General features: G+C 45.4%; 98 protein-coding genes, 1 other RNA gene, 1 pseudogene and 2 riboswitches (1 of these 102 running past the window's edge). Of the genes and pseudogenes, 71 read left to right on the top strand and 29 right to left on the bottom strand.

Annotated elements, in window-relative coordinates; translation table 11 throughout:
- Window positions 1–786: the beginning of a penicillin-binding protein activator gene (locus RH86_RS18700; RefSeq protein WP_009387964.1), read on the bottom strand. 1,095 nt of this gene lie to the left of the window's left edge; 786 of the gene's 1,881 nt are visible here — the first part of the coding sequence; it begins with the start codon at window positions 784–786; its stop codon lies beyond the left edge, outside the window.
- Between the two features lie 63 nt (window positions 787–849).
- On the opposite strand from RH86_RS18700, the gene rsmI reads away from it, so the two are divergent.
- The 16 genes from rsmI to lpxC all read left to right on the top strand — a co-directional run bounded on the left by rsmI (window position 850) and on the right by lpxC (window position 19,638).
- Window positions 850–1,713, top strand: a complete 864-nt coding sequence (rsmI, locus tag RH86_RS18695; RefSeq protein ID WP_009387963.1) for a 16S rRNA (cytidine(1402)-2'-O)-methyltransferase — start codon at window positions 850–852, stop codon at window positions 1,711–1,713.
- Window positions 1,714–2,325: 612 nt separating this feature from the next.
- An RNA gene (gene rnpB, locus RH86_RS20000) (RNase P RNA component class A) lies at window positions 2,326–2,757 on the top strand.
- 359 nt (window positions 2,758–3,116) lie between these two features.
- Complete coding sequence (rsmH, locus tag RH86_RS18685) at window positions 3,117–4,067, top strand: 16S rRNA (cytosine(1402)-N(4))-methyltransferase RsmH (protein ID WP_005594062.1); 951 nt, start codon at window positions 3,117–3,119, stop codon at window positions 4,065–4,067.
- A gap of 7 nt (window positions 4,068–4,074) precedes the next feature.
- On the top strand, window positions 4,075–4,392 hold the full coding sequence (gene ftsL / locus RH86_RS18680) for a cell division protein FtsL (RefSeq protein WP_005594063.1): 318 nt from the start codon (window positions 4,075–4,077) through the stop codon (window positions 4,390–4,392).
- Window positions 4,389–6,116 (top strand): peptidoglycan glycosyltransferase FtsI, encoded by a 1,728-nt coding sequence (locus RH86_RS18675; protein WP_005594064.1) that lies wholly within the window; start codon window positions 4,389–4,391, stop codon window positions 6,114–6,116. Before ftsL ends, RH86_RS18675 begins: the two co-directional genes overlap by 4 nt.
- 14 nt (window positions 6,117–6,130) lie before the next feature.
- Window positions 6,131–7,627, top strand: coding sequence for a UDP-N-acetylmuramoyl-L-alanyl-D-glutamate--2,6-diaminopimelate ligase (murE, locus tag RH86_RS18670; protein WP_009387961.1), 1,497 nt, complete (start codon window positions 6,131–6,133; stop codon window positions 7,625–7,627).
- Complete coding sequence (locus RH86_RS18665; RefSeq protein WP_009387960.1) at window positions 7,624–8,982, top strand: UDP-N-acetylmuramoyl-tripeptide--D-alanyl-D-alanine ligase; 1,359 nt, start codon at window positions 7,624–7,626, stop codon at window positions 8,980–8,982. Before murE ends, RH86_RS18665 begins: the two co-directional genes overlap by 4 nt.
- Window positions 8,979–10,061, top strand: coding sequence for a phospho-N-acetylmuramoyl-pentapeptide-transferase (gene mraY, locus RH86_RS18660; RefSeq protein ID WP_005594069.1), 1,083 nt, complete (start codon window positions 8,979–8,981; stop codon window positions 10,059–10,061). Before RH86_RS18665 ends, mraY begins: the two co-directional genes overlap by 4 nt.
- Window positions 10,062–10,079: 18 nt before the next feature.
- On the top strand, window positions 10,080–11,396 hold the full coding sequence (gene murD, locus RH86_RS18655; protein WP_009387959.1) for a UDP-N-acetylmuramoyl-L-alanine--D-glutamate ligase: 1,317 nt from the start codon (window positions 10,080–10,082) through the stop codon (window positions 11,394–11,396).
- Between the two features lie 48 nt (window positions 11,397–11,444).
- Window positions 11,445–12,635: a cell division protein FtsW gene (gene ftsW, locus RH86_RS18650; RefSeq protein WP_005594071.1), complete on the top strand. Its 1,191-nt coding sequence runs from the start codon at window positions 11,445–11,447 to the stop codon at window positions 12,633–12,635.
- The gene (murG, locus tag RH86_RS18645; protein WP_005594072.1) at window positions 12,628–13,689 is read left to right on the top strand and encodes an undecaprenyldiphospho-muramoylpentapeptide beta-N-acetylglucosaminyltransferase; all 1,062 of its coding nucleotides are present in this window, start codon (window positions 12,628–12,630) and stop codon (window positions 13,687–13,689) included. Before ftsW ends, murG begins: the two co-directional genes overlap by 8 nt.
- Window positions 13,690–13,700: 11 nt before the next feature.
- Complete coding sequence (gene murC, locus RH86_RS18640) at window positions 13,701–15,161, top strand: UDP-N-acetylmuramate--L-alanine ligase (protein WP_005594073.1); 1,461 nt, start codon at window positions 13,701–13,703, stop codon at window positions 15,159–15,161.
- Between the two features lie 170 nt (window positions 15,162–15,331).
- Window positions 15,332–16,114 (top strand): cell division protein FtsQ/DivIB, encoded by a 783-nt coding sequence (locus tag RH86_RS18635; RefSeq protein ID WP_005594074.1) that lies wholly within the window; start codon window positions 15,332–15,334, stop codon window positions 16,112–16,114.
- Window positions 16,107–17,369 carry a cell division protein FtsA gene (gene ftsA, locus RH86_RS18630; protein ID WP_005594075.1) on the top strand — a complete coding sequence of 421 codons (1,263 nt, stop codon included), beginning with the start codon at window positions 16,107–16,109 and terminating at the stop codon, window positions 17,367–17,369. The genes RH86_RS18635 and ftsA overlap by 8 nt, the downstream gene beginning before the upstream one ends.
- Window positions 17,370–17,399: 30 nt before the next feature.
- Complete coding sequence (ftsZ, locus tag RH86_RS18625; RefSeq protein WP_005594076.1) at window positions 17,400–18,623, top strand: cell division protein FtsZ; 1,224 nt, start codon at window positions 17,400–17,402, stop codon at window positions 18,621–18,623.
- Between the two features lie 97 nt (window positions 18,624–18,720).
- Window positions 18,721–19,638, top strand: coding sequence for a UDP-3-O-acyl-N-acetylglucosamine deacetylase (gene lpxC, locus RH86_RS18620; protein ID WP_005594078.1), 918 nt, complete (start codon window positions 18,721–18,723; stop codon window positions 19,636–19,638).
- 78 nt (window positions 19,639–19,716) lie between these two features.
- Here lpxC and RH86_RS18615 read toward each other — a convergent pair whose 3' ends face one another.
- The gene (locus RH86_RS18615; RefSeq protein ID WP_009387958.1) at window positions 19,717–20,181 is read right to left on the bottom strand and encodes a DUF721 domain-containing protein; all 465 of its coding nucleotides are present in this window, start codon (window positions 20,179–20,181) and stop codon (window positions 19,717–19,719) included.
- A gap of 320 nt (window positions 20,182–20,501) precedes the next feature.
- On the opposite strand from RH86_RS18615, the gene secA reads away from it, so the two are divergent.
- The 6 genes from secA to RH86_RS18585 all read left to right on the top strand — a co-directional run bounded on the left by secA (window position 20,502) and on the right by RH86_RS18585 (window position 30,771).
- Window positions 20,502–23,231, top strand: a complete 2,730-nt coding sequence (gene secA / locus RH86_RS18610; RefSeq protein ID WP_009387957.1) for a preprotein translocase subunit SecA — start codon at window positions 20,502–20,504, stop codon at window positions 23,229–23,231.
- 339 nt (window positions 23,232–23,570) lie between these two features.
- Window positions 23,571–23,969: an 8-oxo-dGTP diphosphatase MutT gene (mutT, locus tag RH86_RS18605; RefSeq protein ID WP_009387956.1), complete on the top strand. Its 399-nt coding sequence runs from the start codon at window positions 23,571–23,573 to the stop codon at window positions 23,967–23,969.
- Window positions 23,970–24,085: 116 nt separating this feature from the next.
- On the top strand, window positions 24,086–24,895 hold the full coding sequence (gene dapB / locus RH86_RS18600) for a 4-hydroxy-tetrahydrodipicolinate reductase (protein ID WP_009387955.1): 810 nt from the start codon (window positions 24,086–24,088) through the stop codon (window positions 24,893–24,895).
- Between the two features lie 515 nt (window positions 24,896–25,410).
- Window positions 25,411–26,550, top strand: coding sequence for a glutamine-hydrolyzing carbamoyl-phosphate synthase small subunit (gene carA / locus RH86_RS18595; RefSeq protein ID WP_009387954.1), 1,140 nt, complete (start codon window positions 25,411–25,413; stop codon window positions 26,548–26,550).
- A 16-nt stretch (window positions 26,551–26,566) separates the two neighbouring features.
- Window positions 26,567–29,797, top strand: a complete 3,231-nt coding sequence (carB, locus tag RH86_RS18590) for a carbamoyl-phosphate synthase large subunit (protein WP_009387953.1) — start codon at window positions 26,567–26,569, stop codon at window positions 29,795–29,797.
- Window positions 29,798–29,991: 194 nt separating this feature from the next.
- Window positions 29,992–30,771 carry a TSUP family transporter gene (locus RH86_RS18585; protein ID WP_005594088.1) on the top strand — a complete coding sequence of 260 codons (780 nt, stop codon included), beginning with the start codon at window positions 29,992–29,994 and terminating at the stop codon, window positions 30,769–30,771.
- Here RH86_RS18585 and RH86_RS18580 read toward each other — a convergent pair.
- From RH86_RS18580 to grcA, 3 genes are all read right to left on the bottom strand, one after another.
- Complete coding sequence (locus RH86_RS18580; RefSeq protein ID WP_009387952.1) at window positions 30,701–31,567, bottom strand: LysR family transcriptional regulator; 867 nt, start codon at window positions 31,565–31,567, stop codon at window positions 30,701–30,703. The genes RH86_RS18585 and RH86_RS18580 overlap by 71 nt on opposite strands.
- Before the next feature lie 128 nt (window positions 31,568–31,695).
- Window positions 31,696–33,156 (bottom strand): N-acetylglucosamine-binding protein GbpA, encoded by a 1,461-nt coding sequence (gbpA, locus tag RH86_RS18575; RefSeq protein ID WP_009387951.1) that lies wholly within the window; start codon window positions 33,154–33,156, stop codon window positions 31,696–31,698.
- Window positions 33,157–33,244: 88 nt separating this feature from the next.
- Window positions 33,245–33,332: riboswitch (cyclic di-GMP riboswitch) on the bottom strand.
- 297 nt (window positions 33,333–33,629) lie between these two features.
- On the bottom strand, window positions 33,630–34,007 hold the full coding sequence (gene grcA, locus RH86_RS18570) for an autonomous glycyl radical cofactor GrcA (protein WP_005594091.1): 378 nt from the start codon (window positions 34,005–34,007) through the stop codon (window positions 33,630–33,632).
- A gap of 336 nt (window positions 34,008–34,343) precedes the next feature.
- Between grcA and nfo the strand changes: the two genes are divergently transcribed.
- The 3 genes from nfo (at window position 34,344) to RH86_RS18555 (ending at window position 36,711) form a co-directional block, all read left to right on the top strand.
- Window positions 34,344–35,210 (top strand): deoxyribonuclease IV, encoded by an 867-nt coding sequence (gene nfo, locus RH86_RS18565; RefSeq protein ID WP_009387950.1) that lies wholly within the window; start codon window positions 34,344–34,346, stop codon window positions 35,208–35,210.
- 87 nt (window positions 35,211–35,297) lie between these two features.
- Window positions 35,298–35,981: a uracil-DNA glycosylase gene (gene ung, locus RH86_RS18560; protein ID WP_009387949.1), complete on the top strand. Its 684-nt coding sequence runs from the start codon at window positions 35,298–35,300 to the stop codon at window positions 35,979–35,981.
- Window positions 35,982–36,159: 178 nt separating this feature from the next.
- A complete protein-coding gene (locus tag RH86_RS18555) occupies window positions 36,160–36,711 on the top strand; it encodes a hemerythrin domain-containing protein (RefSeq protein ID WP_009387948.1) in 552 nt (183 codons plus the stop codon).
- Window positions 36,712–36,765: 54 nt separating this feature from the next.
- On the opposite strand, the gene RH86_RS18550 is transcribed toward RH86_RS18555, so the two are convergent.
- On the bottom strand, window positions 36,766–36,948 hold the full coding sequence (locus RH86_RS18550) for a DUF3545 family protein (RefSeq protein WP_005594097.1): 183 nt from the start codon (window positions 36,946–36,948) through the stop codon (window positions 36,766–36,768).
- A 691-nt stretch (window positions 36,949–37,639) separates the two neighbouring features.
- On the opposite strand from RH86_RS18550, the gene RH86_RS18545 reads away from it, so the two are divergent.
- The 9 genes from RH86_RS18545 to deoD all read left to right on the top strand — a co-directional run bounded on the left by RH86_RS18545 (window position 37,640) and on the right by deoD (window position 47,320).
- On the top strand, window positions 37,640–39,073 hold the full coding sequence (locus RH86_RS18545; protein WP_005594100.1) for an alanine/glycine:cation symporter family protein: 1,434 nt from the start codon (window positions 37,640–37,642) through the stop codon (window positions 39,071–39,073).
- Between the two features lie 107 nt (window positions 39,074–39,180).
- The gene (yaaA, locus tag RH86_RS18540; protein WP_005594102.1) at window positions 39,181–39,954 is read left to right on the top strand and encodes a peroxide stress protein YaaA; all 774 of its coding nucleotides are present in this window, start codon (window positions 39,181–39,183) and stop codon (window positions 39,952–39,954) included.
- A gap of 12 nt (window positions 39,955–39,966) precedes the next feature.
- On the top strand, window positions 39,967–40,119 hold the full coding sequence (locus RH86_RS20605) for a DUF5363 family protein (protein ID WP_009387947.1): 153 nt from the start codon (window positions 39,967–39,969) through the stop codon (window positions 40,117–40,119).
- Window positions 40,119–40,892, top strand: a complete 774-nt coding sequence (locus tag RH86_RS18535; protein ID WP_009387945.1) for a TatD family hydrolase — start codon at window positions 40,119–40,121, stop codon at window positions 40,890–40,892. The genes RH86_RS20605 and RH86_RS18535 overlap by 1 nt, the downstream gene beginning before the upstream one ends.
- A gap of 204 nt (window positions 40,893–41,096) precedes the next feature.
- Window positions 41,097–42,401, top strand: a complete 1,305-nt coding sequence (locus tag RH86_RS18530) for a NupC/NupG family nucleoside CNT transporter (protein WP_005594108.1) — start codon at window positions 41,097–41,099, stop codon at window positions 42,399–42,401.
- 525 nt (window positions 42,402–42,926) lie between these two features.
- A complete protein-coding gene (gene deoC, locus RH86_RS18525; RefSeq protein ID WP_005594109.1) occupies window positions 42,927–43,703 on the top strand; it encodes a deoxyribose-phosphate aldolase in 777 nt (258 codons plus the stop codon).
- A gap of 227 nt (window positions 43,704–43,930) precedes the next feature.
- Window positions 43,931–45,259, top strand: a complete 1,329-nt coding sequence (gene deoA / locus RH86_RS18520; RefSeq protein WP_009387944.1) for a thymidine phosphorylase — start codon at window positions 43,931–43,933, stop codon at window positions 45,257–45,259.
- A gap of 57 nt (window positions 45,260–45,316) precedes the next feature.
- Window positions 45,317–46,537, top strand: coding sequence for a phosphopentomutase (gene deoB, locus RH86_RS18515; protein ID WP_009387942.1), 1,221 nt, complete (start codon window positions 45,317–45,319; stop codon window positions 46,535–46,537).
- A gap of 63 nt (window positions 46,538–46,600) precedes the next feature.
- Window positions 46,601–47,320 (top strand): purine-nucleoside phosphorylase, encoded by a 720-nt coding sequence (deoD, locus tag RH86_RS18510; protein ID WP_005594112.1) that lies wholly within the window; start codon window positions 46,601–46,603, stop codon window positions 47,318–47,320.
- Between the two features lie 177 nt (window positions 47,321–47,497).
- On the opposite strand, the gene RH86_RS18505 is transcribed toward deoD, so the two are convergent.
- Window positions 47,498–48,100: a YtjB family periplasmic protein gene (locus RH86_RS18505; protein WP_005594113.1), complete on the bottom strand. Its 603-nt coding sequence runs from the start codon at window positions 48,098–48,100 to the stop codon at window positions 47,498–47,500.
- Window positions 48,101–48,251: 151 nt separating this feature from the next.
- Between RH86_RS18505 and serB the strand changes: the two genes are divergently transcribed.
- A complete protein-coding gene (gene serB, locus RH86_RS18500) occupies window positions 48,252–49,232 on the top strand; it encodes a phosphoserine phosphatase (protein WP_009387940.1) in 981 nt (326 codons plus the stop codon).
- A gap of 79 nt (window positions 49,233–49,311) precedes the next feature.
- Here serB and RH86_RS18495 read toward each other — a convergent pair whose 3' ends face one another.
- The gene (locus tag RH86_RS18495) at window positions 49,312–51,654 is read right to left on the bottom strand and encodes a PilZ domain-containing protein (RefSeq protein WP_009387938.1); all 2,343 of its coding nucleotides are present in this window, start codon (window positions 51,652–51,654) and stop codon (window positions 49,312–49,314) included.
- 133 nt (window positions 51,655–51,787) lie between these two features.
- Here RH86_RS18495 and radA point away from each other — a divergent pair, with 133 nt between their 5' ends.
- Window positions 51,788–53,167 carry a DNA repair protein RadA gene (radA, locus tag RH86_RS18490; RefSeq protein WP_009387937.1) on the top strand — a complete coding sequence of 460 codons (1,380 nt, stop codon included), beginning with the start codon at window positions 51,788–51,790 and terminating at the stop codon, window positions 53,165–53,167.
- Between the two features lie 200 nt (window positions 53,168–53,367).
- A complete protein-coding gene (gene fusA / locus RH86_RS18485; RefSeq protein ID WP_009387936.1) occupies window positions 53,368–55,455 on the top strand; it encodes an elongation factor G in 2,088 nt (695 codons plus the stop codon).
- A 108-nt stretch (window positions 55,456–55,563) separates the two neighbouring features.
- On the opposite strand, the gene RH86_RS18480 is transcribed toward fusA, so the two are convergent.
- The 3 genes from RH86_RS18480 to RH86_RS18470 all read right to left on the bottom strand — a co-directional run bounded on the left by RH86_RS18480 (window position 55,564) and on the right by RH86_RS18470 (window position 59,284).
- Window positions 55,564–56,454 (bottom strand): LysR substrate-binding domain-containing protein, encoded by an 891-nt coding sequence (locus RH86_RS18480; RefSeq protein ID WP_009387935.1) that lies wholly within the window; start codon window positions 56,452–56,454, stop codon window positions 55,564–55,566.
- Between the two features lie 270 nt (window positions 56,455–56,724).
- Window positions 56,725–58,410 (bottom strand): AMP-binding protein, encoded by a 1,686-nt coding sequence (locus RH86_RS18475; RefSeq protein WP_009387934.1) that lies wholly within the window; start codon window positions 58,408–58,410, stop codon window positions 56,725–56,727.
- A 181-nt stretch (window positions 58,411–58,591) separates the two neighbouring features.
- Window positions 58,592–59,284 (bottom strand): helix-turn-helix domain-containing protein, encoded by a 693-nt coding sequence (locus RH86_RS18470; RefSeq protein WP_009387933.1) that lies wholly within the window; start codon window positions 59,282–59,284, stop codon window positions 58,592–58,594.
- A gap of 314 nt (window positions 59,285–59,598) precedes the next feature.
- On the opposite strand from RH86_RS18470, the gene RH86_RS18465 reads away from it, so the two are divergent.
- Genes RH86_RS18465 through RH86_RS18400 form a run of 14 tightly spaced genes read left to right on the top strand, consistent with a single transcriptional unit; the run spans window position 59,599 to window position 71,043 of the window.
- Window positions 59,599–59,799, top strand: coding sequence for a Flp family type IVb pilin (locus tag RH86_RS18465; protein WP_009387932.1), 201 nt, complete (start codon window positions 59,599–59,601; stop codon window positions 59,797–59,799).
- An 18-nt stretch (window positions 59,800–59,817) separates the two neighbouring features.
- Complete coding sequence (locus tag RH86_RS20845) at window positions 59,818–60,240, top strand: prepilin peptidase (RefSeq protein WP_009387930.1); 423 nt, start codon at window positions 59,818–59,820, stop codon at window positions 60,238–60,240.
- Between the two features lie 8 nt (window positions 60,241–60,248).
- Window positions 60,249–61,043 carry a Flp pilus assembly protein CpaB gene (cpaB, locus tag RH86_RS18455; RefSeq protein WP_009387929.1) on the top strand — a complete coding sequence of 265 codons (795 nt, stop codon included), beginning with the start codon at window positions 60,249–60,251 and terminating at the stop codon, window positions 61,041–61,043.
- 24 nt (window positions 61,044–61,067) lie between these two features.
- On the top strand, window positions 61,068–62,387 hold the full coding sequence (locus tag RH86_RS18450) for a type II and III secretion system protein family protein (protein WP_009387928.1): 1,320 nt from the start codon (window positions 61,068–61,070) through the stop codon (window positions 62,385–62,387).
- A complete protein-coding gene (locus RH86_RS18445; protein ID WP_009387927.1) occupies window positions 62,384–62,902 on the top strand; it encodes a hypothetical protein in 519 nt (172 codons plus the stop codon). Before RH86_RS18450 ends, RH86_RS18445 begins: the two co-directional genes overlap by 4 nt.
- An 11-nt stretch (window positions 62,903–62,913) precedes the next feature.
- A complete protein-coding gene (locus tag RH86_RS18440; protein WP_009387926.1) occupies window positions 62,914–64,149 on the top strand; it encodes a CpaE family protein in 1,236 nt (411 codons plus the stop codon).
- Window positions 64,150–64,152: 3 nt separating this feature from the next.
- A complete protein-coding gene (locus RH86_RS18435) occupies window positions 64,153–65,436 on the top strand; it encodes a CpaF family protein (RefSeq protein WP_009387925.1) in 1,284 nt (427 codons plus the stop codon).
- Window positions 65,433–66,353, top strand: coding sequence for a type II secretion system F family protein (locus RH86_RS18430; protein WP_009387924.1), 921 nt, complete (start codon window positions 65,433–65,435; stop codon window positions 66,351–66,353). Before RH86_RS18435 ends, RH86_RS18430 begins: the two co-directional genes overlap by 4 nt.
- On the top strand, window positions 66,353–67,255 hold the full coding sequence (locus RH86_RS18425; protein ID WP_009387923.1) for a type II secretion system F family protein: 903 nt from the start codon (window positions 66,353–66,355) through the stop codon (window positions 67,253–67,255). Before RH86_RS18430 ends, RH86_RS18425 begins: the two co-directional genes overlap by 1 nt.
- A gap of 10 nt (window positions 67,256–67,265) precedes the next feature.
- Entirely contained in the window at window positions 67,266–68,063 is a 798-nt protein-coding gene (locus RH86_RS18420; RefSeq protein ID WP_009387922.1) for a tetratricopeptide repeat protein, read from the top strand.
- A 9-nt stretch (window positions 68,064–68,072) separates the two neighbouring features.
- Window positions 68,073–68,558 (top strand): TadE/TadG family type IV pilus assembly protein, encoded by a 486-nt coding sequence (locus RH86_RS18415; RefSeq protein WP_009387921.1) that lies wholly within the window; start codon window positions 68,073–68,075, stop codon window positions 68,556–68,558.
- Entirely contained in the window at window positions 68,548–69,084 is a 537-nt protein-coding gene (gene tadF / locus RH86_RS18410) for a tight adherence pilus pseudopilin TadF (RefSeq protein ID WP_263053216.1), read from the top strand. The genes RH86_RS18415 and tadF overlap by 11 nt, the downstream gene beginning before the upstream one ends.
- 3 nt (window positions 69,085–69,087) lie before the next feature.
- Window positions 69,088–70,359 carry a TadE/TadG family type IV pilus assembly protein gene (locus RH86_RS18405; RefSeq protein WP_009387919.1) on the top strand — a complete coding sequence of 424 codons (1,272 nt, stop codon included), beginning with the start codon at window positions 69,088–69,090 and terminating at the stop codon, window positions 70,357–70,359.
- Between the two features lie 45 nt (window positions 70,360–70,404).
- Window positions 70,405–71,043 carry an OmpA family protein gene (locus tag RH86_RS18400; protein ID WP_009387918.1) on the top strand — a complete coding sequence of 213 codons (639 nt, stop codon included), beginning with the start codon at window positions 70,405–70,407 and terminating at the stop codon, window positions 71,041–71,043.
- An 84-nt stretch (window positions 71,044–71,127) separates the two neighbouring features.
- Here the strand turns inward: RH86_RS18400 and chrA are convergent, their stop codons facing one another.
- A complete protein-coding gene (gene chrA / locus RH86_RS18395) occupies window positions 71,128–72,273 on the bottom strand; it encodes a chromate efflux transporter (protein ID WP_009387917.1) in 1,146 nt (381 codons plus the stop codon).
- 105 nt (window positions 72,274–72,378) lie between these two features.
- On the opposite strand from chrA, the gene RH86_RS18390 reads away from it, so the two are divergent.
- Window positions 72,379–73,314 carry a LysR family transcriptional regulator gene (locus RH86_RS18390; RefSeq protein ID WP_009387916.1) on the top strand — a complete coding sequence of 312 codons (936 nt, stop codon included), beginning with the start codon at window positions 72,379–72,381 and terminating at the stop codon, window positions 73,312–73,314.
- Between the two features lie 71 nt (window positions 73,315–73,385).
- Here the strand turns inward: RH86_RS18390 and RH86_RS18385 are convergent, their stop codons facing one another.
- The 3 genes from RH86_RS18385 to RH86_RS18375 all read right to left on the bottom strand — a co-directional run bounded on the left by RH86_RS18385 (window position 73,386) and on the right by RH86_RS18375 (window position 76,304).
- Window positions 73,386–74,054, bottom strand: a complete 669-nt coding sequence (locus RH86_RS18385; RefSeq protein ID WP_009387915.1) for a hypothetical protein — start codon at window positions 74,052–74,054, stop codon at window positions 73,386–73,388.
- 220 nt (window positions 74,055–74,274) lie between these two features.
- The gene (locus RH86_RS18380; protein ID WP_005594142.1) at window positions 74,275–75,618 is read right to left on the bottom strand and encodes an MATE family efflux transporter; all 1,344 of its coding nucleotides are present in this window, start codon (window positions 75,616–75,618) and stop codon (window positions 74,275–74,277) included.
- Window positions 75,619–75,749: 131 nt separating this feature from the next.
- Entirely contained in the window at window positions 75,750–76,304 is a 555-nt protein-coding gene (locus tag RH86_RS18375) for a gamma-glutamylcyclotransferase family protein (protein WP_009387914.1), read from the bottom strand.
- Between the two features lie 281 nt (window positions 76,305–76,585).
- Here RH86_RS18375 and RH86_RS18370 point away from each other — a divergent pair, with 281 nt between their 5' ends.
- Entirely contained in the window at window positions 76,586–77,770 is a 1,185-nt protein-coding gene (locus tag RH86_RS18370; RefSeq protein WP_009387913.1) for an NnrS family protein, read from the top strand.
- 64 nt (window positions 77,771–77,834) lie between these two features.
- Here RH86_RS18370 and mltC read toward each other — a convergent pair whose 3' ends face one another.
- The 5 genes from mltC to RH86_RS18345 form a co-directional block, all read right to left on the bottom strand.
- A complete protein-coding gene (mltC, locus tag RH86_RS18365) occupies window positions 77,835–78,956 on the bottom strand; it encodes a membrane-bound lytic murein transglycosylase MltC (protein WP_009387912.1) in 1,122 nt (373 codons plus the stop codon).
- A gap of 148 nt (window positions 78,957–79,104) precedes the next feature.
- The gene (gene dapD, locus RH86_RS18360) at window positions 79,105–80,136 is read right to left on the bottom strand and encodes a 2,3,4,5-tetrahydropyridine-2,6-dicarboxylate N-succinyltransferase (protein WP_005594148.1); all 1,032 of its coding nucleotides are present in this window, start codon (window positions 80,134–80,136) and stop codon (window positions 79,105–79,107) included.
- 487 nt (window positions 80,137–80,623) lie between these two features.
- Complete coding sequence (locus RH86_RS18355; RefSeq protein WP_009387910.1) at window positions 80,624–81,616, bottom strand: GGGtGRT protein; 993 nt, start codon at window positions 81,614–81,616, stop codon at window positions 80,624–80,626.
- A gap of 55 nt (window positions 81,617–81,671) precedes the next feature.
- Window positions 81,672–82,364, bottom strand: coding sequence for an iron-sulfur cluster assembly scaffold protein (locus tag RH86_RS18350; protein ID WP_009387909.1), 693 nt, complete (start codon window positions 82,362–82,364; stop codon window positions 81,672–81,674).
- A 197-nt stretch (window positions 82,365–82,561) separates the two neighbouring features.
- Window positions 82,562–82,635, bottom strand: a riboswitch (Fluoride riboswitch).
- Between the two features lie 265 nt (window positions 82,636–82,900).
- Window positions 82,901–83,509, bottom strand: coding sequence for a peroxiredoxin C (locus RH86_RS18345; RefSeq protein WP_005594153.1), 609 nt, complete (start codon window positions 83,507–83,509; stop codon window positions 82,901–82,903).
- Window positions 83,510–83,708: 199 nt separating this feature from the next.
- Here RH86_RS18345 and RH86_RS18340 point away from each other — a divergent pair, with 199 nt between their 5' ends.
- The 3 genes from RH86_RS18340 (at window position 83,709) to aceA (ending at window position 88,320) form a co-directional block, all read left to right on the top strand.
- On the top strand, window positions 83,709–84,614 hold the full coding sequence (locus RH86_RS18340; protein WP_009387908.1) for a hydrogen peroxide-inducible genes activator: 906 nt from the start codon (window positions 83,709–83,711) through the stop codon (window positions 84,612–84,614).
- Between the two features lie 597 nt (window positions 84,615–85,211).
- Window positions 85,212–86,849 carry a malate synthase A gene (gene aceB, locus RH86_RS18335; protein WP_009387907.1) on the top strand — a complete coding sequence of 546 codons (1,638 nt, stop codon included), beginning with the start codon at window positions 85,212–85,214 and terminating at the stop codon, window positions 86,847–86,849.
- A gap of 160 nt (window positions 86,850–87,009) precedes the next feature.
- Window positions 87,010–88,320, top strand: coding sequence for an isocitrate lyase (aceA, locus tag RH86_RS18330; protein ID WP_009387906.1), 1,311 nt, complete (start codon window positions 87,010–87,012; stop codon window positions 88,318–88,320).
- Window positions 88,321–88,563: 243 nt separating this feature from the next.
- Here aceA and RH86_RS18325 read toward each other — a convergent pair whose 3' ends face one another.
- Together RH86_RS18325 and RH86_RS18320 are read right to left on the bottom strand one after the other, a co-directional pair.
- On the bottom strand, window positions 88,564–89,007 hold the full coding sequence (locus tag RH86_RS18325; protein ID WP_009387905.1) for a CBS domain-containing protein: 444 nt from the start codon (window positions 89,005–89,007) through the stop codon (window positions 88,564–88,566).
- A gap of 268 nt (window positions 89,008–89,275) precedes the next feature.
- Complete coding sequence (locus RH86_RS18320) at window positions 89,276–91,216, bottom strand: methyl-accepting chemotaxis protein (RefSeq protein ID WP_009387904.1); 1,941 nt, start codon at window positions 91,214–91,216, stop codon at window positions 89,276–89,278.
- 275 nt (window positions 91,217–91,491) lie between these two features.
- Here RH86_RS18320 and queA point away from each other — a divergent pair, with 275 nt between their 5' ends.
- The 8 genes from queA to RH86_RS18280 all read left to right on the top strand — a co-directional run bounded on the left by queA (window position 91,492) and on the right by RH86_RS18280 (window position 99,214).
- On the top strand, window positions 91,492–92,544 hold the full coding sequence (gene queA, locus RH86_RS18315; protein WP_005594160.1) for a tRNA preQ1(34) S-adenosylmethionine ribosyltransferase-isomerase QueA: 1,053 nt from the start codon (window positions 91,492–91,494) through the stop codon (window positions 92,542–92,544).
- Between the two features lie 228 nt (window positions 92,545–92,772).
- On the top strand, window positions 92,773–93,906 hold the full coding sequence (gene tgt, locus RH86_RS18310) for a tRNA guanosine(34) transglycosylase Tgt (RefSeq protein ID WP_038219927.1): 1,134 nt from the start codon (window positions 92,773–92,775) through the stop codon (window positions 93,904–93,906).
- A 202-nt stretch (window positions 93,907–94,108) separates the two neighbouring features.
- Window positions 94,109–94,438 carry a preprotein translocase subunit YajC gene (yajC, locus tag RH86_RS18305; protein ID WP_005594162.1) on the top strand — a complete coding sequence of 110 codons (330 nt, stop codon included), beginning with the start codon at window positions 94,109–94,111 and terminating at the stop codon, window positions 94,436–94,438.
- 20 nt (window positions 94,439–94,458) lie between these two features.
- Window positions 94,459–96,315, top strand: a complete 1,857-nt coding sequence (gene secD, locus RH86_RS18300; protein ID WP_005594163.1) for a protein translocase subunit SecD — start codon at window positions 94,459–94,461, stop codon at window positions 96,313–96,315.
- 14 nt (window positions 96,316–96,329) lie between these two features.
- Entirely contained in the window at window positions 96,330–97,277 is a 948-nt protein-coding gene (secF, locus tag RH86_RS18295) for a protein translocase subunit SecF (RefSeq protein WP_009387903.1), read from the top strand.
- 146 nt (window positions 97,278–97,423) lie between these two features.
- Window positions 97,424–97,756 carry a DUF1904 domain-containing protein gene (locus RH86_RS18290; RefSeq protein WP_009387902.1) on the top strand — a complete coding sequence of 111 codons (333 nt, stop codon included), beginning with the start codon at window positions 97,424–97,426 and terminating at the stop codon, window positions 97,754–97,756.
- Window positions 97,757–97,795: 39 nt separating this feature from the next.
- Window positions 97,796–98,671 carry a penicillin-insensitive murein endopeptidase gene (gene mepA, locus RH86_RS18285; protein ID WP_009387901.1) on the top strand — a complete coding sequence of 292 codons (876 nt, stop codon included), beginning with the start codon at window positions 97,796–97,798 and terminating at the stop codon, window positions 98,669–98,671.
- Window positions 98,672–98,905: 234 nt separating this feature from the next.
- The gene (locus RH86_RS18280; RefSeq protein WP_005594168.1) at window positions 98,906–99,214 is read left to right on the top strand and encodes a hypothetical protein; all 309 of its coding nucleotides are present in this window, start codon (window positions 98,906–98,908) and stop codon (window positions 99,212–99,214) included.
- 90 nt (window positions 99,215–99,304) lie between these two features.
- Here the strand turns inward: RH86_RS18280 and RH86_RS18275 are convergent, their stop codons facing one another.
- From RH86_RS18275 to rdgC, 3 genes and pseudogenes are all read right to left on the bottom strand, one after another.
- Complete coding sequence (locus tag RH86_RS18275) at window positions 99,305–99,559, bottom strand: YfhL family 4Fe-4S dicluster ferredoxin (RefSeq protein ID WP_009387900.1); 255 nt, start codon at window positions 99,557–99,559, stop codon at window positions 99,305–99,307.
- Between the two features lie 20 nt (window positions 99,560–99,579).
- Entirely contained in the window at window positions 99,580–100,980 is a 1,401-nt protein-coding gene (gene yegQ / locus RH86_RS18270; RefSeq protein ID WP_005594172.1) for a tRNA 5-hydroxyuridine modification protein YegQ, read from the bottom strand.
- 154 nt (window positions 100,981–101,134) lie between these two features.
- Window positions 101,135–102,048: pseudogene (rdgC, locus tag RH86_RS18265) on the bottom strand (recombination-associated protein RdgC).
- Window positions 102,049–102,305: 257 nt separating this feature from the next.
- Here rdgC and phoB point away from each other — a divergent pair.
- The 3 genes from phoB to RH86_RS18250 are packed head-to-tail and all read left to right on the top strand — an operon-like array spanning window position 102,306 to window position 105,294.
- On the top strand, window positions 102,306–102,995 hold the full coding sequence (gene phoB, locus RH86_RS18260) for a phosphate regulon transcriptional regulator PhoB (protein ID WP_005594175.1): 690 nt from the start codon (window positions 102,306–102,308) through the stop codon (window positions 102,993–102,995).
- A 5-nt stretch (window positions 102,996–103,000) separates the two neighbouring features.
- A complete protein-coding gene (gene phoR / locus RH86_RS18255; RefSeq protein WP_005594176.1) occupies window positions 103,001–104,296 on the top strand; it encodes a phosphate regulon sensor histidine kinase PhoR in 1,296 nt (431 codons plus the stop codon).
- Between the two features lie 50 nt (window positions 104,297–104,346).
- A complete protein-coding gene (locus tag RH86_RS18250; RefSeq protein WP_223296366.1) occupies window positions 104,347–105,294 on the top strand; it encodes a phosphate ABC transporter substrate-binding protein PstS family protein in 948 nt (315 codons plus the stop codon).
- 80 nt (window positions 105,295–105,374) lie between these two features.
- Here the strand turns inward: RH86_RS18250 and ppx are convergent, their stop codons facing one another.
- Window positions 105,375–106,880 (bottom strand): exopolyphosphatase, encoded by a 1,506-nt coding sequence (gene ppx / locus RH86_RS18245; protein ID WP_009387897.1) that lies wholly within the window; start codon window positions 106,878–106,880, stop codon window positions 105,375–105,377.
- Between the two features lie 312 nt (window positions 106,881–107,192).
- Between ppx and RH86_RS18240 the strand changes: the two genes are divergently transcribed.
- The 4 genes from RH86_RS18240 to phoU all read left to right on the top strand — a co-directional run bounded on the left by RH86_RS18240 (window position 107,193) and on the right by phoU (window position 112,685).
- Window positions 107,193–109,379: an ABC transporter permease subunit gene (locus RH86_RS18240; RefSeq protein WP_009387896.1), complete on the top strand. Its 2,187-nt coding sequence runs from the start codon at window positions 107,193–107,195 to the stop codon at window positions 109,377–109,379.
- Between the two features lie 26 nt (window positions 109,380–109,405).
- Window positions 109,406–111,064: a phosphate ABC transporter permease PstA gene (gene pstA, locus RH86_RS18235; RefSeq protein ID WP_009387895.1), complete on the top strand. Its 1,659-nt coding sequence runs from the start codon at window positions 109,406–109,408 to the stop codon at window positions 111,062–111,064.
- 2 nt (window positions 111,065–111,066) lie between these two features.
- Window positions 111,067–111,885, top strand: a complete 819-nt coding sequence (gene pstB / locus RH86_RS18230; protein ID WP_005594181.1) for a phosphate ABC transporter ATP-binding protein PstB — start codon at window positions 111,067–111,069, stop codon at window positions 111,883–111,885.
- Between the two features lie 101 nt (window positions 111,886–111,986).
- Window positions 111,987–112,685 carry a phosphate signaling complex protein PhoU gene (phoU, locus tag RH86_RS18225; protein ID WP_005594183.1) on the top strand — a complete coding sequence of 233 codons (699 nt, stop codon included), beginning with the start codon at window positions 111,987–111,989 and terminating at the stop codon, window positions 112,683–112,685.
- Here phoU and RH86_RS18220 read toward each other — a convergent pair.
- The 3 genes from RH86_RS18220 to RH86_RS18210 form a co-directional block, all read right to left on the bottom strand.
- Entirely contained in the window at window positions 112,682–113,188 is a 507-nt protein-coding gene (locus RH86_RS18220) for a hypothetical protein (protein ID WP_009387894.1), read from the bottom strand. The genes phoU and RH86_RS18220 overlap by 4 nt on opposite strands.
- Window positions 113,189–113,403: 215 nt before the next feature.
- Window positions 113,404–114,333, bottom strand: coding sequence for a LysR family transcriptional regulator (locus RH86_RS18215; protein ID WP_009387893.1), 930 nt, complete (start codon window positions 114,331–114,333; stop codon window positions 113,404–113,406).
- A gap of 58 nt (window positions 114,334–114,391) precedes the next feature.
- Window positions 114,392–115,138 carry a copper homeostasis protein CutC gene (locus tag RH86_RS18210; protein WP_009387892.1) on the bottom strand — a complete coding sequence of 249 codons (747 nt, stop codon included), beginning with the start codon at window positions 115,136–115,138 and terminating at the stop codon, window positions 114,392–114,394.
- Window positions 115,139–115,343: the final 205 nt, after the last annotated feature.

Below are 115,343 nucleotides of genomic sequence, written 5' to 3'. Positions count from 1 at the left end.
GGCGGTATTAACCGGTTTTGTCACATCCAAAGCGAGAATGTCTTCAATGGCTTGTGGCGTATAAAGAGCAGCAGGGTGCGATGGGTTTTCTGCCAACCACTGTTCGAGCGTATTTTTCAATTGAGCAATGTTACTGGCCAAACTTGCATTGTAGATCGCCAATTGCACCCAACCATCGAAGTCAGCACTACTCGCCGCGGTATTAAATTGGGTGATCTGCGCTTCTGGGTATTGGGTCAAGTTTTGCCAAATGCTTTCTGCTAGGTAGCCTTGTTGCGATTTGTCTTCAAATTCTGCCAGTTGAGTAAGCTCTCGAGCAGCGTCGAAGTAGTTGTGTTGCTTAGCAAAAATATCCGCGCGTAGCTGGTGGTAATCTTTCCACTGCTCATTGGCAAGACGCCAAGATGGACGGAAGTTAAGCTGTTCAGCCGCCTGGTTTATTTGCTCATTGTTGTACAACAGTGTTGCGCGAGCCAACTGCCATTCAGCTTGCTGCATATCCGATAGCGGTTGACGAGCAAGGCGCTTGATCAATAAATCAGCTTGATTGATGTCATTGGCTTCGACTGCGGCTTTCAGCGCCATAATCAACCAGTCGCTCTGTAAGCTTCCTTCACTGCTGTCAGCACGCATAAGGTAGTTGGTCACCGACTGAGTCGGGTCGAGCGTAATATCGACATAATTGGGTGTTGATGAAGTAGACGAACACGCTGCTAATACCACCGCAAGGGCTACAGGAGTCAGTAAGCGTGTTACACTTAGTCGCTTTTGGTTATTTATGGCCATGAGTTATTCGTTAATTCCGTATAAAATTGTGTCTATATTAATCGTTGAAGTGATGCTAAACAAATGACAGATAATAAAACCTTACCAGCACAGATCCCAACTCTCTTTATTGTACCCACTCCAATTGGCAATTTGGGCGATATTACGCAACGTGCCATTGAAGTACTTTCTAGCGTCGATCTGATTGCGGCAGAAGATACTCGTCATACTGGTAAGCTTTTAGCGCACTTTAATATCCCGACAAAAACCTTTCCTCTGCATGATCATAACGAACAACAAAAAGCGCAAGTTTTAGTCGAAAAATTGTTGTCAGGTCAGTCAATCGCTTTGGTTTCCGATGCGGGTACACCACTTATTAGTGATCCAGGATACCATCTCGTCAATCAATGTCGTCAAGCCGGGGTTAAAGTTGTCCCACTACCAGGTGCTTGTGCTGTTATTACCGCATTGAGCGCGTCTGGTTTACCTTCGGATCGATTTAGCTTTGAAGGCTTTTTACCACCAAAGAGCAAAGCAAGAAAAGATAAGTTATTGGAAATCGCTAAAGTTGAGCGTACTTGTATCTTTTATGAGTCACCTCATCGCATTTTAGACTCTTTAGAAGATATGTTGGACATTCTTGGCCCACAACGTGAAGTGGTATTGGCTCGTGAGTTAACGAAAACCTTCGAAACTTTCCAAGGTATGCCGCTGGGTGAATTGATCGAATGGGTTAAAGCGGACAGTAACCAACAACGTGGTGAAATGGTCTTGCTAGTTCATGGTCACCGTGAAGTGGCAGAAGAGACTCTGCCAGATGAAGTGACTCGCACCCTCGCTATTTTGACCAAAGAGCTGCCTCTGAAAAAAGCTGCAGCCTTAGCTGCTGAGATCTACAACCTAAAGAAAAACGCTCTCTACAAATGGGGTCTAGAGAATTTAGGTTAAGCGGATTTTAGAGGCGAGAATTTGGAAGTGAGATTATAGAGGCGAGAAATTAGAAGCGAGATTATAGAAGCGAGAGGCGAGGTTACTTGGCTGCGCCTTTCTCGTTTCTCGAAGCACAGCGTTCTCGGCTCTTTGTCTTCTCGCTCTTCGCTCCCGCTTCTCGAAGCGCAGCGTACACGGCTCTTTATCTTCTCGCTCTTCGCTCTTGCCTCTCGAAGCGCAGCGTTCTCTACTCTTTGTCTTCTCGCTCTTCGCTCTTGCCTCTCGAAGCGCGGCGTTCTCGGCTCTTTGTCTTCTCGCTCTTCGCTCTCGCTTCTCGAAGCGCAGCGTTCTCAGCTCTTTGTCTTTTCGCTCTTCGCTCTCGCTTCTCGAAGCGCAGCGTTCCCAACTCTTATCTTCTCGCTCTTCGCTCTCGTTTCTCGAAGCACAGCGTTCTCGGCTCTTTGTTCTCTTGCTTTTCGCTCTTGCCTCTCGAAGCGAAGCGTTCTCTACTCTTTGTCTTTTCACTCTTCTCGCCGTGAAATGTTCGCTTTTTAGCCGTTTAACATCCATATCTCATCATATTTGTGATCTCGCTAGACACTGTACCTTGAACTCTATACAATCCGCCTCGGAGTTGACTGGATAGTCGCTGCTTTGTTGATGTCCTTCGGGAGACTGACGCTGAAGTCCCTTCGGGAGACTGGCGTTGACGTCCTTCGGGAGACTGACAAAGGGGAGGAAAGTCCGGGCTCCATAGAGCAGGGTGCCAGGTAACGCCTGGGAGGCGCAAGCCTACGACAAGTGCAACAGAAAGAAGACCGCCGATGGCTCGCAAGAGCACAGGTAAGGGCGAAAGGGTGCGGTAAGAGCGCACCGTGCGACTGGCAACAGTTCGTAGCAAGGTAAACTCCACCCGGAGCAAGACCAAATAGGCCTCCACATTGCGTTGCTCGCGTAAGGAGGCGGGTAGGTTGCTTGAGCCAGTGAGCGATTGCTGGCCTAGACGAATGGCTATCACCGCGCAAGCGGATACAGAACCCGGCTTATACGTCGACTCCACCTATTCGAGACCCATCGTAACGCTTGCGTTATGATGGGTTTTTTGCATTTTACTGACGAAAATATTCTCCTAAGCAATATACTCAGGCTCTTTTCAGCTAACTTTCTAGTGGGACTGAAATTTCTTTGCCTGCCAATGCTGGGGTTTTATGATCCGATGGGCTTGAAAAAACGTTCATAATTGACGTTATTTTTCTTCAACTGAAAGCCGCGTCTAGGCTCTCAAAGTCGATATTGAAGGCGCTTGAGTATTAAACTTAGCGCAATGTCACGTGATACAAGCGACCAAGGGTGGCACTGCGTGATGAAATCAGTACACTGAAGAGTTAGAGCGCATCAACACGCTAGCCGATGAGATAACTATGACAGAAGCATTTAAACACATATCTGTATTACTGAATGAATCGATCGATGGATTGGCAATCAAACCCGATGGCACATACATAGACGGTACATTTGGTCGTGGTGGCCACAGCCGCACAATCTTGTCGAAATTGGGTGAGAATGGTCGTCTGTTCAGTATCGACCGTGACCCGCAAGCGATTGAAGAAGCAAACAAGATCGATGATCCTCGCTTTACTATCGTTCATGGCCCATTCTCCGGTATTGCCGAATACGCTGAGCGCTACAATTTGGTTGGCCAAGTTGACGGTGTACTGTTTGACCTTGGTGTTTCATCACCGCAGCTCGACGATGCAGAGCGTGGCTTTAGCTTTATGAAAGATGGCCCGCTAGATATGCGTATGGATCCAACATCGGGTATTTCTGTTTCTCAGTGGTTATTGGAAGCAGATTTGGACGACATCACTTGGGTTATTCGTGAGTTTGGTGAAGACAAACACGCTCGCCGCATCGCTAAAGCGATCGTTGCTTATCGTGAAAACGAAGAGAACGAACCGCTGACTCGTACCGGCCAGTTAGCAAAACTCATCTCTGATGCTGCGCCAAAAAGCTTCAAAGAGAAAAAACACCCGGCAACTCGCTCATTCCAAGCGTTCCGCATCTACATCAACAGTGAGCTAGAAGAGATCGATACAGCGCTAAAAGGCGCGGCGAGCATTCTTGCACCGGAAGGACGCTTGTCAGTGATCAGCTTCCACTCATTGGAAGATCGCATGGTGAAACGTTTTATTCGTAAAGAGAGCCAAGGCCCACAAGTGCCACATGGACTGCCTTTAACGGAAGCGCAAATCCGTGAGCTTGGTAGTGCGAACTTAAAAGCAATCGGCAAAGCGATTAAACCAACGACGCAAGAAGTGGAAGTAAACACTCGCTCGCGTAGTTCAGTATTACGTATCGCAGAGAAACTGTAATTTCATCATGAGTAAAACCACGCCTAATCTTGCCAAGCTCATCGGTCGAGACTTAATTACCACCGGGCGTTTTCCCCTTGGTATGTTGTTATTGATTTTTGCTAGTGCGATGGGGGTGGTTTTTATGACTCACCATACTCGTGAAGCGGTAACCGAAAAAGACCAAGCTTTGGTTGAACGCGAACGACTGGACAATGAGTGGCGTAACTTACTGTTAGAAGAAACGGCACTGGCGGAACATAGCCGTGTACAAGCCGTTGCAAAGCAAGAGTTAGAGATGAAACGCCCCGACTCTGATAAAGAAGTGGTGATTGACTTACCATGAGTTCTCCGAAAATCAAACCAACGCCGAAGAAACCCGATGTTGAGCCTCCTCAACTGATTCGTTGGCGTTTCTACTTAGTCCTTTTCTTTGTTTTTGCCATTTTTACGGCGCTCGTCGCACGTATTGGTTACATCCAAATTATTGAACCAGACAACCTAATCAAACAAGGTGACTTGCGTTCTATTCGCGCCAAAACCTTACATTCCGCACGTGGCATTATCTCCGATCGCAATGGTGAACCTTTGGCGGTCAGTGTTCCCGTTGAAGCGGTTTGGGCCGATCCGGCAACCATTTTCAAAGAAGGTGGCTTAGTTGATGTTGACCGCTGGCATGCTCTCGCGGATGTCTTAGGTCTTGATCGCCAAGGCTTGCTCGACAAAATTAATAGCAACAAAACTCGTCGCTTTATTTACTTACAGCGCCAAGTCAGTCCTGCGATGTCGAATTACATTCGTCAGTTGAAGTTGGCCGGTATTGGCCTTAAACCGGAGTCACGTCGTTATTACCCAGCGGGTGAGGTTAGTGCTCACTTAGTGGGTGTGACTGGGATTGATGGCCACGGTTTAGAAGGGGTTGAACGTAGCTACGATAAATGGCTTACCGGTGAAGCGGGTAAACGAATTATTCGTAAAGACCGTTATGGCCGAGTGGTAGAAAACATTTCGCTTGAAGAGCGAGAAGAAGGTAAACCACTGACGCTGACTATTGATCAGCGCCTACAGGCGATTGCCTATCGCGCGATCAAACAAGCAGTGGCAGATTTCCGCGCCACATCGGGTTCTGCTGTACTACTTGATGTTAAAACGGGCGCTGTATTGGCGATGGTCAATGCTCCTTCATACAACCCGAATAACCGCGCAGATTTGCAATCAGCGAAAATGCGTAACCGCGTGATCACCGATGCCTTTGAGCCAGGCTCTACGATTAAACCGTTCGTGGTGTTAGCGGCATTAGAAAATGGTGTGGCTGATGAAAACACCGTGATTGATACCGGTAACGGCATCATGCAGGTTGGCGGCAGTCGTGTTCGTGATACTTCGAAAGTGGGCAAAGCCGATCTGACCACCATTTTGAAAAAGTCGAGTAACATCGGTGTGGCGAAACTGGCGTTAGAAATGCCATTGGAAGCATTACTGGGTATGTACAGCTCGGTCGGTTTTGGCGAATCTTCAGGCTTGAATCTGGTCGGTGAATCGACCGGTATTTTCCCTAATCGCCGTCGTTGGTCGAAATTTGAAATCGCCACGCTCTCTTTTGGTTATGGTTTGACCATTACACCTCTGCAACTTGCGCACGCTTATGCCACGTTGGGCAACTATGGTAAATACCAGCCAGTGCACATCTTAGAAAACAACCAGCAAGATTTTTCTCGTCAGGTGATCAGCGAGAAATACGCTCGTATGGTGCTGGGCATGCTGGAAACCGTAACCCAACCAGGAGGCACAGCTACCAAAGCGGCGGTTCCTGGCTATCGTGTTGCGGCGAAAACCGGTACTTCGCGTAAAGCGATTGCCGGTGGTTATGGTGATGAATATTTTGCGTATACCGCGGGGGTGGCACCAGCCAGTGATCCACGCGTGGCCTTGGTGGTGATTGTGAATGAGCCGCAAGGTGATAATTATTATGGTGGTTCTGTAGCCGGTCCGGTTTTCGCTGAAATAATGAAAGGCAGTCTACAGATCTTGAACGTCGCACCAGACGAAAATAAATCAATTCAGGAATAAAGAGAGACCTTTGTATGTCGTTAAGTCTCACATTACAACAGTTGGTTGCTCCTTGGCTGCCACTGAGCGGTTTTGCCGCTGATATCGCTGTCGCACAGCTTGAATTAGATAGCCGTAAAGTCACCTCTGGAACGACGTTTGTGGCGATTAAAGGTCATGCCACTGATGGCCGTCAGTTCATTGATGCCGCACTTAATAACGGTGCAAATGCTGTGATTGCTCAAGCGTGCAGTGAAAAGCCGCATGGCTTAGTCGAACTGCGCGATGGTGTTGCTATCGTCTATGTTGCGGATTTAAGTCTGCACCTTTCCGCCCTGGCTGGTCGTCTCTACGCTCACCACAATAATCAATTGATTGCGGTGACGGGAACCAATGGTAAAACCACGATTACTCAATTGATGGCTCAATGGCTTGAGCTAGTTGGGCAGCGCGCTGCAGTGATGGGCACCACAGGTAATGGTTTCTTAGAGACTCTGCGACCTGCGGCGAACACGACCGGTAATGCGGTTGAAGTGCAGCGTACCATTGCTGAACTCGCTCAGCTTGGCGCAAATTACACTGCACTTGAAGTCTCTTCACATGGCCTTGTTCAAGGGCGCGTTCAAGCACTCGCTTTTGCTGCAGGTGTATTCACCAATTTAAGCCGTGATCACCTTGATTACCATGGCACGATGGAAGAGTACGCAGAGGCGAAATTTACCCTATTCAGCCAACATCAATGCCAGCATGCGATTGTCAACGTTGATGATGTGGTTGGTCAGCAGTGGGTGAAGCGACTCGACAACGCGATTGCGGTATCTCTATTACCACCAAACGAAACCATTAAAGCGGACGTGCCAGCGGTGTGGGCGACTCAGGTAGCCTATTCAGAGCAAGGTATTGATATTGCTTTTGATGGTCATTTTGGTGCAGGACAAATCTGCGCGCCACTGATTGGTGAATTTAATGCATCAAACGTGATGTTAGCGATGACGACATTGCTGGCATTGGGTATTGATAAGCAAAGTTTGATTGATACCGCCTCACAACTTGAACCTGTACTTGGTCGCATGGAGCTTTTTACCATCGAAGGTAAAGCCAAAGTGGTCGTTGATTATGCTCATACACCTGACGCGCTGGAAAAAGCACTATTAGCATTGCGTGTCCATTGCCAAGGTCAGCTTTGGGCCATCTTTGGCTGTGGCGGTGAGCGCGACAAAGGTAAGCGTCCGATGATGGCGGAAATTGGTGAACGTTTGGCCGATAGCGTGATTTTGTCTGATGATAACCCGCGCAGTGAAGATCCAGCGGAAATCGTACAAGATATGTTGGCGGGGATGAGTCATCCTCAACAAGCGATTGTGGAGCATCAACGTTTTACCGCTTTACAATACGCGCTAGAGCATGCCGGCGAGCAAGATATTATTTTATTGGCGGGTAAAGGCCATGAAGATTATCAAGTCCTAGCGGATAAAACGGTGCACTACTCTGATCGTGAATCAGCTCAGCAGCTACTAGGATTATCATTATGATAAATATGACTCTTAGCCACATTGCCCAAGTACTTGGCGGTGAAATGGTCGGTGATGATTGTGAGATTACACTTGTCTCTACCGATACTCGCAACCTACAAGCAGGCGCATTGTTTGTCGCCTTAATTGGCGAGCGTTTTGACGCTCATGATTTTGCACAGCAAGCGCTAGAGTCTGGCGCGACAGCACTGTTGGTTTCTCGCCCTCTTGAAATCGCAATTCCGCAGCTGGTGGTCAGTGATACTAAGCAAGCCTTGGGGCTGTTGGGAGCCTACGTACATCAACAATGTGCGACGCCAACGGTAGCGATTACCGGCAGTTGTGGCAAAACCACAGTGAAAGAGATGGTCGCAAGCATCATGGCGCAACAGGGCCAAGTGTTGTTCACCGCGGGTAACTTCAATAATGATATCGGTGTGCCGCTGACGTTGCTGCGTTCTACGCCGCAAGATGATTTTGCCGTAATTGAACTCGGTGCTAATCATATCGGTGAGATTGCTTACACTTCGGCATTGGTTACCCCGGATGTGGCGCTGGTCAATAATGTCGCCGCAGCGCACTTAGAAGGTTTTGGTTCGATTGATGGCGTCAAACAAGCGAAAGGTGAAATTTACCAAGGCTTGAAAGCGGGTGGTGTTGCGATTGTGAACCTAGAAAGTCATGGTGGGCAATTTTGGCAACCAGCGTTAGCTGATAAACAGGTCAAAACCTTTTCAGTGAGCGATCCGAGTGCCGATTATTACGCCGATCATATTGCGATAAATGCCAATGGTGAAGCGAGCTTTACCTTGCATTCGCCGCTCGGTAGTGCCGCGATACAGCTGGGTATTATTGGTCAACATAATGTTTCTAATGCGTTGGCAGCAGCGTCACTGGCGGTGGAGCTTGGTGCTGATCTTGCAACGATTACTGCTGGTCTCGCGCTACTGTCTAAAGTGAAAGGCCGCGTAGAGTTAGTGGCGTTGAACAATGAAATCCGCTTGATTGATGATAGCTATAACGCCAGCGTTCCGGCGATGAAAGCGGCGGCCGATCTTTTAGCTGGATTTAGCGGCACTCGCTGGCTTATTTTGGGCAATATGGCAGAGTTAGGCGATGAAAGCCTTGCACTTCACCGACAAGTCGGGGAACATGCAGCCCCATTTAATTTTGAACATGTACTGACTTTTGGTGCTGATGCGAAAGCCATCAGTGACGTTTGCCAAGGTCAACATTTTGAATCACACGACAGCATGATTGAGTTTATAAAACAGCAGTTGCCGCATCATACTGGTCCCCACACATTACTTGTTAAAGGCGCAAACAGCGCTGGTATGAGTAAGGTTGCAACTGCGTTGAAGGAGATTTATTCATGATTATTTGGCTTGCAGAGCTGCTACAGCCATATTTCTCATTCTTCCGTCTATTTGAATACCTGTCATTTCGCGCCATTTTGAGCGTATTAACAGCATTAGGTATTTCATTGTGGATGGGACCCCGTTTGATCCGTCGCTTGCAAATGTTGCAGATTGGCCAAGTGGTGCGTAATGAAGGTCCTGAATCTCACTTCAGTAAACGTGGCACGCCAACCATGGGCGGTATCATGATCCTCGCGGCTATTATCATTACCGTATTGTTATGGTCCGATCTCAGTAACCCTTATGTTTGGGCGGTGATCTTTGTGCTATTTGGCTACGGAGCTGTCGGTTTTGTTGATGACTACCGTAAAGTGGTACGCAAAAACACTGATGGCTTAATTGCGCGTTGGAAATACTTTTGGCAATCAGCCATTGCGTTAGTGGTGGCTTTTGCTCTGTACGCACATGGCAAAGATACCTCTGCGACTCAGCTGGTGGTGCCGTTCTTTAAAGACATCATGCCGCAATTGGGCTTGATGTACATTGTCTTGACCTATTTTGTTATCGTCGGTACCAGTAATGCGGTTAACTTAACCGATGGTCTCGATGGCTTAGCCATCATGCCAACCGTACTGGTTGCGGCAGGCTTTGCAGCGATTGCATGGGCTACGGGTAATGTGCAGTTCTCAGAATATTTACACATTCCGCATGTTCCTTATGCATCAGAACTGGTGGTGGTGTGTACTGCAATTGTCGGCGCGGGTTTAGGTTTCCTTTGGTTTAACACCTACCCAGCACAAGTGTTTATGGGTGATGTGGGTTCATTGGCACTCGGTGGTGCATTAGGGACGATCGCGGTGTTGGTTCGTCAAGAATTTGTGTTGGTGATTATGGGTGGTGTTTTCGTTATGGAAACGCTGTCAGTGATCCTACAAGTGGGTTCTTACAAGCTGCGCGGCCAACGTATTTTCCGCATGGCGCCAATCCACCATCACTACGAATTAAAAGGCTGGCCAGAGCCACGTGTTATTGTACGCTTCTGGATCATCTCTATTGTTTTGGTTCTTATCGGTCTAGCGACTCTGAAAGTACGTTAAGGAAGACACAGCATGCCCATGCAACATTGGCAAGGTATCGAAAAAGTTGTGGTTGTGGGGCTCGGGATTACCGGGCTCTCTGTCGTTAAGCATCTCAAGCGTTTACCGCTAGATTTGCAGGTGAAAGTGATTGATACGCGTGCGACACCACCCGGTCAAGAGTCACTGCCTGAAGATGTTGAGTTGCATACCGGTGGTTGGCGCACCGATTGGCTATTAGAGGCTGATTTAGTGGTGACTAACCCGGGGATTGCGTTAGCGACGCCTGAGATCCAACAAGTGATCGCCGCAGGTATTCCCGTCGTCGGTGATATCGAGCTGTTTGCATGGCATGTCGATAAGCCTGTGATTGCCATTACCGGTTCTAACGGTAAGAGTACGGTAACCGATATGACCGGCGTGGTGGCGAAAGCGGCAGGCTGGAATGTAGGCGTTGGTGGCAATATTGGTGTACCAGCGCTTGATCTGTTTGAACAACCGGCCGATCTCTATGTGCTTGAGTTATCAAGTTTCCAACTCGAAACAACCTCAAGCTTACCTCTGGTAGCCGCTGCCTTTTTGAATCTTTCTGAAGATCATATGGATCGCTACCAAGGTATGGCAGATTACCGTCTTGCGAAACTGCGTATTTTTGATCATGCCCAAGTGTGCGTGGTTAATGCTGACGACAAAGCGACTTATCCTGATGATGAAAAATCGCTGCTTGAGTTTTCACTAGAGCAGTCAAGTGATGCTTGCGTGATCGAGCACGATGGCGTTGAGTTTTTAGCTTATAAGGGTGAAACCATTCTAGCGGTAAATGAGTTGAGTTTGGTTGGTCGTCACAATGTGGCGAATAGCTTAGTCGTGATTGCGCTGCTCAGTGCGGCCGGTGTTGACGTGAAAGCTGGCCTTGCTGCAATGAAGTCTTACAACGGTCTGACACATCGATGTCAGGTTGTTGCCGATAATCGTGGTATCAAGTGGGTCAATGATTCCAAGGCGACCAATGTGGCGAGTACCCTCGCGGCGCTGTCTGGCCTAAATTTGGCCGGTAAATTGTACTTATTGGTTGGTGGTAACGGCAAAGGTGCGGATTTTAGTGATTTGGCACCCGTACTGGCGCAACTCAATGTGCAACTGTGCTGCTTTGGCGCAGATGGCGATCAATTTGTGCCTTTGCATGCATCTGCTCTACGTTTTGCTACCATGCAAGAGATCGTTGAGTGGGCAACCCCACAACTGCAAGCGGGCGATATGGTGATGTTATCACCTGCGTGTGCAAGCTTTGATCAGTTCAGTAACTTTATGGCGCGTGGCGATGCTTTTGCCGAGCTTGCCGAGCAGTTTGCTTAACCGATCCTTAAACCTGATTCTTTCAACATAAATGAGATAAACGAGAAGATGCCGTTGCGAAATGCGTTCGCCAATCTAAAACAGTGGTTTACTCACTCTGCACCCGAGGCGCTTTTTGATCGCCAGTTGGTGTGGATTTCGCTTGGCCTGATGTTGACGGGTCTCGTGATGGTAACTTCGGCTTCTTTTCCGATCAGTACCCGTTTAACCGGGCAACCGTTTCACTTTATGTTCCGCCACGCGATCTTCTTGTTCTTGGCATTTTCAACCGCTGCGGTGATCGTACAAATCCCGATGAAGCGCTGGCTGCAATACAGTTATCCGCTGCTGGGATTATCCATTTTCCTTTTGGTCGTGGTGTTAGTTGGCGGTAAATCGGTTAACGGTGCATCACGTTGGATCCCACTCGGTCTGTTTAACCTACAACCGGCTGAAGTAGCGAAGTTATCGCTGTTTATCTTTATGTCGGGCTATTTGGTCCGCAAACAAGATGAAGTCCGGGAAACCTTTGTTGGTGGCTTTATCAAACCGATCGCCGTATTTGGTACCTTGGCGGTACTGTTATTGTTTCAGCCAGACTTAGGTACCGTGATCGTTATGCTGGTGACGCTGTTCGGTATGCTGTTCATTGCTGGGGCAAAGTTGACACAGTTCCTTGCTCTGGTGGTGGTGGGCATTGCTGCTGTTATTGGTTTGATTCTCGCAGAACCTTACCGTATGAAGCGTGTCACCTCGTTTCTTGACCCATGGGAAAATCCGTTCGGTAGTGGTTATCAGTTAACCCAATCTTTGATGGCATTTGGTCGCGGGGAGTGGTTTGGTCAAGGTTTGGGTAATTCGGTCCAAAAGCTGGCGTATTTACCAGAAGCGCATACCGACTTTGTTTTTGCGGTACTGGCGGAAGAGTTAGGTTTTGTTGGCGTTGTTTTAGTTTTAATGCTGATCTTTAGCTTGGTATTGAAAGCGATTTTTATCGGTCGTCGCGCCTTTGAAAGTGACGATTTTTTTGGCGGCTATCTCGCTTTTGGCATTGGTATTTGGTTTGCCTTTCAAACCTTGGTAAATGTGGGGGCTGCGGCGGGGATTGTTCCGACCAAGGGCTTAACATTACCGCTGATCAGTTACGGTGGTTCGAGTTTGATTGTGATGGCGGTTGCCGTTTCAATTTTGCTGCGTATCGACCACGAATGCCGCCTTCATGCGCAGCAACAATCTACACAGAATGCAGAAGATGAATAAAAATAAACGTTTAATGGTGATGGCTGGTGGTACCGGCGGTCACGTTTTTCCAGGCTTGGCGGTTGCTAAAAAGTTGCAGCAGCAAGGCTGGGAGATTCGCTGGCTTGGCACTGCGGATCGTATGGAAGCGGATTTGGTGCCAAAACACGGCATCGAAATCGACTTTATCAAAGTAAAAGGCCTTCGTGGTCAAGGTATTGCTCGCCTTATTAAAGCACCATTCCAAATAATCAATGCCATCCTGCAAGCCAGAGCGCATATGAAAGCATGGCAGCCGGATGCGGTTTTAGGTATGGGTGGTTATGTGAGTGGCCCTGGCGGTATCGCTGCATGGCTATTGGGTATTCCCGTGGTGCTACATGAACAAAATGCGGTGGCAGGTTTAACCAATCAGTGGCTATCCAAGATCGCTAAAAAAGTATTCCAAGCTTTTCCTGGTGCTTTTCCTAACGCGCAAGTAGTAGGTAATCCGGTACGTGAAGATGTGGTGGCTCTGGCTGAACCACAAACGCGCTTTGCTGAACGCAGTGGCCCTATTCGTATTTTAGTTATGGGCGGCAGTCAAGGCGCTCGTATTCTCAACCAAACTATGCCGTTGGTGATGGCTGCGTTGGGCGAGGGGTATCAAGTGGTGCATCAAGCTGGTAAGAATAGCCAGCAAGAAGTCAGCGCCGCTTATCAAGCTGAACAAGTGACACAGGCTGAAACGGTCGAGTTTATCGATGATGTTGCTGCCGCCTACGCCCAAGCTGATTTACTGGTTTGTCGCTCTGGCGCCTTAACGGTCTCAGAAGTATCGGCTGCCGGTGTGGGGGCAATCTTTATTCCTTTCATGCACAAGGATCGTCAGCAAGCGTTGAATGCCGATCATCTAGTGGCATGTGGCGCAGCTAAAATGATAGAACAGCCTGATCTGACAGTAGAAAAGTTAGTCGATGAAATCCGCATGCTGGATCGCAGCCAACTGCAAGCGATGGCCATTAAGGCAAGAAGCGCAGCTCAACTAGAAGCAGATAACGTCGTCGCGCAAGCGATCATCGACCTGACCAAATAACGAGAAAGACAATGACGATTAAACATACCCAAGATTTGGCTCAGATTAGAGCAATGGTGCCAGAGATGCGCCGAGTAAAGTCGATTCACTTTATTGGTATTGGTGGCGCAGGCATGAGTGGCATCGCAGAAGTGCTGCTTAACGAAGGCTATCAAATTACCGGTTCTGATATCGCTGAAAACCCAGTGACAGAGCGATTAACGCAAAAAGGAGCGACCGTTTATATCGGCCATCAGGCAGAAAATGTCGCTCACGCGAGTGTGGTTGTTGTCTCTACTGCCATTAATGAAGAGAATCCAGAAATTAAAGCGGCGCGTGAAGCGCGTATTCCAGTGGTTCGCCGTGCTGAGATGTTAGCTGAACTGATGCGCTTCCGTCACGGAATTGCGGTGGCAGGGACGCATGGTAAAACCACCACGACAGCATTAGTGACACAAATCTATTCTGAAGCGGGTCTCGATCCAACGTTTGTTAATGGCGGCCTAGTGAAAAGTGCCGGGACTAACGCTCGCCTTGGTTCAAGCCGCATCTTAATTGCAGAAGCGGACGAGAGTGATGCGTCATTCTTGCACCTACAACCGATGGTAAGCATTGTGACTAACATCGAAGCGGATCACATGGATACCTACGGTGGTGACTTCGAAACGCTTAAGCAGACCTTTATCGATTTCTTGCATAATCTTCCGTTCTACGGCCAAGCGATCGTTTGTATCGATGATCCAGTGGTTCGTGAGTTGATTCCGCGTATTAGCCGTCAAGTGATCACCTACGGTTTCTCTGAAGATGCCGATGTGCGTATTGAAAATTACCGTCAAAATGGCCAGCAAGGTCAATTTACCGTAGTACGCCAAGGTCGTGCGAATCTTGATATTACCTTGAACATCCCTGGTCGTCACAACGCCCTGAATGCGTCGGCAGCCATTGCTGTTGCAACGGAAGATGATATTGGTGATGAAGCGATCCTCAACGCGATGTTAGGTACGCAAGGAACGGGCCGACGTTTTGATCACCTTGGTGAATTTGAAACCGGTAATGGCAGCGCAATGCTGGTGGATGATTATGGTCATCACCCAACCGAAGTGGACGTGACGATTCAAGCTGCACGTAGTGGCTGGGAAGAGAAACGTCTGGTGATGATCTTCCAACCACACCGATACAGTCGTACTCGTGATTTGTATGATGACTTTGCCAATGTACTTGAGCAAGTCGATGTATTGATCATGCTGGATGTCTATGCAGCAGGTGAGAAGGCTATTGCGGGTGCTGATGGACGTTCATTGTGCCGTACCATTCGTAGCCGCGGTAAGATTGATCCTATCTTTGTTCCAGAAACGGAAGCTCTACCTGCAATTTTGGCAAATGTTTTACAAGACGGTGACTTAGTACTAACCCAAGGCGCAGGTGATGTGGGCAAAGTAGCGAAACAGCTCGCTGCGTTAGAGCTGAATATTGATCAAATGCTGGCAATCTAGGCCGTTTTTTGAATATTTAGCGCATTTCTAGCGTTAAAGCTATGATTTCTTACTTTCAAGGTTTGATACTTTTAGTGACCCCAGTATAATCCGAGGGTTAAAGCAAGTGCTTTGGCCTATACGAAGAGATAGGAATAACAATTGCGAGCATTAGCGAAGGACAACGGACTTTGATTAGAACTGTTTTTAACCAAGGACGTCGTTTAATCGATTTTCCACTAGTAAAAAAACACGCCGTTGGCGCCAGTTTTTTACTGGTGGTAGTGGTATTGATTGGCTCTCTGCTTTATTCCACCGTCTCGTGGATGTGGGATGATCAACGCTTACCGTTATCGAAGCTGGTTCTGCAAGGTGATTTAGAATACGTCACAGCATTGGATGTGCAGCGCGCATTTTCCAAGTTGGATCATGTCGGTACTTTTATGTCGCAAGATGTAGACGTATTGCAAGATAGCATCGAATCATTGCCTTGGGTTGCCAATGCCTCAATTCGTAAACAGTGGCCAGACACGGTAAAAGTTTTTCTTACCGAGCATCACGCAGAAGCTATTTGGAATGGCAATGCACTATTAAATGATGCTGGTAAAGTGTTTGACGGTGATATTGGTAAGCTCCACGGAGAACGCGTTAAGCTTTATGGCCCTGAAGGGACAAGTGCAGACGTGTTGGCGACTTGGCATAAATTGAGTCAGCAATTTGCGCCGTTGGATCTCACCATTACCTCGTTGGTTCTTAATGATCGCCGAGCATGGCAGATCATTCTCGATAACGGCATTCGTTTGGAGCTGGGTAAAGAATCACTGGATGAACGCATAGACCGTTTTATTTCGCTATACCAAAATCTAGGTAGTGACGCGTTAAGAGTCAGCTATATCGATCTTAGGTATGATACGGGGGCCGCGGTTGGCTGGTTCCCTGAACAAGAGTTAGAACAAGAGAGTACAGATGACTAAGACCGCTGATGACAACATTATTGTTGGTCTTGATATAGGCACTGCGACCGTGTCGGCTCTAGTTGGCGAGATTTTACCGGATGGTCAAATCAATATCATTGGCGCAGGTACCAGCCCTTCACGTGGCATGGATAAAGGCGGCGTCAACGATCTTGAATCAGTGGTGAAGTCCGTTCAACGTGCAGTTGATCAAGCGGAGCTGATGGCTGAATGCCAAATCCGTAATGTATTCATTTCTATATCAGGTCGCCATATTGCGAGCCGTATAGAAAAAGGGATGGGAACTATTTCAGATGAAGAGGTCTCACAAGAAGATATGGATCGTGCGATTCATACCGCTAAATCAATAAAAATTGGTGATGAACAGCGCATTCTTCATGTTATCCCGCAGGAATTTACCATTGATTACCAAGAAGGGATTAAAAACCCGCTAGGTTTATCAGGTGTACGCATGGAAGTTAGTGTGCACTTAATCTCTTGTCACAATGATATGGCAAGAAATATTATTAAGGCTGTTGAACGTTGTGGTTTGACGGTTGAGCATCTGGTTTATTCAGGTCTGGCAGCAAGTAATGCTGTTATTACTGAAGATGAACGTGAACTGGGTGTGTGTGTCGTTGATATCGGCGCGGGTACCATGGATGTTTCCATTTGGACCGGCGGCGCACTGCGTCACACTGAAGTTTTTTCATACGCAGGCAATGCGGTGACCAGTGATATCGCTTTTGCGTTTGGCACTCCTGTGAGTGATGCAGAAGAGATAAAAGTAAAATACGGCTGTGCTCTTAGTGAGCTGGTTAGTAAAGACGACACGGTTAACGTCCCAAGTGTCGGTGGGCGACCATCACGCAGTTTACAACGACAAACTTTGTCGGAAGTGATTGAGCCGAGATATACTGAACTTATGGGATTGGTTAATCAAACTATCGATACCGTTCAAGATAAGTTGCGTGAAGAAGGCATTAAACATCATTTAGCAGCCGGTGTGGTGCTAACGGGTGGTGCCGCGCAAATTGAAGGTTTGGTAGAATGTGCGGAGCGCGTGTTCCGCAACCAAGTTCGAGTTGGCAAACCTCTAGAGGTGAGCGGCTTAACAGATTACGTAAAAGAGCCGTATCATTCTACGGCAGTTGGTTTACTTCATTACGCAAGAGACAGTCAGATTAATGATGACACTGAATACAGCGAACCTAAACGCCAACCAGTGACCTCAATGTTCGATCGCTTACGTAACTGGATACAAAAAGAGTTTTAACCTGAGCAGCAGGAAAAACGGAGATAACACATGTTTGAACCGATGATGGAAATGTCTGACGATGCGGTAATCAAAGTCGTTGGGGTTGGTGGCGGTGGCGGTAACGCCGTTGAGCACATGGTACGTGAGTCCATTGAAGGTGTGGAATTCATCAGTATTAATACTGATGCGCAAGCACTGCGTAAAACTAGCGTGAACAGCGTCATTCAGATTGGCGGTGACATGACAAAAGGTCTTGGCGCTGGAGCGAACCCTCAAGTAGGACGTGACGCTGCTCTCGAAGATCGAGATAGAATTAAAGAAGAGCTAACCGGTGCCGATATGGTATTTATCGCAGCGGGAATGGGCGGTGGTACCGGTACTGGTGCTGCACCTGTTATTGCTGAAGTTGCCAAAGAGTTAGGTATCCTAACGGTTGCGGTAGTAACAAAGCCTTTTAGCTTTGAAGGTAAGAAGCGTTTGGCATTTGCTGAGCAAGGTATCGAAGAGCTGTCTAAGCACGTCGATTCTTTGATCACTATCCCGAACGAGAAACTACTGAAAGTACTAGGTCGCGGAATCACTCTACTTGAAGCTTTTGCTAGTGCGAACGACGTACTTAAAAATGCAGTTCAAGGTATTGCTGAGCTGATTACTCGCCCAGGTATGATCAACGTCGACTTTGCGGACGTTCGTACCGTGATGTCGGAAATGGGTCATGCAATGATGGGTAGCGGCGTAGCAAAAGGCGAAGATCGTGCAGAAGAAGCGGCAGAGATGGCTATCTCAAGCCCACTTCTAGAAGACATCGATCTTGCTGGTGCTCGTGGTGTTCTTGTGAACATTACGGCTGGCCTAGACATGCGTCTAGACGAGTTTGAAACTGTGGGTAACACAGTGAAAGCGTTTGCATCAGACAACGCAACGGTTGTTATTGGTACTTCACTTGATCCTGATATGGCGGATGAGATTCGTGTAACAGTAGTTGCAACAGGTATTGGTAACGAGAAAAAGCCTGACATCACATTAGTGGCGGGCGGCAAAGCGAAAGTGGCACCGGTAGCACAACCTCAGTCACAAGTCGCAACTCAGCAACCAGCAGCGGTAAAAGTAGAAGAGAAACCGGCACAGACATTGCAGGAAAAACCGCAAGTCACTTCACAGCCGGCAAGCTCTGCGTCAGCAAGCAATGGCTCAGGCCAAAGCACGGCGCCGAAAGTAGAAAAAGATGGTTATTTAGATATTCCAGCGTTTCTACGTCGTCAAGCTGACTAATCGCGTCAATTTTTGACATGGTTCTAAAATGTGGTATGATTCGCGGCCGATGATTTCATCGTCCGTGATTTGTAGCACTAAACCCTGAGGCAAGCAGATGATCAGACAACGTACTCTGAAAGAAATAGTGAAAACGATCGGTGTTGGTTTACACTCCGGCCGTAAAGTCGCTTTAACTCTTCGCCCAGCTGCTGCAAACACAGGTGTTATTTACCGTCGTACCGATGTTAATCCACCTGTTGATTTTCCAGCGGACCCAGAATCAGTTCGTGACACCATGCTGTGTACTGCACTTGTGAACGACCAAGGTATTCGTATCTCAACGGTTGAACACTTGAATGCGGCATTAGCAGGCATGGGTATCGATAACGTCATTATTGAAGTGGATGCACCTGAAATTCCAATTATGGATGGCAGTGCGAGCCCATTCGTATTCTTGCTTCAACAAGCAGGTATCGAAGAGCAAAACGCAGCAAAACGCTTCATCCGTATTAAGAAACCTGTTCGCTTTGAAGATGGCGACAAGTGGGCTGAATTTAAGCCTTATAACGGTTTCCGTATGGATTTTGAGATTGAGTTCAATCACCCAGCCATCGATGCTGACGAGCAACACCTAGTGTTTGATTTCTCATCACAAGATTTTGTGAAGCAGATTTCACGAGCTCGTACCTTTGGTTTTATGCGTGATATTGAATACCTTCAATCACAAAACCTTGTTTTAGGCGGCAGCTTTGATAACGCTATCGTACTGGACGAATACCGCATTCTGAATGAAGAAGGTCTGCGCTTTGAGAACGAATTCGTGACTCATAAAGTGTTAGACGCGATTGGTGACCTTTACATGTGTGGCCACCCAATCATCGGTGAATTCCGTGCATTCAAATCAGGCCATGGTTTAAATAACCAACTTCTACGCTCAGTACTTGCTGATCAAGAAGCTTGGGAATGGGTAACCTTTGAAGAAGAGCAAACCTCACCGGTTGCCTTCGCTGACCCAAGCATGGTTCTAGCGTAAGCGCGAAAGAATAAAAAAAACCAGTCAATCGACTGGTTTTTTTACGTCTAAATTTAGTTAACGGTATGCAAACGGCGATTATTGCTCTTGCTTACGTTGAGCCAATTTGGCCAAGCTTTCTAAGCGAGCCTTAATTTTTGGCGGCGCATTTTCAGCGATACCTTGCAAATACTCTGCGGCGATATCTGAAATCGGCTCACGTGGCTTTATATCCTGTGGCTTATAGTCCTTGCGGCTACGATATAGCTCAGGATTAATCTGCACATCAATTGCAATTAAACGAGCGAAACCTTGGCTGCGCAATTGGCTCAGAATGTGTAAGCGATCATAGCTTAGCTTCATTTTCATTGCGGCACTGGCGACCTCAATCACCAACTGACCATCGCGCACATTTGCCGCGCGGCAATGATCCACCGTTTGTTTAGGTAAAATTTCTTTCAGCAGCTCATTAATCGCCATGATCTCTTTGGCATGCTTTTGCAAATCCGCAAAGCGAGAGTCGGAGATAATATCGTTACTGAGCGTGGGACGATGGTCGCGCATGAGAGGCTCTTATCAAAGGTGATAGTGTTAGTTTAACCAACCCAGCACCAAGCGAATAGCCCAATAACGGATAAAGTTACGCCATTCAAGGGCAAAAAATCACAAGTGCTTCAAACAAATCACTAACAGATTGGTTGTTCGTGATAAAATTCCTTAAACTACTCCCCACTTAAAAATCAGTTAAGCCTTGAAAATTTGAGTTCTCACCACAATATTTGGGATTAATGATTTAACTCAGTATTCTTAGTTTAAAACTGGTAGAGACTGAAGGCATTAAGATACGATCGTGCCCGATCGAATGATAGAGAGATTCATACAAGATGATTACTAAGCTACTGACAAAGGTAATTGGCAGTCGCAATGACCGTACCTTGCGTCGCCTTAAGAAAATTGTAAAAGAGATCAATAATTACGAGCCAACGTTTGAAGCTCTCTCTGATGAAGAACTAAAGGCTAAAACGGTAGAGTTCCGCCTGCGCTTAGAGCAAGGTGAAGACCTTGATAAATTGTTACCTGAAGCATTTGCTACGGTACGTGAAGCGTCTAAACGTGTTTATGGCATGCGTCATTTCGATATGCAGCTGGTCGGCGGTATGGTGCTTAATGCAGGCCAAATTGCAGAGATGCGTACTGGTGAAGGTAAAACGCTAACGGCGACCTTACCAGCTTACCTTAACGCGCTTCCTGGTCATGGTGTTCACATTGTAACGGTGAATGACTACCTTGCTTCTCGTGATGCGGAAACGAACCGCCCATTATTCGAATTCTTAGGTATGACGGTTGGCGTTAACGTGCCAAACATGCCTCCTCAAGCGAAAAAAGAAGCTTACCTAGCCGATATTCTATACGGCACAAACAACGAATTTGGTTTTGACTACCTACGTGACAACATGGCTTTCCGTGCGGAAGACCGCGTTCAACGTTCTCGTTTCTTCGCTGTTGTCGATGAAGTGGACTCGATCTTAATCGATGAAGCGCGTACCCCTTTGATTATCTCCGGTCCTGCGGAAGACAGCTCAGATCTTTATACGCGTATTAACACCTTGATTCCTGAACTGCAAAAACAAGATCAAGAAGATTCAGAAGAGTACCGTGGTGATGGTCACTACACAGTCGATGAGAAATCTAAGCAAGTTTACTTAACGGAAACTGGCCAAGAGTTTGTTGAAGAACTGATGGTGAAGAATGGCCTAATGGAAGAGGGTGATACGCTTTACTCTCCGACTAACATTAGCCTATTGCACCACGTAAACGCGGCACTGCGTGCCCACGTTCTGTTCGAGAAAAACGTCGACTACATCGTCAATGAAGAAGGCGAAGTGGTTATCGTTGATGAACACACCGGGCGTACAATGCCGGGTCGTCGTTGGTCAGAAGGTCTGCACCAAGCAGTGGAAGCAAAAGAAGGCGTTAAGATCCAAAACGAGAACCAAACACTCGCATCGATCACCTTCCAGAATTTCTTCCGCCTTTACGACAAACTGTCAGGCATGACAGGTACAGCAGACACTGAAGCATTTGAATTTCAATCAATCTACGGTTTGGAAACGGTGGTTATCCCAACCAACAAACCAATGATTCGTAACGATATGCCAGATATGGTCTACCGCACTGAAGTTGATAAGTTCAATGCGATCATTGAAGACATTAAAGAGCGCGTTGCGAAAGGCCAGCCATCATTGGTGGGTACCGTCTCGATTGAAAAATCTGAGCTACTTTCTAATGCACTGCAAAAAGCCAAGATTAAACACAATGTTTTGAACGCTAAGTTCCACGAACGTGAAGCGGAAATTGTTGCTGAAGCGGGTACTCCGGGTGCGGTTACGATTGCAACCAACATGGCAGGTCGTGGTACCGATATCGTGTTAGGTGGCAGTTGGCAGTCTAAAGTTGAACAACTTGATAACCCAACGAAAGAACAAATCGACGCGATTAAAGCGGAATGGAAAGTCATCCATGATCAAGTTCTTGCGGCGGGTGGTCTACACATCATTGGTACTGAGCGTCACGAATCTCGCCGTATCGATAACCAGCTACGTGGTCGTTCTGGCCGCCAAGGCGATGCTGGCTCTTCACGCTTCTACCTATCAATGGAAGACTCTCTTCTACGTATCTTTACTTCAGATCGCATGGCGAGCTTAATCCAAAGTGGTATGGAAGAAGGTGAAGCGATTGAATCGAAGATGTTGTCTCGTTCAATTGAAAAAGCGCAACGTAAAGTAGAAGGTCGCAACTTCGACATTCGTAAGCAGCTACTTGAATACGATGATGTAGCGAACGATCAACGTAAAGTTGTCTACGAGCTGCGTGATGAGCTAATGGTTGCTGAAGATATCAGCGAGATGATCGAGCAAAACCGTGCTGACGTATTGACGGCAATGATCGACGAATACATTCCACCTCAATCTCTTGAAGAGATGTGGGATGTTGAAGGTTTGCAACACCGATTGAAGAACGACTTTGATATTGAAGCGCCAATTCAACAGTGGCTAGAAGCCGATGACAAACTTTACGAAGAAGCACTACGTGAAAAAATCATCGAACTTGCCGTTGAAGTGTACCGCAAGAAAGAAGAAGTCGTTGGCGAGCAAGTACTACGCAACTTCGAAAAATCAGTGATGCTACAAACACTCGATACACTGTGGAAAGAGCACCTAGCAGCGATGGATCACCTGCGTCAAGGTATCCACCTACGTGGCTATGCACAGAAAAACCCGAAACAAGAGTACAAACGTGAATCGTTTGAACTGTTTGAAGGTTTGCTAGATTCATTGAAAACCGACGTTATCATGGTGTTGTCACGTGTACGTGTTCAACAACAAGAAGAAGTTGAGCGTATGGAAGAGCAACGTCGTGCACAAGCAGAAGCGGCGGCACGTCTTGCACATGCTCAACATGCGAGCGCAGAAAACCCTCTTGCTGATGGCGAAGAAGCGGCAGAAGCACAGCCACAAACAGTGGTTCGTGATGAGCGCAAAGTTGGTCGTAATGAGCCTTGCCCATGTGGTAGCGGCAAAAAGTACAAGCAGTGTCACGGTCAAATTGGCTAACTTCGTTTGAATCGTCGCTGTAGCTGATGATTGCAGTGTCGGTGGTACTCACTTACTAACGTAAGCTCCGTGCCACCCCCTCGCACTCACCGAGTTACAACTTAGGTCCATAATGCTTACTAAATAGAGAGTCGCTTAGGCGGCTCTTTTTTTAAGTAAAATTTGTATTCTCATCTTTTTACGTCATTCCCTAGAGCGAAGCATGAGCGTAATAGGGAATCTGATCGGTTCTCTTTGGTTTGCTGTGGGATGAGATCCCCAACTCGGTCGTTCCTCCCTCTTGAGGATGACGCAATATGAGCCAGGTTAGTTAAGAGTTTTAGTTAGGAACACCATCATATGAAAAGAATCCATATCGTTGCGGCGGTGATTTTCAATCAAGACAAATCGCAGATTTTTATTACTAAGCGTCCCGATGATAAACATAAAGGCGGATTTTGGGAGTTTCCCGGAGGCAAAGTTGAGTTAGGCGAAACGACAGAGCAAGCGATGATCCGTGAGCTCGATGAGGAGATCGGCATTCACGTCACTGAGCAGAGTCTATTTGAACACTTTGAATATGATTATCCGGATAAATCGCTTAAATTTGATTTTATCTTGGTCACCAATTTTGCGGGTGATCCTTATGGGCGCGAAGGCCAGCAAGGCGAGTGGGTAAAGATCAAACAGTTAGAAAATTACGCATTTCCAGAGGCAAACGTGCCGATTTTACAGCGTGTGATCAAAGAGTTTTCTTGATCTATGTCTCAAAAAGCTAGCCAGCACAGCCATTTATTGGTAGTTTAGTGCACAAGATCGTTTTCTCGAGGTGAGGATCTTTTCATCTCGATACACCAAAATGGAGAATGAGTGCAATGGTCAGAATTGCAATCGCAGGAGCGGCAGGCCGTATGGGCCGAAACTTAGTTAAAGCAACGCATCTTAATCCTGAGTCTCAAGTTGGAGCTGCATCAGAGCGCCCTGAGTCTTCGTTGGTTGGGGTAGATGTTGGTGAACTATGTGGTGAAGGCAAATTTGAAGTTGTCCTAACCAATGATCTTGCCTCTCAAATTGACAGCTTTGATGTCATCATCGATTTTACTGCACCAAGCAGCACATTAACCAACTTAGAGCTTTGCCGTACCCACGGTAAGAGCATCGTGATTGGCACAACGGGTTTTAGCGATCAAGAGCGTGAACACATTGATGCGGTCGCGAAGGAAATTCCTGTCGTCATGGCTCCGAACTACTCAGTCGGCGTTAACTTGGTGTTTAAACTGCTGGAAAAAGCCGCCAAAGTCATGGGTGACTACTGCGATATTGAAATTGTCGAAGCACACCACCGTAACAAAGTCGATGCGCCATCAGGCACTGCGATTGGTATGGGTGAAGCGATTGCCGGTGCAATGGGTAATAAGCTCAACGATGTGGCCGTATATGCTCGAGAGGGCATCACTGGTGAACGAACCAAAGACGAAATTGGCTTTGCTACCATTCGCGCAGGCGACATTGTTGGTGAGCATACGGCAATGTTTGCTGATATTGGTGAACGTGTTGAGATCACTCATAAAGCGACGGATCGTATGACCTTTGCTAATGGCGCAGTAAAGGCTGCTGTTTGGCTGAATGGTAAGCCAGCAGGCTTCTATACTATGACCGATGTACTGGGTTTAAATGATCTTTGATCTCTTCGTTAGTAAAAATCTATAAAGACCATTAAACATATTTATGCGTCAGCCTCGGCTGGCGCTTTTTGTATCTGCTCGATATGGCAAAAAAAATTAACTAGACAAAATATGCGCATATTAGCCCTTTATGATGCTATTTATGGCTCTTTGAGTTAATAAGTGGTGATAGGGCTTGTATTTTGTGTGTTTAGTTGGTGTGAGTAACGTTTGCTTTATGGTTTTTTCTGGTTGTCTGTCTTTTTGCTTTCTAATTTGAGGCGATAACCAAGAGTTACTGCTGTTGGTTAAGTTAAAAGCAAGTAAACTTGGTTTTTTGACTGTTTTGGTGAGGTTTTCTTATAAAGCGTCGTAAATGTGCATTTTATTTTACTATGAATGTTGACACTGGTCACAACCGTTATTAGAATAACGCCAATTTGTCTGTCAGACCTAAAAATGCTTTTTTATGGCGAAATGGAAGGCAATGTTGCAAAGTTATTTATTTTTTATGCATTTTTATTCTGGAGGTTGCCTTGAGTAAATTAGCACTGTTAGTCCTGGAAGATGGGACAGTGTTCAGCGGAGTGTCCATCGGCGCAGATGGTATTTCCGTTGGGGAAGTCGTTTTTAATACCTCGATGACGGGGTACCAAGAAATTCTCACTGATCCTTCCTATTCACAACAAATCGTCACTCTTACTTATCCTCACATTGGCAATACCGGAACCAATTCCGAAGACGAAGAATCCTCTTCCATTCATGCTCAAGGCCTTGTGATTCGCGATCTCCCTCTTATCGCTTCTAATTTCCGTAACGAACAATCCCTTTCTGATTATCTCAAGTCGCAAAACATTGTCGGCATCGCAGATATTGATACTCGCAAACTCACTCGTATTCTTCGTGAAAAAGGTGCCCAAAACGGCTGTATCGTCGCTGGCAATAACCTTGATGAAGCATTAGCGCTTGCGAAAGCAAAAGAATTCCCTGGCTTGAAAGGTATGGATCTTGCGAAAGAAGTTACAACAAAAGAAGCGTATCAATGGAAACAAGGTTCGTGGACGCTTACGGGTGGCCTTCCAGAAGCAAAAGATGACAGTGAGTTGCCATACCACGTTGTCGCTTATGACTTCGGTGCCAAGCGAAACATCTTGCGCATGTTGGTTGACCGCGGCTGCCGCTTAACGGTGGTACCGGCTGAAACCTCAGCGGAAGAAGTTCTAGCTCTTAATCCAGATGGTGTTTTCTTATCGAATGGTCCTGGTGACCCTGCGCCATGTACTTACGCGATTGAAGCAACCAAAGTCTTCCTAGAAAAAAACATCCCGTTATTTGGTATCTGTCTGGGTCACCAAATTCTTGCGCTCGCCTCTGGTGCGCAAACGGTGAAAATGAAGTTTGGTCACCACGGTGCTAACCACCCAGTAAAAGATTTGGATCGCGGCGTTGTGATGATTACTTCACAAAACCACGGTTTTGCTGCGGATGAAAAAACGCTACCGGAAACGTTACGTGCGACACACGTATCTCTGTTTGATGGTTCTTTGCAAGGTATCCACCGTACTGACAAACCAGCATTCAGCTTCCAAGGTCACCCAGAAGCGAGCCCAGGTCCTGAAGACGCGGCTCCACTATTTGACCATTTCATCGAACTCATTAAAAAACACAGCGCTTAATTCGGAGTAGTAGATAATGCCAAAACGTACTGACATTCAAAGTATTCTAATTCTTGGTGCTGGTCCGATTGTAATCGGTCAGGCATGTGAGTTTGACTACTCTGGCGCACAAGCGTGTAAAGCACTGCGTGAAGAGGGTTACCGAGTTATCCTTGTGAACTCAAACCCTGCCACCATTATGACAGACCCAGAGATGGCCGATGCAACCTATATCGAGCCTATCCAGTGGGAAGTCGTACGTAAGATCATTGAAAAAGAGCGCCCTGATGCTGTATTGCCTACCATGGGCGGTCAAACAGCGCTTAACTGTGCACTAGACTTAGAGAAACACGGTGTTCTTGCTGAGTTTGGCGTAGAGATGATCGGTGCAACCGCTGATGCGATTGATAAAGCAGAAGACCGTTCTCGCTTTGATAAAGCAATGAAGTCGATTGGCCTTGAGTGTCCAACGGCAGATACAGCCAAAACAATGGAAGAAGCTTACAAAGTTCTCGATATGGTTGGCTTCCCTTGTATCATTCGTCCTTCGTTCACCATGGGTGGTACGGGTGGCGGTATTGCATACAACAAAGAAGAATTTGAAGAAATCTGTCGTCGTGGCCTGGATTTATCGCCAACTAACGAGCTGCTAATCGATGAGTCATTGATCGGTTGGAAAGAGTACGAGATGGAAGTGGTTCGTGACAAAAACGACAACTGCATCATCGTCTGTGCGATTGAAAACTTCGACCCAATGGGTATCCACACCGGTGACTCAATCACGGTGGCACCAGCACAAACGCTAACCGATAAAGAATACCAGTTGATGCGTAATGCATCGCTAGCGGTTCTACGTGAAATCGGCGTTGAAACTGGCGGTTCAAACGTTCAGTTTGGTATCAACCCGAAAGATGGCCGTATGGTTATCATCGAGATGAACCCACGTGTATCTCGCTCTTCCGCGCTTGCTTCAAAAGCAACGGGTTTCCCGATTGCTAAAGTAGCAGCAAAACTGGCGGTTGGCTTTACGCTTGATGAGTTGATGAATGACATCACTGGTGGCGCAACACCAGCATCATTTGAACCAACTATCGACTATGTTGTGACTAAGATTCCTCGTTTTAACTTCGAGAAATTTGCCGGCGCAAACGACCGTCTGACGACGCAAATGAAGTCAGTGGGTGAAGTGATGGCGATTGGTCGTAACCAACAAGAGTCACTACAAAAAGCATTACGTGGCCTAGAAGTGGGCGCAAGTGGTTTTGACGAAATGGTTGACCTTGAGTCACCAGACGCACTATCAAAAATTCGCCATGAGCTAAAAGAAGCTGGCGCAGAGCGTATTTGGTACATCGCCGATGCATTCCGTGCAGGCTTATCTGTTGATGGCGTGTTCAACCTAACGCAAATCGACCGTTGGTTCCTCGTTCAAATTGAAGATCTAGTCAAAATGGAAGAGTCAGTTAAAGCCGGAGGCTTTGCTGGTTTGACCGAAGACTTACTGCGTAAACTGAAACGCAAAGGCTTTGCGGATGCGCGTCTATCGAAACTGCTGGGTGTTGCGGAAAGCGAAATCCGTCGCCTACGTGACCAGTTCGATATTCACCCGGTTTACAAGCGTGTTGATACTTGTGCGGCAGAATTTTCTTCAGATACAGCATACATGTACTCATCTTATGATGACGAGTGTGAAGCTAATCCAACCGATAAAGACAAAATCATGATTTTGGGTGGCGGTCCAAACCGTATCGGCCAAGGTATTGAATTTGACTACTGTTGTGTACACGCATCACTGGCACTACGTGAAGACGGTTACGAAACCATTATGGTCAACTGTAACCCTGAGACGGTATCAACCGACTACGACACGTCAGACCGTTTGTACTTTGAACCAGTAACACTGGAAGATGTATTAGCGATTGCCCGTGTTGAAAAGCCAAAAGGTGTTATCGTTCAGTACGGTGGTCAAACGCCACTGAAACTGGCACGTGCACTAGAGGCGGCAGGCGTACCAATCATTGGTACGAGCCCTGATGCGATTGACCGTGCAGAAGACCGTGAGCGTTTCCAAGTCGCGGTTGACCGTTTAGGCCTGCTACAACCACAAAACGCAACGGTAACGACCATGGAGCAAGCGATTGAAAAATCGCGTGAAATCGGCTTCCCATTGGTGGTTCGTCCTTCGTATGTACTGGGTGGTCGTGCGATGGAAATCGTTTACGACGAGCAAGACCTACGTCGTTACTTCAACGAAGCGGTGAGCGTATCTAACGAATCACCAGTATTACTTGATAGCTTCCTAGACGACGCTGTTGAAGTTGACGTTGATGCGATTTGTGACGGTGAGCGCGTAGTGATTGGCGGAATCATGGAGCATATCGAGCAAGCGGGTGTTCACTCTGGTGACTCGGCATGTTCACTGCCTGCATACACGTTAAGCCAAGAAATCCAAGATGTAATGCGTGAGCAAGTTGAAAAACTGGCGTTTGAGTTGGGTGTTCGTGGCCTAATGAACACACAGTTTGCGGTAAAAGATAATCAAGTTTACCTAATCGAAGTAAACCCACGTGCGGCACGTACCGTACCGTTTGTTTCGAAAGCGACTGGTGCACCACTAGCGAAAATCGCTGCACGTGTCATGGCGGGTCAATCTTTAGAAGCTCAAGGCTTTACTAAAGAAATCATCCCACCTTACTACTCAGTAAAAGAAGTGGTATTGCCATTTAACAAGTTCCCTGGTGTTGACCCACTGTTAGGCCCAGAAATGCGCTCGACAGGTGAGGTGATGGGTGTTGGCGCTACGTTTGCAGAAGCGTACGCAAAAGCAGAACTTGGCTGTGGCAGCGTTTACCCTGAAGGTGGCCGTGCGCTACTGTCAGTACGTGAAGGCGATAAGCAACGCGTAGTGGATTTGGCCTCTAAACTGGTTAAGCTTGGTTACCAACTGGATGCAACGCACGGTACTGCGGTTATCCTTGGCGAAGCGGGCATTAACCCTCGCTTGGTAAACAAGGTTCATGAAGGTCGTCCTCATATTCTTGACCGTATCAAGAACAATGAATACACCTACATTGTGAACACGGCTGCTGGTCGTCAAGCGATTGAGGACTCTAAAGTTCTTCGTCGTGGCGCTCTGGCTGAGAAGGTGAACTACACCACAACGCTAAACGCTGCGTTTGCGACCTGTATGGCGCATACTGCTGATGCGAAGAGTACAGTGACGTCAGTGCAAGAGTTGCACGCGAAAGTGAAAGCCTCTCAAGCATAAACTCAGTTATTGGTCATATTAAGCCCGCTCATTTGAGCGGGTTTTTTTATGCCTTGGTAATCGGCACTGACGGCTTTTCTACTGATATTGGAATTAATGAAAAATGGGAATGAGTGATAATCGAATCTTTCGTTAACTGAATTGATTGAGTAGTGATAACTTAACGCTATTGGATTTATTACCGTGACGAACAAATGGAACTTTCATTCGAAATACTCACGCTGCTGTTTTTGGTGGCGAGCTTGGCTGGCTTTATTGATGCGATGGCTGGTGGTGGTGGTTTATTAACACTTCCTGCATTGCTTGCGGCGGGTGTTCCGCCAACTCAAGCACTGGCGACCAATAAACTGCAAAGCTCATTTGGCAGCTTTTCTGCTACTTGGTATTTTGTCCGTAATGGCATTGTCAGCATTAAAGAGATGCGCCTGGCGATTGCGTGTACCTTTATTGGTTCAGCGGTTGGTGCAGAATCGGTGCAGCATATTGATGCTGGGGTGTTGACCAGTTTGATCCCACTATTGCTGGTGGCCATTTCTCTCTACTTCTTATTAATGCCAAAAACTCGCGAGCAGCAAGGTAAAGCAAAAATTTCTGAGGCGATGTTTGCTTTTTGTGTTGGTGGTGGTGTTGGTTTTTATGATGGCTTCTTTGGCCCAGGAACTGGCTCAATTTTTACCGTTTGTTTTGTCGCGTTAGGGCACTTTTCGCTGGTGGATGCGACGGCGCGTACTAAAGTGTTGAACTTTACCTCGAATATTGCGGCGTTATTGTTCTTTATTCTCGCTGGTTTACCAGTATGGGAGCTTGGCTTAGTGATGGCGGTGGGTGGTTTTCTTGGCGCTCAACTTGGCGCGCGAGTGGTGGTGACTAAAGGTCAAAAATGGATAAGACCTTTAGTGATCATTATGTCGATGTTGATGGCAGGCAAGTTACTTTGGCAACAGCATCACCAATGGTTGCTATCAATGTTTTAATGCGGCTATTACGATAGGATGCCGGGCGAACACAGATGTGAATGGGCCGTGAAAGCGATTTTAGTGAGGGAAAATAGTGGCACTGTTTCTCCTCGATATTGAGTGTTTTTATCACCGATAACGGCACGAGTGCCGGGGCGATACCTGCCAGCGCTAACTTTGCAGCCGCCGCGTAAGAGTCCATCTCCATGATAGGTAACATATTGAGTTGGCTTAGAATCGCTTGTTGGTATGAGTTCGCTGGGTTGGAGAGATCATTGGTGATGATTGTCTCTGGCAGCGTACTGATTGGGCGATGAAAGACAATGTAGAAGGGTTCATCAAAGAGATGGAAAACCATCAGTTGGTGGTGCGTGGGGAGATTACCAGCACATATCCCAAGGTGTGCTTTTCCGGATTGAACATGCTCAACAATTCTTGGCGTATGATTGGTCGTGATGCTTAGGTAAGGATCATGAGTAAAATACTCGCCGAATATTTCCGCTAAGTAACCGGCAACCAGTGTTTCAGAACAGTCCAGCTTTAAAGGGCTGTTCTCAATGATGTTTTGCTGTTCATAAATAAGTCCCCGTAACTCATTAAAAGTGGGACCGATACTCTCAATAAGATTGAGCGCCTCACGTGTTAGCTGCACGTTTCTGCCGTCGGGAACAATCAGCTTCTTGCCCAGTTTCTTTTCTAAGTTAGCAATGCGTTTACTCACTGCCGATTGGCTAATATAGAGCAAGCTACCCGTGCGACTCATGGTTTTAGCTTTGCTTAACGTCAGAAGTGTTTCAATACCTTCAAGCAACATAGAGTGACTTATGAAAAATCGGAATGAATACCTCACTGTAGCGCAACGTCATTGGCAACGCACATAAGAACGGCACTTAATAAAGTGCCGTTGCTGTTTCTTCTCTAAAAATTGTGAACGCTAGGAACTTAGTTCACTTTGTCCCACGCCATTGACCAATGAGAGCCCGTCGCTGGCTCATACTGGGTGGCTGTTTGTGTCCATTGAGCGCAGTAGCCTGAGTATGGGAAAGCTTTACATTGGTAAACTTGACCATCACTGGCGAGCACTTTTGTACCTGCGGTATAGCTTTTTAGTCCTTCAGGGAAGACAAAATCATAGTCACCCGCTGGCGGAGGCGTCACTTCAGCGATTAGATGGAAATCTAACGTTTCTTGATTGATCAAGTTGCCAGCCTGATCTTTGATTCGGCTGATCAACATATGGTGGCCCGCTTGAGATTTAGCCAGCGTGAGATCGACCGCTTTAGATTGCCCATCTACCAGTTCGCCACTCCAACTCGCCAGCGCTTCACGGCCATGATTATAAACCGTTAACTCCGCGTGCAGATCACCGCTAGCATTTAGCGTCAATGCCAGTTCAGTCGGTTGTTCTGTGACAGTATATTCAGATTGTAAGCCTGCAATGTTAAGTGCGTAATCGGGAACAACCGTGTCAATCTCATAGCCAATTTCTACACGAGTGAGTTGGCTATCGTTTTGTAAATAGATCGGATTGGTACCGTAAACAGGGGTGAAAGTGCCTTGCTGTAGTTGGCCTGCTTTGATCGCTGTTTGCTCTTGGTTTACCTTGTTTGCTAGAGCATAAGACCAGTTTTTAGCTTGAGTTAGGGCAGGGCTATCGATCGCCAATTCAGTACGATAAGCTTGGTTTTCACCAGCGTGATCAAATACGCGGGTAAAGACGCGATCACCAATATTTAGATCGAGTGTTGGTGAGATCTGGCCTGCTTGATTCCACTCAGGAAGCACGGGGCCTTGACCATCAAATTGCACGTCAATCACATTGTAGAATGCAGCGGCAGTATCACCCACATCCCAAACTGCAAGAATGACATGGTAGCCCTTACGTTCAGGGACGTTACACGCGTGGCTAACTTGCTTTGGTGGTTGAACCATATTGCCTTCGATGACACAGAACGGATTCAGATCAAACGACGCTCGTGAGAGTTGCGCATTTGGATTCCAATCCGCTTTAGTGATGTAGTATTTCCAATCGCGAGTGACGTGGTTGGCAGTAAAGGTCCATTCAAAGTTTTGCTGTCCAGCCGTAATCGGGCGCTTAACCCAACGATCCGCAGTTTGTTCATCTAATGCTGTGGCCAGTGCTGATTGTGCACTGGCAATTTTGCCATCAGCAGGGCCAGCTTCAGGGAAGCCTTCAGGGCCTTCCACACTTTGTGGTTCATATTGAATGGCACCACAGTTGCTGTTTTTCTCATTAGTATCAGAGGTCGGGAATTTACATAGCGCAACACGGCTTGCTGCGATGCCATCATTGAACGCAGAGACGTAGCCGTGAGCGGCAACTTGCCCACTTAGAGCGGTAAGAGCGAGTGCCAATAAGGTTTTATTTGGACGTGATTTCATCACATGTTCCTTTTTAGGTTGACAAAAAATTGCCACACCTCGGCATGTGAAAAGGGCGATAAACCCTCAACACTTGATTGAGCGATCAAGTGGCGGCTCCGCTATCGTGGATAAATATTATCGTTAGACCGGAAGCTTTGCGTCCCATTTTTTCAAATGGTTTGCCGACAGTGTGTTTGTACCAATCAAAACAAGTCTTTGCTTGTTCTACTTGTTATGAGCTGGAGAAATTTAGCTTAGAAAGTGAAAAGAGCGCGACAGAATCCAACGCGAGATGGAATCAACATCTCCTTTGGTATTGCCTCTTTTTGATTTTCTTTCTTTTGCGCTACCGGGATAGATTCTTTAGGCTTCTATTTGCGGTATTTTTTTGAGATGTTTCGCCTGTTTTAGGTGGCGAAGAAAAGAAAAGCAGGCCAAGGCCTGCTTTTCAAATGCGTGTCTAAATTTACCTTCGTCAGAGACGAGCTAAATTATAGAGATTCAGTGAACGTACGTGCGATAACGTCGCGTTGCTGCTCTGTCGTTAGAGAGTTGAAACGTACAGCGTAGCCCGATACACGGATGGTTAGCTGTGGGTAGTTCTCTGGGTGAGCAACGGCGTCTTCAAGAGTTTCGCGACGTAGAACGTTAACGTTTAGGTGTTGACCACCTTCAATGCGTGGTGCAGTTTCGATTGCCACTTCACGGCTTTCGTATTCGCCTAGATCGTTAATCGCAATAACTTGGTCAGCTTGGTAGCCAGCAGATGCCGCAACACAACGTGCTTCGTTCTTTTCGCTGTCTAGTAGCCAGATAGAGTTTAGTAGATCGTCGTTAGCTGCTTTAGTAATCTGAATACCTTGAATCATTACTGTCTCCTAATCCACATTTTCTGTGGTGTTATTGGTGTTAATTTTCAATATTTTTGTTGAGCTAAGTATTATATAGCTAATATCCATTATAATAATATTGATTTAGGTCAAAAAACAACTAAAAACCTTATTTTTTTGAAGGGGATTTTATTGCGTTAAATCAATAAAAGTCTTTAAAAACTGCAAATTACAATTTATTTTATAATATAAAAAATAGTTACAACGGTCATTTTGTAGTAATTTTACTACAAAATGACCATTTTTAAGTCAACTATGCGGACTAACTACTTGTTAGGTGGTGGTCAAACTGAAAGAGTAAAGTGATTAAATAACATGAACAAAAACTTCGGAACTAAGTATATCGGTGCGCATGTTTCTGCCGCTGGTGGGGTTGATCAAGCGCCGATGCGAGCACGTGAAATTGGCGCCAATGCTTTTGCGCTTTTCACTAAAAATCAGCGTCAATGGGTAGCAAAACCGCTTGAAGCCAAAACCATTAGCGCCTTTAAAGCTAACTGTAAAATGCTGGGCTTTAGCGCCGAGCACATATTGCCTCATGACTCTTACTTGATTAACTTAGGTGCGCCAGAAGAAGAGAAATTAGAAAAATCGCGCGCCGCTTTTATTGATGAAATGGAACGATGTCATCAATTGGGGTTAACGCTGCTCAATTTTCATCCCGGCAGTCACCTTAACAAGATCTCTGAAGCAGAGTGTTTGGCGAAAATCGCTCATTCAATAAACTTAGCGCACCAAGCTGTACCAGATGTGATAGCCGTAATCGAAAATACTGCAGGGCAAGGCTCAAACCTTGGTTGGCGATTTGAACATCTCGCGGCGATCATCGATCAAGTAGAAGATAAATCTCGTGTTGGCGTGTGCCTTGATACCTGCCATACCTTTGCAGCAGGTTATGATCTCTCTAGCCATGACGCGTGTGAAGCAACGTTTGCCGAGTTTGATCAAGTGGTGGGCATGCATTATTTGCGTGCAATGCATATTAATGACTCCAAATCGACATTGGGTAGCAAGGTTGATAGACACCATGCGCTGGGTAAAGGAGCCATTGGTTGGGACTGTTTTGAGTACATAGCGAAAGACAGCCGGTTCGATGCGATCCCTCTTATTCTTGAAACCATAGAACCAGAGCTGTGGCCAGTGGAAATCAAGCAGTTGCGTGAGTGGCATCGCCAAGCGTAATTTCATACCCATCGCCGATCATCTTGTTGATTCGTTTTTGCGTGGTTTTTTGCGACAATAACGGTATCTATATAGAGGACAATCATAATGGCTAAGTTATTGACTTGGGATGATGTGATCGGCGACGAGCAGCAGCAACCTTATTTTCAGCAAACACTGAGTTATGTCGCTGAGCAGCGCGCAGAGGGTAAGGTGGTTTTTCCTCCTGAAGCCGATGTTTTTAACGCCTTTGATGCTACGCCATTTGCCGACGTAAAAGTGGTTGTTTTGGGCCAAGATCCTTACCACGGACCAGATCAAGCACATGGCTTATGCTTCTCGGTTCTACCAGGAGTAAAAACCCCCCCTTCTTTAGTTAATATGTACAAAGAGCTCGCGCAAGATGTGGAGGGGTTTACTATTCCTCAGCATGGCTATTTGCAATCTTGGGCCGAACAAGGGGTGCTATTACTCAATACTGTGCTAACAGTGGAGCAGGGCAAAGCGCACTCTCATGCAAAAACAACCGGATGGGAAACCTATACCGATAAAGTGATTGCAGCACTTGACCAACATGGTAGTGGCATTGTGTTTCTACTCTGGGGAGCGCATGCGCAGAAAAAAGGACGCTTTATTGATCGCTCAAAGCACCATGTACTAGAAGCTCCGCACCCATCGCCGCTGTCGGCTCACCGTGGTTTCTTTGGTTGCCATCACTTTTCTTTGGCTAACCAGCACTTAACCAAACAAGGCTTGAAGCCGATTGATTGGAGACTGCCTGAGCGGGTTTAATTAAGTGAACTCAACGACTCAACGAATATCGCGAGAGAAGCCTGGTGGGCTTCTCTTTATTTTTCAATTACTCGTATTGATTTTAGTTACTGATCTGGCCTTTTTTTGAACAGCCTCTAAACCTTTATTGGCGTTTTCTTATACACTTACAAAGATTGTGTGTTTAAGGAGAAACGCTATGATGATTGAACAAATCAGGCGTGAACATGGCTATATGGTGCGTCTACTCGCTATCCTTGCCAATAAAGTGGAATTGCTAAAGCAAGAACAGCCAGTCAATTACAGTTTGATTAAAGAGGTGGTCGATTACTTGTCTGAATATTCAGAGAAATATCATCATCCGAAAGAGGATATTCTTTATCACTATTACCGTGAACATTACGGTGCGCATGATGATATGGACAACTTAGAATTTGAGCACAAGTTGTTGGAATGTAAAACGCATGCGTTTATGAATATTGTCGAGATGATCTTGCAAGATGCTGTGGTACCGCATCATCTGTTTATTGAGCAATTGGAAGCGTTCATGAATGCGCAGAAGTCACACTTAGAGCTGGAAGAGAAAAATATTTTGCCGATGATTTGTGACCGATTTAGTGTCGAAGATTGGCAACACGTGGAAACGCTCTATAGTGGTTCAGATGACGATCCTGTCTTTGGGGACACGATTGCTGAGCAATATGCGCAACTGGCGAAACGCGTGCGCGCGACAGACAAAGAGTGTATTTAACGTTTATCATACGAGCGGTAAAATAAAGAGGCGCTTTGGCGCCTCCTTTACTGACTAAAATTCTAAATTTTCCAACTTATCTAATCCGATATCCATATCAAGCAGCTCTTTTTCTAAGCGACGACGATCTTGAATTGCCTCTATTTCTCGCCATTTACGTTTAACAGGTTTTGATTTTGCTGAGCGACCTCGTGAAAAGTCCATCTCCATCATCTCATCAAAGTTCAAGCCATCCATATGCCACCTCTGTTGTACGTTGTTATTGGTTAGATTAAATACCATTGAGATTGAAGGGTATCTATGATTGATTTCTCATTTGTTGCGATCCAATGAAATTTTTATGGCTTTTTGTGCTCGATGTACCTTTTTAGAAGAGCGTGCTGTATAAAAAACGTTCAGTTGTCAGTGTGAAAACGATTAATTTTAGCTATTTTTGATGTTAACTGGCTGTTTTAAGTTAGCGCTAAAATGCTAATCAACCTTGCTCTTCTCCCCTCATCCGATAGGTAACATACAAAATGGGGGGTAAATCACACAAATTTGCTGGTAAAACCAGTAGAGACAAGGTGTTAGCCTACTTTTATCGGATGGCGTTTTTATTGCTATTGATAGATTTGGCTTGTTGTTAATAGTTGATGTTGTTGTGCTGATTTTGTGGTTGATTTGTTCTTTTTTGTGTTAACTATTAGTGAGTTTATAGTGAAAAATAACATTGTGATGCGTGTGTTTGCATATTGATTTTTGCTATTCTTCACTGCATTATCCGCCCGTCAAAAATTACGTCGGTACGTGAAACGGAAGCATGAAGCGAGTTTTACAGATCTCAGCTGCCAAAAATAAAACATACACTACCAAGAATTGACACTTGGTGACGCAGCTAGATGGATGGCAAGGATGCAAAATCGACGAAACTCACTATGAGGATGTTATGACAGACTTAATTAATTTAATGAATGACCTGCTTTGGGGGTCGATTCTTGTTTATCTTTTGGTCGGCGTGGGCGTCTACTTTACTATCCGCCTAGGATTCATTCAGTTCCGCCATTTTGGCCATATGTTCTCAGTGTTGAAGAACAGTCGTAAAGCAGACAAAGCTGGTATTTCTTCTTTCCAAGCTCTTTGTACCAGTCTCGCTGCACGTGTCGGTACCGGTAACATGGCCGGTGTTGCTGTAGCACTAACCGCTGGTGGCCCTGGCGCTATCTTCTGGATGTGGTTGATTGCCATGCTGGGTATGGCAACTTCATTTGCCGAAAGTACACTCGCTCAGCTTTACAAAACCAAAGATGATGATGGCAACTACCGTGGTGGCCCTGCTTACTACATGGAAAAAGGGTTGGGCATGCGCTGGATGGGCATCCTGTTCTCTATTTTCCTGATTATCGCTTTTGGTCTGGTTTTCAACGCGGTTCAAGCGAACTCGATTGCCAACGCAATGCACAATGCATTTGGTTGGGATGATCAGTACGTGGGTGTTGTCGTGGTTGCGCTATCGGCGATTGTAATTTTTGGTGGTATCAAGCGTATTGCACGCGTGGCAGAGTTGGTTGTGCCAATCATGGCAACAGCTTATTTAGCGCTTGCACTGTTTGTGATGATCGCCAATATCGAAAAATTGCCAGCAATCCTAACCTTGATTGTGAAGAGTGCTTTTGGCCTGCAAGAAGCCGCTGCTGGTGGTGTGGGTTATGCGATTGCTCAAGCGATGATTAACGGTGTGAAACGCGGCCTATTCTCAAACGAAGCGGGTATGGGTTCTGCGCCAAACGCGGCTGCTTCTGCAACACCATATCCACCACACCCTGCTTCGCAAGGTTATGTGCAAATGTTGGGTGTTTTTGTCGATACGATTGTGATCTGTTCGGCGACAGTATCGATCATCTTGATGTCAGGTGAGTTTGTACCAGGTGGTCAAGTGACGGGTATCGAACTGACTCAAGCTGCGTTGAGCTCTCAAGTGGGTAATTGGGGTAGCATTTTTGTTGCGGTGGCGATTTTCTTCTTCGCTTTCACCTCTATCATTGCGAACTACTCGTATGCTGAAACGAACTTAATCTTCTTAGAGCATAATCATAAAGCGGGTCTTGGCCTGTTCCGTATTATTGTTCTTGGTATGGTGATGTTTGGCGCGCTAGCGTCACTGCCTGTGGTATGGGCATTAGCTGATGTCTCCATGGGTCTTATGGCGATTGTTAACTTGGTCGCGATCATCTTACTTTCTGGTACGGTGATTAAGCTGGCGAAAGACTACAACCGTCAGTTAAAAGAAGGCAAATTGCCGACGTTTGATGCCAATGAGTACCCAGAGCTGAAGTCTCAGCTTGAAGAAGGTATCTGGTATACCGATGAGAAGAAAAAATAGTCGTTGCCAATAGATAGAAACGATTAAATCGATACATAAAGCCATGCAGACATTGCATGGCTTTTTTTGTACTCTAATCATCTGATGATAAATGGAAGAGTAAAGTCATGCTGATAGTTGTTTCCCCTGCGAAGACCTTGGATTATGAGTCGCCATTGGCGACAGAAAAGTTCACTCAACCGGAGTTGGTTGAGTATTCTAAGCAGCTGATTGACGTGTGTCGTCAGTTGACGCCTGCTGATGTGGCGAGTTTGATGAAGGTCAGCGACAAAATTGCTGATTTGAACGTTGGTCGCTTCCAAGAGTGGAGTGAGACGTTTACGCCGCAGAACGCCCGTCAGGCGATCTTAGCTTTTAAAGGTGACGTCTATACCGGTTTAGACGCTGAAACGCTGTCAGAGGACGATTTCGACTATGCACAGCAGCATCTGCGCATGTTGTCTGGCTTATATGGCCTGCTCAAGCCGCTCGACCTTATGCAACCCTACCGTCTTGAGATGGGCACTAAGTTAGCCAATACAAACGGAAGTAACTTGTATCAGTTCTGGGGCAACGTGATCACCGATAAGTTGAACCAAGCGATCAGCGAACAAGGCGACAATGTGCTGATCAATCTAGCATCGAATGAGTACTTTAAAGCGGTGAAACCAAAAGCACTTGATGCGCAGGTGATTACGCCGATCTTCAAAGATTGCAAAAATGGTCAGTACAAGGTGATCAGTTTCTATGCGAAAAAAGCACGTGGCATGATGGCGCGCTATATTATTGAGAATCGCATCTCAAGCGTCGCTGATTTGACCCAGTTTGATGTGGCGGGCTATTACTTTGTCGAAGAAGAGTCGACCCCGACAGATCTCGTGTTTAAACGCGAAGAGCAGTAAAAGGAACGGCTTATGTGGGCTTGGTTTACACGTTGGTTAAAAAAATACGATCAATGGTGTCAGTCGATGGGGCTAACCCCAGAGCAAAAACGCAGTTGCGTTGCATATCGTGCAGAACCAAGTTTGCAAGAGCAACCCAAAGCCTCTTCTAAGGCGCAGCAGTGATGCGCCTTTTTGATACCCACTGCCATTTGGATTTTGCGCCATTTGCAGCGAATATTGAACAACAGCTACAAAGTGCTCAGCAAGTTGGAGTTGAGCGCGTGCTTCTGCCCGCCACTGGGCCTGAAAACTGGTCACGCTTAGCCTCACTCAGTCAGCAGTTTCCGGCACTCTATTATGCGTTGGGTTTCCATCCTTATTTTCTTACTCAGCAGTCTCTTAATGATGTGAAGCTTTTAGGCGCTAAAATGACTGAACGCGTCTCGCGCTGTGTTGCGATTGGTGAGTGTGGTTTAGATGCGATAGTTGATGTCCCTATGGAACAGCAAGAAGCCATTTTTATTGCTCAAATAGAGTTGGCCAAACAGCATCGTTTGCCACTTATTCTCCATGGGAGAAAAACGCACAATCGGCTGATTCAATTGCTTAAACAAGCGCGCTTTGAATATGGTGGCATACTGCATGGGTTTTCGGGCAGTTATCAGCAAGCAATGCAATTTATCGATTTAGGTTTCTATCTCGGCATTGGCGGAGTCATCACTTACCCGCGAGCTAATAAAACTCGTCAAGCTGTCGCGCAATTACCTCTTTCCGCTTTAGTGTTGGAGACGGATGCCCCAGATATGCCATTAATGAGTTATCAAGGTGAGCCCAATCATCCCAAACGTTTGCCTCTGGTTTTACAGCATTTGGCACAATTGCAGAATAAAGATAGGCAAACGGTTGCTGATAACGTTTGGCGTAATAGCAATTTGGCTCTAAATATTTGTGAATAAATTCTAAAATGTTTGTACGCTTTGTGAATTTGAAGAGTGATTTTATTGATCATGATCACATTTGTGATTGAACAATGCGTGAATCGTATCAGAAAGTGTGAAGGGCACATTACTTTATCATAGGTGGGATGAGTATAATTGCCCCGCTTTTTGAGCTCCATTTTGTAACACGCCAACAAATAACTTATAAGGAAGTCATAAACTATGAGCCTGTTTATGAGCCTAGTCGGTATGGTAGTGCTTCTTGCTATTGCATTTGCATTTTCATCTAACCGCAAAGCTATCAATTTTAGAACTGTGGGTGGCGCTTTCGCTATCCAATTTATCCTTGGTGCATTCGTTTTATACGTACCATGGGGCCGTGATCTATTAAACGGTTTTTCACAAGGGGTTTCTAACGTTATCAACTATGGTAACGCAGGTACCGACTTCCTATTCGGCGGTCTTGTTTCTGGCAAGATGTTCGAACTATTCGGTGGCGGCGGTTTCATCTTCGCATTCCGCGTACTTCCAACGCTAATTTTCTTCTCTGCACTGATTTCGGTTCTTTACTACATCGGCGTTATGCAGTGGGTTATCCGCATTCTTGGTGGCGCACTACAAAAAGCGCTTGGCACTTCTCGTGCGGAATCAATGTCTGCAGCAGCTAACATTTTCGTAGGTCAAACTGAAGCACCACTAGTGGTTCGTCCGTTTGTACCTAAGATGACACAATCTGAGCTATTTGCAGTAATGTGTGGTGGTCTTGCATCAGTTGCTGGTGGTGTACTAGCAGGTTACGCGCAAATGGGTGTGCCACTAGAGTACCTAGTAGCAGCATCATTCATGGCAGCACCTGGTGGTCTACTGTTCGCTAAGATTCTGTACCCAGAAGTTGATAAGCCTCAAGAAGACATCCAAGAAGCAATGGATGGCGGCGACGACAAACCTGCAAACGTGATTGACGCAGCAGCAGGCGGCGCAGCAGCAGGTCTACAACTAGCGCTAAACGTTGGTGCAATGCTAATCGCATTCGTAGGTCTAATCGCGCTAATCAACGGTATGCTTGGTGGCATCGGTGGTTGGTTCGGTATGCCTGAACTGACTCTAGAACTGATTCTAGGTTACGCGTTCTCTCCACTAGCATTCCTAATCGGTGTGCCAATGGACGAAGCAATCTTTGCTGGTTCATTCATCGGTCAAAAACTGGTTGTGAACGAATTCGTTGCTTACCTAAACTTCACTCCATACATTCCTCACCTTGTTGATGGTGTATTGGTTGCTGATGCGGTAGTTCCTGCGACTGGCGAAATCATGTCGCCGAAGACAATGGCTATCATCTCATTTGCACTTTGTGGTTTCGCGAACCTTTCATCTATCGCGATTCTACTAGGTGGCCTGGGTTCTCTAGCACCAAGCCGTCGCAGCGACATCGCACGTATGGGTGTTAAAGCGGTACTTGCGGGTACGCTATCTAACCTAATGGCAGCAACAATTGCAGGTTTCTGTCTAACACTATCAAGCATGTAATAAGAGCTCGATAATATAGACGTCACTTGACACGATGCCCTGTAGCAAGAGATTGCTGCGGGGTATTTTTTTGCTTGAATGTTCGTGGCCATATTTTGCAGTGCTTTTTACTTCGGGTATGCACAAAAGTTCGAGCTAACTTTTTTGAGATACAAACCGTTTGCGTTCTTTTTGTTACTACAGTTTTGCGGTGAATGTCGATAATGTAGAGCCATCAATGCAATTTGGGTTGAAATGGATTCGACTCAGCAATGAATTTCAACTGGTTAGCAAATCCATGCTCTCCAGAGGCATATAGCGCAAGCGTTTTTGCGCACTATATGATATTAAAGACACCGCAATCATAGATTGTTGTGCCATAGGCCAAACTGGTACTGTGCGGTGACAAGGATAGCAATTGGGGCAGATTCGCTATTTGCCACGAGTCTTCAAGGAACCAAGTCCGTTCATCAATAACTGCATTCTCAACCTATACTATTTAAGGCCAGAAGCAGTCACATTTTTGAATACTTATCGGAGATAGAAATGAGCGATTTAAAAGCAGCAGCGTTACGTGCACTTCAACTAATGGATCTAACGACGCTAAATGATGACGACACAGATGCAAAAGTAATTTCACTTTGTCATGACGCAAAAACAGCCGTTGGCAATACTGCTGCGATCTGTATCTACCCTCGCTTTATTCCTATTGCTAAGAAGACACTTCGCGAACAAGGTACACCAAATGTACGTATCGCAACGGTCACTAACTTCCCTCACGGTAACGACGATATCGAGATTGCTGTTGCGGAAACCAAAGCAGCTGTTGCCTACGGTGCGGATGAAGTTGACGTTGTATTCCCATACCGTGCTCTTATTGCGGGTAATGCGGAAGTGGGCGCTGAGCTAGTTAAGCAATGTAAAGCAGCGTGTGGCGATATCCTTCTTAAAGTGATCATCGAAACGGGTGAGCTAAAAGAAGAAGCGCTAATCAAGCAAGCTTCGCAAATCTGTATCGAAGCGGGCGCTGACTTCATCAAAACCTCAACAGGTAAAGTACCAGTAAACGCGACGCCGGAATACGCACGTATGATGCTAGAAGTGATTCGTGATATGGGCGTTGCTGAAACCGTTGGTTTCAAACCTGCGGGCGGCGTACGTACTGCTGAAGATGCAGCGGCATACTTAGCAATGGCTGATGAAATCCTAGGTGATAACTGGGTTGATGCTCGCCACTACCGTTTTGGTGCGTCAAGCCTACTAACAAGCCTATTAAATACATTAGAAGTGACAGACGAAACTGCAGATCCTGCTGCGTACTAATCTCTTCGTCATATTTGAAGCTGCAGCGTTGTTTGCCGCATAAATTCGCCCTAATCACATAGTTATCTATGCTCATAGAGCGAATTTACTGGCGGCCTAGCTGCCGCTCCAACTATTTAGAAGATGGTGTAAAAATTCTGTCTGTTTGATGAAGTGGTGCTAGCCATCACTTCAATCTCTACCTCTATTCCCTACAACCATAACTCGCACGAGTATGGGAGGATCTAATGTACTTACCTCAAGAGATCATTCGTAAAAAACGCGACGGCGAAGTGCTGACCAGCGACGAGATCAACTTCTTTATTCAAGGCGTAGCAAACAATACTGTTTCTGAAGGTCAGATTGCAGCGTTTGCTATGACGATTTTTTTCAATGAAATGACCATGCCAGAGCGTATTGCCCTAACGTGTGCAATGCGTGATTCCGGTATGGTTATTGATTGGAGCCACATGAACTTTGGTGGCCCGATTGTTGACAAACATTCAACCGGTGGCGTGGGTGACGTAACGTCCTTAATGCTTGGCCCTATGGTGGCAGCATGTGGTGGTTTCGTTCCGATGATCTCTGGTCGTGGTTTAGGCCACACAGGTGGCACGCTCGATAAACTTGAAGCGATCCCTGGTTACAATATTACGCCAACCAATGAGGTTTTTGGTCAAGTAACCAAAGACGCAGGTGTGGCGATTATCGGTCAGACGGGCGATCTTGCTCCGGCTGATAAGCGTGTATACGCAACGCGTGATATCACCGCAACCGTGGATAACATCTCACTGATCACCGCGTCAATTCTGTCTAAGAAACTGGCTGCGGGTCTTGAGTCATTGGTGATGGATGTCAAAGTGGGTTCTGGCGCCTTTATGCCGACTTACCAAGCATCAGAAGAGCTAGCAAAATCAATCGTTGCTGTTGCAAATGGCGCAGGTACTAAAACCACCGCCATCTTGACTGACATGAACCAAGTGCTGGCATCGTCAGCAGGTAACGCAGTTGAAGTGCGTGAAGCGGTGCGCTTTTTAACTGGCGAATACCGTAACCCTCGCTTACTAGAAGTGACGCTAGCGTCTTGTGCGGAAATGTTGGTGTTGGCGAAGCTGGCGAAAGACAGCGAAGAAGCGAACGCTAAACTGATGGAAGTGCTGGATAACGGTAAAGCAGCAGAGTGTTTTGGCAAGATGGTCGCAGGCCTTGGCGGTCCGGCAGACTTTGTTGCGAACTACGATAACTATTTAGAAAAAGCGCAGATCATCAAGCCAGTGTTTGCCGAGCAAAGTGGTGTGGTTTCTGCGATGGATACTCGTGCGATTGGCATGGCAGTAGTTTCGATGGGCGGCGGTCGCCGTGTGGCGACGGATGAAATTGACTACGCAGTTGGTTTTGACCAGTTCATTCGCTTAGGTGAAGTGGCTGACGAGAATAAACCATTGGCACTGATTCATGCCCGCTCTGAAGAGCAGTGGCAAGAAGCTGCGAAAGCACTGCGTAACGCAATTCAAATTGGCGGTGAGTACACCCCAACGCCAAACGTATATTGTCAAATTCGCGCTGAAGACGTTTAAACTTAATTAAGGCCTACTTAATAATAACGAATTCCAAGTGGGCCTGAGGAACGAGCAATGAAAAGAGCATTTATTTTAGTCCTAGACTCATTTGGTATTGGTGAAACAGCAGATGCTGCACAATTTGGTGATGTTGGTGCTGACACCATGGGCCACATTGCAGAGCAGTGTGCGAAAGGTTTAGCCGATAACGATCAGCGCAGCGGTGCACTGAAACTGCCAAATTTATCTAAGCTTGGTTTGGCGATGGCGCACAAAGAATCAACCGGTCACTTTGCTGCTGGTCTTGAGAGTGATGTTGAGATCATTGGTGCTTACGGTCATGCGGCGGAGCTCTCTTCTGGTAAAGATACTCCATCAGGTCACTGGGAAATTGCCGGTGTACCGGTATTATTCGACTGGGGCTACTTTACCGATAAGAGCAATAGCTTCCCTAAAGAGCTGACTGACCGCATTCTTGCGCGTGCGGGCCTAGAAGACTATTTAGGCAACTGCCATGCGTCAGGCACACAAGTGCTTGATGATTTGGGCGAAGAGCACATGAAAACGGGCTTGCCAATTTTCTACACTTCGGCTGATTCGGTATTCCAGATTGCGTGTCATGAAGAGACCTTTGGCCTTGAGCGTCTATTGGATCTTTGCCAAATCGCTCGTGAAGAGTTGGCAGATTACAACATTGGCCGTGTTATCGCTCGCCCATTCATTGGCTCAGGTAAAGGTCAGTTTGAACGTACTGGTAACCGTCGCGATTTGTCGGTTGAGCCGCCAGCAACCACCGTCTTGCAAAAGCTGGTTGAAGAGAAGCAAGGTCACGTGGTTTCAATCGGTAAGATTGCTGATATCTATGCGAACTGCGGTATTACGAAGAAAGTTAAAGCGACTGGCATCCCAGCGCTATTTGATGCAACGCTAGAGCAGATTAAGCAAGCGGGTGACAACACGATTGTCTTCACTAACTTTGTTGATTTTGACTCTGCTTACGGTCACCGCCGTGACGTCGCAGGTTACGCTGCAGCGCTAGAATATTTTGATGGTCGTATCAATGAAGTTCTAGAATTGATGCAAGAAGATGACATCCTGATCCTAACCGCCGATCATGGTTGTGATCCGACATGGCAAGGTACCGATCATACACGTGAGCATATCCCAGTGATCGTTTATGGTCAGAAGGTGCCAGCTGGCTCGTTAGGTCTGCGTGATACGTTTGCGGATATCGGCCAGACACTAGCAGGTTATTTTGCTACATCTCCGATGGATTATGGCAAAGGCTTCTTGTAAATTACTTAATGGCGTTACGGATAGTCGTCGCGCCTTACTTATATTTTGAAAAGGAATACACAAATGGCAACTCCACATATTAATGCTGAAATGGGTGCTTTTGCAGACGTAGTTCTAATGCCGGGCGACCCGCTACGCGCTAAATACATTGCAGAAACGTTCCTAGAAGACGTAGTTCAAGTATGTGATGTTCGTAATATGTTCGGTTACACCGGTACTTACAAAGGTCGTAAGATCTCGGTTATGGGCCACGGCATGGGTATTCCTTCATGCTCAATCTATGTTACAGAGCTAATTAAAGACTTTGGTGTGAAGAAAGTGATCCGTGTTGGTAGCTGTGGCGCGGTTAACGAAGACATTAAAGTACGTGATGTGGTTATCGGTATGGGTGCTTGTACTGACTCAAAAGTAAACCGTATTCGTTTTAAAGATCACGACTTTGCTGCGATTGCAGATTACAAAATGGTTCGTGCAGCTGAAGATGCAGCAAAAGCTCGTGGTATCGACGTAAAAGTTGGTAACCTATTCTCAGCTGAACTGTTCTACACGCCAGATCCAGAAATGTTCGACGTAATGGACAAATACGGCATCGTGGGTGTTGAAATGGAAGCGGCGGGTATCTACGGTGTTGCAGCTGAATACGGCGCGAAAGCACTGACTATCTGTACTGTTTCAGATCATATTAAAACAGGTGAACAAACCTCTTCTGAAGAGCGTCAAAACACCTTTAACGACATGATGTTGATTGCCCTCGATTCAGTTCTACTTGGCGACGCAGACTAATAACGTCGATTAGAGTGCTCACTTCGAGAGTTGGAGATGTTGCGCTTTAGATATCAAGATAACCTTTATGCGTTGTCTTGAAGCAAAATAAAAGGGTTGAAGTATGACTACTTCAACCCTTTAAAATATCTCGCTTCTCGCTTCTCGCTTCTCGCTTCTCGCTTCTCGCTTCTCGCTCTACATCTCTTTCAGCAACAAGTTTTCACCCTTGTTCTTTGGCTTACGGCGAATAATGAAGGCCAATAAGAAACCAGCCACAAAACTCACCCCGACCATCGAGTACATGTAGCGATCACTCTTGCGGTAATAGTGATCGGAAAAGGCGGTCAACTTACCGGTTTCAAAGGTCATGCGAATAAAACCGACGATGCTATTGTCATGCATGATGGGTTCAACCAACTGCTGACGGCCAATCCGCGCCGTTTCCAATGGGGTATCTAAGCCCAGGATTTCACGTACTGATTTGGCTTTATCGCTGGAGGCAAGGCGAATACCTTCCGCATTATAGATTGTGGCATCAAACACCAATTTGTCTTGTGACAATTGATTGGTGAGGCGTAACAAGCGCTCTTGGTCACCTTCAGAGATCATGGTGCCAGCCGACAGAGAGGCTTGAGAAATGAGTACTTTCGTAAATGTTTCGAGCTGGTTTGCTTGGATCTGTTCGTTACCTTTGGTGATTTTCACGCTATTAACCGCAATCATCGCACCGCCAGCAATCAAAAACAGAATGACCAGCACTCTTATCGCCATACGAAATGAAAACAAAGAAGAGTCCATTAGTTACCTTCCATTACCTTAGAGTCGTATAGCAGTGAGCTGTGACTCGCGGGCTAAAACATAAAATATCGTATACACTGCGCATATTGAGACTTGCGTTACCAAATTGCAATAGGGTAACGTGGAAGCAATTTTAACAGGAATTTTTGACATGGATATGTTTAATACCTTATCAATACGTCGTCATACGACGCTACTTAATCGCTTACCTGAAACCCAGCAGTCTACTAATTTCGATCGCAAAAAGGCCGGTTGGATTGTGTTTGCTCACTATCTCAATGGGCAACAGTTCGATGACATCGATTTTTTCACTGGTGAATATAACCCGATCGTCGATGTTTGGAAGGTCGGGCAATATGAAGTTGCTTTGATGGCCGGCGAGCTGACCGCTGAATTGGAAGAGATTTTACAGGCTCTAGAGCTAGACTATGCACAACTGCGCGATATTCCTGATCTGACTAAGCCGGGTTTGATTGTGATGGACATGGACTCGACGGCGATTCAAATTGAGTGCATTGATGAGATTGCGAGGTTGGCTGGTGTCGGCGAGGAAGTCTCGGCGATCACTGAGCGTGCGATGCAAGGTGAACTCGATTTTGAACAAAGCTTACGTCAACGTGTTGCTAAGCTTGAAGGTGCTGACGAAGGTATTCTTAGCCAAGTGCGTCAGTCATTGCCGTTAATGCCCGATTTAGGTGAGCTGGTGAGTACGCTGCACAAGTTTGGCTGGAAGAGTGCGATCGCTTCTGGTGGCTTCACCTATTTCTCTGATCACTTACAGCAGATGCTTGGCCTTGATCATGCCCAATCAAATTTATTGGAAATTGTGGATGGTAAGCTGACGGGGAAAGTGTTGGGGGAGGTGGTCTCTGCGCAGACCAAAGCCGATATTTTGCTGCAACTGGCAGAGCAATATCAGATAGAAGTGCATAATACGATTGCTGTCGGTGATGGCGCGAATGATCTCACTATGATGGGTGTTGCCGGTTTAGGTATTGCTTATCATGCTAAGCCGAAGGTTGAACAGCAAGCGCAGAGTGCCGTGCGCTACAGTGGTTTAGGTGGTGTATTGTGTATCTTATCTGCGCAGCTGATTCAGCAACAGAAAATCAGTTTTAAGCCACTACCTTAAGTGACTTGATACGAATCGAGTAAAAAAGCGAGCCGAAGCTCGCTTTTTTTGTTTCTACCCGACGCATTGTTGAGAGGCGCTATTGTGTTAGCTCAAGGCGAATCAACACTTCTTCAGTAATATCGATATATTCGCTGTAACCGACAATCGAACAGATCTCTTTCTCGAGTGTACGTGCTTGGTGCATGCTGATGTTGCTTAGATCTTCGAGATCTTTGCGCAGTAAGGCGGTAATTGGATCAAACACAGGCGTTGCACAGATCCTCAAAGCATAAAAATCACCCATTAATTGGGTCTTTTTAATGAATTCAATACGTTCTTGTGTCGATTCAAAGTCACTTGAAAGCATGGTTTCGAGCGATTGAATACGTGAGCCAAATTTGATTGCCGATATATACAACTCTTGATATTGCGGGGTTGCCCCCTCGATGCGTTTCATCGGCGCCGCTAATAATGTAGTGGTACGCCCTTTATAGACTGCCTCTAAAGAGTATTTATCATTGTGTCCTAACTTGGCAAACAGCGTTAGATGAGGCAGCAGCGGATAGTTCACGCCAATCACTTTTGGTTTTAGGCTATTGCCTTTTTTTTCCACGAATAGCGGCGTACTGATCATCTTGTCGAGCAAAACATTATGCAGGCTTTCCAGTAACTCTTGGCTTGGCAAGTTCTCTTGTTTGGCGACTAACTTTTCGTGATTGTGTTCAATCAGGCGACCAAAAAAGGTCATGGTACGGCGGTTTTTACTGTTGTTATCCATCACCAGTTGCACCCGTTTTCCACCCGGACTAATGCGGATAACGGTATAAGGCACTTTGTTTAATTGCAAAGAACGGTCATAGAGCTGCAATTCACTGAAGTTGATGTCACATTGATCGCCTGCTTTGAGTTCTATCGGGGTGTTCAAAGCAACGTATAGACCACGACGAGAAATATCTAAGGTCACGCCGGAAGCTTGCTGTCCTCTGGCTGACAAAAATAGCGGTGAACGGAACTGATAACGAGGTTCTCTACGACGGCTTTGTGCATCAAAGTAGAGACTGATTGGGGTATCGACACAATTACGTTTGTGACAGAAACGGTTTAGTTCGCTAGTGGCTAAACGCGGCTTTTCCGTCAGCAAATAATCTTTGCCAGAATGATGATCGGCGATCTCTTGTAAAATACCAAAGTGAGTCAGTTCTCGGGTTAGATCTAAAGAGTCCGGTGGTAAATTCACCAGATGTTCGCGCTCGTGTTCCGAGAGTTCAAATACCGAAAGGCGAAACACTTTCCAGCTCTCTTTTTTTGCGCCTACATGCCAAAACAGTTGGCGCTGTTCACGCGTAGCCTCTGGCATCATCATTGAGAAGAAACGCTCTTTATGGCCCTGTTGATGCTTGAAGGAGTAGAGCACATTATTGCTGCCACGTACGCCGGGTTTGGTGAGCTGCTCCATCCGTTCTTGGCTAAATAGGTTGGAGAGCGTTAACTGGTTGCGCTCATCATTCCAATATTGCCAAATAGCTTGGTTGTTTTCGGTCATCAAGACCATTTTCAACTCATTGCCACTAAAGAACACCGGCAGGTTACATGTGTGTTTAAGATAGTTGTGTTCATAGCCACGTGAGCGGGCTCGGATTACTTTATCTTGATTATCGTGACGCGCTTTGAGTGAATGGGTATGGAGAAATTGGGTTATGATTTCATCCACTACAGGGGTTTCATCGAGTTTGATTACACGTAAAAATCGAACGGCGTCATTTTCATGTGATTCATCAATGCCAACAATGCGATACTGGATCGCCTCTTCGATATTAACAATCTTGTTGCTACGAGCCACTTCGGTATAAACAACCGAGATCACTTCCCCCAGTTTATAATCAAAAGCAGAAGGGGCTTTAAGTCGACCGCCAGACGGAGAAATGTCCACTGTAACGCCATGAACCAGTTGATCATTGGCGAGGTGGATTTCAATCTGGGTTGAGATCTTGAGTCGGTTTTCTTTTCGTTTCAGATCGTAGCCCATCACGATGGGTTCGGCGTGGAAGCTGATAGCTGTGTTAGTGAGATCAGAGCCTTGCGGCTTACCTTTTTGATTCATCACTTTAAAACTGTTACGTGTGTTACTGAGTGAGTCAAAGACTCCTTCGGTATAACCACTGAATTTACGTACGTTTTTGTGATAGATATTAAAAGCCACATCATCGAGCCAGTGAGTGATGCCATCTAACTCGTATTCTCGACATTCTCCTTTCACTCTGCCGCGCAAATCGATAGAACGATAGCAGGGGGTAGTCAGGCGTTTGAGTTCCATCTTGACCAGAATTTTTAACGACGGTGGTTCGCCATCTGTCAATTGTGACAGAAGGTATTCAAAGTCCTCCGTTTTATATACGGGGATCAGTCGTTCTGAGATAGAGAGTATAGCCTGCTTCTGCATGTTTTTTTTAGCTTGTCCTTGTCTAAACTGATATCGGCCTTGATTATTAGATCTTTAGTGATATGTTACGGCGAATCAAGTCTATAAGCTGGCTATTTAGGCTGCCAACATCACAAAAACACATTGAGGTCACATGGCAAAAGCAAAACGAGCGTACGTTTGTAATGATTGCGGGGCAGATTTTCCTCGTTGGCAAGGTCAATGCAGTGCCTGTGGCGCTTGGAATACCATCAGCGAAGTGCGCCTTGCCGCATCTCCTGCGGTTGCACGTAATGAACGATTGACCGGTTATGCTGGCTCTGGCGATGAAAGCCAAGTACAAACCTTGGCGGAAATTAATCTGCAAGAGGTGCCTCGTTTTAGCAGTGGCTTTAAAGAGCTCGACCGAGTGCTCGGTGGTGGTATCGTACCTGGGGCGGCGATTTTGATCGGTGGTAGTCCTGGGGCGGGTAAATCAACATTACTGCTGCAAACCATGTGTCTTTTGTCTGCGCAAATGCCAACCTTGTATGTCACGGGTGAAGAATCATTGCAGCAAGTGGCCATGCGCGCCTCACGTTTAGGTTTGCCAAAAGATCATCTAAAAATGCTCTCTGAAACTAATGTCGATCGTATTTGCCAAGTGGCTGAGAAAGAGCAGCCAAGAATTATGGTGATCGACTCTATTCAGGTAATGCACGTTGCTGATGTGCAATCATCACCAGGTACGGTTGCGCAGGTGCGTGAGTCAGCCACGGCGCTGACGCGTTATGCTAAGCAAAATAATGTCGCCGTGTTTATGGTTGGACATGTCACCAAAGATGGCACATTGGCAGGCCCTAAAGTCCTTGAGCATATTATTGACTGCTCGGTATTGCTGGATGGTGGCACCGATACCCGTTTTCGTACCTTACGCAGCCATAAAAACCGTTTCGGTGCGGTGAATGAGTTAGGCGTATTTGCCATGACAGGGCAAGGCCTGCGTGAAGTCAGTAACCCGTCGGCGATCTTCCTTTCTCGAGGTGAAGAAGAAACTTCGGGCAGTTCCGTGATGGTGGTTTGGGAAGGGACGCGTCCACTCTTGGTTGAAATTCAAGCTTTGGTCGATTATTCACAACTGGGCAACCCACGTCGTGTCGCCGTCGGTTTAGAGCAAAACCGTTTGTCGATGTTATTAGCGGTATTGCACAAACATGGTGGCTTACAAATGGCGGACCAAGATGTCTTCGTCAATGTGGTTGGTGGTGTGAAGGTGACCGAAACCAGTGCTGACCTTGCTTTGGTTATGGCATTGTTGTCGAGCTTTAAAGATCGTCCGCTGCCAAAAGATGTGGTGGTGTTTGGCGAAATAGGTCTGGCGGGCGAAATTCGTCCGGTACCAAGTGGCCAAGAGCGCCTCAACGAAGCGTTTAAACACGGTTTTAAACGCGCGATAGTCCCCGCGGCTAATATGCCTAAAGGCGGTATTGAAGGCATGCAAATCCATGGTGTGAAAAAGCTTTCTGAAGCATTGGCTGCTTTTGACGAGATTTAAGTGAATTTCGGCTAAATTATCTACGTTTATTAGACGTTAAATACTGGGATTTTCCACGACTAAATACTACAATTGGCTATTATTTTGGGGTTAACTCGCCCAATAAATATTTTTTCACATAGCAGCATGCAAAGGTATCAGTCTTGACAGAATGTGATATACTCTGCGCGCATTTTATATCCTATTAACAGAGTAAGACAATGGCAGATTTATCGAAATACAGAAACATTGGTATTTTCGCGCACGTTGATGCGGGTAAGACTACTACCACTGAACGTATCCTTAAGCTAACAGGTAAAATCCACAAAACTGGTGAGGTTCACGATGGTGAATCTACTACTGACTTTATGGAACAGGAAGCTGAGCGCGGTATTACTATCCAGTCAGCAGCAGTAAGCTGTTTCTGGAAAGACCACCGTTTTAACGTTATCGATACTCCTGGACACGTTGACTTCACAGTTGAAGTTTACCGTTCTCTTAAAGTACTTGATGGCGGTATCGGCGTATTCTGTGGTTCTGGCGGTGTTGAACCTCAGTCAGAAACTAACTGGCGTTATGCGAACGACTCAGAAGTTGCACGTATCATCTTCGTTAACAAACTAGACCGTATGGGTGCAGACTTCCTTAATGTTGTAGAACAAATTAAGAGAGTACTGGGCGCTACGCCTCTAATCATGACTCTACCAATCGGCCGTGAAGATGACTTCGTGGGCGTTGTAGACGTTCTTGAGCGTAAAGCGTACATCTGGGATGATTCTGGTCTTCCAGAAAACTACACTGTGTCTGAAGTTCCTGCAGACATGGTTGACGACGTTGAAATGTACCGTGAAGAGATGATCGAAACTGCTGTTGAGCAAGACGATGATCTAATGGAAGCGTACATGGAAGGTACAGAGCCTTCTATCGAAGAAATCAAGCGTTGTATCCGTGCTGGTACTCGTACTTGTACTTTCTTCCCAACGTTCTGTGGTTCAGCGTTCAAGAACAAAGGCATGCAGCTAATTCTTGACGCAGTTGTTGCGTACCTACCTTCTCCAACAGAAGTAGATCCTCAGCCTCTAACTGATCCAGAGACTGGTGAACCAACTGGCGAAGTAGCGACTGTTTCTGCTGATGAACCACTAAAAGCGCTAGCGTTTAAAATCATGGACGACCGTTTCGGTGCTCTAACGTTTATCCGTATCTACTCAGGTGTGATGAACAAAGGTGACACTATTCTTAACTCAGCAACAGGTAAAACTGAGCGTATCGGCCGTATGGTTGAGATGCAAGCTGATGAGCGTACTGAACTAACAACTGCACAAGCTGGTGATATCATCGCTGTAGTTGGTATGAAGAACGTTAAGACTGGTCATACTCTATGTGATCCTAAGCACGAGTGTACTCTTGAGCCAATGATCTTCCCAGAACCAGTAATCTCTATTGCTGTAACACCAAAAGATAAAGGCGGTTCTGAGAAAATGGGTATCGCGATCGGTAAAATGGTTGCAGAAGATCCAACGTTCCAAGTTGAGACTGACGAAGATTCAGGCGAAACTATCCTTAAAGGTATGGGTGAGCTTCACCTAGACATCAAAGTAGACATCCTTAAGCGTACTTACGGTGTTGATTTGGCTGTTGGTAAACCTCAGGTTGCTTACCGTGAAACTATCACTAAAGAAGTTGAAGATAGCTACACGCATAAGAAACAGTCTGGTGGTTCTGGTCAGTTCGGTAAGATCGATTACCGTGTTAAACCAGGTGAGCCAAACTCAGGCTTCACGTTTAAGTCTTCAGTTGTTGGCGGTAACGTACCAAAAGAATTCTGGCCTGCAGTAGAAAAAGGCTTCGCTAGCATGATGGAAAACGGCGTACTAGCTGGCTTCCCTACTCTAGACGTTGAAGTAGAACTACTTGACGGTGGCTTCCACGCAGTCGATTCATCTGCAATCGCATTTGAAATCGCAGCGAAAGGTGCATTCCGTCAATCTATGCCTAAAGCTGGTGCACAACTTCTAGAGCCAATCATGGCTGTAGACGTATTCAGCCCAGAAGATCACGTTGGTGATGTAATCGGTGACCTTAACCGTCGTCGTGGCATGATCAAAGATCAAATGGCTGGTCTAACTGGCGTTCGTATCAAAGCTGACGTACCACTTTCAGAAATGTTTGGTTACATCGGTACTCTACGTACTATGACTTCTGGTCGTGGCCAATTCTCTATGGAATTCGCACGTTACGCAGCATGTCCAAACAACGTAGCTGAGCAAGTAATTGCTGAAGTTAAAGAGCGTAACGAGAAGAAGTAATTCTTTAAGTTAACTCTATAATGTCAAAGCCCCTTGAGCGTAAGCTCAAGGGGCTTTTTCTTTATCAATGGCTAAAAATAGAGGCGACTTAATTGCGTTGGTTTACTATTACGTGATTTCAGCGTGTAACCAGTGAGTAAACGCTTTTATACGTTCACGGCGTGGTGATTCTTGCGCGGTAAATAGGTTGAACTGGATACCGGGTGTTAAGCCGATATTAAAAGGTTTAACCAGTAAGCCTCGCTCAACAAAGTCACTGGCTAAACAATCACTGGCCAGGCAAGCTCCATGTCCTGCAACAACGGCGCTCATTGCCATATCGAAGGTGTCGACCTCCATCCAATGCACGGCATTGTCATTCATCGTTAAGCCATTACATTCGAACCATTGATGCCACTGAAAAGAAGGTGAGTCAAAGTGGATCAACCAGCAATCGAGCAGTTGTTTAGGATCATCAAAGGTGGTCGATTCCGCCAATGATGGCGAACAGAAAGGAAAAATAGGCTCTTCAAATAGTAACTCTTTTTCCAGTGATTCTTCACCAATTAGGCTTTCTCCTTGCCAAATTGCGACATCGACTTCGCCATGTTGTACATCCATCGCTTCACACGTTGTAATGATACGAATGGAAATATTAGGATGCTCGAGGGTGAACTTCCATAAGCGAGGTAACAACCAGCGTGAGGCAAACGAAGGGGGAGCACTGACTTTAAGTAAGCCATCTAACGGTTCATTCTGGATCTTGTTGAGACCACAAATCACTTGTTCAAAACCAAGAGCAACATGCTCTAGTAGCGTTTGACCTTTAGAAGTCAGAGCCATACCACGCCCTTTACGCTGAAAGAGCTTACAGTCTAGATCGTCTTCTAAACGTCGGATGGTTTGACTAACAGCCGCTTGGCTGACAAATAATTCATCGGCAGCTTTACTATAGCTTTGTAATCGTGCCGCCGCTTCAAAGCAACGTAAGCTGGAAAGAGTTCTAAGTCGCTTGTCCATAAGCCTCTACTATATTGGTTTCTTTAAGAAGAAAAAAAGAAGTGTTCAAAAGCATCGCATTGAACAAATGATCTTCATCATACAAACCTAGCGAGGAGAGGCAAGCGGTGATGGTCGATAGGATAGAGCGGAGTGCGGAATATGACGATTGGGTTTCAGTTTTACCTAATCGCTCGGCCCCAGTACTGCGCAAAAGAGACGAAAAATCTGCTGGCGAAGAACCGCTGAAGAGTTAAAACCAAAAGGAGCGCTACGCGCTCCTTTTCATGATTATTTCTCCCACACCACCAGTTGGTCTTTTGGCCAGTTGGCTCCGACATCGTGGTATTTTTTCTCCAGAATATGTCGTTTAATTTTAAGCGTTGGTGTTAGGACGCCATTTTCGATGCTCCAAGGCTCTTTGATCATCAACACTCCTTTGATCTTCTCGTGGGAGGCCAATTTAGTGTTCATGCGCTCAATCACTTTTTGCGTACTACGCTCATAACGCTCTGGATCAAAGTTGGGGAAGTCATGCGGCACGACCAACAATATAGGTCCTGGCAGACCAAGACCAATCAAACACATCATCTCAACACGAGTGTATTCAAAGAGCTTTTTCTCGATCGGCACGGGTGCAACAAATTTCCCTTTGGCTGTTTTGAAGGTGTCTTTTTTACGGCCTTGAATGGTGAGGTAACCCTCACTGTCGATTGAGCCTATATCGCCAGTGTGTAACCAGCCGTCACGATCAAAGGATTCTTGAGTGGCGATATCATTTTTGTAGTAACCCGAAAATAGGCCCTTACCGCGTACCATGATCTCTTCATCGTCGGCGATTTTTAGCTCGATCCCCGGCCCTGCATTCCCCACGCTGCCAATTTTATCGGCGCGAAATGGGAAGTTCAGCGTGCTGTAAGCGAAGGATTCGGTCATCCCCCATGCTTCAGTAATATTCAGACCGACACGGTGATACCAATCAAGCAGTGCAGGAGAGACAGGGGCAGAGCCACATCCTAATACTCGGGCTTGATCTAATCCCAAGCCGTCGGCCAATTTTTTCTTAATCAGCGTATTCACAAACGGGATTTTCAGCAGAATATTGAGTTTCTTTTGCGGTAGTTTGTCTTGGATTCGCTGCTGGAACAATGTCCACAGTCGCGGCACGGAAATGAACAGGGTTGGCCGCTGCATTTTTACATCATCGATAAAGGTATCCAGTGACTCAGGAAATGCGGTTTCGATACCGCCCATAATTGAAGAGCCAAAAATATAGACTCGCTCAGTGATGTGCGCCAAAGGTAAATAAGAAAACAGTCGATCGCCTCGTTCGATTTGAATGTGATTAATCAACTGCTGAACAGACCAAGCAAACGCGCCATAGGTCAGCATTGCCCCTTTAGGCAATCCCGATGTTCCTGAAGTGTAGACAATCGACATCAGTTTATCATCATGATGCTGAGGCCTTGCTTCACTTGGCTCTGACTGTTCAATTAATGCGGTGAATTGATGCTGGCAGCGTGGTGCGGTGTCATAAGCAAGACTGATGGTGATTAGCTCAGGCATAGCATCAATCACTTGCTGAGTGGCGGCTGGATCATCCAGTTTTCCACCAATCACCACTTTGCTCTCACTGTGAGTGAGACAGTATTCGATGGTATCCGCGCCGGCGGTTGGAAAAATAGGCACACTGACAAAATCACCTAACATCATGGCTAAATCACAAATAAACCATTCAGCACAATTTTTCGAAACGAGTGCCACTCGATCGCCGGGGCGAATCCCTAGCTCGTTGAGTGCACTGACTAACCTCAGAGCTTTATCGGCGACCTCAGAGTAACTGTATTCGACAAATTGGCGATTAATGATCTGCTTGAGATAAATTTCATCAGGGCGTTCTTGAGCCCATTTAAGAATCATGTCACTGGCAGGGGGAAGCGTGCAATTTGTATTGCTCAATTGGTCTGGCTGAATCATTGTCTAACTCCATGTTATTGGCAAAGATTCCCTTCGTTCTATGGTGGGCATGGCTTAGCACTTGGGAGAGCAAGAACTGCGCTAAGCGTTACTTTCCTGATGAAGGATTATTGTTGTTAATTATTTGTTAATACTAGCATGTTAATCAAAATGTCGATAACGAATCGTTCAAAAGTGTGAATCAGTAACTCTGTCGATAGGCTGCAGGCGTGGTGCCGGTTTTCTTTTTGAAGACTTTTGAAAAATAAGCAACGTCGTTAAAACCGCAGCAGTAAGCTATATGAGTTATTTTACTTTGCTTTTGTTCTGCTAACAGACGCTTTGCTTGGCGAATCCGAGCGTGGGTAACGTAGGCTTTGAAGGTTCGGCCAAAATGTCTGTAAAAAAGCTTAGAGAAATAAGAACTGCTATAGCCGAAAAAACGTGCCGTTTCAGATTCGGTGATAATAGAAGCAAGATTTTGATCAATATAGAGAGGGATTGATGCAATTACGTTCTCTTTTGCTATCGAACTATGGGATTCTGCAGGGCAACAAAGCTTCAAAAGCAATTGTAATCGTTCGTAAAAATTAACTTGATTCAACGAAAGTATAAATATATTTGATGAACACTTACAACTAGGCACCAAATTATCGTGAATGATGATTATTTTCTTTTTTAGGTTTCTACAAATAATAATAGCTTGCTCTAAAGTCGATAAATCATTGTTATTAGCAAAGAAAATGTATATTGCAGTTTGTTTGTCAGTTAATAGCGCTATCTGATTGTCAGCGAAGGTTATGTGATAGTGATGAGATAATGCTTCATGTAATTCTGGTGTGCAATCAGAAAGTGATTTGCCGAAATTAATGATTAACGTATTAGGTTTTTGCATTTTGCTTTCGACCTTTAAACATACTTTTATGCGTAAGTTTAGAACGAAAGATTTAGAAATGTAACTATTTAGGCTTAGTATTCTTCTTGGTTATATGCATGCTCTTAAAAATTATATATGAATTTTTTGTTGTTCTATTTTGCTTTTTTTTAACTAACTCTTTGTTTGTTTTATTAATGTGCTAATTTGACAGTAGTCATCATATTGACAATCAAGTTAGTAGTCATGTTGATAAAACGGAACTACCTGACTAGTTTTTACTGTGAATCTATTGAAATAGATCATCGTTGATAAAGTTCGTTAAGGAGAGCGTTATGATTATTGAAAAATATTTAGAATTACAATTGCTTATGAAAGAGTTCTTGAAGGAAAATGCAGGCGTTACAGCGATTGAATATGCTCTGGTTGGTGTCGCTGTTGCTGTTATTGTTGCGGCAGTGTTTGGAGAGAATGGTGATCTTCAAGGCGCGCTAGAAGAAGGTATGAGTTCGATTAATGATGCAATGAGTAATTAACTGGAGTTGAGCTAGTTGGTGTTACTGATAATTTTACTCTTACTTTTTCTTTCTATCTTGGTCTGTATTTATGACTGGCGATTGAGGAAGATTCCAAATTATATTTGCATAATTATTTTTTGTATCTCAATTTTAGTGCTTATATTAAAGGAAGAGTTTGATAGTTTAATTTATCTTTTGCTAGCGATACCATTTTTTTTAATTGTTTGGAAAATAGGGATTTGGGGGGCAGGAGACAGTAAGCTTTTGCTTTCATTTTTTCCTATGATTGAATCTCAATACTATGTGACTACGGTAGTGTTTATTTGTTTAATAGGTTTCGCTACCGGCGTCATGTTTCTGATTTTTAAAAAAATTAGCAAAAAAAATAAGTTTAACACTGTGCCTTATGGTATTCCGATTGCGTTGAGTTGCTTCATTACCTCAATAGCCTCTCTTTAGGAGGTCTTATGAAATTTAAAGTCCTTGTGCCTATTGCATTAATTGCTATTGGCGCAGGTTTATATGGTCTATCAAGTCAGTATTTTGCAAAAAATGCTGAAGTGGCAGCTGGCAGTGCGGTTAATGAGCCAGAGCTTTCTTCTGTATATGTCGTAGCAAAAGAGATTTTAAAAGGAGAGGCGGTGACGAAAGCATCGCTAGAAATTCAGCGTATTCCAGAGGCTCAAGCGTTGCAAATGGGGATTGACACGTCTCAACCGCTTAATCTGCCTAAAGGTGGAGTCGCAATGCAAGATATTCCTGCTGGGGAATATATCACAGCATCAACGCTTATTTCTCCTGAAGACGCAGGTTACATAAATGCCGTTATTGATGCGGACAAGGTGCCATATGCTATTGCGGTAAATCCAACCGATATTATAGGTGGATTGATTACTCATGGCACTTTGGTGGACGTCGTTGCCCTTTCTTCTGAACAACAAAATTTAGCCAATGAAGATACCGTGACAAGTTATCAAACGGTTTCTGTGTCACCTGTTTTAATGGCTGTCAAAGTGATTAAAGTGAGTCAGGAAACCCATCAAGATGGGCGGAATAAGTCCGTAACCACGGTTACGCTTATTTTAGAGTTAACTCAAAAACAAGTCGCAAAATTAGCGATTGCCAAAAATATAGCTCAGTTAGAAGTGCACAAATCACTTGGGCTACAAGAGGCTTCAGAACTTCAAGCAAACTCAGGAGATGTACTGCCTGACTATAGAGCTATCGTTGAGTTTCGCGCTGGTGAAGCAACGATAAAATAACAAAAACAAATAGTGGAGGGAGACATGAGAAAAGGATATCAATTATTGCTATGCCTTCTATTAGTCCCCATTAGCATATCAGTACATGCCGCACGCATTGTGAATCTCTCAGAAGGCGATGCACAATCTATACAAACTGAAGTCGAAATTGGTTCTGTTTTCGTCTCTGATCCCGAGATCGCTGATTATCAAGTGATTGATAATAACAAAGTGGTTTTCTTTGGCCGCTCCATTGGTAATGCCTCTTTTATGGTTTTCGATAAAGAAGGTAAAACGCTCATTTCGCGCAAATTAGTTGTGAATAAAAGCTTGGTGCACATACAGCAGCAAATTCAGCTACGGTTCCCTGATAGTGATGTTTCTATTTATAACCTTGGTGAGCAAGCGGTACTCAGCGGCACCGTTTCTTCTGATGAAATTCGTGAACAAATCTATCGTTTAGCGGGGGAGTTACTTGGTAAAGACGTCGAAATTACCAACGTAAATTGGGATTTAGGCGATCAGATTTACGAGATGCAATTTATGCGTCGCTACCGTTTTGAAGGTGTGGTTAACAATATTGATGTCGTCACAACAAAGCAGGTTAATGTGAAGTTGACCATTGCCGAAGTGACGCATAGTTTTCTGGAAGAATTTGGTATTCAGATTGGGACGAGCGCTCCAGGCGTGTTTATCGATCAATTAACCAGTTTTAGTGCGAGTGATATTGTTTCTGTGATCACGGCGATTGGTGATGACAGTGTAGGGCAGGTTTTGGCTGAACCTAATTTATCTGTCATTTCGGGCGAAACGGCCAGTTTTCTTGCTGGTGGTGAAATCCCCGTTGTGACCGTAATTGATGGCGCCACAGACGTAGAATACCGCGAGTATGGTGTTCGCCTCGAGTTAATGGCGAAAGTGCTCAGCGATGAACGGATAAAGTTGTCGATGATGCCAGAAGTGAGTGCATTAGATAACCAATATGAAAACGAAAATTACGACTTACCCGCGTTAAAGACCCGTCGAGCTAGAACCACGGTAGAGCTGGGAGATGGCCAGAGTTTTATTCTTGGTGGTTTATTAAGTACCGAAGATAGGGAGACGTTACGTCGCATTCCTTATATCGGTGATATTCCTATTTTAGGTGCGTTATTCCGCAATACTGCCACCGAGCGAACCAAAACCGAGCTGGTTATTGTTGCGACCGTTAATCTTGTTCAACCTATTCACCCTTCACAAATACAACTGCCTACGATGCAAAAAACATCTAATTTGGAGCGTTTTTTCAAAATAGGTGATGGTTATCCAAAAGCTGCCGAGACTTCTGTGAATGAGGTGCTTTCAACGGGAGGGTTTAAGCAATGAAAACAGCAATAAGTAAAGTTTACCTTTCTACAGTGTTGGTCGTTAGTTTGCTGGGGTGCGCGGAGATCATCAAAGAGCGTGAAGGGGCTGAGTTACAAATAGTGCCGATCACCAATGCTTACCATTTGACGATCAAAGATAAGAAAGAACAGCAAGCATGGCAGCAACTGCAAGCGTACGTTGATCAACATTGGGACGTACTCTCGGTGCAAACCATTCATATTGATTGGTATTCTCGTAAAGGAAAAAGTTTAGCGATGAAGCTAGCTAAACAGTTGCAAAAACAAGGGATTAGTGACGACATGATTAAGATGGTGTCGGTAAGCAATAGTGAGAGCAACCATTTCGACCTATCTATTCGTGCCACCAATTATAAAGTGATTGCTAACATTTGTGACTACCCAAGAGTCGGTGAGTTTGGTGTGCACCCTGAAGGTTGTTACTCCGAAAGTGCCCGTTGGCAGAGCATGGTTCACCCAGAGAATATGCTTCTTACCAATGAAAAAGATCAGTAGAAGGAGCTCGCATGTTTGATCTAGTCGATATTCTAAAAAGTAAAGAATTGGGGACACCGAGAGACGCTCGTCACATCGATTCCGTCGCTTTTTTTCAAACGGAAGAATGCAAGCAACTGATTACTGAGGCTTATCGTTTTGAAGGATTAGAGCAGCCTGCATTCTATGCGTTAGCTGATGATAAAGTCTCTGAACATACACGTTCTGAATCTATTGAAGTGATTATCTTAGAGCTGAACAAAAGCGATGATGTGGCTAAAGATGCTGAACGGTTGAGTCATCTAATGCCCAATAGTGCGTCAGTCGTGGTGATTGGCAGCGAAGATTGTATCTCTACCATTCGTAAGCTTAAATCGATGGGTATCTATTATTTGTTTTGGCCGATCAATAAAAACGAACTGATTGATTTTGTCTTGAGCGTCAATGATAACCGGCTTGGTAATCGCGGGATCAGTAAGAATCGACGCGCCAAATTGGTGAGTTTTGTCGGCTGTAAGGGAGGGGTTGGCGCTACGATGATTTGTGCCGAGATGAGTTACATTTTGGCTGAAAAGCGCAATGCTTCTTGTGTGGTGGTCGATAACTGCTATCGCGGCGGCAACCTAGATATCATGATGGGAATTGAAAAATTTAAGAAGCGTGAAATACGTGCGGGTTCATTGGCATCCAACTTAGATTTTACCTCTTCGCAGAGTTTGTTGAAAAAACAGAGCAAAAATTTATCTATCTTGTCTCTCACCTCAGAAGATATCGCCAATACCGATCTTAAGGATTACACCAAAAATGTGGCGGCTTTCGTTTCAGAAGATACCAACTTTATTTTAGAGGACCTCTCCTCAACCGCAGAGATGGTCTTTTCTTCACAAGATCTCGTTGATATGTCTGACTGCGTTATTTTGGTGATCTCAGCTTCGATTTCATCCTTACGCGAAGCGGCCCGTATCAACAAAGACATTAAAAGTGAAGCAGAAACCAAAGGAACGCCTTTGCGCGTGATTATTGTGTTGAATTATAACGCTCCAGAAGCGAATGCAACGGTAACACGTGATGAGGTGGAAGAGTTCTTGTGCAGGCCTGTTGATATTGTCATTCCTTATGTTAAAAAATTGGATGCTAAGATTCTTGATAAACAGCGCATCAGCGATCTTCGAGGGCAGCCTGCGAAAGCTCTATATAACCTAGCAGCACTCATCTTTGGGGAGGAGGCAAAAAATGGTTCAGCCTTCCCATTTAAGTGGGGGTCTTAGAGCATGCAAGGAGCGAAAGAAATTTATAAAGGGATACGTAAACAGATATTCGATGCGCTTGATCCAGAAGTGATTAATCGACTGAATGCTCAGCAGCTTACTGAACAGCTTTCACAAGCGATCAGTATGCTGATCGAAAAGGAACAATTGCCTGTTCCTGCCGTTTTACGCAATGACTTTGTCAAAAATTTGGTTGATGAATTACAAGGTTTGGGGCCATTGCAAACCTTAATGGATGATGAAGAGATTACCGACATCATGATTAATGGTCATGAAAATGTCTTTGTTGAACGTCATGGGCTTGTTGAACCATGTTCAGTGAGCTTTGTTGATGAAAATCAATTGCTTGATATCGCAAAGCGTATTGCTGGACGGGTGGGACGCCGAGTGGATGAATCCCAACCAATGTGTGATGCCCGATTGCCCGATGGTAGTCGTGTCAATATTGTCATCGCACCAATAGCCATTGACGGCACTTCTATCTCTATTCGTAAATTTAGAAAACAAGCCATTGACCTTAATCAGTTAGTCGAGTTTGGCGCGATGAGTGCCGAAATGTCTAAGATTATGATGATTGCCGCTCGCTGCCGACTCAATATTCTGATTTCTGGTGGTACGGGGTCTGGTAAAACCACCATGCTTAATGCTCTCTCTCAATATATCTCAGAAGCCGAACGAATCGTTACCATCGAGGATGCTGCGGAGCTGCGTTTGCTTCAACCCCATGTGGTACGACTGGAAACGCGCACAGCTGGTATTGAGCATACGGGAGCAGTCCATCAGCGAGACTTAGTGATCAATGCTCTGCGAATGCGACCAGACCGCATTATTGTTGGTGAGTGTCGTGGTAGTGAAGCGTTCGAAATGTTGCAGGCTATGAATACAGGTCATGATGGTTCAATGTCGACGTTACATGCGAACTCGCCTAGAGATGCACTCGCGAGGGTCGAAGCGATGGTGATGATGGCAACGAATAACCTACCGCTTGAAGCGATTCGTCGCACCATCGTGAGTGCTGTCGATATCATCATTCAAATTAGCCGGTTACATGATGGTAGCCGTAAAGTCATGAACATCACCGAAGTCGTTGGATTAGAAGGTGATAGCGTGGTTCTTGAAGAAATTTTCCGTTTTGAGCCAGAGTTGAGTGAAAAGAATGCGAAGAAAGTACGCGGCAACTTTGTGACGGCTGGTTTGATGAAACGTTCGGTATTGGTTGAGAAAGCTCGCTTCTTTGGCCTTGAATCGCAGCTAGATTCCATCTTTAAAATGGAGAATGTGCGATGATCTATTTTGCCTTGGTTGGTTTTGGTGTTTTGTTGATATTAGCTTGGCTGTTTGAGCCAAAGAAAAAAACAACTTATTTGGAAGAGTTCAATCGCACGGTCTTGGTGAATAATATGACCAGCAGTGGTGGCCAGGCGGTCGACTTGAAATCTCTTTCTGACCGAACTTGGCAGCAAATGCTACTAGAAAAATGGACGAATCTGCATAAACAGATCGGACGTTTTTCCTATATAAAAATTATTGCCGTGATGGTGCTACTTTTTTTTGCAGCGGTTGAAATTAATAACCGTTTTTTCCGTGGCAACGTTTATCTCATTGCACTGATTGTTGAAGTGATTGGTCTAACGTTTATTTATATGTGGTTGCAAAAACGCGAACGGGAGATGTTTGAAGAGTCTTTTCCGGATGCACTCAATATGCTGGCCAGTGCGGTTTCATCAGGCGAAAGCATTATGCACGCCATTATGTATGTCGGTAAGTCTTTGGATGGTGATGTCGGCACTGAATTTCGCTTGATGGGTGAGCGACTTCAGCTAGGCGAGAGTACAGACGATGTTCTTAGGAAGTCCTGTCGTCGTTTCCCTTACGCCTCGTTTCATTTTTTTGTGATTACCTTGCGTGCCAATATGCATCGTGGTGGGCAACTGAAAGATGTCATTACTCGTTTAAATCGTTTGATGTTTGATGCTCGCTCAATCGATAAAAAGAAATACGCCCTCACATCTGAAGCTCGTATGTCAGCAAAAATTGTTGCGGCTATTCCGTTTATCTTTCTTTTCATCATGCAAAGTATGAGCCCAGCGAATTATGATTTTGTCATGTTTACTGATGCAGGGCGCCCCATTTTGTATTACATGCTCGCGAGTGAAACGATTGGCATGCTGATCATCTGGATGCTTATGAGAGGGGTTCGCTAATGGCTGAGATTATGGCGCTTTTAGATACCACGACCGCTCGAATTATTTTGATGGTGTGGTGTTTGGTTATAGCCGTATCGGTGATTTTTTATAGTCTGTACTTAAAGGTTGCGCGACAAAACAGATTTAGCAACTTTGGCCTGCAATACAGTAAAAAACAGCGTGCTCAAACTATATTGCAAAATTTCAATCAGTTAGTTGGTAAGTTCGTTTCGCTCTCTGAAAGTGATGTACATGCCAAAATGGTCGCTGCGGGGATCTATGATTCAAAGTTTGTGAAATGGCTATTCCCCATTAAATATGGCGCTTTGATTGTCGGTTTTTTCGCTATTGGTTTTTATGCCATTCAGGTTGAATTGGCTATGAGCAAAATATTGCTCTATGGCTGTACTTGGTTAGTACTGTGTTTAATCGGTCCAGATTTTTACCTGTCTTGGCGCAAGCAGAACTTACAACGCAAATTGTCTGAACGATTGCCTTACTTATTGGATCTGATGGGTGTGTGTGTGCAAACGGGGATGACAATCGAAGCTGCAATGGGGTATTTAGCCAAAGAAATGGTCGGATTTGACCGTGATATTGCACATATGCTCAATAAAACTAATGAACGAGCCAAGATTGTCGGGTTAGAGCAATCATTAGAAGAATTGTATGTGCGAGTACCAACAGCAGAGATACGCAGTTTTGTTATGACACTAAACCAAAGTCTCCAATATGGTTCTTCTATCTATACCGTGTTGACGACATTGGCGATCGATATTCGTGAAATACAGATGCTATCTCTAGAAGAAAAGATAGGTAAATTGTCGGCAAAAATGTCGATTCCACTAATTCTATTAATTATGTTGCCGATTGTTATTTTGATTACCGCACCTGGCATTATGCGATTGATGGCCGGCTAAGGAGTGAGACATGAGTAGAGGATGGATTATTTCTTTGTTGATGATTTTTTTCTTACAGGGGTGTATGGCAACTCCGGACTCAATAGAGAAACAAGCCAACTTGGCCAGCTTTTCAGCGAAAGAGTCTGTGTTAGAGAAAACGGGCGATCAGGGAAAGCTGATTAGCTATTACAAAGAGCATTTAAAGCAGGATGAGGATGAAAGAGTGCGGTTAAAGTTAGTTGAAGCCTATCTTGATGCTCAGGATTTAGATTCGGCTGATTTTTACTTTAATACCTTATCAAATAACTCTCAGTTTTCACCTGACGGACTATACTTAAAAGCACAAATCGAATTCGCCAAAGGCAATATGGAAGCGACCATTGCTGCTGGCTTAGAAGCGTTAGAAGCTAGGGATAATTACCCAGAAGTGGAAAATCTTTTGGGGATGGCGTATGCATCGCAGCGAGATATTAATAATGCATGGCGATATTTTTACTTAGCGCGAAAACACTTTTTCGATGATGTAACCATTAAAAATAATCTCGCCGTTATTGACCTCCTGCTCGAAGACTATGGATTGGCGATTTCACGATTGGAGCCTATATATCAATCGGGAAATTATGACGCGAAGATCGTATCAAATCTTGCCTTAGCTTATGCAAAATCAGGTAAGTACGACCAATTTAAAGCGTTATATTCCACTCGTTATACCAACCAAGAGATTGAAGACCTTTTCATTGGGCTTCGTTTGGTATCCATGGCAAGTACCGAAGAACTTCTCGCCTCCTCAACGCCTTCCTCTCTGAATAAAGGCGCGATGCACTAGGAGGCAGTAATGAAAAAAAAACAGAAAGGTGTCGTCACCATTGAGTTTGCCTTAGGCTTCTTCGCTTTTTGGCTAATGGTTGCTGCATGGGCTGAATTGAGTTTTATGTCTTATATTTCTGCGGTCAACGATCTTGCGATAGCCGAAGCTTCTCGCTCAGCGAAGAAAGATACTCAGGATTATATCGATAGCTTTTACGAACAACTCGAGAACAGTGACAGTGTTTGGAGTGGGCTGGTTGATAAAAGTAAGTTCAAAGCTTCGGTTCGCTATGTCGCAGATATGAATGAGTTGCAACTGGTTGATGCCGTCTGCTTGCCAGGTGACGCCTCACAAACGGCTGAATGCGGCGTCGCTGATGATGCTGCTATCGCGATTTATTACATTAGTTACGATTTCGATAGTATTTTTGGTTATTTCATTGACGACACGACAATTTTTGGTCGTGAAGTTATCGTGGTGCAAGAGTATGAAAGAGATAAATTTGAAATCTAAGCAAAGCGGCGTATTTGCGATTGAGTTTGCGTTTGTTGGCGTATTCTTGGGCATTCTTTTTATGTTTGCAGGTGATGCGATTGCTAAGTTATCGATGAAGGGGAAACTCGATCGTCTCTCTTATTCTGCCACTAGCCTAATTAAAGAACGAACTCAGTTATTTGATGAAGACTACTTAACGACCGCGGCCGATGCAAACATGGTTTTTGATGTGTTGAGTGGTTCATTGGACAGAACGACCGCATCGTATCAAGACGGACGCTTTGGCATGGTCATAGAAGAGCAAACCTATGCCGCTGATCAAACGCCTAATCCGTTAGTTACACTACGCAGAGGGCAGCAAAACTGCGAATTAGAACAAACGCTAGGTGACTTGCGAAATAGCCTGTCAGTTGTGACATCTTGGGGGCGAGAAGCAGCTTTATATCGAGTCACGCTGTGTTATTCGACGGATAATTTGGTTGATGGCCTATTAGACAACGGTTTTAACATGGTTTCTTCTAGTTCAGTAGTGATAGGAAGGTAAGGTATGTACACATCACTTTCTAAACAGAGTGGGCATGCGGCAATTCTGTTCACTCTATTGGTTCCGGCATTATTTGGTCTTTTTAGCTTAGCGACAGATGGTGCAAAAATGCTACAAGACAAAGCGCGCTTACAAGATGGTTTAGAGGCCGCAAGCCTCGCGGTTGCCGCGCGCAATGACGATAATGTTGATGATGGTTCCGGGCAAGGGAGCGCAGTGAATCAAGCGATTGCCAATGCTTATATCGAACAATATATGACCAATATGGATGAGGTTGATAGTTTAAGTATCCAAAAGCTCAGTTGCGATCAAATCCCCGATTGTGTATCAGGCTTGGCGGTTGGTGAGCCGCGTTTTTTTGAATACCGAGTCACCGCGACCACCGCACACACAGGCTTTTTCTCCGGTAATCTTGACAGTTTTGATGGCACTTATGATGTATCTGGACAGTCTAATGCGCGCAAATATCAAAACAGTGCGGTTGACGTTGTTTTCGTCTCAGATTTTTCTGGGTCAATGGGAAATGGTTGGTCTGGAGGTTCTCAAGCCAAATATCTTGATTTGATTGATGTGATTGAATCGGTGACTGATGAACTTCAAAAGTTCAATGACTTAGTTAACGCGGATGATAATACGGTCGCATTCGTTGGGTTTAATAATTACGTTAAATTAGTAAATGGCGATGGCGCAGGAACGACGTGTTTCGTCGATCAGCTCGAGTACAGAAATAATGGTAATTTGGCTTATCGAAAAACGGTAAATCGAGTGTTTATTGAGAAGCAGGGATGTGTAAATTCAGGAACATATAACGCCGTTATAGAGGATATTTTACCTACAGCTAGTTTTACCCCATTCAATACCAAAATCGCTACATTTACTCCAAGTGGTTATACCTCTTCGGCACAGGGATTGATCCGTGGTGCCCAGTTGGCCAATTTAGGGACTAATCCGCGTCGTTTAATTGTTATTTTGTCCGATGGTAATGATGTTGGTTCAACTAATGGCGTGACGCACAAAACCATTTCATCAACCTTATATGGTGGAACATATCAAATGTGTGACGAAATTCGAGAACATCTTGATGGCCTCACCGCGAGCAATGGTGACCCAGTTTCATCGCGTATCGCTGTGATTGGTTTTGATTACAACGTTTCTGGTAATACAGGGCTACAAAACTGTGCGGGTGTTGAAAATGTTTTTAAAGCGGAAAACAAAGATGAAATTTTAAATAAAATTTTGGAGCTGATTAGTGAAGAAATTGGTCATCTAAAATAACAGCTGATCTTTGAATTAGCAGATTAATAATAAAGGAGAGGTCACATGCAACGAGCGATGTTATGCACCATTATGACACTTTTATGTAGTCCAATTTCTCTTGCGGTGGCTGCGGAAGGTCAGGAAATCATTCGTTATTGCGCTAAACCCGATCTAAATGAACAACAAGACATTCGTTTTGGACCGGCAAAAGAAGTCTTGTTAGTTCAAGGGCCTTTTATGCAATTGGAACGTGGTAGCGATTACCAATTAACTGAGCAGATGATCATCCAAGAGTTATTGAAAGCCGGGATTGATCCTGATTGCGCAGAGTATTTGATGTCGAAAAGTAATATTGAGTCATACAATTCTGGTGAGCTAGTTGCGCGTGTCTATTTTGCCTTTGATAAGTCGATGCTCACACAAGAATCAAAGTATGTACTTGATACGATAGTAAAAAAAATGGGCGCGAGCGAACAAGATCTTATTCTTGAGGGACACACGGACAACGTCGGTAGCCATGAGTATAATTTTGCTTTGGGTATGCGCCGTGCAGACAGTGTCAATGACTACCTTATTGCAAAGCAGATGAAAAAGGAGTCACTAGCAACCGTCTCCAAGGGGGAGGTCGTTCCGATCAAAACGAATTCAACCGCTGAAGGGCGCAAAGCTAATCGTCGCGTTGATATTGTGGCTGGAAAATAGAGTTAGCTGGATCAGAAAGCAAAAGCGCTGAATGTCATCACATTCAGCGCTTTTTATTGTCCATCGTTCTAGAGTTTATTGTCGTTATGGGACAAAGCTGGTGGCAAAACCCGCTACGATAAAGGCAATAACCATCCAGATAATTGGCAGTTTCAACTGTTTTAGCAGGAAGAAACCGACCAGTATCAATGCGACATCTAATGGAGCATTGACCGCACTGGTAAATACGGGTTGATAGAGAGCTGAAACCAGTAAGCCTACCACGGCCGCATTGACACCGCTGACTGCGCCAGCCACTTGTGGCTTTTGCGCCAATGATTGCCAGTTTTTCAATACCCCCAGCAGCAATAAGAAGCCCGGAAGAAAAACCGCAACGGTTGCCACTAGAGCACCGACAATTGGCGCATTAGGTTGTAGCTCATACCCAATGTAAGTGGCAAAGGTAAACATTGGCCCAGGCACGGCTTGTGCGGCAGCATAGCCAGTTAAAAAGGCATCTTGGCTGAGTTGGTCGCCGACAATATTTTGCAGTAGTGGCAGGACGACATGACCGCCACCAAAGACTAAGCTACCCGCTTGGAAGAAGTCATTAAATAGGCCAAGGGTTGGTGCTAAGTGTGTGAACAGTGGCAACCCGAGTAGCAGCACAACAAAAAGCGCTAAAGGCGCAATGCTCGGTTTAAAGGGGCGTGGTTCGCAAGGCGTTTCACCTTTAAGGTATTTTGTGCCAATCAGTGCCGCAAGCACCAAGACAATCATTTGTGTGGCGATGCTTGGCATGATGAGTAGTGCAATGGCTGTCATCAAGCATAAACTCACGGACAGTGTGCCTTTGCAAAAATTCTTATACATCCCCCAGGTTGCATCGGCAACGACCACCACAGCCAGTAATTTTAGGCCATGTACGATGCTTTGAAAGGCAGTCGTTTCGGTAACTTGGCTTGAGACGACTGCCAGCAATACCATGATCAATACCGATGGAAGGGTAAAGCCAATAAATGCCGCACAAGCGCCTAATAGTCCACCCCGCTTGTAGCCGATAGCAAAGCCAACTTGGCTTGAACCAGGGCCTGGTAGGAATTGGCTGAGCGCCACTATTTGCGCGTACTCACTGTCATCGAGCCAGTTAAGTTTTTCGACGAAGGTTTGGCGAAAGTAGCCAATATGGGCCGCAGGGCCGCCGAAGCTGATCCAGCCAAGCCAGAAAAAGGTTTTAAATATGGAGAGCATCAGTGCTTATCCTATTAATCAAGACTGCCTCTACTTTAAAAAAAACGCTATGATGATTCAAATTGATAGTTTTAATTTTATGTATGAATGAAATGGGATAGTGTGATGGCGTTATTAGATGATATTGCATGGCGAAATATTGACTTAAATCTATTGGTGACTTTTTCCTATCTCTATCGTTACCGTAGTGTCAGTGTTGCGGCGAAAAAGAGTTTTGTTAGTCAGTCAGCGATGAGCCATAGTTTGTCGCGATTGCGAGTGTTGTTGGATGACCCATTGTTTGTTCGTAAAGGGCATAAAATGGAACCAACGGATCATGCTCACCATATTGCGCCGACTCTGCATCAACTGCTCAACAGTATTGCGAAAGATTTGTTGACGAAATCAGCCTTTGATCCCTTCAAATATTCAGGGGTGTGCCGGATTGGTTTAACGGACTATGCGGAGTTTATTTTTGCCCCAGCGCTGTACGATGAGATCCTAACTAATGCACCTGATGCACAAATCAGTTTTATCAACGTTAATCGCAGTAATTACGTTGCTCTGGTTGAGCAAGAAAAGCTGGATATCGTGATTGGCAGTATGCCAGTGTTGGATGATGACTTTGAGAGCCATTATTTATACACCGAGAAACATGTTTGCTTAGCCGATAAACAAGCTCTGAATTTAAGTGGTGAGTTGACTCTAGAAGCTTTTGCTCAGATAGAGCAGGCATTGGTCAGCCCTGATGGGAGTTTATCAACCCAAGTGGATAAGAAGTTAGCTGAGCATGGCTTGTCTCGTCGAGTGACCGTAGCATCTCGTAACTTTCTCACAATCCGTAGCTTGCTTAAAAAGCGTCGATTGATCGCGATTGTGCCGGAAAAAATGGCTAATGCTGAGGGATTTGATGATCAGCTGACTACGTTCCATCCGCCTGTTGCGGTGGCGGATTTTGATATTGCGATGCTATGGCATAGCAGTCGCAGCAGTGAAGATAAAAACATTTGGCTACGAACTTTGGTTGAACGAGTGGTTTCGCCTAAGTCTGCTTCTAAGTGAGCAAGTGGTGCTTTAGGTACGAGAGCATTGAATGTCGTGCTAGATATCTAACACGACATCATGGAGAACGCTTAAGCTTTCTTTAAGGCGCGCTGAATTTTTATGGAAGCATAGGCAATAATGCAATAAGCAAGCAATTCACTGCCTTCTTCCACTATTGTTTTAACGTCTCGTACATAGTGGGCACTCATTACGCCTTTCCAGAAATCGCCCATCCCCATTAGACGTGAATAAACCAATAAAAGTATTAAGCCTAGAACCAGTAGGTTAGCGTACGAAGTATCCAAGATAACGGCTAGCTGAGTAATGGTTTGCTTGCCATTTCGTGCCGCATAAATCAGTGCTGAAATTGTGGTAAAAAGCGCAGGGTAAACCCAAAAACCATGAGAAATATGATCGAGCCAACCATCGTTTTCGCGAATAAACATCACTAAGAAAAATGCGCCAATTAACACTGCAGCATGCTTTAGCGTTGGGCGTTGTTTGGCGATGAAAAAGAATGAGGCACTTGAAATCGCCAGCATAACGAGTTCGAGCATTTCAGTTACAGAGGCTTCACCAACTTTATTGCCTAAAATGACATAGTCCATGCGCAGCGCTACGTTAACCAGTAGACAAATAGCGACAGCAATTAAGGCATTTTGAAAGCGTTTTAAAATGATTTTCGAACTTGATTTATCCAGAGCAAACTCCTCTATAAGAGTTGTGTCACTGGTATGAGTATAGATGTCAGTTTTCATAATGATAAAAATGGGGGAATGAGAATTCGGCTTAAAGGATAGGGTTTGGCGCACTTCTTTTGTCAGAGAAATGTAAGGAAACGAACGCTGTACAATTGATGTGCATAATAATCAATCACTTAATTATTTATGATATTTTGTCATTATTAAATGACAAATGCATCAATTAATAAGTGGCTTGTATCATAGGGTGAGAAAGATTCACTGTGATGATAGGTTGCTATGTCAATTGATAGCGAGTCCACACTTTACTGCGCCAGCGCTGAGCCATAATCAGCCCTCTAAACCATTCATCAAGTGCAATCGCCATCCATGCGCCGATAACGCCGTATCCCCAGTGTACGCCAAGTAGATAGCTAAACAGTACGCCAAGTCCCCACATGCTAAAAATGCCCATTTGCACCGGAAACTTAATATCACCGGCGGCTTTAAGTGCTGAGATGAAAATTAGGTTAAATACGCGCCCGGATTCGAGCAAGATAGAGCCCGCGATCAGAGTGGCCGTAAGTGCCGCAATTTCGGCTTGGTCGGTAAACCATGCAATGATGATGTCACTGCAAAAGTAAGTCGTGATGGTGACAATATTTGTCACGATAAAGCCGACCAAAAAGTACTTTTGTACGCGAATGAGAATGCTGTCAATTAGCCCTCGGCCAATAAAGTAACCCGCTTGAATTTGGCTTGCTTGGCCTAAAGCAAGCGCAAAAGCAAATGAAATACGAGCTATGTTTTGTGCATAGGTAAATGCCGCTAAGGATGCCGTACCCATTTGAACAACAAAGTAAATGATGGTGATTTGCGCCAAGTTGTAGGCAAGCACTTCGCCCGCATTCATTGAGCCAATCCGTACAATCCGACGGTAAATGTCTCGTGGAATGGCGCGCCATTGAGCAAAAGGCAATTCAATATCAGAATTTCGCACCTTATAACAAAGCATGACGGTACTTAGTATTTGAGCAAAAACGGTCGAGATTGCCACGCCTTGTACGCCGTAGACCGGTAAACCGAAAGGTTGGTAAAGCGCGATATAGTTACCAACAATATTAATGACACCCGCAATTAAGTTAACCACCATCGGTGAGCGAGAGTAGCCATGACTGCGCAAGATTGTGGTGAGAACGATACCCATAGTGACATTAAAAGTCATCGCGCCACTGATCAGTAAATATTCTTGCGCGTAATGCTCTACTTGAGCCTCTAATCCATAGTAAGGCAATAGAGAGTAGGCTGCGCAGACGGCGAAAAGGCTGAGAAAAATGCCGACAAAAGCAGACATAATGACACTGGCAACCCCGACGTATGCGGAATCTTGTTGACGATTAGATCCATTGTATTGCGCGATTAAAATACCCGTGCCACTACTGACCATAGAGGAAATGATGATCAGAAAGAAAGAGATCTGTGCAATTACCCCAACCGCTGACACCGCTTTATCTGAATAGCCGCTAAGCATAAATACATCGCTGGTATTGAGTGCGGTGCGAAGCATGATTTCGATAAACAACGGCCACGTAAGGGCGATGATGCTCATGCGTTTATCGATGGTGTTGGGCGCAGATGACATTGGGGTGCTCGATCAGTCGGAAGTTAGCCACAATAAATGGCGGGCTATTATATCGGCGACTTTTTGAACGTATAATGCACTTTATCACTCAATGAGAAAGTGCTAATTAGTGTTAGAACTAACAATAGAGATTAACGGTGAGCTAATAGGCGATCGATTTTTTGCATCACTTCCTGGGTTACGCCCGCAAGGTTGCCATATTTTGGATCGTGACGATCATCTTCGCGTGGATGATGCCAGCCAATGGTATGTTCAATAAATTGCTCGGCGAAGCTTTCTGAGATCTCTAAACAACCGGCTAAAACGGTATCAACATAGGTTTGCATTATAGGGCTGATAATACAGGGCGGAATAGCTTGTTCTGTAATGTAGATCCAGACGTTATCGCGCTCACTGAGTTCGAGTGCACTTACCAATGCGCTAGGATGTAATTTGATCCTCTTATAGCCACGTTCACGGTGGTCAAACTCACTCAATTGTCCACTATCGAGTTGCAGTAAGACGCCGTTCACCATGCCTTCTCCTTTGGTGACAACCAAGGGGGCGAGTAAATAACTCTCATCAACTTTTCCCCAGTAGCGACATAAACCATGAGCAATCGCCGGTGTGGCAGTGGATGTTTGGCCGGTCAGTTGACGTGACGCTGAGTTCATTAAGCTGCCATAACCAAAAATATAATCACTCATATTACTTCCATTTGATAAAGAGACATTTGCTCAAGAGATAAGTTAAATCATAGCGAGAATGAGCACCGCCCAAAAGTGCAATCTGTTTGATGTTATCGCTACTCGTTATAAGTCACTTTGACTTCTTGTTGTGTTATGGACTTACTTTTGTAAGTGTCATAATGACTTCTATTATAAAGTTATTTATTTAAGTGGCTGATAAATAAGTAAATGAAAAGTGGTATAAAAGATGCAAATCAAACAGTGCAATTGTAAAGAGTTACTGTTTTCGGAGTTCCATTTTGCTCAATATTACTGATAAGCGGGTTGAAGATAAAATCCCTGCTGTGTTACGCCTCGGTTTTCGTCCCTTTTTTCTGTTGGGAAGCGTTTATGCACTGATCGCCATTCCTCTTTGGGTATGGATGTTTCGTACCGGTCAACCATCAGCTCTGCAAGTTCCCGCGTTATGGTGGCATGTGCACGAGATGCTGTTTGGTTTTGCTATGGCCATTGTGGTCGGCTTTGTTTTGACGGCGGTGCAAAACTGGACGGGGGTTAATGGAACCAAAAGTTATCGTCTTTTAGTCATTGTGGCGCTGTGGTTGACACCTCGCTTGCTACTCTGGACACCTACGCCACTTTGGCTAATCTCGATAATTGATGCGCTCTTTCTTGCTTTTGCCGCGTATGAAGTGGCGTGGCGAGTCTTCCAAGCTAAAGGTTGGCGCAATCTGTTTTTTGTACCGTTATTTATCTTGGCTATCGTCGCTAACTTCGCCAGTTATGCCTGTGTGAAAGGAATGCCACCGTTTTCAGCATCGGCAGTTTGGCAAGCGATGCTTTGGTGGTTCACCCTATTACTGGCGGTTATGGGCGGACGGGTTATTCCTTTCTTTACTGCACGTCGTTTTAATTTTGACAAGCCACAACCTTTACTATGGCTTGAGTGGCTGGGCAACCTTCCATTACTGGCTTTATTTGTGTTGAGCTTCTTTCCATTAACCTTTGCTGAACTCAGCCAGCCGTTGATGGTGATTGCGGGGGTTGCTCAGTTGATCAAAGTACTGCGTTGGAAGCCGTGGCGAACGCTGAAAGAACCTTTGGTTTGGTCGCTGCATTTGGCTTATTTGTGTATTCCGTTGAGCTTGCTGGCGCGCAGTTTATGGCAGAATGCCTTTGCCCAACATAATATGATTCATTTGTTTGCAATTGGTGCATTGGCTGGGCTTATCTTAGCCATGGTCACTCGTGTCACCATGGGTCACACGGGACGCGCAATTTATCAAGGGCCGAAAATGGCATGGGCATTTGCTTTGCTGTTTATTGCTGCCTTGGTACGCAGTTTTGGTGTGGCATTGTTGCCTGCGCAAATGCTGGTGATGATTGATGTCAGTGCGACTTTGTGGGCGATCGCTTTTACTTTGTTTATCGTCAAGTTTGGTTTCATGCTGGTGACGCCACGTGTTGATGGTCATCCGGGCTGATTCATTACTCAAACCATCTTACGATAGAAGAGAAAAGGCTTAGCGAGTGCTAAGCCTTTTTTGATTAGATGACGTTCTCATTAAAATCTTTTTGGAAATAGAGCACTTTTTGCAAGTAGCGACGCGCTTCTGCTTTTGGGTGTTTGGTGGTCAGCGTGTCGTAGACTTGTTTTGGCGATGAGTTATTCAACTTCACCATCGCTCGCTTACGGTCGCTGCTATCAAAGGCTGAGAGCACACCACCAGTGCCGCCGTTATAAGCGGAAATCATACTAAAGTGCATCGAAGTTGGGTGTTTGACATCACGTAGGTAGCGGTTTTTTAGAATATAGAAATAGGCCGCACCAGTATCAATATTATTGGCGGGATCAAACAAGTATTCCTTGGTTGGAATGCCCGGTTTTTTCTTCACTAAATTAAATACGTCAGCACCGGCCGTTTTCGGGATCACTTGCATGAGGCCATACGCGCCAGCATGACTGACCGCATAAGGGTTAAAGCTACTTTCAGTTTTGATGATTGAATAGATCAAATCTTCAGGAATATCATAGCGATTTGATGCTTCGCGAATAAGACCGGCATATTGATATTCACGCTGCTCTAAATGATCTTTCACCATGGTGATTTCAACGTAGTAAGCATTACCACGCTTGATTGGTTTACTTTGTAACTTGTTCGCCATCAAATAGTCCGCATAGCGGTTAGCGCGCCATTCCCATTCGATCGGTTTACCTTCGTGATCGACTACTTGTCCAAGTAAGAAAGGTTTGCCGCGTAGAATGGCTTCTTTATCGCTAAATAGTTCGGCATGTGCCGGATCAGCAGGCATCAATAGCGTTTGCGTGATCGCTTTTTGCAGTTTTTGCTGTGGTTGGTTTTGTGCAATGGTGGAGACGTAAATCTTACCTTGGTCGAAATCGATATGAGCACGAGTATTGTAGCCATCAAGGTATTTTACGTAGCGATGCTTTCCGGCCTCAACAAACTCATCTTCTCCCCAGCGGTCTTTGGCCAGTTTTGCCACATAAGCCAGTAATTGATTGATATTTTGCTGTTGATTAGCACCAGGTTGATAAATTGGTGGATAGACTGATGGCGGCGCTTCACAGGCACAATTTTGTGGCTCGTCGGGCGTAAAAGAACAGCCGGTTAATAATACGAGCGATAGATAAACGATTTTTTTCATTAGAATAATTAAGCTTCGAACACTGCAGGGCGAGTTTGATAATAAGGAGCGGAGCTTAATAGCTACAATTGAATATTTCTATGGTAATAATAAAAAATCCCCGCAATTAATTGCAGGGATTGATGATTTCAGTGTTTGAGCAACGTAATTAGTTGTTCTTATGCAGCTCAGCGTTGAGCTCAACCGCACTCTTGTTTGCCAAACACTCGATTTGACCCGTTACAGAGTTGCGGCGGAATAGCAGATCAGAAACACCAGCAAGATCACGTGCTTTGGCCATTTCCACTTCTTTACCTGCAGAATCTAGCATACGTACTTTCGAGCCTGCGGTTACGTACAGGCCAGATTCGATAGTACAACGGTCACCCATAGGGAAGCCTAGGCCAGCGTTCGCGCCAAGTAGTGAGTTTTCACCGATAGAAACCACTACTTTGCCACCGCCAGATAGCGTACCCATGATCGATGCGCCGCCGCCGATGTCAGAGCCGTTACCAACCACAACACCCGCAGAAATACGACCTTCCACCATGCTCACGCCAGTGGTACCGGCATTGAAGTTGATAAAGCCTTCGTGCATGACAGTGGTGCCTTCACCCACGTGTGCACCCAGACGTACGCGAGAAGTATCTGCAATACGAACGCCAGTTGGTACCACGTAATCCACCATTTTAGGGAATTTGTCGACACAATCGACGCTTAGCGCGCGACCAGCAAGGCGAGCTTCAATTTGACGCTCAGCCAATTCAGGAAGATCGATAGGGCCTTCGTTAGTCCATGCGATGTTGTGCAGTAGACCAAAGATACCATCGAGTACCGTGCCGTGCGGTTTCACTAGACGGTTAGAGATCAGTTGCAGTTTCAGGAAGCCTTCAGCAACAGATTGAGGCTGTTCATCTGTTGCCAACACAACCAGTACAAGTGGTTGTGCAGATTCAGCGGCTTTCGCGGCGAAAGATGCATTCGCAGCGTCGCCATGAGCGGTAAAGGCCGCAGCAAGTTCTGCACTTTGTGCTGCAGAGATTTCGATAGCTTGGTTGCCTTGCTCATAACCTGCGATGGCTGCTAGTGCGTTAACCAGTGCATCATTTGGGTTAAGTAGAGGGTGTGGAAAAAACGCTTCGATGATTTTACCGTCACGGTTTTTTGTCGCGCTACCAAAGGCAACTGAAAAGAAAGCCATAGTTAATCTCCATGTGTTGAGTCTTTTTATCTCGCCGATTCAATGGCAAGAGATTGAAATAGTGTTATAGCAATAATGTTGTAGCCATAATAAAGAGACTCTTGAGCAGTGGAAAGAGGATTGGTACAGAAAGTCTATCAACGGATATGCTTTGTCTTTTTAGCGACACTTTCGTCTGATTGGAAAGAAAGAGAAGCTAAAAGCAGAATTGAGAAAAGAGAGAAAGAATCGAGAGACGAGAAGGAGAAGAGAGAGGCGAGAAAGAGAATAGAGAAAAAGAATTGAGAGACGATAAGTAGAAAAAAGAAGAGAAGCGAAAAGCAGAAGCAAAAGCAGAAGCAGAAGCAGAAGCAAAAGCAGAAGCGAGAAAGAGTTGGGAAGGGCGAGAGAAGGTAAATGAAAAGATAACCTCGAAGATAGAGGCGTGGAGAATGATACAGTATAGAGCAGCGAAAGGCTGCTCTACTTTTTAGGAGTTAGTCGTAGACTAAGCGGCTTGCAGTTTTAATTCGCTTACTGCGACAGCAAGAGCGACAGTGGCTCCGACCATTGGGTTATTACCCATACCGATGAAGCCCATCATAGCGACGTGCGCTGGTACAGAAGAGCTACCCGCAAATTGCGCATCTGCGTGCATGCGGCCCATGGTATCTGTCATACCATAAGAGGCAGGGCCTGCTGCAACGTTATCTGGGTGTAAAGTGCGACCTGTACCGCCACCGGATGCGACCGAGAAATAGGCTAATCCCTCACGGTTACGCTCTGTTTTGTAGATACCGGCAACGGGGTGTTGGAAGCGCGTTGGGTTGGTCGAGTTACCAGTAATGCTAACGTCGACTTGCTCTTTGTGCATGATGGCAACACCTTCACGTACATCATCAGCCCCGTAGCATAAGATCTCGCCACGCGGGCCTTGAGAAAAACGACGACGTTCAACTTCGTGTAATTGACCTGTTTGATAATCAAACTGGGTTCGAATATAAGTAAAACCATTAATGCGCGAGATAAGGTAAGCGGCATCTTTACCTAAACCATTTAGAATCACTTTCAATGGCGATTGACGAGATTTATTGACGTTTAGAGCGATTTTTATCGCCCCTTCTGCCGCGGCAAAAGATTCATGACCAGCAAGAAAAGCAAAACAGCCGCTTTCTTCATTGAGTAAACGTGCGGCGAGTGCGCCATGACCAATTCCGACTTGGCGCTGTTCTGCAACGCTGCCAGCCTTAGTAAATGCCTGTAAGCCTTCACCAATGATATTTGCCGCTTGTTCTGCATTTTTTGCTTGGCGGTAAATTGCGAGAGCAGTACCTAAAGCATAGGCGTCTGCCGCACTTTCAAAAGCGATAGGTTGGGTATCAAGCACGAGAGCTTTGGCATCAATGCCATGCTCACGACAATATTGATGAGCTTGCTCAATCGAAGTCAAATTCATTTCACTTAGTACACGATGGACTGATGGGGTTAGTTGGATAGTCATAATCTTGTTCCTCTATGTAAGGCAAAGTTAACGTAAGTCAAAGTTAACTGGGCAATTATTGCTGACGTGGATTGATGGTTTTGATGGCTTCATCAAAACGACCATAGGTCCCACTTGCGGCTTTTGCGGCTTCTTCGGCCGGAATGCCTTCACTGATTGCTTTCATCATTTTGCCGAGGTTGAGATATTGATAGCCGATGACCTCACTGTTTTCATCTAATGCAAGGTGAGTGACATAACCCTCTGCCAACTCCATATAGCGCACACCTTTGGCCATGGTGGCGTAGCTTGTACCTACTTGGCTGCGTTGAGTTTGACCAAGGTCTTCTAATGCCGCACCAATTTCTAAGCCACCTTCCGAAAAGGCAGATTGGGTACGACCGTAAACAAACTGGAGGAAAATTTCGCGCATGGCGACGTTGATAGCATCGCAGACTAAGTCAGTATTGAGGGCCTCAAGAATGGTTTTCCCGGTCAGGATTTCAGCCGCCATCGCCGCTGACTGTGTCATACCTGAACAGCCAATCGTTTCAATTAATGCTTCCTCGATGATGCCATTTTTAACATTCAAAGTGAGCTTTGCCGCGCCTTGTTGTGGCGCGCAAGCACCAACACCATGACTGAGGCCTGAAATTGCAATGACATCTTTAGGGCTGATCATTGTGCCTTCAACTGGAATCGGTGCTGAAGGATGCAGATCGCCCCGTTGAATTGGACACATGGATTGAACTTCGTGTGAATATTGCATGATGTTTTCCCAGTATGACATCCAACAAGCAACTGATACGACAGCAAAGCGTTTGTCGCTCAGCAATAGCAGCGCGGATATCTATTAAATTCGATTGAGAAAACAGGTGGGGTTGGAGAAAGAGTTAGCATGCTCACTACAGAACTCATATGGCGCATCTCGAATAGACACCATATCCAACAGGCAGACCTGTTTTCGTTTCTGTAGGAGTCATCAGCATCGTGCGGTTTTGACCGAAAGGCCACGGTGGAACCCCATCACCGTGTAGGCATCATAGTCCTAACTCGCGCAATGTCACAACCGCTTTTTTAGATCGAGTTACGCTATAAAAAGTAATGGTTATATGAAATTGACTATATAGATATGACTGATACAAAAAAGCCCGAAGCGATGCTTCGGGCTTTTTATTAAGACTTTACTATTACTGATTGGCGCTGCGCTTTTTCGCGCTTATGCTTTATTTGTCCAACCGATTACCCGTTGAGCGGGGGTAATAGCGAGTTAACGGTTTAACTCGTTTTGCGTCTCAGGCTAAATTATTTAGCTAGGTCAGCAGAGTGCTCAGATAGGAACGCTGCTACACCTTTAGGTGATGCGTCCATACCTGCTTTACCTTCTTCCCATTGTGCAGGACATACTTCACCGTGCTTCTGGTGGAAGTTTAGTGCGTCAACCATGCGTAGCATTTCGTCGATGTTACGGCCTAGTGGTAGGTCGTTCACAACTTGGTGACGTACAAGACCGTCTTCGTCGATTAGGAAAGAACCACGGAAAGCAACGCCAGCTTCTGGGTGCTCTACGTCGTATGCTTTACAGATTTCGTGTTTCACATCAGCAACTAGAGGGTATTTAACTTGGCCGATACCGCCGTCAGCGATAGCAGTGTTACGCCATGCGTTGTGAGAGAACTGAGAATCGATAGATACGCCGATTACTTCAACACCTTTAGCTTGGAAATCAGCTAGGCGGTTATCAAAAGCGATTAGCTCAGATGGGCAAACGAAAGTGAAATCTAGTGGGTAGAAGAAAACAACCGCTTTCTTACCTTTAGTGAATTCTGCAAAGTTGAAGTTATCAACGATCTCACCGTTACCTAGAACAGCTGCTGCAGTAAAGTCAGGGGCTTGACGACCTACTAGTACCATTTTTTTGCTCCTAAAAATTTTGGTATGTTCCAAACCAGATTATTGATTTTGGTTTGGTCCTTGTTTGTACGGGACAAACTATAGTACAGATTGTACTATTGAAAAAAGTGAATTAAATAGATTAAGTTAATCGAAAAAAGCGATAAAACCTTGATTCATTAACTCAGTCACTAGAAAGGTAGCTGTTAGCGATAGAATTATGAATAAATGGCCTAGTCTCAAGCAATTGCACTATCTCGTTACTCTCCATGAAACGCGCCACTTTAGTGATGCGGCGGAAAAATGTTTCGTCAGCCAGTCAACATTAAGTAAAGGTATTCAAAATCTTGAAGAGTTAATTGGTTGCCCTTTATACGAAAAGAAAGACAAAAAAAGCCCATTGGTTTTTACCCAAGCTGGGGAGCTAGTGGTACAGCAAGGTCGTGATTTACTGGCGAAAGGGCAAGATTTGATTGAGCTAGGTCGCGTATGCCAAGGGGGGGAGATGGAAGGGCAATTGCGTGTTGGTTGTATTCCTACTATTGCGCCTTTCTTACTGTGTAATCTCGTGCAGGAAGTTAACCAGCGTTTTCCTCGCCTCAATATGCTGTTACGTGAAGACACCACCACTAACTTATTGGCAGCGTTACGCCATGGCGATTTGGATGTATTGATCTTAGCACTACCGGTTGATATTGATGGAATGCATAGCCGTATTGTCGGCAGTGATCCGTTTCGCATGATCATTAGTCGTAATCAAGCTGATACCATCAAGGTGCCGATTCATTATGACGACTTACCCAATGAATTTGTGTTTTTGTTGGAGCGTGAACACTGTTTGACAGAGCATGCTGTTTCCGCTTGCCAACTCACCGCCAAAGAGAAGATAAATCCATTTTCTGCCACCAGTTTACATACCTTAGTACAGATGGTGGCTAACGGACTGGGCACGACCTTTATCCCCCAAATGGCGATTGATCATGGTCTGATCGAGAATCAAAACTTGCTGGTGGTTGATCCTCCTGGCCAACAAGCTCATCGTCATATTGGCTTAGTTTGGCGACCAAGTTCCTCTCGCGTTAGCACTTTTAATCAATTAGCAGATGTTGTTTCAGAGCTACTATAGCGGTTGGTATTAGCCGAAAACCGCATTAATGACTATATGAACGCGCTGACAATGGCGCGTTTTTTAGTTTTTAATTCTGTTGGTGTGATTTGACTTGTAAAATTTTACAGATAATTATTTTTGAAGCTTTCATTAAATAGTGAAATTACACATTGTTAATTTTACAAAGCCCACAGGGCTTACCGTTTGAACTCCAGTCGTTACTGTGAATCAACCTATTGTTTATCAAAAACAAAAGTATCCTTTTTTATATTCAAACGTCCGTTTGAATTTACTTCACATCGTCTTTTTTACTGTAAATTAATTACGTAACTACATACATCTCATGGTCATGATTCAATGAGTTAAAGCCAACCGAATAAAACTTCAAACTTCATTTTTGGGGTTTTGCTTACCCTAGTGGTGATGTAAGTTAAATAAAGGTTTTATAAGACCTATGTCTAGATTGTTATCGAGCAAAAATTAGTGGAAAGTAATTTCGAACAGCACGATAAAGGCATTGTCGACATCGGAAGTGAAGAATAAAAAATGTAGTCTGATAATTACAAATGAAAGTTGGGTTATGAACCTTACTCTCAAGATTTAAAGGAAGAAATCATGCTTGCTCAAACGCCTGAACAGACAAAATCCGTATTGGAAGCCCAAGAGTTTTTATCATTACTCTCCACAACGGGTGAGGTTAACTCGCAGCATCAAGCGATCTATCCTCAAGAAGCGCAAACCTTTCTTGCTTTGCTGTGTCATCAGTTTGCTGGTCGAATTGACCACTTACTTTCTGCCAGAGAGCAGCAACAAGCGCGGATCGATAGTGGTGAACTACCGGATTTTTTATCCGAGACACAAGATATTCGCGAGGGAAGCTGGAAGATCCTCGGTATTCCGGCTGACTTGCAAGATCGTCGAGTTGAAATCACGGGTCCCACGGATCGAAAAATGGTGATTAACGCCCTTAATGCCAATGTGAAGGTGTTTATGGCGGACTTTGAAGATTCAATGTCGCCAGCGTGGAGCAAGGTATTGGATGGTCAAGTGAATCTGCGTGATGCCAACTTAGGTGCCATTAGTTACACCAATCAAAGTAACGGCAAGCAGTATGATTTAAACCCCGATCCTGCCGTGTTGATTTGCCGCGTGCGAGGCTTACACCTAAAAGAAAAGCACGTAACTTTTAATGACAAAATTATTCCGGGAGCCTTGTTTGATTTTGCTCTTTACTTCTACAACAACTATCAGACCTTATTGAAAAAAGGCAGTGGTCCTTACTTCTATTTACCAAAGCTGCAATCGCACCATGAAGCGAAGTGGTGGAGTGATGTGTTTCATTTCACCGAAGCGTATTTTGGCCTGCACACTGGCACGATTAAAGCGACGGTATTAATCGAAACCTTACCCGCCGTATTTGAGATGGATGAGATTCTGTTTTCTCTCAAAGAGCATATCGTTGGCCTTAACTGTGGTCGCTGGGACTATATCTTTAGCTACATTAAAACATTGAAAAATCACCCCGACCGCGTGTTACCCGATCGACAGGTTGTGACAATGGAAAAGCCATTTCTCAACGCTTATTCACGCCTGCTGGTTCGTACTTGTCATAAACGCGGTGCGTTTGCGATGGGGGGCATGGCGGCCTTCATTCCGGCAAAAGATCCGGTGGAGAATCAGCAAGTGCTCGACAAAATTCATAACGATAAATCACTGGAAGCCAACAATGGCCATGATGGGACGTGGGTGGCCCATCCAGGTCTTGCCGATACGGCTATGGACGTATTTAGCAAGGTTCTGGGAGAGCGTCACAACCAATTGGACGTGAGTCGCAGTGACGATGTTCCGATTACGGCTGAGCAGTTACTTGCCCCGTGTGATGGCGAGCGAACAGAGCAGGGGATGCGTCACAACATCCGTGTGGCACTGCAATACATCGAAGCGTGGATCTCGGGCAATGGTTGTGTGCCGATATACGGCCTAATGGAAGATGCCGCGACCGCCGAAATCTCGCGTGCTTCAATTTGGCAGTGGATCCAGCATGGTAAAGAACTCGACAACGGAAAGGTTGTCACCAACGCACTGTTTGAGCAGTACCTCAATGAAGAAATCGAGGTGGTGAAACAAGAAGTGGGTGAAGCGCGTTATCAAGCAGGGCGCTTTACTGAAGCGGCGCAATTGATGGCTAAGCTCACCACCAGTGATGAATTAACCAATTTCTTAACCATTCCCGGTTATGACTATCTTGACTAATTTGTTACGGCGTTAAGCGAAGGCTGCGCCAAATAACGATGAAAAGTAATAAAGAATTTTAGTAGTAGAAACAATCCAATAACGTGAAGGAATACTGGCGGAGCAGGATGTACTGCCGGCAAAGATAATAGCGCACCGCGCACTAAATGAGGGATAGAACATGACATTAACTCGACAGCAACAAATCGAAGCGCTTGAACAAGATTGGGCAAGTAATCCACGCTGGAAACAAGTGAAGCGTCCTTACTCTGCAGAAGAGGTAGTTAATCTACGTGGCTCTATCGTGCCAGCCAATACCATCGCTCAACGCGGTGCAGACAAACTGTGGTCACTGGTTAATGGTGATGCCAAAAAAGGCTATGTGAATTGTTTAGGCGCTCTGACGGGGGGGCAAGCCGTTCAGCAAGCCAAAGCAGGTATTGAAGCGATTTACCTTTCAGGTTGGCAAGTGGCGGCAGATAACAATACGGCTTCGACCATGTATCCTGATCAGTCACTCTATCCAGTAGACTCGGTGCCATCGGTTGTGAAGCGAATTAATAATTCGTTCCGCCGAGCAGACCAAATTCAGTGGACCAATGGTAAAAGCCCAGAAGATGAGGGTGGTTTAGATTACTTCCTGCCAATTGTTGCCGATGCAGAAGCAGGCTTTGGTGGTGTGTTGAATGCATATGAGTTAATGAAGTCAATGATTGAAGCGGGCGCTGCTGGGGTGCACTTTGAAGACCAGTTAGCATCGGTGAAAAAGTGTGGTCACATGGGCGGTAAAGTGCTCGTGCCAACCCAAGAAGCAGTGCAGAAGTTAGTCGCGGCTCGTTTGGCTGCTGATGTGGCGGGAACAACCACACTAGTGATTGCGCGCACTGATGCCAATGCGGCAGATTTGCTGACTTCAGATTGTGATCCGTACGATAAAGACTTTATTGAAGGCGACCGTACCGCAGAAGGTTTCTATCGTGTTCGTGCGGGGATCGATCAAGCCATTTCGCGTGGTTTAGCTTATGCCCCTTACGCGGATCTGATTTGGTGTGAAACAGCAAAACCGTGCCTTGAAGAAGCGCGTAAATTTGCCGAAGCGATTCATGCCGAGTACCCAGACCAACTCTTGGCCTACAACTGTTCGCCATCGTTTAACTGGGAGAAAAACCTCGATTCAGAAACCATTGCTAAGTTCCAACAAGCGCTGTCTGACATGGGTTACAAATATCAATTTATTACGCTGGCAGGTATTCACAATATGTGGTTCAACATGTTTGAACTGGCACACGCTTACGCCCAAGGTGAAGGTATGCGCCACTATGTTGAAAAGGTACAGCGTCCAGAATTCGAAGCAGCAGACAAGGGGTACACCTTTGTGGCACACCAACAAGAGGTGGGCACAGGCTACTTTGATAAGATGACCAACACCATTCAAGGTGGTAACTCATCAGTAACGGCATTAACCGGGTCAACGGAAGAAGATCAGTTTTAAGCCGCATAACCTTAAAGCTTTTGCCTTAAGTCATCCTCCAGATAATGGCTTAAGGCACAGCAACGTTAACAGCCATACTGCTCCATCTAGCCTTCTTTGGAGGGCTATTGGAATAGTTTAATGTTCCTTACAGAACACCCCTATTAACAAATGAAGTAACAACTGAAGCTACAACTTAGGCATAAATTTTTGATGTTCTTTGAGCGGCGCGGGCCGCTCTTTTTTTGCCCGCGAGGCTATTCGCTATTCGTCGACCTCTTCTGGTTCTGCCTCTTCTTGCAATTCCAATAAATTGATCGCAATGCCAACAAAGTCACTGTCGGTAATAATGCCGACCAACTGACCTTTTTCGATCACAGGTAAACAACCCACTTTATGTTTTTGCATATAAAGCGCCGTTTCTTTTAGACCCGCTTTTGGTGTGACGGTCATGACGTTGGTACGCATTACTTCATACAAAGGGGTGCTTAACGTGAAGGATTGATTTTCAGGGATATCTTGCAAGCTTGACTCTTGTGCTGCGAGTAAGTCGCGTTGAGAAATAATGCCAAGTAAACGACGATCGGCATCCACCACAGGGACATGACGAATATCCAACGCTTCCATGATGTGCTTTGCATCCACTAACTGATGAGAGCGTAACAAGGTATGTGGGCTACGAGTCATCATCTCTTCGACTTTTATCATAGTGGCCTCCTTAAAGATTTACGCAGATGATTACCCTAAGGTAATTATTCCTATTGTTACTATAGGAATAAATGGCGGATTTTTTTGGGAGCGGGCGCGGCTTTCACAGTAAAATATCCAGATTAAGAGTAAGGAAATTTGTACAGTATCAAGATGAGTAATCATCAAGTGAATATCAGGGCTAGAATGACAGGGCTTATTGATGATAACGAATGAAAAAACACCCATCAGAAGATGGGTGTTAAATGAAAATAGCAAGAGTGGCACGTTACAGTTTAAAGAATCCCAATAGATCTTTTTGTTGCGCGGCAAGGCGTGACAGCTCTTCACTGGCTTTTTGACTCTCTTGCACGCCAGACACGTTTTGATTGACGATCTCAAAAGTCATGCTGACATTTTGTGAGATATCTTGTGTCACGCTCGATTGTTCTTCGGATGCGGTGGCAACATGAGTGTTCATATCTGAAATTTGGGTCACTGATTCGGCAATCGCAACGAATGAATTCCCCAGCTGAAGGCTGATAGCACGTGAATCTTCAACCAGCGCCATGTTGGTGCCCATAAACTTGTTGGCTTGTTCTGCCTGAGTTTGTAAGCGTGAGATGATCTCTTGTATATCGACGGTCGATTGTTGTGTTTTCGCAGCCAATGATCGCACTTCATCAGCCACAACCGCAAAACCTCGCCCTTGCTCACCGGCGCGAGCGGCTTCAATCGCGGCATTAAGAGCCAGTAGGTTGGTTTGCTCAGAAATCGTATTAATCACTTCCACCACGGTGCCGATTTCAATCGAATAATCACGTAGCTGGTTAACGATCGTTGTCGTCTCTTCAATTGAATGCTCGACTTTGCGCGATACTTCATCGGACGAACGTAATGCTGCTTGTCCGCTCTGTACGTTGTCTGTGGCACCAGAAGCGGCGTGTTCCGCGGATGCTGCATTGTGGCTAACTTCTGCTGAGGTACTGGAGAGTTCGTTGATCGCAGTGGCAATTTGCTCTACTTGGCTAAGCTCTTGCTGCGCATTCACTTCCGTTTGTGTCATTACCGCGGCAAGCTCAACGGAAGCGGAAGAAACACTGTCGGAAATGGTATGGAAACCATCGATGATGCGGCGCAGCTCGGCGCGCATTTCAAGAATATTGGCGTAAATACCGCTCTCTTTGCCCGTGGTTGTGATGTGACTAGAGAGATCGCCTTTAGAAACGTCCAGTACCAATTGACCAATTTCTGTTGGTTCACCGCCAACCACACGGTTGATATTACGGTAGATAAAATAGGCGACGGTGAGTGCGATCAAGGTTGAAAGCGCTGCTAACCAAAGGGTAATGGTTTCGGCGCTGGCAAGTGATGCCACCATATTGGGACCGACATTATCTTGCTCTTTTTTAGTAGCCAGTTTGATGTTCTCTACTGACTGGGCTGATTGCACGCCAATGGTATTGAGCTGATTGCTAACGATTTGGTTGCGTTGGTTAATGGTGGTGACGATGTCGGAAAAAGCGCTGGTGTAAGCCTTAAACGCTTGATGGTATTGCTTGAATTGCGTTTGCTGTTGTGAAGTATCTAGGTAGCCTTGCAGCACGCGCTGACGATTTTCAATAATGGTAAATTGCTGTTTAGCTAAGTCGGCATCTTGTGCGCTGTTATTAACTAGAAATTTTGCGGCATAAAGACGTGCCATCAACACGCTTTCTTGCAGTTCACTTGCGTAGCGGGCGAGGGTCTCATCACCATTCTGATGGGCCGTTTCGACCATCTGTTTTAATTGATGGCGCATCGCGAGGCCGTTGGGATCCAGCGTTTCATTAACTAAGTGGTTGCGTTGCTTAATCAAGGTGACAACGCGATCAAATTCATTTTGATACTGATGCATCTGAGATTTAATCGCGTTGAATTCACCCATATGGGCGTCTTTCAGTTTCAGATGTGTGGTTTGGTCGATTAAGTTCAGCGTTGATTGTACGCGTTGCTGGAATTGCTTTAAGCTGTTGCTGTCTTGCTCTTTGATGTAGTTGTCGACGGCAAGGCGGGCTTCCAGCAAGTTGGCTTGTATGCGGCCGCTATTTACACTGGCTAGCGCCAAATTTCGGTAAGTGCTAAAGCCTTGGCTTGTATCACTAAAGCGATAAAGTGAAAGTGAAGAAGTAATCAAAAGCAAAAGAATAATGCTTCCAAATCCATATGTGAGTTGCTGCTTTAATGTCATTTTTACCACCTGTTTAAATCTTTGACTGCAAGTATTTAATGTTGATCTCATCGTTACTTTTATGATTTGAGAAACATTTTGTTACATCCGTAGGTGGAACGCCATCTATTCTATAAATTAATCACTTAGAGTGAGCGTGGTACTGTCCATAAATCTTTACTCAGGTGATGAGATTGCAACATCTCTCCTTGCTATTAAACCTTCTCCGCATATACTAGTCGGCTGCGAAAAAACCTTCGCAACATCTCCTTGTTCAACCGATTAAGACAAAGCACATGCAAGTATCTGATTTCCATTTTGACCTTCCTGATGAACTGATTGCCCGTTACCCTCAACCGGAACGTACTTCGAGCCGTTTGCTGCAATTAAATGGCAATAGTGGCGAACTCGTCGATGGTATCTTTACCGATGTGCTAGGCCATATTGAAGCTGGCGACCTTGTGGTATTCAACAATACCCGAGTGATCCCTGCACGTATGTTTGGCCGTAAAGCGTCAGGCGGTAAATTGGAAGTGTTGGTTGAGCGAATGATTGATACCAAAAGTATCCTTGCTCATGTTCGCTGCTCAAAATCGCCAAAACCAGGAACGGTGATTCTATTAGGTGAAAACGATGAGTTTTCTGCTGAAATGGTGGCACGACACGATGCCTTGTTTGAGTTGAAATTTAATTCAGACCAAACGGTGTTAGAAATTCTTGAGCAAATTGGCCACATGCCTTTGCCGCCTTATATTGACCGCCCTGATGAAGATGCGGATAAAGAGCGCTACCAAACGGTTTACAACCAAAAACCGGGTGCGGTGGCTGCGCCAACGGCAGGTTTGCACTTCGATGAAGTGTTGCTAGAAAAAATCAAAGCTAAAGGGGCGGATCTTGCTTACGTCACTTTGCATGTTGGTGCGGGCACATTCCAGCCAGTTAAAGTGGATAACATCCACGATCACCATATGCATGCCGAGTATGTTGAAGTAACCCAAGAAGTGGTGGATGCGATTAACGCGACTAAAGCGCGCGGTGGTCGAGTGATCGCTGTCGGTACAACCTCGGTTCGTTCTCTAGAAAGTGCGGCGCAAGATGCATTGAAAAACGGCACAGAGTTGGTGCCATTCTTTGGTGATACTGAAATCTTCATCTTCCCTGGTTATGAATATCAATTGGTGGATTGCTTGATCACCAACTTCCACTTGCCAGAGTCAACCTTGATTATGTTGGTGAGTGCGTTTGCCGGTTACGAAAATACCATGAATGCTTATCAGCATGCGGTAGACAATCACTATCGCTTCTTTAGCTATGGTGATTCGATGTTTATCGAGAAAAAAACGGCATAAATTATGTTGAGAGATTTCTGAACTCTCGTGCCTCAATTCATCAGGAATGACGAACGAGTAGGAATCTCTTATCTTCAGCGATGGGCTGAAAACAATTTACGAGTGCTAGCAGTACGCTAGGAAGCAGACCAGAAGGCTGGATTGCATCTCGCATGGAAGGCGACCGCTCCCTTAATGGGGACTACCCCGAAAATCTTGTCAGACTGTTTCTCTGACATTGGAGGCTTCGTGAAATTAAAATTTGATCTTAAGAAGAAAGATGGCGTGGCGCGTCGTGGTCAATTGACCTTCGAACGCGGTACAGTTCAAACCCCTGCGTTTATGCCTGTCGGTACCTACGGTACGGTTAAAGGTATGACGCCAGAAGAAGTAAAAGAGACCGGCGCAGAAATCCTGCTAGGCAACACTTTCCACCTATGGCTACGTCCTGGTCAAGAAGTGATGAAAATGCACGGTGACTTGCACGATTTTATGAACTGGCAAGGTCCTATCTTGACCGATTCAGGCGGTTTCCAAGTATTCAGCCTAGGCAAGATGCGTAAAATCACTGAAGAGGGTGTTCACTTCCGTAGCCCGGTAAACGGTGACAAGATTTTTATGGACGCTGAAAAGTCGATGGAAATCCAAAAAGATTTAGGTTCAGACATCGTGATGATCTTTGACGAGTGTACGCCATACCCTGCGACACACGATGAAGCGAAAAAATCGATGGAAATGTCGCTACGTTGGGCACAGCGCTCACGCGATCACTTCGACAAGCTAGAGAACCCGAACAGCCTATTTGGTATTGTTCAAGGTGGCGTGTACGAAGATCTACGTGATGTGTCAGTTAAAGGTTTAACGGAAATTGGTTACGACGGCTATGCCGTGGGTGGTCTAGCAGTAGGCGAACCTAAAGAAGATATGCACCGTATCCTTGAACACACGTGTCCGCAACTTCCTGAAGACAAACCTCGTTACTTAATGGGTGTTGGCAAACCGGAAGATTTAGTAGAAGGTGTACGTCGTGGTATCGACATGTTCGACTGTGTAATGCCAACGCGTAACGCTCGTAACGGTCACCTATTTGTGACTGGCGGTGTGATCAAGATCCGTAATGCGACACATAAAACAGATACAACACCATTAGATCCACAATGTGACTGTTACACTTGTAAGAACTACTCTAAGGCGTACTTACACCACTTAGATCGTTGTAATGAAATTCTGGGTGCGCGTCTGAATACGATCCACAACTTACGCTACTACCAGCGTTTGATGGAAAGCATTCGCACTGCGATTGACGAAGATCGCTTCGACCAATTTGTTGAAGAGTTTTACGCTCGTCGCAATCGTGAAGTGCCGCCGATTGGCAAACAGTAATCAATACAAGCCTTAGGATATAATCCTGAGGCTTTTATTAATGGCCGACATATCCAGACTCAAATGGTGTGTCAGCCTAACAAATGAGCAAAAGCACGTTATTTTTGAGAGTACGATCTCTATTACTGACTCGCACGCTTGAATATATAAGGCCTTAGCCCAATTTGTTGGATAATCAAAAAAAATAATAGAGGATTTTTTCATGTTTATTTCTCAAGCTCATGCAGCAGCTGAAGGCGCACCAGCAGGTGGCGGTTTTGAAATGATTATCATGCTTGCGATGTTCGCGGTGATCTTTTACTTCATGATCTACCGCCCACAATCTAAGCGTGTTAAAGAGCACAAAAACCTAATGTCTTCCATGGGCAAAGGTGATGAAGTTCTAACGAGCGGTGGCCTAGTGGGTAAAATCACTAAAATCGCTGAAGACAACGATTTCATCACAATCGAGCTTAATGCGAACAACGAAGTTGTTATCAAGAAAGACTTCGTATCAGCAGTGCTACCAAAGGGTACACTGAAATCTCTATAGACAGCTAAAGGATCCTCGCTGTGCTAAACCGTTATCCGTTATGGAAGTACTTGTTGGTGATGTTTACCATCGCTATCGCAGCATTGTATGCACTTCCTAATATCTACGGTGAAGATCCGGCAATTCAAGTTACAGGGGCGCGCGGCGCCTCTGTAGATATGGCAACGCTGGATTCTGTCACCCAAGCTCTGGATAAACAGAGCCTCTCCTTTAAATCCATTGCTCTAGAGAATGGTTCGATTCTTGTTCGTTTCAATGACACTGATACACAAATCAGTGCTCGTGACGTGATCAGTGAAAGCCTCGGTAAAGATAAAATTGTTGCACTTAACCTTGCTCCGGCGACCCCGAGTTGGTTAGAAGCGATTGGTGCTTCTCCAATGAAATTGGGTCTCGACTTGCGTGGTGGTGTCCACTTCTTAATGGAAGTAGACATGGATGCAGCAATGGACAAATTGATCGGTCAACAGGAAGAAGGCTTCCGCAGTGAGCTGCGTGAAGAGAAAATCCGTTACCGCGCGATTCGTACCTCAGGCAAAGATGCGGTTGAAGTATTGCTGCGCGATGAAGAGCAGCTTGCAGATGCGAAACGCGTTTTAGAAAAGAACCACCCAGACATGGTATTTACTGAGTCTGAAGGTAATGGCCGTTACGCTTTGATTGCTACTTTTACTGAGCAACGTTTACAAGAGATCCGTAACTACGCCGTTGAGCAAAACATCACCATTCTACGTAACCGTGTGAACGAACTTGGCGTTGCCGAACCATTGGTTCAGCGTCAAGGTGCTAGCCGTATCGTAGTGGAGCTTCCTGGTGTTCAAGATACCGCGCGCGCGAAAGAAATTTTGGGTGCAACGGCAACGCTTGAGTTCCGTGAAGTGGATTCGAAAGCCGATCTTGCTGCTGCAGCAAGTGGTCGCGCCCCTGCGGGCAGCGAAATCAAGTACGATCCAGATGGTCGCCCTGTGGTTCTAGAGAAACGTATTATTCTTAGCGGTGCAAGCATCACGGATGCAAGTTCAAGCGTTGATGAATACGGTCGTCCACAAGTTAACATCACGCTTGATAGCGAAGGTGGTAACAAAATGGCGGCGTTCTCGAAAAAGAACATCGGTAAACTTATGGCAACAGTATTCACAGAATACAAAGACAGTGGCCGTAAGACTCCTGAAGGCAAAGTTATTTTATCTAAGCATGAAGAAGTGATTAACCAAGCAACGATTCAATCGGCGCTGGGTCGTAACTTCCGCATCACAGGTATTGATTCTGCCGCTGAAGCGCAAAACCTTGCATTGTTACTTCGTGCAGGCGCGTTGATTGCACCGATTTCAATTGTTGAAGAACGTACCATTGGTCCATCAATGGGTCAGCAGAACATCGATATGGGTATTCAAGCGTGTATTTGGGGCATGGTGGCAGTAATGCTATTCACACTGCTTTACTACCGTAAATTTGGCATGATCGCGAATATGGCGCTGATGGCAAACTTGGTACTTATCATTGGTATTATGTCAATGATCCCAGGCGCAACGATGACCTTACCGGGTATTGCAGGTATCGTTCTAACGGTTGGTATGGCAGTCGATGCCAACGTACTGATCTTCGAACGTATCCGTGAAGAGCTGCGTGATGGCCGCTCGCCACAACAAGCGATTCACCAAGGTTACGCGAACGCATTTAGCACCATCGCAGATGCCAACATCACCACCCTAATGACAGCAATCATTTTGTTTGCGGTTGGTACCGGTGCGGTGAAAGGTTTCGCGGTAACGTTATCTATCGGTATCTTGACTTCAATGTTTACAGCCATCATAGGCACACGTTGTGTGGTTAACCTATTGTATGGTGGTAAGCGCGTCGATAAATTGTCGATCTAAGGCTAGGAATTATTATGTTTCAGATTCTTAAAGCAGAAAGTACGATCGACTTTTTACGTTGGTCAAAGTTTGCTTTTGTGTTCTCGCTTTTGATGATTGGTGCGTCAATCTTCACTCTATCAACCAAGTCGTTGAACTGGGGCCTTGATTTTACCGGTGGTACGCTGATTGAAGTGGGTTTTGAACAACCTGCTCATCTTGAAAGCATTCGTGCTGCGCTCGATGAAAAAGGCTTTGGCGATGCAATCGTACAAAACTTTGGTAGTGCTCGTGATGTGATGGTTCGTCTTAGCCCGCGTGAGGATATCTCAGGCGAAACGCTAGGCAACCAAATCATCGCTGCAATCAAAGACGGCACTGGTGAAGCGGTTGAGATGCGTCGCATCGAGTTTGTTGGCCCTAACGTGGGCGATGAACTGACCGAAGCGGGTGGCTTGGCTATCTTGGTTTCGCTACTGTGTATCTTGGCTTATGTCTCAATGCGTTTTGAATGGCGTCTTGCGGCGGGTGCGGTATTAGCACTGGCGCACGATATCATCATTACTTTGGGTATTTTCTCCTTCATGCAAATTGAAGTGGATTTGACCATTGTTGCGGCATTGCTAACGGTAGTGGGTTACTCACTCAACGATACCATTGTTGTATTCGACCGGATTCGTGAAAACTTCCGTCGTATGCGCAAAGGTGGCCCAACAGAAATCATCAACAGCTCAATTACCCAAACATTAAGTCGTACCTTAATTACTTCCGGTACCACACTGTTTGTAGTGATTGCTTTGTTTGCTCAAGGTGGCGCGATGATCCATGGCTTTGCTACGGCACTGCTATTGGGTATCACTGTCGGTACATACTCATCGATCTATGTTGCTTCGGCACTGGCATGGAAACTGGGTATCACTAAAGAACACCTTATGCCTCCACAAGTTGAAAAAGAAGGCGCAGAGTTCGACGAAATGCCGTAACTCTCGTTATATTTCCCTTCTGGAATCGTAAAAGCCGCTGTTATCAGCGGCTTTTTTATTGCTCTGCGATCACGGCGATAGTTTGTATGTGCCCTTTGGGCGGCAAACGAGTATCATAATTAAAAACCATAACTAGGAAGCAAAAGATGCCTCATTTACGTTTTCGTGCAGTCGAGCCACAAACAGTGCAAACCTTGTCAAAGTCTCTAATTGATGAGTTGCAGCCACATATGAACTGCCCTCGTGAAGACTTCACCTTTGAGTACATTTACACTACTTTTTATCATGAGGGTGAAGTAAACCCTGCTTACCCATTTGTGGAAGTGCTGTGGTTTGATCGTGGCCAAGAGACACAGGATGCAGTAACAAAAATCATTACTGATCAGGTGCGTGGTATTACTGGTGAAGACATCAATGTGGCGGTTATTTTCACTGCATTGAACGCGAGTGGTTACTACGACAACGCGCAGCATTACTAAACATTTACCGCTTCGGCTGTAATACAAAGGAAGGATTCGATGAAAGCGATATGGCGAGTATGGACAATCAGTACAATATCGCTTTCATTCTTGTCTTTAGCCCATGCTTCTCCATGGGAATCTCTCTCTGAGCCTAATCGATCCTCTTCAGAGTCGATTGGTAGTTATGCTAACGGCTGCCTGTTAGGGGCTGAGCCGTTGCCTCTCAATGGTCAAGGTTATCAAGTTCTACGTAGCCAAAATAAGCGTTACTACGCCCATCCAGACACTATCGCTTTTGTTACTGAATTGGGTAAAAAAGCAAGGAACGATCTACGTACCCATCTTCTGATTGGTGATATGTCTCTGCCGCAAGGCGGACGCTTCTCTTCGGGCCATTCGAGCCACCAGACTGGGCTCGACATCGATATCTGGTTTCGACTGGCTGACACTAAATTATCACTCAACGCGCTCAGATTACCGAAGCCGCAAAGTTTGGTCGATATGTCGGCGTATAAGTTGAGCAATAAAAATTGGGATAGACGCCATTTCCAACTCGTCAAAATGACGGCGAAAGATCAACAAGTCGCGCGAATTTTTGTTCATCCAGTGATCAAAGAAAAACTGTGCCGTAGTGAAGGGGGAGACCGTGATTGGTTGCGTAAAGTTCGCCCTTGGTGGGGGCACAATTATCATATGCATGTACGACTAAATTGCCCGCTCGACGATGCAAATTGTGTCAATCAAGCGCCGCCACCTCCTGGAGATGGCTGTGGCAAAGAGGTGGCAAGCTGGCACCCTAAGCACAATGTAAAAAGCTTACGTCCGGCAAAAAAACCAGCAGAGCAAAGTAAGCCAAAAGTGGTAAAGACGAAACCCAAACCAACCAAAACATTGCCGCTCCAGTGCCAGCAGTTAGTCAATAATCTCAAGTAACCCACTTACTGCGAACCAGTAATTTATTCTGCTACTGATAGTTTTGACATTCGAAAAGTGGATTAACTGGCTATCCTCGCCTAGATTTAAATGGACTGTTCTTTTGATATGTATCTTGATGCGCTTGCTGGGTGTTCCGTCAGTAAGTTAAACGATGAAGAGTTGGTTAAATAATATTAAATAACAAACAGGAAGCGGGCTTACTTCCTATTGAAACAAAGCAAGGACACTCCCATGACCATGGTATGTGCAAAAGATTTTGCCGAGTGGCTAAAGCTAAGATTTGGCAGTGCTACAGATTCAGTAACCATTTCACGTGAAGAAGTGAATCACCTTACTGGTCGGCAAAGGTTGGACCCTAATTTCGTGCATGATGTGCATTATGAGTTAATGCCGCATGGATTAGCATTTGTTACCGATACATTGCGAGAAACCTTTTTCCTTATTCCTATTGGCAAATCGGTAAACTGGCGTGACCAACTTGAATTTAATTATGAGAAGGAGTTGTATTGCAATATCTTCCCCATCATCAAATCAGGTTAATGGCGGCGTTATGGTTCTACGACAATGAAAAAGGCTCATCAATGATGAGCCTTTTTACTATATAGCTTGTCCAATAACGTAAGTGGTTACTTACGCCATACCTTGGATAATAACGAACTTTTCTAGCAGTTCGTCATCACTCTCAATGTGGTTTGGATCGGTGATAATGCACTTTGTGATAGGACAAACAGACTGGCAAGTCGGTTTATCGTAGTGACCTTTACACTCAGTACATAGGTTCGGGTCAATCTCAAAGATTGAATCACCCATGCTGATTGCGCCATTTGGGCATTCAGGGTCACACATATCACAGTTAATGCATTTATCGGTAATTAGCAGTGCCATGTATTCTTACCAAGTAGTGGTTACTTACCCGTTGGGTTACGAGTATCTTGACCATCGTTTAGGTTACGCATTAGTAGGCCGTACTCTAAATCCATATCTTGTGGTACTGGGATAAAGACAAAGTGGCCATTACCTTTCGCATCATCAATCACTTCTGACTTACGGTTTTCCATCGCTTCAAGCGTGAAGTTTACATTACCTTTTGGCGTCATCAGCTCTAAGCTGTCGCCAACAATAAATTTGTTCTTAACTTCAACTTCCGCAAGATCGCCACGGCGTTTACCAGTGAATTCACCAACAAACTGTTGTGCGTCTGATACAGAGTAACCGTAGTCATAGTTCTGGTAGCTATCATGGGTATGACGACGTAGGAAACCTTCGGTATAGCCACGGTGAGCTAGGCTTTCTAGTGTGCTCATTAGGCTCTCATCGAATGGTTTACCCGCCACTGCGTCATCGATCGCTTTACGGTAAACTTGTGCAGTACGTGCACAGTAGTAGAACGATTTAGTACGGCCTTCGATTTTCAGTGAGTGCACACCCATTTGCGTCAAACGTTCTACGTGTTGAATCGCACGCAGATCTTTTGAGTTCATGATGTAAGTGCCGTGCTCATCTTCGAATGCCGCCATCTTTTCTTCAGGGCGGTGGCTTTCTGAAAGTAGCACCACATCATCGATAGGCTTACCGCGACCGATAGTCGTCTCTGGACGCTCATCAGCCACTTCAATTGCTTGCGCAGCCGCAGGATCGAATTTTTCAACGATCTGGCCAGCGTCATTTTCTTTTGCTTCTTCTACCTTATATTCCCAACGACATGCATTAGTGCAAGTGCCTTGGTTAGGGTCACGTTTGTTGATGTAACCAGATAGCAGACAACGACCAGAGTAGGCCATACATAGAGCGCCGTGAACGAATACTTCAAGTTCAGTTTCAGGACAGTGTTCACGGATCTCTTCAATTTCTTCTAGAGAAAGCTCGCGAGAAACGATAACGCGCTCAACGCCGTAAGCCGCCCAGAATTTAACCGTCGCCCAGTTTACTGCGTTCGCTTGAACCGATAGATGGATCGCCATGTCAGGGAATGCTTCACGCACCATCATGATTAGACCAGGATCTGACATGATTAGAGCGTCAGGGCCCATTTCAACCACAGGTTTTAGATCGCGAATGAAGGTTTTTAGTTTCGAGTTGTGCGGTTGGATGTTGCACACCACGTAAAGCTTCTTGCCTAGAGCATGTGCTTCGTTGATACCAATTTGTAGGTTCTCGTGGTTAAACTCGTTGTTACGTACGCGAAGGCTGTAACGTGGTTGACCTGCGTATACTGCATCAGCGCCGTAGGCGAATGCGTAACGCATGTTTTTAAGGCTGCCCGCTGGTGACAGTAGTTCTGGTACGAATGCTTTGTTAGTCGTCATTGCTCAATTCTCTTTTTATCTGATCTCAAGTCAGGCCAATTCCACCTGATGGAATAGGGGCGCAAATTTTACGTTAAAATGTGATGAGTGACTAGGAAAAACTGGGAACTGCTTGGCATAAAAAAGCCCTCGAAAGAGGGCTTAGAAGTCAGAATTAAGCATTTGGATTAGGAAGGCCACCTAATGCATCGTACAAATTCGGTAAAAATGAACTTAACTCACCACACATCAAAGAGAAGTCAGCATCGAAACGTGCCGCTTGATCTTCTCGTGGGATATCTTCGTTTTGATCTTTCAATTCATCTGAGAATTTAAGGCGTTTAATACTGCCATCTTCAGCTAGAAGGAATTCGATACGATCTTGCCAGTTCACCGCTAATTTCGTCACCATCTTATCGGCTTCAATATGGCTGCGGATTTCGTCTGCCGTCAGCTCTTGTTTCTTACAACGAATCACGCCGCCTTCTTCTAGAACTGATTTTAATTCCGCTTCATCAAGCATAGAGAAACCCGCTGGTGTGTTGCCTGTCTTCACCCACTCAGTCAGCGTTGTCTCAACCGAGTTTTCTGGAATAGCGGGCACTACAGGCAAGCTGCCCATGGTTTTACGCAATAGCGCCAATACGTCTTCTGCTTTTTTGTAGCTGCTCGCATCAACCAGGATAAATCCTTGTTTTGGCAGGATAAGAACAGAAGTGTAGTTACTGCGGCTAAATGCGCGCGGTAAAAGATCCATAATGATGTCGTCTTTTAGGTTGTCCTTCTCTTTTTCTTTAAAGGACGACCTTCCTGCGCTTCAAGCGCATCAACTTTGGCATTCAGTGAATCTTTGATCACTGATGCTGGCAGCATTTTTTCTTCTTTCTTGGCACACACGAGAATGCGGTCTTCTGACAGGTGAGTCATCATGTCACCATGACGGCCCATTGCTGAAACCCAGCCAAATTTTTGCTTATCCTGACTACCACATGGGGTAAAGCGGAATTCAGCCAGTTGCTGTTCTAATTGGTCAGCTTTGAAGTCGACTTCACGGTTTACACGATAAACCAGACAGTTTTTAAACCACATATTGTTTCTCTACTTTAACGACGTTGGCATTAGTGGCCTCATGATAGGAAATTTTTTCTCGCTTGTCCTATTGGATCTGAAAATTCGCAACCGCTAGCGCGAATTGATGAAAGTTAAAAGGTTTGATTAAGAAGCTGCCATGAAAATTTGTTTTCAAAGGTCACAAAAGTGTCATAATTACTAGCAATAATGCTTATGCATCGAGAGGCGCTTGCGTCTCAATTTCAATTAGCTCAATACCATAAGGTTATTCAATTATGTCTAGAAGGATTCTTGTTGTTGAAGATGAAGCGCCGATTCGCGAGATGCTGTGCTTTGTACTTGAACAGAAAGGTTACCAAGCTGTCGAAGCGGAAGATTACGACACCGCGGTGACGAAATTGGCGGAACCCTTCCCAGATCTTGTGCTACTTGATTGGATGCTACCGGGTGGTAGCGGTATTAATTTCATCAAACATATGAAGCGCGAAGAGCTGACACGCAACATTCCAGTCGTGATGCTGACGGCACGTGGTGAAGAAGAAGATAAAGTGCGTGGCCTAGAGGTCGGCGCTGATGATTACATCACCAAACCCTTCTCACCAAAAGAATTGGTAGCGCGTTTAAAGGCGGTGATTCGCCGTGTTACGCCAACCGCACTGGAAGATGTGATTGATGTACAAGGCCTTAAACTGGATCCTGTTTCACACCGTGTGACCACCAATGATCAAGCATTGGATATGGGTCCAACCGAATTCAAAATGCTGCATTTCTTTATGACGCATCAAGAGCGCGTTTACAGCCGTGAACAGCTGCTTAATAACGTTTGGGGTACCAACGTTTATGTTGAAGACCGTACGGTTGATGTCCATATTCGTCGCCTACGTAAAGCTTTGGAAGCGGAAGGGCACGATAAGTTGATTCAAACCGTTCGCGGTGCGGGTTATCGCTTCTCAACCAAGGCTTAATATTCGTGGAACGATTAAGTTGGAAGAAACTGCTCCGTGAGCTAGTTTTTTTTTACACCCCTTGGATCATTGTGGGGTGGATGTTCGGTTACATGCCGTGGTTGCTGCTAGCAGCCACGGTTTTGCAGCTTGTGTGGCATCTGCATAATCAGATGCGTTTGTCAGCATGGCTGTGGGATGAGAAGCGTCTTACTCCGCCATCAGGAACCGGCAATTGGGAGCACCTGTTTAACGGTATTTATCGTTTACAGCAGCGCCAGCGCAGAAAGCGTAAAGAGCTGACCAATCTTATTCGCCGTTTCCGTAACGGTGCGGAATCGTTGCCCGATGCTGTGGTGGTTTTTCGCAGTGAAGGCAATATCGTTTGGTGCAACAAACTCGCGCAGCATTTGTTGGGTTTCCGTTGGCCTGATGATTCTGGTCAGCCAATTTCCAATTTGATCCGCACGCCGGATTTCATCAAATACCTCACCAAACAAGATTTTTCCGAACCGCTTGAGATGCGCTCGCCACTTAATGTCGAACGCATGTTGGAATTGCGTATCGTGCCGTATACCGAAGGTGAACACTTGATGGTGGTCCGTGACGTTACTCAGGTGAAGCAACTTGAAGGTATGCGTCGTAATTTCTTTGCCAACGTTTCTCATGAACTGCGTACGCCAATGACGGTACTGCAAGGTTATCTTGAGATGACAGAAGATCCTGAAATGCTGGTTGGGCCTATGTGGCCAAAAGCTCATGGCGTCATGACCGAGCAGCTCAATCGTATGAATAGCTTGGTGAATCAGTTACTCACCTTATCGAAAATTGAAGCTGCGCCAATGCATGAGCTGGATGAAGTGGTTAATGTGCCAGTGATGCTGGAAGTATTGGAAAAAGAAGCGATCAGTTTAAGTGGCGATCAGCAACATAAATTACGGTTTGATGTTGACCAATCTTTATTAGTTTTGGGTGATGAAGATCAGCTACGCAGTGCGATTTCCAACTTGGTTTACAATGCGGTTAAGTACACGCCAGCCGGTGCCGATGTGCATGTGCGTTGGTATAAAACTAGCCAAGGTGCTTGCTTAGAAGTGTCTGACAGCGGCGAAGGGATCGAACCGCAGCACATTCATCGTTTAACTGAGCGTTTTTACCGTGTCGACAAAGCGCGTTCGCGTGATACTGGCGGTAGTGGGTTAGGATTGGCGATTGTCAAACATGCACTTTCTCACCATGACTCCCATTTAGATATCTGGAGCAAAGTTGGCGTGGGCAGTAAGTTTTCTTTTGTTCTACCGACTCGTTTGGTGGTGAAGTAATGGCATATTTTACGAAACCTCGTTTGTCGCACTGGTTTACTTGTATGGTGATGAGTGCAGGTATCGTTAGCGGTGCAACGAGCTTTTCTGCCCATGCTGAGCAGCCATTACGGGAATACCATAAAGTGCCTGGCATTAGTGGTGCACTCACCAGTGTTGGGTCTGATACGTTGGCCGGAATGACGACCTTATGGGTGGAGGAGTTCCAACAGCTCTATCCGGGGGTGAATGGTCAAGTTCAAGCGTCAGGCTCTGCCACCGCTCCCCCTGCTTTAACCGAACAGACGGCACAGTTTGGCCCTATGAGCCGGCCAATGCGTAATCGAGAAATAGAAGCTTTTGAGCGTGAGTTTGGTTATAAGCCGACCGAGCTGAGAGTGGCGATTGATGCGATTGGCATTTTTGTCCATCGAGATAACCCAATCGAAGGGCTTAACTTTGTTCAGCTCGACAGTATTTTTTCGGCCACGATGCGCTGTGGTGGAACAGAACCGATTCAAACCTGGCAACAGCTTGGCTTGAATTACCAGTGGGCTGAGCGAGCGATTCAAAAATTTGGGCGTAACTCTGTGTCTGGAACCTATGGTTATTTTAAGAAAAATGCACTGTGTGGTGGGGATTTTTTAAATAACGTTAATGAGCAGCCAGGTTCCGCTTCGGTTGTGCAATCTGTCGCTTCGGCGATTAACACCATTGGCTATTCTGGTGTTGGCTATAAGGTCTCTGGGGTAAAACGTCTGCGTATCGCCCAAGAGGGTGATCAATACGTCGATGCCACAAGAGCTAATATCTTATCAGGTAAGTACCCACTCTCTCGTTACCTCTATGTGTATGTAAATAAACACCCACATAAAGAACTGTCACCGATTGAGCGTGAGTTTATTCGTTTTATCTATTCGCAACAGGGTCAGAAGCTGGTGGAGCAAGATGGTTATGTGGCTATCTCTCCGGAAATTGCGCAGCAAGAGCTGGAAAAAGTCGGCATTAATTATCAATAATCACTGACTAGCCGGAAATCTAATGGCGCGCTGAGTACCTTAGAATACCAACAGACATCGCCATTTTTTCGTTGCGCGGATCAATGAAACTTTAATTGCCAGCCAACGTTGTGCCAGTAAGCCTGCTCTGCGCGCAGGTTGGCATGCAGCAGTTTGTTTTTCGTCAACCAATCAAATTGTTTGCTGCGTAATTGCCATTGCTCCTGTGGGGAAATCGTTAATTCCAGTGGTGGTAGCGGGCTATCACTCCGTTGCCCATTAAGCAAAATAGCTAGTCGCAGTACTCGTATCAAACAGAGTAACTGCGGTTTTTGGTATAGTGAAAAGTGTTCCATTTCATCTAGATTGATCGACTTGCGTTGAAAGCGAGCCAAGGTGGCGAGCACACGTTGTTGCTCCATATTGAAGCCCGGCATGCTGCTATGGTGAAGTAGGTAAGCGGAGTGGCGATGATAATCGGTTAAGCTAATGCTTAAACCAACCTCATGCAATAAAGCGCTCCATTCGAGTAAATCAAATAACTCGGAGTGCTGTTTAATAGCTAATGGCTCGTGAATTTGCTGCAGAAACTCACGCGCTTGTCCTTTTACTCGTGCAGCATGTTCTAAGTCGACAAGGTGTTTAATCGCTAAATTTTCGGTGGTGCGCATACGAATATCACTGCGTTTCAAGCGAGCTTCCATTTCATACAGTAAACCTTCACGTAACGCGCCTTCAGTGTAAAACATTTCGCGAATTTTCAGGCCAACAAACACGGCGTACATAATCGCGACGCCTGCGGCAAATACAGGCTTACGTGCATCGGTAAGGCCAGTTAATTCGATATCATTAATGTTCCCTTTTTCGGATAGGAGCGCGATTAATTGTAGCAGTCGTTTAGCGGTAATCACGCCATCCTGATAGCCAAGGCCACACAGTACATCTCGGATCGCTTTCACCGTACCAGAAGAACCAAAGGCACTTGACCACCCTTTGAGACGATAATGGTGAGCTAAAGATTCTAACTTTTGCTCTGCAGCTAGAATGGCATTGGTGAAGTTGGTATGGGATAGCTTTCCGTTGGCAAAAAATTGCTGAGTAAAGGTAATGCAGCCAATCGGTTTACTGTTTAATAGCTCTGGCTCAAACCCCGAACCGTAAATGATCTCGGTACTACCACCGCCAATATCGACAATCAGCTTACTGTCTGATTGCGATTGAGTGTGGGAGACTCCTTGATAGATCAAACGCGCTTCTTCGGCGCCTGAGATAATCTCAATCGGATACGGTAAGATTCGTAGGGCTCGCTGGATAAATTCATCAGCATTGATGGCTTGGCGTAAAGTATATGTCGCAGCAATACGCACATCGGCTTGTTTAAAACCTTGGATACGTTCGGCAAACATCGCTAAGCAATCTAAGCCGCGTTCGATAGCAGCATTATCTAACTCGCCTTGCTCATTAAGGCCATTGGCCAACTGAACGTTTTGCTTGTGACGACTGACCAGTTGTAGCTCTTGACCAACAATTTTAGCTACTACCATATGAAAGCTATTGGAACCTAAATCAATGGCGGCAATATAACGAGTCTGCGAAATTGGATTCATGGGTTATCTTTGCCTACATATGTGGTTAGTAAAGTGAACTGAAGCCGCGATGGGTATAAGCCGACTTTTTCCGTAGTGCTGCACCAAATCTTCATTCAGTACTCAACAATAATAGAAGGTGTTTTTATTTATGCAGTAGGTGTTGTTGCAATTTCTTTACAAAGGTAGCAAAAATAATATGTGATTAGTGTGACAGTCGAGGAAGAAACGGCGTCAGGATAGTTGATTCTTTTCAGTTGTTTATTTTCAACTGTAATATAATTGTCATCTTGGCGAAATACTCTATCGTCGGGCAATATTAGGTAGGTTGAGATGGCAAAGGCCGAATTTTCATTACGCGAAAAAGATAGAAAGCGGCTAGTCAAAGATCGTTTAGTGCGTTTAGCGGTGACGTTCGGCGGTGTTGGCGTGCTTGCGGCATTGGTCTTAATCTTCATTTATCTAGCGATGATGGTGCTGCCTCTCTTTTCTGATGCCAAATTTACGCCTAATGTTGCAAGTCAAACTATCACCACTCCAGCTCCGGTTGCGGCGGGTATTGATGATTATGGTGAACACGCTTTTGTCATCTCCCAGCAAGGACAGTTGGACTTTTGGCCATTGTTTCAGCCTTCAGAGCAGCCACAGTTATCGGTTAATTTCGGTCAACAATATAGCTTGTTTTCTCAAATGCCCAGAGCACAAGGCTGGTATGCGTTTGCGGCTAAAAATGGTGAGGTTGCCCTTTTTCAGCCACAAATGGCAAGTACTCTGGAAAATGAAGGGCGTCGTTTTACCCCCAAAGTGACGCGTTGGCAGCCAGTTTTCGACCTCTCTTATCCTGATGTTGAGTTGCAAAATTTCACCTTCGCTAAGGGTGAACAAGTGATATTAGCGGGCTACTTTAGCGATCAACGAGTGCGAATTCGTTGGCAAAATAAAGATGCCAGCATTAGCGAGTTTCAGTTTGAAACCCCAATAGCCGATGTGCAACAACTGCTATTAACACCGGATGGCAAAACGCTTTATTTACGTGTTGGCTCTGAGCTCTATGTGGCGAAAAAGCACGGTGATGCGTTTATTATTCGAGAAATCGTCGATCTTAGCCAAGGCAAAGAGCAGCACGCGGTGAGTGATATTGACTTGCTATCAGGGGCTTATTCATTGCTCGTGACCCATCAAGATGGCCTCGTCTCGCAATGGTTTGATGTCCTGAAAGACGGTCAGCGTCATCTCACTCACATCCGTGAATTTAAACTGGCCGCAGAGCTGCAATTTTTACTGCCAGATACTTACCGCAAAGGCTTTTACAGCTTTTACATTAATGGCACCGTGCAAAGCCACTATACCACGAGCGAAAAGCTGGTGATGTTCAAGCGTGCTTACGAAAAAGTACCGCAACTTGCAGGCATGGCGAATAACGAGCAATATTTAGTGGCTTTGTCAGGCAATCAATTGAGCGTGGCACACATTGATAACCCATATCCCGAGATATCACTCTCTTCGATGTGGCAGAAAGTGTGGTATGAAGGTTACCCAGAAGCGCAATACGTTTGGCAAACGACCTCGGCGAGTGATGAATTTGAAGCCAAGTTTAGTTTAGTGCCAATTGCCTTTGGTACTTTAAAAGCCGCCGCTTTTGCCATGATGTTTGCAATTCCAATTGCGGTACTAGGCGCTATATATACCGCTTACTTTATGACTGCCAAGATGCGCCGAGTGGTGAAACCGTCAATTGAATTGATGGAAGCATTGCCAACCGTCATCATAGGTTTCTTAGCTGGTTTATGGTTCGCCCCAATTGTTGAAACGCACCTTGCCGCAGTGGCGGCGCTATTGTTGCTGTTGCCGTTTACTATCGTGGCGATTGGCGCAATGTGGCATTTACTACCAAGTCGTTGGACGCGTCGTTTGCCTAATGGCTGGCATGCGGCGATATTAATGCCAGTAATCGTACTGCTAACCGTTGTGATTTTGCAGCAAAGTAGCAACGTCGAGATGTGGCTGTTTGATGGTGATGTACGTGCCTTTCTTGACTTACAAGGTATTGATTTTGACCAGCGTAATGCCTTGGTTGTTGGCTTTGCGATGGGGTTTGCGGTAATACCGACCATCTTTACCATTGCCGAAGATGCGATTTTTTCTGTACCTAAGCACTTGTCGGACGGTTCATTGGCTTTGGGGGCGACACCTTGGCAAACCTTAATTTATGTGGTGCTACTCACCGCCAGCCCCGGTATTTTTTCTGCCATTATGATGGGGCTAGGTCGAGCGGTGGGTGAAACCATGATTGTCTTGATGGCAACCGGTAATACGCCCATTCTTGATTGGAACATTTTAGAAGGCATGCGCACCCTTTCCGCGACGATTGCGGTTGAGATGCCAGAGTCAGAAGTCGGTAGTTCTCATTTCCGCTTACTGTTCCTCGCAGCGCTGATCTTGCTTATCTTTACCTTTGCTGTGAACTCGTTAGCCGAATGGGTTCGACAGCGTTTACGTGAAAAATACCGTGCTTTGTAATGGGCAATTAATAGGAATCAACCAACGTGTTTAAGTGGCTAAAATCAGGCGCACCATGGATCTGGTTAACGGGCGGAGCGGTCAGCATTAGTTTGCTGTCAGTGCTTGGCTTGTTGCTGCTTATTGGTTGGAAAGGGCTCTCGTATTTTTGGCCTGCGCCACTTTACCAATGGACAACCGATGAAGGTCAGATTCTGGTTGGTCAACTCTATGCTGAAGAATACGTTCCTATTAGTCATTTGAAAGAGATGGACATTAGTTTGCCTCCTCACGTAGAGCAAAGTGGCAAGGTGAAACGCTTACGGATTAAGGTCGCAAATCGTGATATCTATCCGGCTGACTTTATTTCAATTTTAGAAATTGACGTACTAAAGCGCAGTGAACCACAAGGTTGGGCGGTGATAGAGCGAACTCGAGGTGGTGACTTCTATGGGCTGCCTGTCGCTTATCAGCTTGCCGATGGCACCAAGCTAGAACAATATCAATCCGAGCTTAAACGAGCTCTAAATTACAGCCATTCAGTTCGCGAGCAGATTAATCAGATCATTACGCAAGAGATTCGTGTGATCAGCGTTCAAGCGAACGATTTACGACTTGAAAAGCGTAAATATGAACTTAATCATCCGCAAAACAGCCTTAAAAATGAAGAGTTTAGTAATCGCTATACGGCTCAGTCGAATCTCTATAGCCAACGGTTGGCTGAAGCGGAGGCTAAGCTTGATGATTTACGTGCCAAATTAGCCAAACAAGGTTTGTTAGTCCAAGATATGACGGGGAAGACGATGTTAATCCCACTGAGTCATATTTTGGATATGTGGTATCCAAATCAAATGACGTTTATGGAAAAAGGCGTCCATTGGGGCAAGCAAGTATGGAAGTTTTTAGCCGATAACCCACGAGAGTCAAACTCGGAAGGCGGGGTATTTCCTGCCATGTTTGGTACGGTACTTCTGGTTTTGATTATGTCGGTGATCGTTATGCCTTTAGGGGTGGTTGCCGCGATTTACTTACATGAATATGCCAAGAATAACCTATTTACGCGGATTATCCGTGTAGCGGTCATTAACTTAGCAGGTGTGCCATCGATCGTTTACGGTGTATTTGGTTTAGGCTTCTTTGTTTATATTTTAGGGGCTTCGATTGATAACGTTTTTTATGCTGAGCAATTACCAGCGCCAACGTTTGGTACGCCGGGACTATTATGGTCGGCATTGACCCTGGCAGTATTAACCTTGCCGGTAGTAATTGTTGCCACAGAAGAGGGTTTAACACGTATTCCTAACTCAGTGCGTCATGGTTCATTAGCGCTGGGTGCAACTCAGTTTGAGACTATGTGGCGTATCGTTTTACCGATGGCCAGTCCGGCTATTATCACTGGGCTAATTTTAGCGGTTGCCCGTGCCGCCGGTGAAGTAGCACCACTGATGCTGGTGGGGGCCGTAAAATTTGCTTCAAGCCTACCCGTTGATGCACAGTTCCCGTATTTACATTTGGAGCGCAAGTTCATGCACTTAGGTTTTCATATCTATGATGTAGGCTTCCAGACCACCAATATTGAAAGTGCGAGACCTCTGGTTTATGCCACTTCCTTTTTGTTGGTTACGGTGATCATCGGGCTTAACTTAACGGCGATCAGCATCCGTAACAATTTGCGTGAAAAATACCGAACTTTAGGACAAGACTAAACATGTTTTCAGTCAATCAAGCGCTAGGGTACCCAACCCCATTAGATGTGAACAATCTCAGTGATGAGCAAACCGCGATTTCGATCGAAGGGCTTAACTTGTTCTATCAAAACACGCAAGCGTTGAGTGATATTTCGATGCGTATTCCTAAAGGTCAGGTGACGGCGTTTATCGGTCCATCGGGTTGCGGAAAATCGACCTTATTACGCTGCATTAACCGTATGAATGATTTAGTCGAAGGTTGCCGCGTGAATGGCCGTGTGACACTGCATGGTAAAAACGTCTACGAACCAGATGTGGATGTGGCGACGTTGCGCCGTCGTGTGGGGATGGTGTTTCAAAGGCCAAACCCATTCCCTAAATCGATCTATGAAAACGTGGTTTATGGACTTCGTTTACAAGGTATTAAGAAAAGCCGAGTATTAGACGATGCGGTTGAACGAGCGCTACGAGCAGCGGCACTATGGGATGAGGTCAAAGATCGTTTACATGAAAATGCTTTTGGATTATCAGGTGGTCAGCAGCAGCGATTGGTGATTGCACGTTCGATAGCGATCGAACCTGAAGTATTACTCTTAGATGAGCCGACCTCCGCTTTGGATCCTATTTCGACATTAACCATTGAAGAGCTGATTAACGATCTCAAAACCAAATATACCGTGGTGATCGTGACCCATAACATGCAACAGGCGGCGCGAGTGAGTGACCACACTGCCTTTATTCATATGGGAAAGTTGATCGAGTACTCAGACACGGATTCTATTTTCACTTCGCCATTGAAAAAGCAGACAGAAGACTACATTACTGGTCGGTATGGCTAACATTAGCATCAATGTTGAGTGCGAATAAGCCACTATCACGGCTATGATTGAGAGATACCCACTATCTCTGTTTTTATCTTACAAGGAACTACACTTTATTCATGAACTTTGGACGCCACATTTCAGGTCAATTTAATGTCGAACTAGAGTCGATTCGAACCCATGTTCTTACCATGGGAGGCCTCGTCGAGCAGCAGCTCTCTTTTGCGATGCAAGCATTGCTTAAAGAGGATATGGAACTGGCGAAAAAAGTGGTGCGTGATGATCATAAAGTGAATGCGATGGAAGTCTCGATCGATGAGGCATGCACGCGAATTATTGCCAAGCGTCAGCCCACGGCAAAAGATCTGCGCTTGATTATGGCGATCATCAAAACCATCACGGATCTTGAGCGTATTGGTGATGTTGCGACCAGCATTGCCAAAGTCGCGATGGAAAACCCTTCAACTCGCGAGCATCAATTTAATGTCTCGCTTGAACCATTATGCCGTCAGGCTGTGAGTATGTTACATCAAGTGTTGGATGCCTTTGCTCGTATGGATGTTGGTGCTGCCGCTGCGGTGTATAAGCTGGATGACCGTTTGGACGCTGAGTATGAAGCGTTGGTGCGCCAGCTGATGGCTTACATGATGGAGGATCCGAAAAATATCCCCCATATCTTACAAGTTATGTGGTCGGCTCGTGCGATTGAGCGTGTTGGTGATCGTTGCCAAAACATCTGTGAGTACATTATTTACTTCGTTAAAGGTAAAGATGTTCGCCATCTTGGTGATCAAAGCATCGATGATGCGCTGCGTTAAAAACGCAGCGTGATACCGGTGCTGAAGGTGGTCGAAAAGTTACTGTTCAAGTAAGTATCTTTCTTATCGACAAAGTTGATGTCGATGCCAGCGCGAAACCCCAGATTTTCATTCATTTGCAGTACCCAAGCCCCAGCAGTGCTGATCCCCGTGCCGTTTCTGTATTCTCTTGGCGAGAAGAAATAGTGGCGGCTACCTTCATATTCCACTCCACCAATCTCTAATTGAAATCCAACCATAGGTGCTTTAGGTAAGTTATATTGTGCGCCAACACGGTAGGTTTTAAGCCGATCTTTGTCAGTTAGAATCTTGGCCGAAGTATGGCTATAACTCACATATAACGCGTCCAACCCAAGCACGTCAGTTATGCCGACTTGTAAGCCTCCGCCTAAATTCCCCGAACCCACATATGGGCCTAATTTTAGTTCTGGTGAAATATGCAGCCCTGAAGCGAACGAGCCAAAGCTTGCCAATAGACTGAATGCGACGAGAGTCTTTTTCATAGTCATAACCTAAAGTCAGTAAAAATCGGTCACCTTGCCTCGTCCTAAGGCGGTGGAAACTGGCTGACAAACAGGTCAATAAAAATGAACCCTTATCGGTTACTCTTCAGCCTTTCCTTCGTCGTTATCCATAACGAAACAGTGGGGAACAGGAGTTATGATAGTGATAAGGTATTCATGACTCTAATGGTTGGAACTTATAAGTCTGATAAGTTTTAGTTATTAGCTATCTGTTCATTAAGAACCTGAACAACCTGCGCATATATCCAGTTTATCAATGGGTTATGTCGGTACTTACTGTGGTAATACGCATAAACAGGATAGTGGAAAGGTTGCCCTTTCACGAGAGCGGTCATACTGCGTAGATGCGGAAAGTTATGAACTGGAAATAGGTTCGAATGAGGAAGAAAGAGGTCGCTATGTGTGATCACGTCAACAGCGGCCATGGCAAATTCAGAGCGAAACTTTACGTTGACTTCAATACCTTCACGTTTCATCACCTCTGCGGCGAGGCTGAATTCATCATTCCAGCCGGGGATGATGATTGAAGCGATATCGTATCCAGCCATATCTTGTGCAGATACTATCGGCTGATTTACAGGGTGATCACGTCGTACAATAACTTTTGATGTTAGGTCTAAGAGTTTCTTTGAGTATATATTTTGCGGGGAATCCAGTTCGTAATTGACTCCAAATAGCACCTCTCCGGTGAGAATATCTTCATGAGTATTCTTGCCCCAGCCAATTAAGTCGATAGTACAATTTGGTGCAACTTCTTGCATCTGATGATAGAGAGTGCCTGAAAGACAAGTTAACACGGTGGGAGCAACGGCAATACGTACCGGCATATCGATGTTTTTTGGGTCGAACTCTTGATTGCGATTTAGACTTGCGGCAAGACCATCGAGATGAGGTGTGATGGCATCAGCCAGATCTTGAGCAAATGGGGTGGGCTCTAAACCGCCATGCACTTTGACAAAAAGCTCATCTTCAAAGTGATGACGTAGCTTTTGCAGTGCTTGGCTAATCGCAGGCTGTGAGACAAACAGGCGTTTGGAGGCTTTGCGCATATTGCGCTCTTGAGAGAGGACAAGAAACGTTCTCAGTAGGTTTAAGTCTAAGCTGTAAAACAGATCTTTGTTCATGCCACTCTCCTTATGTGCCTCCTCATGCTAACACCTGTTTGCGGGCGATTAAATGGGATTATCCGTTTAACTGGCGGGCAACAGCGGCGATCTTGTTACCATCCGTAACGGGAATGATGAAATCATCAACGGCATCATTGCCCATTTTTACCTCATCAGAGAGGGTCTCCATTACGCTAGGGCGAGTCGATTTTCCAGACAGATGTACCTGCGTAACACCGGTTTGTTGAGTAATGGCGACAACATTATCCGCGGTTAATCCCGCCCCCGCCATAATCGCAAAACGACCATTAGCTTGTATGACCATTTGTTTAAGTACAGTGACACCTTGTTCAACATTCGCAGCTAAACCAGAGGTTAAAATACGTTCACAGCCGAGTTGTGCAATTTGCTCAATAGCTTGTTCAATATCACTACATTGGTCGATAGCGCGATGGAAAGTTACCCCCAAATTGCATTCTGTTGCCGTTGCCATTAAGCGTTCAGCTTGAGCCATATTGATATGGCCTTGCGCAGTTAAAACACCAAAAACAACACCTTGCAATCCCGCTTGAGCCGCTGCTTTGATATCCAGTAGCATGGCATCGATATCATCTTGATCGTAAATAAAATCGCCTTGGCGAGGTCGAATCATGGCGTAGACTGGAATCGTAGATAGTGCGGCAGCTCGTTGCATAAAGCCAAAGCTTGGGGTTAGGCCACCCAGTGCCAGAGATGAGCAAAGTTCGATGCGATCAGCGCCACCAGCAATTGCGTGATGAAGAGATTCTAAATTATCAATACATACTTCAATTTGGTAAGTCATCAAAGGGACACTCAGGTAGTTAAGATTGAACTATTTTAGCTCAGTGCCGTAGCTTGAATAGGGTAAAAATTTCAGCCTAACATTTCCCATTTATCGTCGTGTTGAATAGGGGGGATGAAAACAGCACAGGGCGTTAAGATGAGGTCGGTATAAGATCGTGCAGAAATGAAAAAAGCCAACTCAAAGAGCTGGCTTTTTTCATAAG

It is taken from the genome of Vibrio sp. N418 (assembly GCF_000222565.1).
GTDB lineage: Bacteria > Pseudomonadota > Gammaproteobacteria > Enterobacterales > Vibrionaceae > Vibrio > Vibrio scophthalmi.
This window is presented reverse-complemented; position numbering and strand designations above follow the sequence as displayed.

Coding starts and splice junctions, on each gene's coding strand:
- rsmI (WP_009387963.1), top strand. CDS start 850: ATGACAGATAATAAAACCTTACCAGCACAGATCCCAACTCTCTTTATT.
- rsmH (WP_005594062.1), top strand. CDS start 3,117: ATGACAGAAGCATTTAAACACATATCTGTATTACTGAATGAATCGATC.
- ftsL (WP_005594063.1), top strand. CDS start 4,075: ATGAGTAAAACCACGCCTAATCTTGCCAAGCTCATCGGTCGAGACTTA.
- RH86_RS18675 (WP_005594064.1), top strand. CDS start 4,389: ATGAGTTCTCCGAAAATCAAACCAACGCCGAAGAAACCCGATGTTGAG.
- murE (WP_009387961.1), top strand. CDS start 6,131: ATGTCGTTAAGTCTCACATTACAACAGTTGGTTGCTCCTTGGCTGCCA.
- RH86_RS18665 (WP_009387960.1), top strand. CDS start 7,624: ATGATAAATATGACTCTTAGCCACATTGCCCAAGTACTTGGCGGTGAA.
- mraY (WP_005594069.1), top strand. CDS start 8,979: ATGATTATTTGGCTTGCAGAGCTGCTACAGCCATATTTCTCATTCTTC.
- murD (WP_009387959.1), top strand. CDS start 10,080: ATGCAACATTGGCAAGGTATCGAAAAAGTTGTGGTTGTGGGGCTCGGG.
- ftsW (WP_005594071.1), top strand. CDS start 11,445: ATGCCGTTGCGAAATGCGTTCGCCAATCTAAAACAGTGGTTTACTCAC.
- murG (WP_005594072.1), top strand. CDS start 12,628: ATGAATAAAAATAAACGTTTAATGGTGATGGCTGGTGGTACCGGCGGT.
- murC (WP_005594073.1), top strand. CDS start 13,701: ATGACGATTAAACATACCCAAGATTTGGCTCAGATTAGAGCAATGGTG.
- ftsA (WP_005594075.1), top strand. CDS start 16,107: ATGACTAAGACCGCTGATGACAACATTATTGTTGGTCTTGATATAGGC.
- ftsZ (WP_005594076.1), top strand. CDS start 17,400: ATGTTTGAACCGATGATGGAAATGTCTGACGATGCGGTAATCAAAGTC.
- lpxC (WP_005594078.1), top strand. CDS start 18,721: ATGATCAGACAACGTACTCTGAAAGAAATAGTGAAAACGATCGGTGTT.
- RH86_RS18615 (WP_009387958.1), bottom strand. CDS start 20,181: ATGCGCGACCATCGTCCCACGCTCAGTAACGATATTATCTCCGACTCT.
- secA (WP_009387957.1), top strand. CDS start 20,502: ATGATTACTAAGCTACTGACAAAGGTAATTGGCAGTCGCAATGACCGT.
- mutT (WP_009387956.1), top strand. CDS start 23,571: ATGAAAAGAATCCATATCGTTGCGGCGGTGATTTTCAATCAAGACAAA.
- dapB (WP_009387955.1), top strand. CDS start 24,086: ATGGTCAGAATTGCAATCGCAGGAGCGGCAGGCCGTATGGGCCGAAAC.
- carB (WP_009387953.1), top strand. CDS start 26,567: ATGCCAAAACGTACTGACATTCAAAGTATTCTAATTCTTGGTGCTGGT.
- RH86_RS18585 (WP_005594088.1), top strand. CDS start 29,992: ATGGAACTTTCATTCGAAATACTCACGCTGCTGTTTTTGGTGGCGAGC.
- RH86_RS18580 (WP_009387952.1), bottom strand. CDS start 31,567: ATGTTGCTTGAAGGTATTGAAACACTTCTGACGTTAAGCAAAGCTAAA.
- gbpA (WP_009387951.1), bottom strand. CDS start 33,156: ATGAAATCACGTCCAAATAAAACCTTATTGGCACTCGCTCTTACCGCT.
- grcA (WP_005594091.1), bottom strand. CDS start 34,007: ATGATTCAAGGTATTCAGATTACTAAAGCAGCTAACGACGATCTACTA.
- nfo (WP_009387950.1), top strand. CDS start 34,344: ATGAACAAAAACTTCGGAACTAAGTATATCGGTGCGCATGTTTCTGCC.
- ung (WP_009387949.1), top strand. CDS start 35,298: ATGGCTAAGTTATTGACTTGGGATGATGTGATCGGCGACGAGCAGCAG.
- RH86_RS18555 (WP_009387948.1), top strand. CDS start 36,160: ATGATGATTGAACAAATCAGGCGTGAACATGGCTATATGGTGCGTCTA.
- RH86_RS18550 (WP_005594097.1), bottom strand. CDS start 36,948: ATGGATGGCTTGAACTTTGATGAGATGATGGAGATGGACTTTTCACGA.
- RH86_RS18545 (WP_005594100.1), top strand. CDS start 37,640: ATGACAGACTTAATTAATTTAATGAATGACCTGCTTTGGGGGTCGATT.
- yaaA (WP_005594102.1), top strand. CDS start 39,181: ATGCTGATAGTTGTTTCCCCTGCGAAGACCTTGGATTATGAGTCGCCA.
- RH86_RS20605 (WP_009387947.1), top strand. CDS start 39,967: ATGTGGGCTTGGTTTACACGTTGGTTAAAAAAATACGATCAATGGTGT.
- RH86_RS18535 (WP_009387945.1), top strand. CDS start 40,119: ATGCGCCTTTTTGATACCCACTGCCATTTGGATTTTGCGCCATTTGCA.
- RH86_RS18530 (WP_005594108.1), top strand. CDS start 41,097: ATGAGCCTGTTTATGAGCCTAGTCGGTATGGTAGTGCTTCTTGCTATT.
- deoC (WP_005594109.1), top strand. CDS start 42,927: ATGAGCGATTTAAAAGCAGCAGCGTTACGTGCACTTCAACTAATGGAT.
- deoA (WP_009387944.1), top strand. CDS start 43,931: ATGTACTTACCTCAAGAGATCATTCGTAAAAAACGCGACGGCGAAGTG.
- deoB (WP_009387942.1), top strand. CDS start 45,317: ATGAAAAGAGCATTTATTTTAGTCCTAGACTCATTTGGTATTGGTGAA.
- deoD (WP_005594112.1), top strand. CDS start 46,601: ATGGCAACTCCACATATTAATGCTGAAATGGGTGCTTTTGCAGACGTA.
- RH86_RS18505 (WP_005594113.1), bottom strand. CDS start 48,100: ATGGACTCTTCTTTGTTTTCATTTCGTATGGCGATAAGAGTGCTGGTC.
- serB (WP_009387940.1), top strand. CDS start 48,252: ATGGATATGTTTAATACCTTATCAATACGTCGTCATACGACGCTACTT.
- RH86_RS18495 (WP_009387938.1), bottom strand. CDS start 51,654: ATGCAGAAGCAGGCTATACTCTCTATCTCAGAACGACTGATCCCCGTA.
- radA (WP_009387937.1), top strand. CDS start 51,788: ATGGCAAAAGCAAAACGAGCGTACGTTTGTAATGATTGCGGGGCAGAT.
- fusA (WP_009387936.1), top strand. CDS start 53,368: ATGGCAGATTTATCGAAATACAGAAACATTGGTATTTTCGCGCACGTT.
- RH86_RS18480 (WP_009387935.1), bottom strand. CDS start 56,454: ATGGACAAGCGACTTAGAACTCTTTCCAGCTTACGTTGCTTTGAAGCG.
- RH86_RS18475 (WP_009387934.1), bottom strand. CDS start 58,410: ATGATTCAGCCAGACCAATTGAGCAATACAAATTGCACGCTTCCCCCT.
- RH86_RS18470 (WP_009387933.1), bottom strand. CDS start 59,284: ATGCAAAAACCTAATACGTTAATCATTAATTTCGGCAAATCACTTTCT.
- RH86_RS18465 (WP_009387932.1), top strand. CDS start 59,599: ATGATTATTGAAAAATATTTAGAATTACAATTGCTTATGAAAGAGTTC.
- cpaB (WP_009387929.1), top strand. CDS start 60,249: ATGAAATTTAAAGTCCTTGTGCCTATTGCATTAATTGCTATTGGCGCA.
- RH86_RS18450 (WP_009387928.1), top strand. CDS start 61,068: ATGAGAAAAGGATATCAATTATTGCTATGCCTTCTATTAGTCCCCATT.
- RH86_RS18445 (WP_009387927.1), top strand. CDS start 62,384: ATGAAAACAGCAATAAGTAAAGTTTACCTTTCTACAGTGTTGGTCGTT.
- RH86_RS18440 (WP_009387926.1), top strand. CDS start 62,914: ATGTTTGATCTAGTCGATATTCTAAAAAGTAAAGAATTGGGGACACCG.
- RH86_RS18435 (WP_009387925.1), top strand. CDS start 64,153: ATGCAAGGAGCGAAAGAAATTTATAAAGGGATACGTAAACAGATATTC.
- RH86_RS18430 (WP_009387924.1), top strand. CDS start 65,433: ATGATCTATTTTGCCTTGGTTGGTTTTGGTGTTTTGTTGATATTAGCT.
- RH86_RS18425 (WP_009387923.1), top strand. CDS start 66,353: ATGGCTGAGATTATGGCGCTTTTAGATACCACGACCGCTCGAATTATT.
- RH86_RS18420 (WP_009387922.1), top strand. CDS start 67,266: ATGAGTAGAGGATGGATTATTTCTTTGTTGATGATTTTTTTCTTACAG.
- RH86_RS18415 (WP_009387921.1), top strand. CDS start 68,073: ATGAAAAAAAAACAGAAAGGTGTCGTCACCATTGAGTTTGCCTTAGGC.
- RH86_RS18405 (WP_009387919.1), top strand. CDS start 69,088: ATGTACACATCACTTTCTAAACAGAGTGGGCATGCGGCAATTCTGTTC.
- RH86_RS18400 (WP_009387918.1), top strand. CDS start 70,405: ATGCAACGAGCGATGTTATGCACCATTATGACACTTTTATGTAGTCCA.
- chrA (WP_009387917.1), bottom strand. CDS start 72,273: ATGCTCTCCATATTTAAAACCTTTTTCTGGCTTGGCTGGATCAGCTTC.
- RH86_RS18390 (WP_009387916.1), top strand. CDS start 72,379: ATGGCGTTATTAGATGATATTGCATGGCGAAATATTGACTTAAATCTA.
- RH86_RS18385 (WP_009387915.1), bottom strand. CDS start 74,054: ATGAAAACTGACATCTATACTCATACCAGTGACACAACTCTTATAGAG.
- RH86_RS18380 (WP_005594142.1), bottom strand. CDS start 75,618: ATGTCATCTGCGCCCAACACCATCGATAAACGCATGAGCATCATCGCC.
- RH86_RS18375 (WP_009387914.1), bottom strand. CDS start 76,304: ATGAGTGATTATATTTTTGGTTATGGCAGCTTAATGAACTCAGCGTCA.
- mltC (WP_009387912.1), bottom strand. CDS start 78,956: ATGAAAAAAATCGTTTATCTATCGCTCGTATTATTAACCGGCTGTTCT.
- dapD (WP_005594148.1), bottom strand. CDS start 80,136: ATGGCTTTCTTTTCAGTTGCCTTTGGTAGCGCGACAAAAAACCGTGAC.
- RH86_RS18355 (WP_009387910.1), bottom strand. CDS start 81,616: ATGACTATCCAACTAACCCCATCAGTCCATCGTGTACTAAGTGAAATG.
- RH86_RS18350 (WP_009387909.1), bottom strand. CDS start 82,364: ATGCAATATTCACACGAAGTTCAATCCATGTGTCCAATTCAACGGGGC.
- RH86_RS18345 (WP_005594153.1), bottom strand. CDS start 83,509: ATGGTACTAGTAGGTCGTCAAGCCCCTGACTTTACTGCAGCAGCTGTT.
- RH86_RS18340 (WP_009387908.1), top strand. CDS start 83,709: ATGAATAAATGGCCTAGTCTCAAGCAATTGCACTATCTCGTTACTCTC.
- aceB (WP_009387907.1), top strand. CDS start 85,212: ATGCTTGCTCAAACGCCTGAACAGACAAAATCCGTATTGGAAGCCCAA.
- aceA (WP_009387906.1), top strand. CDS start 87,010: ATGACATTAACTCGACAGCAACAAATCGAAGCGCTTGAACAAGATTGG.
- RH86_RS18325 (WP_009387905.1), bottom strand. CDS start 89,007: ATGATAAAAGTCGAAGAGATGATGACTCGTAGCCCACATACCTTGTTA.
- RH86_RS18320 (WP_009387904.1), bottom strand. CDS start 91,216: ATGACATTAAAGCAGCAACTCACATATGGATTTGGAAGCATTATTCTT.
- queA (WP_005594160.1), top strand. CDS start 91,492: ATGCAAGTATCTGATTTCCATTTTGACCTTCCTGATGAACTGATTGCC.
- yajC (WP_005594162.1), top strand. CDS start 94,109: ATGTTTATTTCTCAAGCTCATGCAGCAGCTGAAGGCGCACCAGCAGGT.
- secF (WP_009387903.1), top strand. CDS start 96,330: ATGTTTCAGATTCTTAAAGCAGAAAGTACGATCGACTTTTTACGTTGG.
- RH86_RS18290 (WP_009387902.1), top strand. CDS start 97,424: ATGCCTCATTTACGTTTTCGTGCAGTCGAGCCACAAACAGTGCAAACC.
- mepA (WP_009387901.1), top strand. CDS start 97,796: ATGAAAGCGATATGGCGAGTATGGACAATCAGTACAATATCGCTTTCA.
- RH86_RS18280 (WP_005594168.1), top strand. CDS start 98,906: ATGACCATGGTATGTGCAAAAGATTTTGCCGAGTGGCTAAAGCTAAGA.
- RH86_RS18275 (WP_009387900.1), bottom strand. CDS start 99,559: ATGGCACTGCTAATTACCGATAAATGCATTAACTGTGATATGTGTGAC.
- yegQ (WP_005594172.1), bottom strand. CDS start 100,980: ATGACGACTAACAAAGCATTCGTACCAGAACTACTGTCACCAGCGGGC.
- phoB (WP_005594175.1), top strand. CDS start 102,306: ATGTCTAGAAGGATTCTTGTTGTTGAAGATGAAGCGCCGATTCGCGAG.
- RH86_RS18250 (WP_223296366.1), top strand. CDS start 104,347: ATGAGTGCAGGTATCGTTAGCGGTGCAACGAGCTTTTCTGCCCATGCT.
- ppx (WP_009387897.1), bottom strand. CDS start 106,880: ATGAATCCAATTTCGCAGACTCGTTATATTGCCGCCATTGATTTAGGT.
- RH86_RS18240 (WP_009387896.1), top strand. CDS start 107,193: ATGGCAAAGGCCGAATTTTCATTACGCGAAAAAGATAGAAAGCGGCTA.
- pstB (WP_005594181.1), top strand. CDS start 111,067: ATGTTTTCAGTCAATCAAGCGCTAGGGTACCCAACCCCATTAGATGTG.
- phoU (WP_005594183.1), top strand. CDS start 111,987: ATGAACTTTGGACGCCACATTTCAGGTCAATTTAATGTCGAACTAGAG.
- RH86_RS18220 (WP_009387894.1), bottom strand. CDS start 113,188: ATGAAAAAGACTCTCGTCGCATTCAGTCTATTGGCAAGCTTTGGCTCG.
- RH86_RS18215 (WP_009387893.1), bottom strand. CDS start 114,333: ATGAACAAAGATCTGTTTTACAGCTTAGACTTAAACCTACTGAGAACG.
- RH86_RS18210 (WP_009387892.1), bottom strand. CDS start 115,138: ATGACTTACCAAATTGAAGTATGTATTGATAATTTAGAATCTCTTCAT.